This is a genomic window from Azospirillum sp. OGB3 (assembly GCF_014192915.1).
Taxonomy (GTDB): domain Bacteria; phylum Pseudomonadota; class Alphaproteobacteria; order Azospirillales; family Azospirillaceae; genus Azospirillum.
This window is the reverse complement of sequence record NZ_JACHYN010000008.1, coordinates 194,660-279,057: the sequence shown is the minus strand read 5'-3', so window position 1 is coordinate 279,057 and position 84,398 is coordinate 194,660. Positions and strand designations below refer to the sequence as shown.

General features: G+C 68.3%; 72 protein-coding genes (2 of these 72 running past the window's edge). 36 read left to right on the top strand and 36 right to left on the bottom strand.

Going from position 1 to position 84,398, the window contains the following annotated elements; all coding sequences use genetic code 11:
- From FHW79_RS18030 to FHW79_RS17950, 17 genes are all read right to left on the bottom strand, one after another.
- Positions 1 to 863 (bottom strand): NAD(P)/FAD-dependent oxidoreductase (locus FHW79_RS18030; protein WP_183180248.1); only part of this gene is annotated, 863 nt, incomplete at its 3' end.
- A gap of 45 nt (positions 864 to 908) precedes the next feature.
- Positions 909 to 1,736 (bottom strand): universal stress protein, encoded by an 828-nt coding sequence (locus FHW79_RS18025; RefSeq protein ID WP_183180221.1) that lies wholly within the window; start codon positions 1,734 to 1,736, stop codon positions 909 to 911.
- Positions 1,737 to 1,766: 30 nt separating this feature from the next.
- On the bottom strand, positions 1,767 to 2,666 hold the full coding sequence (locus tag FHW79_RS18020) for a hydroxymethylglutaryl-CoA lyase (RefSeq protein ID WP_183180220.1): 900 nt from the start codon (positions 2,664 to 2,666) through the stop codon (positions 1,767 to 1,769).
- A gap of 2 nt (positions 2,667 to 2,668) precedes the next feature.
- Complete coding sequence (locus FHW79_RS18015) at positions 2,669 to 4,672, bottom strand: acetyl/propionyl/methylcrotonyl-CoA carboxylase subunit alpha (protein ID WP_183180219.1); 2,004 nt, start codon at positions 4,670 to 4,672, stop codon at positions 2,669 to 2,671.
- Positions 4,673 to 4,692: 20 nt separating this feature from the next.
- Complete coding sequence (locus tag FHW79_RS18010; protein ID WP_183180218.1) at positions 4,693 to 5,475, bottom strand: enoyl-CoA hydratase/isomerase family protein; 783 nt, start codon at positions 5,473 to 5,475, stop codon at positions 4,693 to 4,695.
- A 17-nt stretch (positions 5,476 to 5,492) separates the two neighbouring features.
- The gene (locus FHW79_RS18005) at positions 5,493 to 7,100 is read right to left on the bottom strand and encodes a carboxyl transferase domain-containing protein (protein WP_183180217.1); all 1,608 of its coding nucleotides are present in this window, start codon (positions 7,098 to 7,100) and stop codon (positions 5,493 to 5,495) included.
- 28 nt (positions 7,101 to 7,128) lie between these two features.
- A complete protein-coding gene (locus FHW79_RS18000) occupies positions 7,129 to 8,262 on the bottom strand; it encodes an acyl-CoA dehydrogenase family protein (RefSeq protein WP_183180216.1) in 1,134 nt (377 codons plus the stop codon).
- Positions 8,263 to 8,349: 87 nt separating this feature from the next.
- On the bottom strand, positions 8,350 to 9,531 hold the full coding sequence (locus tag FHW79_RS17995; RefSeq protein WP_183180215.1) for an acetyl-CoA C-acyltransferase: 1,182 nt from the start codon (positions 9,529 to 9,531) through the stop codon (positions 8,350 to 8,352).
- Between the two features lie 39 nt (positions 9,532 to 9,570).
- Positions 9,571 to 10,743, bottom strand: coding sequence for an isovaleryl-CoA dehydrogenase (locus FHW79_RS17990; RefSeq protein ID WP_183180214.1), 1,173 nt, complete (start codon positions 10,741 to 10,743; stop codon positions 9,571 to 9,573).
- A 233-nt stretch (positions 10,744 to 10,976) separates the two neighbouring features.
- A complete protein-coding gene (locus tag FHW79_RS17985; RefSeq protein ID WP_183180213.1) occupies positions 10,977 to 12,470 on the bottom strand; it encodes an aldehyde dehydrogenase family protein in 1,494 nt (497 codons plus the stop codon).
- A 60-nt stretch (positions 12,471 to 12,530) separates the two neighbouring features.
- Positions 12,531 to 13,760 (bottom strand): AMP-binding protein, encoded by a 1,230-nt coding sequence (locus FHW79_RS17980; RefSeq protein WP_183180212.1) that lies wholly within the window; start codon positions 13,758 to 13,760, stop codon positions 12,531 to 12,533.
- A 173-nt stretch (positions 13,761 to 13,933) separates the two neighbouring features.
- On the bottom strand, positions 13,934 to 14,794 hold the full coding sequence (locus tag FHW79_RS17975) for an ABC transporter ATP-binding protein (protein ID WP_247884469.1): 861 nt from the start codon (positions 14,792 to 14,794) through the stop codon (positions 13,934 to 13,936).
- 79 nt (positions 14,795 to 14,873) lie between these two features.
- Positions 14,874 to 16,157 carry an ABC transporter substrate-binding protein gene (locus tag FHW79_RS17970; protein ID WP_183180211.1) on the bottom strand — a complete coding sequence of 428 codons (1,284 nt, stop codon included), beginning with the start codon at positions 16,155 to 16,157 and terminating at the stop codon, positions 14,874 to 14,876.
- A 51-nt stretch (positions 16,158 to 16,208) separates the two neighbouring features.
- Positions 16,209 to 17,282: a branched-chain amino acid ABC transporter permease gene (locus tag FHW79_RS17965; protein ID WP_145673379.1), complete on the bottom strand. Its 1,074-nt coding sequence runs from the start codon at positions 17,280 to 17,282 to the stop codon at positions 16,209 to 16,211.
- A gap of 15 nt (positions 17,283 to 17,297) precedes the next feature.
- On the bottom strand, positions 17,298 to 18,185 hold the full coding sequence (locus tag FHW79_RS17960; RefSeq protein ID WP_183180210.1) for a branched-chain amino acid ABC transporter permease: 888 nt from the start codon (positions 18,183 to 18,185) through the stop codon (positions 17,298 to 17,300).
- A 190-nt stretch (positions 18,186 to 18,375) separates the two neighbouring features.
- Positions 18,376 to 20,307: a long-chain fatty acid--CoA ligase gene (locus FHW79_RS17955; protein ID WP_183180209.1), complete on the bottom strand. Its 1,932-nt coding sequence runs from the start codon at positions 20,305 to 20,307 to the stop codon at positions 18,376 to 18,378.
- The gene (locus FHW79_RS17950) at positions 20,307 to 21,194 is read right to left on the bottom strand and encodes an ABC transporter ATP-binding protein (RefSeq protein WP_247884468.1); all 888 of its coding nucleotides are present in this window, start codon (positions 21,192 to 21,194) and stop codon (positions 20,307 to 20,309) included. Before FHW79_RS17950 ends, FHW79_RS17955 begins: the two co-directional genes overlap by 1 nt.
- A 201-nt stretch (positions 21,195 to 21,395) precedes the next feature.
- Here FHW79_RS17950 and FHW79_RS17945 point away from each other — a divergent pair, with 201 nt between their 5' ends.
- A complete protein-coding gene (locus FHW79_RS17945; protein WP_183180208.1) occupies positions 21,396 to 23,051 on the top strand; it encodes an AMP-binding protein in 1,656 nt (551 codons plus the stop codon).
- Between the two features lie 113 nt (positions 23,052 to 23,164).
- On the opposite strand, the gene mmsB is transcribed toward FHW79_RS17945, so the two are convergent.
- Entirely contained in the window at positions 23,165 to 24,055 is an 891-nt protein-coding gene (gene mmsB / locus FHW79_RS17940) for a 3-hydroxyisobutyrate dehydrogenase (protein WP_183180207.1), read from the bottom strand.
- A 31-nt stretch (positions 24,056 to 24,086) separates the two neighbouring features.
- Positions 24,087 to 25,226 (bottom strand): isobutyryl-CoA dehydrogenase, encoded by a 1,140-nt coding sequence (locus tag FHW79_RS17935; RefSeq protein ID WP_183180206.1) that lies wholly within the window; start codon positions 25,224 to 25,226, stop codon positions 24,087 to 24,089.
- 161 nt (positions 25,227 to 25,387) lie between these two features.
- Here FHW79_RS17935 and FHW79_RS17930 point away from each other — a divergent pair, with 161 nt between their 5' ends.
- From FHW79_RS17930 to FHW79_RS17920, 3 genes are all read left to right on the top strand, one after another.
- Complete coding sequence (locus FHW79_RS17930; protein ID WP_183180205.1) at positions 25,388 to 26,083, top strand: GntR family transcriptional regulator; 696 nt, start codon at positions 25,388 to 25,390, stop codon at positions 26,081 to 26,083.
- A gap of 91 nt (positions 26,084 to 26,174) precedes the next feature.
- Complete coding sequence (locus FHW79_RS17925) at positions 26,175 to 27,731, top strand: malonyl-CoA synthase (RefSeq protein ID WP_183180204.1); 1,557 nt, start codon at positions 26,175 to 26,177, stop codon at positions 27,729 to 27,731.
- Between the two features lie 124 nt (positions 27,732 to 27,855).
- A complete protein-coding gene (locus tag FHW79_RS17920) occupies positions 27,856 to 28,419 on the top strand; it encodes a TetR/AcrR family transcriptional regulator (protein WP_040136445.1) in 564 nt (187 codons plus the stop codon).
- Between the two features lie 139 nt (positions 28,420 to 28,558).
- On the opposite strand, the gene FHW79_RS17915 is transcribed toward FHW79_RS17920, so the two are convergent.
- Genes FHW79_RS17915 through galE form a run of 3 tightly spaced genes read right to left on the bottom strand, consistent with a single transcriptional unit; the run spans position 28,559 to position 31,358 of the window.
- A complete protein-coding gene (locus FHW79_RS17915) occupies positions 28,559 to 29,737 on the bottom strand; it encodes a DUF2336 domain-containing protein (protein WP_183180203.1) in 1,179 nt (392 codons plus the stop codon).
- A gap of 50 nt (positions 29,738 to 29,787) precedes the next feature.
- Positions 29,788 to 30,324, bottom strand: coding sequence for a MarR family winged helix-turn-helix transcriptional regulator (locus FHW79_RS17910; protein ID WP_183180202.1), 537 nt, complete (start codon positions 30,322 to 30,324; stop codon positions 29,788 to 29,790).
- 14 nt (positions 30,325 to 30,338) lie between these two features.
- A complete protein-coding gene (gene galE, locus FHW79_RS17905) occupies positions 30,339 to 31,358 on the bottom strand; it encodes a UDP-glucose 4-epimerase GalE (protein ID WP_183180201.1) in 1,020 nt (339 codons plus the stop codon).
- Positions 31,359 to 31,859: 501 nt separating this feature from the next.
- Here galE and FHW79_RS17900 point away from each other — a divergent pair.
- The 13 genes from FHW79_RS17900 to FHW79_RS17840 all read left to right on the top strand — a co-directional run bounded on the left by FHW79_RS17900 (position 31,860) and on the right by FHW79_RS17840 (position 48,935).
- Positions 31,860 to 33,581 carry a type I secretion system permease/ATPase gene (locus FHW79_RS17900; RefSeq protein ID WP_183180200.1) on the top strand — a complete coding sequence of 574 codons (1,722 nt, stop codon included), beginning with the start codon at positions 31,860 to 31,862 and terminating at the stop codon, positions 33,579 to 33,581.
- Positions 33,578 to 34,951: an HlyD family type I secretion periplasmic adaptor subunit gene (locus FHW79_RS17895; protein WP_183180199.1), complete on the top strand. Its 1,374-nt coding sequence runs from the start codon at positions 33,578 to 33,580 to the stop codon at positions 34,949 to 34,951. The genes FHW79_RS17900 and FHW79_RS17895 overlap by 4 nt, the downstream gene beginning before the upstream one ends.
- A gap of 93 nt (positions 34,952 to 35,044) precedes the next feature.
- The gene (locus tag FHW79_RS17890) at positions 35,045 to 35,260 is read left to right on the top strand and encodes a hypothetical protein (RefSeq protein WP_145624157.1); all 216 of its coding nucleotides are present in this window, start codon (positions 35,045 to 35,047) and stop codon (positions 35,258 to 35,260) included.
- A 722-nt stretch (positions 35,261 to 35,982) separates the two neighbouring features.
- The gene (locus FHW79_RS17885; protein ID WP_183180198.1) at positions 35,983 to 36,804 is read left to right on the top strand and encodes a calcium-binding protein; all 822 of its coding nucleotides are present in this window, start codon (positions 35,983 to 35,985) and stop codon (positions 36,802 to 36,804) included.
- 74 nt (positions 36,805 to 36,878) lie between these two features.
- Positions 36,879 to 39,230 carry a glycosyltransferase family 2 protein gene (locus FHW79_RS17880; RefSeq protein ID WP_183180197.1) on the top strand — a complete coding sequence of 784 codons (2,352 nt, stop codon included), beginning with the start codon at positions 36,879 to 36,881 and terminating at the stop codon, positions 39,228 to 39,230.
- Between the two features lie 4 nt (positions 39,231 to 39,234).
- Entirely contained in the window at positions 39,235 to 40,062 is an 828-nt protein-coding gene (locus FHW79_RS17875) for a class I SAM-dependent methyltransferase (protein WP_119508190.1), read from the top strand.
- Positions 40,059 to 41,360, top strand: a complete 1,302-nt coding sequence (locus tag FHW79_RS17870) for a glycosyltransferase family 4 protein (RefSeq protein WP_183180196.1) — start codon at positions 40,059 to 40,061, stop codon at positions 41,358 to 41,360. The genes FHW79_RS17875 and FHW79_RS17870 overlap by 4 nt, the downstream gene beginning before the upstream one ends.
- Positions 41,357 to 43,531, top strand: a complete 2,175-nt coding sequence (locus FHW79_RS17865) for a hypothetical protein (protein WP_183180195.1) — start codon at positions 41,357 to 41,359, stop codon at positions 43,529 to 43,531. Before FHW79_RS17870 ends, FHW79_RS17865 begins: the two co-directional genes overlap by 4 nt.
- A 46-nt stretch (positions 43,532 to 43,577) precedes the next feature.
- Positions 43,578 to 44,891 (top strand): glycosyltransferase family 4 protein, encoded by a 1,314-nt coding sequence (locus FHW79_RS17860; protein ID WP_014241733.1) that lies wholly within the window; start codon positions 43,578 to 43,580, stop codon positions 44,889 to 44,891.
- A gap of 26 nt (positions 44,892 to 44,917) precedes the next feature.
- Entirely contained in the window at positions 44,918 to 46,198 is a 1,281-nt protein-coding gene (locus FHW79_RS17855; protein WP_183180194.1) for a hypothetical protein, read from the top strand.
- Between the two features lie 63 nt (positions 46,199 to 46,261).
- Complete coding sequence (locus FHW79_RS17850) at positions 46,262 to 47,449, top strand: polysaccharide pyruvyl transferase family protein (protein WP_183180193.1); 1,188 nt, start codon at positions 46,262 to 46,264, stop codon at positions 47,447 to 47,449.
- Between the two features lie 101 nt (positions 47,450 to 47,550).
- The gene (locus tag FHW79_RS17845) at positions 47,551 to 48,321 is read left to right on the top strand and encodes a hypothetical protein (RefSeq protein ID WP_183180192.1); all 771 of its coding nucleotides are present in this window, start codon (positions 47,551 to 47,553) and stop codon (positions 48,319 to 48,321) included.
- A 143-nt stretch (positions 48,322 to 48,464) separates the two neighbouring features.
- Positions 48,465 to 48,935, top strand: coding sequence for a hypothetical protein (locus tag FHW79_RS17840; RefSeq protein ID WP_183180191.1), 471 nt, complete (start codon positions 48,465 to 48,467; stop codon positions 48,933 to 48,935).
- Positions 48,936 to 49,021: 86 nt separating this feature from the next.
- Here the strand turns inward: FHW79_RS17840 and FHW79_RS17835 are convergent, their stop codons facing one another.
- The gene (locus FHW79_RS17835; RefSeq protein ID WP_183180190.1) at positions 49,022 to 50,734 is read right to left on the bottom strand and encodes a carbohydrate-binding domain-containing protein; all 1,713 of its coding nucleotides are present in this window, start codon (positions 50,732 to 50,734) and stop codon (positions 49,022 to 49,024) included.
- A 500-nt stretch (positions 50,735 to 51,234) separates the two neighbouring features.
- Here FHW79_RS17835 and FHW79_RS17830 point away from each other — a divergent pair, with 500 nt between their 5' ends.
- The 4 genes from FHW79_RS17830 to FHW79_RS17815 all read left to right on the top strand — a co-directional run bounded on the left by FHW79_RS17830 (position 51,235) and on the right by FHW79_RS17815 (position 55,399).
- The gene (locus tag FHW79_RS17830; RefSeq protein WP_183180189.1) at positions 51,235 to 52,308 is read left to right on the top strand and encodes a tripartite tricarboxylate transporter substrate-binding protein; all 1,074 of its coding nucleotides are present in this window, start codon (positions 51,235 to 51,237) and stop codon (positions 52,306 to 52,308) included.
- Positions 52,309 to 52,391: 83 nt separating this feature from the next.
- Positions 52,392 to 52,898, top strand: coding sequence for a tripartite tricarboxylate transporter TctB family protein (locus tag FHW79_RS17825; RefSeq protein ID WP_183180188.1), 507 nt, complete (start codon positions 52,392 to 52,394; stop codon positions 52,896 to 52,898).
- A 208-nt stretch (positions 52,899 to 53,106) separates the two neighbouring features.
- Entirely contained in the window at positions 53,107 to 54,597 is a 1,491-nt protein-coding gene (locus tag FHW79_RS17820) for a tripartite tricarboxylate transporter permease (RefSeq protein WP_348984201.1), read from the top strand.
- 97 nt (positions 54,598 to 54,694) lie between these two features.
- On the top strand, positions 54,695 to 55,399 hold the full coding sequence (locus tag FHW79_RS17815; protein ID WP_183180186.1) for a TerC family protein: 705 nt from the start codon (positions 54,695 to 54,697) through the stop codon (positions 55,397 to 55,399).
- Between the two features lie 7 nt (positions 55,400 to 55,406).
- Here FHW79_RS17815 and FHW79_RS17810 read toward each other — a convergent pair whose 3' ends face one another.
- Positions 55,407 to 55,595 carry a hypothetical protein gene (locus FHW79_RS17810; protein WP_014241745.1) on the bottom strand — a complete coding sequence of 63 codons (189 nt, stop codon included), beginning with the start codon at positions 55,593 to 55,595 and terminating at the stop codon, positions 55,407 to 55,409.
- A gap of 161 nt (positions 55,596 to 55,756) precedes the next feature.
- Between FHW79_RS17810 and FHW79_RS17805 the strand changes: the two genes are divergently transcribed.
- Complete coding sequence (locus FHW79_RS17805; RefSeq protein ID WP_183180185.1) at positions 55,757 to 56,443, top strand: CBS domain-containing protein; 687 nt, start codon at positions 55,757 to 55,759, stop codon at positions 56,441 to 56,443.
- Positions 56,444 to 56,479: 36 nt separating this feature from the next.
- The gene (locus tag FHW79_RS17800) at positions 56,480 to 57,238 is read left to right on the top strand and encodes a GntR family transcriptional regulator (protein ID WP_183180184.1); all 759 of its coding nucleotides are present in this window, start codon (positions 56,480 to 56,482) and stop codon (positions 57,236 to 57,238) included.
- Positions 57,239 to 57,445: 207 nt separating this feature from the next.
- On the opposite strand, the gene FHW79_RS17795 is transcribed toward FHW79_RS17800, so the two are convergent.
- Both FHW79_RS17795 and FHW79_RS17790 read right to left on the bottom strand, forming a co-directional pair.
- Positions 57,446 to 58,945, bottom strand: coding sequence for a CoA-acylating methylmalonate-semialdehyde dehydrogenase (locus tag FHW79_RS17795; RefSeq protein ID WP_183180183.1), 1,500 nt, complete (start codon positions 58,943 to 58,945; stop codon positions 57,446 to 57,448).
- A 16-nt stretch (positions 58,946 to 58,961) separates the two neighbouring features.
- The gene (locus tag FHW79_RS17790; protein WP_183180182.1) at positions 58,962 to 60,323 is read right to left on the bottom strand and encodes an aspartate aminotransferase family protein; all 1,362 of its coding nucleotides are present in this window, start codon (positions 60,321 to 60,323) and stop codon (positions 58,962 to 58,964) included.
- Between the two features lie 125 nt (positions 60,324 to 60,448).
- Here FHW79_RS17790 and FHW79_RS17785 point away from each other — a divergent pair, with 125 nt between their 5' ends.
- From FHW79_RS17785 to FHW79_RS17775, 3 genes are all read left to right on the top strand, one after another.
- On the top strand, positions 60,449 to 61,363 hold the full coding sequence (locus FHW79_RS17785; RefSeq protein WP_183180181.1) for a LysR family transcriptional regulator: 915 nt from the start codon (positions 60,449 to 60,451) through the stop codon (positions 61,361 to 61,363).
- A gap of 108 nt (positions 61,364 to 61,471) precedes the next feature.
- Positions 61,472 to 62,032, top strand: a complete 561-nt coding sequence (locus FHW79_RS17780) for a hypothetical protein (protein WP_183180180.1) — start codon at positions 61,472 to 61,474, stop codon at positions 62,030 to 62,032.
- 197 nt (positions 62,033 to 62,229) lie between these two features.
- On the top strand, positions 62,230 to 62,697 hold the full coding sequence (locus tag FHW79_RS17775) for a DUF4112 domain-containing protein (protein WP_183180179.1): 468 nt from the start codon (positions 62,230 to 62,232) through the stop codon (positions 62,695 to 62,697).
- A gap of 24 nt (positions 62,698 to 62,721) precedes the next feature.
- Here FHW79_RS17775 and FHW79_RS17770 read toward each other — a convergent pair whose 3' ends face one another.
- A complete protein-coding gene (locus tag FHW79_RS17770) occupies positions 62,722 to 63,447 on the bottom strand; it encodes a pyridoxamine 5'-phosphate oxidase family protein (RefSeq protein ID WP_183180178.1) in 726 nt (241 codons plus the stop codon).
- A 100-nt stretch (positions 63,448 to 63,547) separates the two neighbouring features.
- Between FHW79_RS17770 and FHW79_RS17765 the strand changes: the two genes are divergently transcribed.
- The 4 genes from FHW79_RS17765 to FHW79_RS17750 all read left to right on the top strand — a co-directional run bounded on the left by FHW79_RS17765 (position 63,548) and on the right by FHW79_RS17750 (position 70,030).
- Positions 63,548 to 64,990, top strand: coding sequence for a PLP-dependent aminotransferase family protein (locus tag FHW79_RS17765; protein ID WP_183180177.1), 1,443 nt, complete (start codon positions 63,548 to 63,550; stop codon positions 64,988 to 64,990).
- 313 nt (positions 64,991 to 65,303) lie between these two features.
- A complete protein-coding gene (locus FHW79_RS17760) occupies positions 65,304 to 67,079 on the top strand; it encodes an N-acetylglutaminylglutamine amidotransferase (protein WP_183180176.1) in 1,776 nt (591 codons plus the stop codon).
- Between the two features lie 7 nt (positions 67,080 to 67,086).
- Positions 67,087 to 68,853 (top strand): N-acetylglutaminylglutamine synthetase, encoded by a 1,767-nt coding sequence (gene ngg, locus FHW79_RS17755; protein WP_183180175.1) that lies wholly within the window; start codon positions 67,087 to 67,089, stop codon positions 68,851 to 68,853.
- Positions 68,854 to 68,869: 16 nt separating this feature from the next.
- Positions 68,870 to 70,030: an osmoprotectant NAGGN system M42 family peptidase gene (locus tag FHW79_RS17750; protein WP_183180174.1), complete on the top strand. Its 1,161-nt coding sequence runs from the start codon at positions 68,870 to 68,872 to the stop codon at positions 70,028 to 70,030.
- Between the two features lie 156 nt (positions 70,031 to 70,186).
- Here the strand turns inward: FHW79_RS17750 and FHW79_RS17745 are convergent, their stop codons facing one another.
- From FHW79_RS17745 to FHW79_RS17720, 6 genes are all read right to left on the bottom strand, one after another.
- Positions 70,187 to 71,440, bottom strand: coding sequence for an MFS transporter (locus FHW79_RS17745; protein ID WP_183180173.1), 1,254 nt, complete (start codon positions 71,438 to 71,440; stop codon positions 70,187 to 70,189).
- A gap of 229 nt (positions 71,441 to 71,669) precedes the next feature.
- Positions 71,670 to 73,481 carry a carbon starvation protein A gene (locus FHW79_RS17740; protein WP_183180172.1) on the bottom strand — a complete coding sequence of 604 codons (1,812 nt, stop codon included), beginning with the start codon at positions 73,479 to 73,481 and terminating at the stop codon, positions 71,670 to 71,672.
- Between the two features lie 336 nt (positions 73,482 to 73,817).
- On the bottom strand, positions 73,818 to 74,537 hold the full coding sequence (btsR, locus tag FHW79_RS17735) for a two-component system response regulator BtsR (protein ID WP_183180171.1): 720 nt from the start codon (positions 74,535 to 74,537) through the stop codon (positions 73,818 to 73,820).
- Entirely contained in the window at positions 74,534 to 76,243 is a 1,710-nt protein-coding gene (locus tag FHW79_RS17730) for a sensor histidine kinase (RefSeq protein WP_183180170.1), read from the bottom strand. Before FHW79_RS17730 ends, btsR begins: the two co-directional genes overlap by 4 nt.
- 119 nt (positions 76,244 to 76,362) lie before the next feature.
- A complete protein-coding gene (locus FHW79_RS17725; protein ID WP_183180169.1) occupies positions 76,363 to 76,773 on the bottom strand; it encodes a hypothetical protein in 411 nt (136 codons plus the stop codon).
- 149 nt (positions 76,774 to 76,922) lie between these two features.
- A complete protein-coding gene (locus FHW79_RS17720) occupies positions 76,923 to 77,441 on the bottom strand; it encodes a septal ring lytic transglycosylase RlpA family protein (RefSeq protein ID WP_247884466.1) in 519 nt (172 codons plus the stop codon).
- A 654-nt stretch (positions 77,442 to 78,095) separates the two neighbouring features.
- On the opposite strand from FHW79_RS17720, the gene FHW79_RS33285 reads away from it, so the two are divergent.
- From FHW79_RS33285 to FHW79_RS17705, 3 genes are all read left to right on the top strand, one after another.
- Positions 78,096 to 79,754 (top strand): reprolysin-like metallopeptidase, encoded by a 1,659-nt coding sequence (locus FHW79_RS33285; protein ID WP_282184003.1) that lies wholly within the window; start codon positions 78,096 to 78,098, stop codon positions 79,752 to 79,754.
- A gap of 108 nt (positions 79,755 to 79,862) precedes the next feature.
- Positions 79,863 to 80,219: a Lin0512 family protein gene (locus tag FHW79_RS17710; RefSeq protein WP_014241764.1), complete on the top strand. Its 357-nt coding sequence runs from the start codon at positions 79,863 to 79,865 to the stop codon at positions 80,217 to 80,219.
- A 61-nt stretch (positions 80,220 to 80,280) separates the two neighbouring features.
- Positions 80,281 to 81,102, top strand: coding sequence for a hypothetical protein (locus FHW79_RS17705; RefSeq protein WP_183180167.1), 822 nt, complete (start codon positions 80,281 to 80,283; stop codon positions 81,100 to 81,102).
- Positions 81,103 to 81,124: 22 nt separating this feature from the next.
- Here the strand turns inward: FHW79_RS17705 and FHW79_RS17700 are convergent, their stop codons facing one another.
- Positions 81,125 to 81,385, bottom strand: a complete 261-nt coding sequence (locus FHW79_RS17700; RefSeq protein WP_183180166.1) for a hypothetical protein — start codon at positions 81,383 to 81,385, stop codon at positions 81,125 to 81,127.
- A gap of 154 nt (positions 81,386 to 81,539) precedes the next feature.
- Here FHW79_RS17700 and exbB point away from each other — a divergent pair, with 154 nt between their 5' ends.
- Genes exbB through FHW79_RS17685 form a run of 3 tightly spaced genes read left to right on the top strand, consistent with a single transcriptional unit; the run spans position 81,540 to position 83,750 of the window.
- Complete coding sequence (exbB, locus tag FHW79_RS17695) at positions 81,540 to 82,481, top strand: tonB-system energizer ExbB (RefSeq protein ID WP_247884465.1); 942 nt, start codon at positions 81,540 to 81,542, stop codon at positions 82,479 to 82,481.
- Positions 82,482 to 82,485: 4 nt separating this feature from the next.
- Positions 82,486 to 82,908: a TonB system transport protein ExbD gene (gene exbD / locus FHW79_RS17690; RefSeq protein ID WP_014241770.1), complete on the top strand. Its 423-nt coding sequence runs from the start codon at positions 82,486 to 82,488 to the stop codon at positions 82,906 to 82,908.
- A complete protein-coding gene (locus FHW79_RS17685) occupies positions 82,905 to 83,750 on the top strand; it encodes an energy transducer TonB (protein WP_183180165.1) in 846 nt (281 codons plus the stop codon). The genes exbD and FHW79_RS17685 overlap by 4 nt, the downstream gene beginning before the upstream one ends.
- 36 nt (positions 83,751 to 83,786) lie before the next feature.
- Here the strand turns inward: FHW79_RS17685 and FHW79_RS17680 are convergent, their stop codons facing one another.
- Positions 83,787 to 84,398: the 3' portion of a response regulator gene (locus FHW79_RS17680; RefSeq protein WP_183180164.1), read on the bottom strand. The gene runs 15 nt beyond the window's last position; only the last 612 of its 627 coding nucleotides appear in the window; the start codon falls outside the window, past its right edge; its stop codon occupies positions 83,787 to 83,789.
- Positions 84,397 to 84,398, bottom strand: a 2-nt sliver of a protein-coding gene (locus FHW79_RS17675; RefSeq protein ID WP_247884464.1) for an ATP-binding protein. Its footprint extends 1,657 nt past the window's final position; just 2 of its 1,659 coding nucleotides fall inside the window; its start codon lies beyond the right edge, outside the window; only part of the stop codon is in view: it crosses the right edge, with 2 bases visible at positions 84,397 to 84,398. Before FHW79_RS17675 ends, FHW79_RS17680 begins: the two co-directional genes overlap by 17 nt.

The following is an 84,398-nucleotide window of genomic DNA, read 5'->3' as shown; positions in this document are numbered from 1 at the left end:
ATCGCCGGGTGGGTCTTGTAGCGCTGGAACTCCTCGAAGGGCGACAGGTGCGGGTTCTCGTAGTCGAGCCCGACCACGAAGCCGACCGACACCAGATTGCCCTCCATGTGGTAGAGCCAGGAGCCGCCGTAGGTCTTGGGGTCCATCGGCCAACCGATGGTGTGGACGATCAGGCCGGGCTGGGATTTCTCCGGCGCCACCTCCCACAGCTCCTTGATGCCGATGCCGTAGGTCTGGGGATCGGCGTCGCGGCGCAGGTCGAAGCGCTCGAACAGCGTCTTGGTCAGCGAGCCGCGGCAGCCCTCGGCGAAGATGGTCTGCCGGGCGTGCAGCTCCATGCCCGGGGTGTAGTTGGCGGTCTTCCCGCCGTCCTTGCCGATGCCCATGTCGCCGGTGGCGACCCCCTTGACCGCGCCCGCGTCGTCGTAGAGCACCTCGGCGGCGGCGAAGCCGGGGTAGATCTCGACACCCAGCTCCTCGGCCTGCCCGGCCATCCAGCGGGCGAGGTTGCCGAGGGAGATGATGTAGTTGCCGTGATTGTGCATCTGCGGCGGGGCGAAGGGCGACTTCAGCGCCTTGGTTTCGGTGAGGAAGAGGAAGCGGTCCTCGCGCGCCGGGGTGGTGAGCGGCGCGCCCTTCTCCTTCCAGTCGGGGATCAGCTCGTCGAGCGCGTGCGGCTCGAACACCGCGCCGGAGAGCAGGTGGGCGCCGACCTCCGAGCCCTTCTCGACGACGCAGACCGACAGCTCCTGCCCCGCCTCGTTGGCGAGCTGTTTCAGGCGGATGGCCGCGCTCAGGCCCGACGGGCCGGCTCCGACGACAAGGACGTCGTACTCCATCACCTCGCGCGGGTCGCGAGCCATCTCGTCAGCCATTTCTTCTTCTTTCCTTGTTTCGTGCGAACAAACTCAGTGCGACAACAGAACGGGAAGGGTCATCTGGCGCAGGATCTGGCGGGTGTTGCTGCCCCGCCCGAACAGCGGGAACAGCGAGCCGCCATAGCCGCCGAAGCCGCCCATCACCAGAAGGTCGGCGCCATGGTCCGAGGCGCGTGACAGCACGGCGTCCATCGGCGTCATGCCGGTGATGGTCATGCGTTCCGGTGTGGCCTTCACGCCATGGCTCGCCAGATGCTCCAGGATATCGACCTGTGGGACGGCGCCGCTCCCCTCCGCCCGCGGCTGGGTGTGGAAGGCGAGCAGGAGCACCGAACTCGCCTGCTTCAGCAGCGGCAGCGCGTCGTTTACGGCGCGGGCGGCCTCGCGGCTGCCGTTCCAGGCGATGACCGGACGGTCGGCGAGCTGCGGATAGCTGCCGGCGTGGGGCACGACCAGGATCGGGCGCCCGGCGTTCAGCACCACCTCCTCAAGGAGATCGGCCGGAACGCGGCTGTCCTCCGGATCGTGCTGGCCGAACACGGCGAGGTCCGCGTAGCGCGAGCAGATCACCGTCTCGGCGATGACATGGCCGTATTCGCCGTGGCTGAGCTGCCACCAGCGCGTGGTCACGCCGGCCTCGCGGGCCTTCTCCTCGAACATGTCCCGCGCCCGCTGCGCCGCCTGGGTCAGCGCCGGGCCGGCCTTGCGCGTGACGATGCCGGCGCCGGAGCTGTCGCTCTGCGCGAACAGGCCGGTCAGTGCGGCGCCATGCTTCTGCGCCAGGGTCAGGGCGACGCTCAGCCGCTCCCCGCAGCGGTCGCTGTCGTCCACATGCACCAGCAGGTTCGTGAAGCTCATGGCGCCCTTCCCTTCCCTCGTTCCCGTGTTTTACGCACATCCCCGCGCGCGGGCGACCTTCGAGGCGGTCGGACGGCCGATGGCATCGCTGATATAAGCGCCAGCCGCCACCAGCCGGTCGAGATCCACCCCCGTCCCGACGCCCAGTCCGTTCAGCATGTAGAGCACGTCCTCGCTCGCCACGTTGCCGGACGCCCCCTTGGCGTAGGGGCAGCCACCCAGCCCGGCGACGGAGCTGTCCACCACCGCCACACCCATCTCCAGCGTCGCCAGGATGTTGGCGAGCGCCTGGCCGTAGGTGTCGTGGAAATGCACCGCCAAACGATCCATCGGCACGCGCTCCGCCACCGCCGCGATCATCGCCTGGGCCTTGGCCGGCGTGCCGGTGCCGATGGTGTCGCCGAGCGAGACCTCGTAGCAGCCCATATCGAGCAGCCGGCCGGCCACCTCGGCCACCGCCGCCGGGGCGATCTCCCCCTCGTAGGGGCAGCCGAGCACGCAGGAGACGTAGCCGCGCACCGGCACACCCCGGGCCTTCGCCTGCTCCAGCACCGGGACGAAGCGGTCCAGGCTCTCGGCGATGGAGCAGTTGATGTTCGTCCGGCTGAAGCTCTCCGACGCGGCGGCGAACACCGCCACCTCGTCGGCGCGGGCGGCGAGCGCGCCCTCCAGCCCCTTGGCGTTCGGGGTGAGCGCGACATAGCGCACCCCCTCCTTGCGGCGGATGCCGGCGAAGACGTCCGGCGTGTCGGCCATCTGTGGGACCCATTTGGGCGACACGAAGCTGCCGGCCTCGATGGCGATCAGCCCGGCATCGGTCAGCCGGTCGACCAGACCGATCTTCACCGCCGTCGGGACGATCTGCTTCTCGTTCTGGAGGCCGTCGCGCGGTCCGACCTCAACCATGCGGACGCTTTTCGGCAGGCGCATGCTCATCCCTCCGCCACGTCGAGGACCAGCAGGTCCACGCCTTCGGACACCTGATCGCCCGCCGCGAAGTTGACGGCGCTGACCGTGCCGGCGGCGGGGGCCTTGATGGTGTGCTCCATCTTCATCGCTTCCAGCAGCATCAGCGGTGCGCCCGCCTCCACCGTCTGGCCCGGCTCGACCAGCACGCGGACGACGGTGCCCGGCATCGGCGCGGTGAGGCGGCCGGACCCGCCCTCCTGCTCCGCCGCGCGGGCGGTCGGGTCGTCGAGATGCAGGCGCCACACCGCCCCGTCTGACAGGATGGTCAGGTCCAGACCCTGACAGATCACCGTGGCGCGGGTGCGCACCGCGTCGATGGTGGCGGTCAGCGTCTCGCCGTCCAGAGTGACCCGCTCGGCCCGGATGGCCGGGCGGCCCTCCACCTCGATCTCGTAGCCGTCGGGGCGGAAATGCAGGGTCAGGGCGCGCGGCGTGTCGCCATCCATCAGGCGCAAGTCGTGGTGGTTGTCGTCGTTGAGGCGCCAGCCGCTGGCCGACAGCCAGGGCGACCAGGGGTCCGACGCGGCGCGGCGGGCCTTGCGGGCGTCGGCGTTGCGGCGGAGCAGAACGCTGAGCGCCGCGATGGCCAGCCCGCGATCCGGCACCGGGGCCGGAGGGGGCAGCAGGTCGGCGCGGTGCCGCTCGATGAAGCCGGTGTCGATCTCCACCGCGCGGAAGGCCGGATGACCGGCGATGGCGCCGAGGAAGGCCACGTTGGTCGTCACCCCGACCACCTCGTAGGCGGCGAGCGCCACGCGCAGGCGGCGCAGGGCGGCGTCGCGGTCCTCGTCCCAGACGATCAGCTTGGCGATCATCGGGTCGTAGAACATGGTGACCTCGTCGCCCTCGCGGACACCGGTGTCGACGCGGACATGGTCGTTCTCGGCGGGCGGGCGCAGGCGGACCAGCTTGCCGATGGCCGGCAGGAACTCGCGCTGCGGGTCCTCCGCGTAGAGGCGCGCCTCGAAGGCGTGGCCGCGGCGGGTGAGCTGGTCCTGCATCAGCGGCAGCGTGCCGCCGGCGGCGACGCGCAACTGCCACTCCACGAGGTCCTGGCCGGTGATCTTCTCGGTCACCGGATGCTCGACCTGGAGGCGGGTGTTCATCTCGATGAAGTAGAAGCCGCCGTCCTCGTAGAGGAATTCCACCGTGCCGGCGCCGACGTAGTTCACCGCCTTGGCGGCGGCCACCGCGGCCTCGCCCATGCGGCGGCGCAGGTCGTCGGGCAGCGCCGGGGCCGGGGCCTCTTCGATCACCTTCTGGTGGCGGCGCTGGATGGAGCAGTCGCGCTCGAACAGATAGACGCCGTTGCCGTGGGTGTCGCAGAAGACCTGGATCTCCACATGGCGCGGGCGGCCCAGATACTTCTCCAGAAGCACGCTGTCGTCGCCGAAGGCGGCCTTGGCCTCGCGCTTGGCGCCGGCCACCGCGTCGGCGAACTCGCCCGCGGCGCGGACCACGCGCATGCCCTTGCCGCCGCCGCCCGCCGACGCTTTGACCAGCACCGGGTAGCCGATGCGCTCGGCCTCCGCGCTCAGCGTCTCCAGATCCTGGGCCTCGCCGTGGAAGCCGGGGACCAGCGGCACGTCGGCCTGGGACATCACGCGCTTGGATTCCGCCTTGGAGCCCATGACGCGGATGGCCTCGATCGGCGGGCCGATGAAAACCACGCCGGCCTCGGCGCAGGCCGCCGCGAAGCCGGCGTTCTCCGACAGGAAGCCGTAGCCGGGATGGATGGCCTGGGCGCCCGTGCGCTTTGCGACCTCAAGGATCGCGTCGCCGCGCAGGTAGCTCTCGCCGACCGGCGCCGGGCCGATGCAGACGGCCTCGTCGGCCATCTCCACATGCATGGCGCGGGCGTCGGCTTCCGAGTACACGGCGACGGTGCGGATGCCCATGCGGCGGGCGGTGCGGATGATGCGGCAGGCGATCTCGCCACGGTTCGCGATCAGAATTTTGTCGAACATGCCTGTCTCAACCATGGGCCTCAGCTCCGCCACGCCGGTTCGCGTTTCTCCAGGAAGGCGCCGACGCCCTCCCTCCCCTCGTCGCTCGCGCGCTGGCGGGCGATGCGCTCCGCTGTGCCGCGGACCAGCGCGTCGTCCAGCGGGCGGCGCGCCACGGCGCGGATCAACTCCTTCGCCGCGGTCTGCGAGGCCGGTCCGCAGTGCAGCAGGTTGCGCACCATCACCTCGACCGCGGCGTCCAGTTCCGCCGCCGGAACGGTCTGGTGCAGCAGGCCGAGCCCCAGCGCCTCGGCGGCGGAGAAGCGCTCCGCCGTCAGGAAATAGCGGCGGCAGGCGCGCTCGCCCATCGCGGCCACCACATAGGGGCTGATGACCGCGGGGATCAGGCCAAGCCGCACCTCGGTCAGGGCGAAGCTGGCGGTCTCGGCGGCTATGGCGACGTCGCAGGCGGCGACCAGCCCCACCCCGCCGCCGAAGGCCGGACCCTGCACCACGGCGACGGTCGGCTTCGGGCATTCGTCCAGCGTGCGCAGCATGGTGGCGAGGCCCATGGCGTCTTGGACGTTCTCGTCGTGGCTGTAGCCCGCCATCTTCTTCATCCATCCGAGGTCGGCCCCGGCGGAGAAGCTCTTGCCCGCACCGCGCAGCAGGATGACGCGGACGTCCGGATTCGACCCCAGGCTGAGGAAGGCGTCGGTCAGATCGGCGATGACCCGCTCGTTGAAGGCGTTGTGCACCTCCGCCCGGTTCATGGTGACGGCGGCCACGCCGCTGGCGGCGATGTCGATCAGAATGTCGCTCATGCTCGTCGTCCCTCCGCTCACATCCGGAACACGCCGAAGGTGGTCTTCTCGACCGGGGCGTTCAGCGACGCCGACAGGCCGAGGCCGAGCACCATGCGCGTGTCCGCCGGGTCGATGATGCCGTCGTCCCACAATCGGGCGGAGGCGTAGTAGGGATGGCCCTGGTCTTCGTACTGCTGGCGGATCGGGGCCTTGAACGCCTCCTCCTCCTCCGGCGCCCAGGTCCTGCCCTGGGATTCCATGGCGTCGCGCCGGACCTGGGCGAGCACGCCCGCCGCCTGCTCCCCGCCCATCACGGAGATGCGCGAGTTCGGCCACATCCAGAGGAAGCGCGGGCTGTAGGCGCGCCCGCACATGCCGTAGTTGCCCGCACCATAGCTGCCGCCGATGATGACGGTGAATTTCGGCACTTTGGCGCAGGCGACGGCGGTGACCAGCTTCGCGCCGTCCTTGGCGATGCCGCCCGCCTCGTACTTCCGCCCGACCATGAAGCCGGTGATGTTCTGCAGGAAGACCAGCGGAATGCCGCGCTGGCAGCACAGCTCGACGAAATGCGCGCCCTTCAGGGCGGACTCGCTGAACAGGATGCCGTTGTTGGCGATGATGCCGACCGGGTAGCCGAAGATGTGGGCGAAGCCGCAGACCAGCGTCGTGCCGTAGAGCGGCTTGAACTCGTCCAGCACCGAGCCGTCGACCACGCGGGCGATGACCTCGCGCACGTCGAAGGGCTTGCGCGGGTCGCTGGGGATCACGCCGTAGAGTTCGCGCGGGTCGTAGGCCGGCTCCTGCGGCTCGCGCAGGTCCATGTCGATGCGCTTGCTGCGGTTCAGGTTCGACACGACCTTGCGCGCCATGGCGAGCGCGTGGGCGTCGTTCATCGCGTAATGGTCGGTCACGCCGGAGGTGCGGGAATGCACGTCGGCCCCGCCGAGGTCTTCCGCCGACACCACCTCGCCGGTCGCCGCCTTCACCAGCGGAGGGCCGCCGAGGAAGATGGTGCCCTGGTTGCGCACGATGATCGCCTCGTCCGACATGGCGGGCACATAGGCGCCACCGGCCGTGCAGCTTCCCATCACCACCGCGATCTGCGGGATGCCCTGGGCCGACATGTTGGCCTGGTTGAAGAAGATGCGCCCGAAATGGTCGCGGTCGGGAAACACCTCGTCCTGGTTCGGCAGGTTGGCGCCGCCCGAATCGACCAGATAGATGCAGGGCAGGTTGTTCTGCTGGGCGACTTCCTGGGCGCGCAGGTGCTTCTTCACCGTCAGGGGGAAGTAGGTGCCTCCCTTCACCGTGGCGTCGTTGACGACCACCATGCATTCCTGCCCGGCCACGCTGCCGATGCCGGTGATGATGCCCGCCGCCGGGATATCGTCGTCATAGACGCCGTAGGCGGCCATCTGCGACAGCTCCAGGAAGGGCGAACCCACGTCGAGGAGCTGGCGGATGCGCTCCCGCGGCAGCAGCTTGCCGCGGGAGAGGTGCTTGTCGCGGGCCTTTGCTCCGCCGCCCTGCTTGATGGCACCCACCTTCTCGCGCAGGTCGGCGACCAGGGCGGACATGGCGTCGGCGTTCGTCTGGAACTCGGCGGAGCGCGGGTTCAGGGCGCTCTTCAGGACGGTCATGGCCGTCGTCCTCCCGTCTCTTCTTGTTCTACTGCATCAGGGCGCGGCTGATGACCAGCCGCTGGATGTCGCTCGTGCCCTCATAGATCTGGCAGACGCGCACGTCTCTATAAATGCGCTCCACCGGGAAATCGTTCAGGTAGCCGTAGCCGCCATGGATCTGGATGGCGTCGGAGCAGACGCGCTCGGCGATCTCCGAGGCGAACAGCTTCGCCATGGCCGCCTCCTTCAGGCAGGGCTCGCCGGCGTCGCGGAGACTCGCGGCGTGCAGGACGAGCTGGCGCGCGGCCTCCACCTTCGTCGCCATGTCGGCCAACCGGAAGGCCACCGCCTGATGCTGGATGATCGGCACGCCCATGCTCTGCCGCTCCTGGGCGTAGCGCGTGGCGTGGTCGAGCGCGGAGCGCGCCATGCCCACCGACTGCGAGGCGATGCCGATGCGTCCACCCTCCAGGTTGGCGAGCGCCACCCGGTAGCCGCCGCCCTCCGCGCCCAGCATCAGGTCGGCGGAGATGCGGCAGTCCTCCAGCACGATCTGGCAGGTGTCGGAACAGCTCTGGCCGAGCTTCTCCTCCACCCGCGCGACCTGGAAGCCGGGGGTGTCGGTCGGCACGATGAAGGCGGTGATGCCCTTCTTGCCGGCGTCGGGGTCGCTGACCGCGAAGACGATGGCGACGTCGGCGTTCTTGCCCGAGGTGATGAACTGCTTGGTGCCGTTGAGGACCCAGTGATTGCCGTCGCGGCGGGCGCGGGTCTTGATGGCGGCGGCGTCGGAGCCCGCCTGCGGCTCGGTCAGGCAGAAGCAGCCGAGCTGCTCGCCGCGGGCCATCGGCTTCAGGAAGCGCTCCTTCTGCTCGGCGCTACCGAACTTCAGGATCGGCATGCAACCGACGGAGTTGTGCACGCTCATGATGGTGGAAATGGCGCCGTCGCCCGCCGCGATTTCCTCGATGGCGAGCGCGTAGGCGATGTGGTCGGTGCCGGCCCCGTCGAACTCCTCCGGCACCAGCATGCCCATCAGGCCGAGCCGGCCCATCTCGGCCAGCTCCTCCTTGGGGAAGGCGCCGGTGCGGTCGCGCTCGGCGGCGGTGGGCGCCAGCCGCTCCGCCGCGAAGTCCCGCGCCATGTCGCGCACCATCCGCTGCTCTTCCGTCAGCCGCATTGCTTTCCCTCCCGAATTTGCATTGCCCCCACCCCGGCCCTCCCCCGCTGGGCGGGGGAGGGTTAGGGTGGGGGCAACACTCCGCCCTTACACCAACTCCACCGCCACCGCCGTGGCCTCGCCGCCGCCGATGCACAGCGAGGCGACGCCGCGCTTCAGCCCGTTCTTCTCCAGCGCCGCCAGCAGCGTGACGAGGATGCGCGCCCCCGACGCGCCGATCGGATGGCCGAGCGCGCAGGCGCCGCCATGCACGTTGATCCTGTCATGCGGGATGTCGAGTTCGCGCATCGCCGCCATGGCGACCACCGCGAAGGCCTCGTTCAGCTCGTAGAGGTCCACGTCCTTGGCCGACCAGCCGGCGCGCTCCAGCACCTTGTTGATCGCGCCCACGGGTGCGGTGGTGAACCAGGCCGGGGCCTGGGCGTGGTTGGCGTGGGCCTTGATCTCCGCCAGGATCGGCAGGCCCAGCTTCTCCGCGTTCGACCGTGTGGTCAGCACCAGAGCCGCCGCGCCGTCGGAGATGGAGGAGGCGTTGGCCGCCGTCACCGTGCCGTCCTTGGCGAAGGCGGGCTTCAGCGTCGGGATCTTGCCCGGGTCGGCCTTCAGCGGCTGCTCGTCCCTCTCCACCACCGTGTCGCCCTTGCGGCCCTTGACCGTGACCGGGGTGATCTCCTTGACGAAGCTGCCGTCCTCGGTCGCGCGGCGGGCGCGGTTCAGGCTCTCGATGGCGTAGTTGTCCTGCGCCTCGCGGGTGAACTGGTAGTGGGTGGCGCATTCCTCCGCGAAGGTGCCCATCAGGCGCCCGCGGTCGTAGGCGTCCTCCAGCCCGTCGAGGAACATGTGGTCGAGCACGCGGCCATGGCCCATGCGATAGCCGCCGCGGGCGCGGTCCAGCAGGTAGGGGGCGTTGGACATGCTCTCCATGCCGCCGGCCACCATGATCTCCGCCGAGCCGGCCTTGATCAGGTCGGTGGCGAGCATCACCGCCTTCATGCCCGACCCGCAGACCTTGGAGATGGTCGTGCAGCCCGCAGCCTCCGGGATGCCGGCGCCGAGCGACGCCTGACGGGCCGGCGCCTGCCCCAGCCCGGCGGGCAGGACGTTGCCCATGAACACCTCGTCCACGGCCTCCGGCTTCACCCCGGCGCGCTCCAGCGCGGCCTTGATGGCGGCGGAACCGAGCTGCGGCGCGGTCAAGCCCTGCAAGTCGCCCTGGAATCCACCCATCGGGGTGCGGGCGGCGCCCGCAATCACAACGGTATCGGTCATGACGCTCTTTCCTTCCCTTCCGGCCATACGGCGTTTTCTTTACGCCGTTTCCTTGAACAGCTCGCGCCCGATCAGCATGCGGCGGATCTCGCTGGTGCCGGCGCCGATCTCGTAGAGCTTGGCGTCGCGCAGCAGGCGGCCCGTCGGGAACTCGTTGATGTAGCCATTGCCGCCCAGAGTCTGAATGGCCTCCAGCGCCATCCAGGTGGCCTTTTCAGCGGCGAAGAGGATCGCCCCGGCGGCGTCCTTGCGGGCCGTCTCGCCGCGGTCGCAGGCCTTGGCGACGGCGTACACGTAAGCCTTGGCGGCGTTCATGATCGTGTACATGTCGGCCAGCTTGCCCTGCATGAGCTGGAACTCGCCGATCGGCTGGCCGAACTGCTTGCGGTCGTGCAGGTAGGGGACCACCACGTCCATGCAGGCCTGCATGATGCCGAGCGGCCCCCCGGCGAGCACCGCGCGCTCGTAGTCGAGGCCCGACATCAGCACGTTCACGCCGCGCCCAACGCCGCCCAGGATGTTCTCCTCCGGCACCTCGCAGTCCTCGAACACCAGCTCGCCGGTGTTGGAGCCGCGCATGCCCAGCTTGTCGAGCTTCTGCGCGACGGAAAAGCCCTTGAAGGATTTCTCGATGAGGAAGGCGGTGATGCCGCGCGGGCCGGCGTTGACGTCGGTCTTGGCGTAGACCACCAGCGTGTCGGCGTCCGGCCCGTTGGTGATCCACATCTTCGTGCCGTTCAGCACATAGCGGTCGCCCTTCTTCTCGGCGCGCAGCTTCATCGACACCACGTCGGACCCGGCGTTCGGCTCCGACATGGCGAGCGCGCCGATGTGCTCGCCGGAGATCAACTTAGGCAGGTAGCGGCTCTTCTGCTCCGCCGTGCCGTTCTTGCGGATCTGGTTGACGCAGAGGTTGGAGTGCGCGCCGTAGCTGAGGCCGACCGAGGCCGAGGCGCGGGAGATTTCCTCCATCGCCACGACATGCTCCAGGTACCCCATGCCGGCGCCGCCGTATTCCTCCTCCGCCGTGATGCCGAGCACGCCGAGGTCGCCGAACTTCCGCCACAGCTCGTTCGGGAACTCGTTGGTCCGGTCGATCTCGGCGGCGCGGGGCGCGATCTCGTCAGCGGCGAAGCTGCGCACGGTGTCGCGCAGCATGTCCGCGGATTCGCCGAGGTCGAAGTTCAGGGTCGGATACTGGTTCGACAGCATGGTGTTGGCGCTCCCCCCGGAGGTCTGTTCTTCGTTCCCGCCATACGGCGACGTATGGAGCCGTACGGTAGCGTATGGAAATGGGCGTGGCAAGACTTCTTAGCCCTCTCCCCTCCGGGGAGAGGGTGGCCCGCAAGGCCGGTGAGGGGGTTGCGCATGGCGGGCGTTCGGCAAAAGCGCAACCCCCTCACCCTAACCCTCTCCCCAGAGGGGAGAGGGAACAGAAAGTCCGCTCACTTCATGTTGATGATGATCGTCTTCTTGTGGGTGAAGTGCTCCAGCATCGCTTCCAGCGAGGCTTCCTTGCCCAGCCCCGATGACTTCACGCCGCCGTAGGACAGGTTCGGCTGCACGACCAGATTCTGGTTCACCTGGACGAACCCGGCCTCCAGCCGATGCACCGCATCCATCGCCACCCTCAGGTCACGGGTCCAGATGGTCGCGGCGAGGCCGTATTCGGTGTCGTTGGCCTGGGCGATGACCTCTTCGTAGTCGGTCCAGCGGATGACGCAGCACACCGGCCCGAAGATTTCCTCCTGCGCGATGCGGTCGCTGTTCTTCACGCCGGTGAAGATGTGCGGCTGCACGTACAGGCCCTTGGTCAGCTTCGGATCGGACGGCATCGCCGAGCAGACATGCGGCGTCGCCCCGCCCTCCTTGCCGATGGCGATGTAGCTCTGCACCCGGTCGAGCTGCTGGGGCGAGACGATGGTGCCGATGTCGGTCGACTCGTCCAGCGGGTCGCCCATCTTCATGGCGTTCACTTTCTCCTTCAGCTTCTCCACGAAGGCGTCGTGGATGCTGTCATGGACGAAGATGCGCGACGACGCGGTGCAGCTCTGACCCTGGCGGGTGAAGCGCATGCCGGCGATGGCGCCCGCGATGGCCTGATCCAGGTCGGCGTCGCCGCAGACGATCATCGGGCTCTTGCCGCCCAGTTCCAGCGTCACCGGAATCAACTTCTCGGCGGCGGTCTTGTAGACGATCTTGCCGGTCTCGACCGAGCCGGTGAAGGTGACCTTCTTCACGTCCTTGTGCGCCACCAGCGGGGCGCCGCACTCCGGACCGTAGCCCGACAGGATGTTCACCACCCCGGCCGGAATCACCGTGTTGATGAGCTGCACGACGCGCAGCACGGCGAGCGGAGCCTCCTCGGCCGACTTCACCACCACGGCGTTGCCCGCCACCATCGCCGGGGCGATCTTCAGCGCCATCAGAAGCAGCGGGACGTTCCACGGGATGATCGCCCCGACCACGCCCACCGGCTCGCGCACCGTCATGGTCAGCATGGACGGGTTGAAAGGCACCGTCTCGCCCTTCAGCTCCGGTGCCAGACCGCCGAAGAAGACGAAGGCGTCGGACAGAACGCCGGCCTCGACGCGCGATTCGGTGCGCAGCGCCTTGCCGGTTTCCAGCGCGATCAGCTTGGCGATTTCCTCCTTGTGGGCGTCCAGCACGCGCCCGCATTCGGCGACCAGCTTGCCGCGCTCGCGCACCGGGCGCTTGGCCCATTCCTTCTGCGCGGCCACCGCGGCGGCCACCGCGGCGTCGACGTCCGCCGCCTCGCCGAAGGCGGCCTCGGCCACCGTCTCCCCGGTCGCCGGGTTCACGACGGGGAAGCCCTTGCCGGAGGAGGCCGGGCGGAACGCGCCGCCGAAGAAATGCTTGCCCGACAGCTCCCTGGCGAGCGCGAAGGGGTCGAGCTGGAGGTCGGTGCTGACGCTCATGGCGAAAAGGTCCTCGTGTGTATCGGGTCGGTTATCGTTGTTTTCGGGTCTCGTCGGCGCTCAGGCGCGGGCGTCTTCGATGACCTTGCCGTCGTTGGGCAGGCTGCCGGGGGCCGCGAACTCCACGACACCCTTCAATTTGGTGACGGCGGCCAGAGTTTCACGCACCGAAGCCGCCAAAGCCTCGCCGGACTCGGGCGACTCGCAGCGCAGGGTCATGGTGTCGTTGGCGTCCTCCCGCCCGACGACGAGGCGGGCCTTGCCGATCTGCGGGTGGCGGCGCAGCACCTCGGCGATCTGCTGCGGGTGGACGAACATGCCCTTGACCTTGGTCGTCTGGTCGGCGCGGCCCATCCAGCCCTTCAGCCGCATGTTGGTGCGCCCGCAGGGGCTTTCGCCGGGCAGCACGGCGGACAGGTCGCCGGTGGCGAAGCGGACCAGCGGATAGGCCTGATTGAAGGTGGTGACGACGACCTCCCCCACCTCGCCCGCCGGCACGGGATCGCCGGTGCCGGGCCGGACGATCTCCACGATCACGCCCTCCTCCACCACCAGCCCGGCGCGGGCCGTCGTCTCATAGGCGACGAGGCCGAGGTCGGCGGTGCCGTAGCTCTGGTAGGCGGCGATGCCGCGCCCCTCGTAATAGGCGCGGGCGTCCGGCAGGAAGGGGCCGCCGGTCAAATGGCCGATCGCGATGGAGGACAGGTCCAGCCCCAGCTCGTCGCCCTTCTCCAGGATGATCTTCAGGAAGTCGGGCGTGCCGATGTAGGCCCGCGGCTTGAGATGGGCGGCCACCTGGGCCTGCATCTCCGTGTTGCCGACGCCGGCGGGGATGACCGCGCATCCCAGCGCGTGCGCGCCCGTCTCGAACATCGAGCCGGCGGGGGTCAGGTGGTAGGCGAAGCAGTTCTGCACGAGGTCGCCGCCGCGGATGCCCGAGGCGTAAAGCGCCCGTGCGGTGCGCCAGGGGTCCGTGCCGTGGGCTTCCGGATCATGGATCGGGCCGGGCGAGGCGAAGACGCGGGCCAGCCGCCCGATGGCGACGGTGGTCATCCCGCCGAAGGGCGGCACCTCCTTCTGCAGCGCGATCAGGTCCGACTTGCGGGTGACCGGCAACGCGGCGAGCGCCGCGCGGTCACCGACGGCGGCGGGGTCCACATCGGCCAGCAGGCGGGTGAAGTAGGGCGCGTTCGCCTTGGCGTGGGCGATCTGTGCCGGCAGCGCCGCGAACAGCTCCGCCTCGCGCCGGTCGGGGGAGCGGGTTTCGAGTTGATCGTAAGTGTCGGACACCGATGCCTCCCGGCTGTTTTTCTTCTTCTCCCCTCTCCCGCCCCGGGAGAGAGGGTGGCCCGAAGGGCCGGGTGAGGGTGCCGCCAATGGTCGGCACCTTTCTTCCTGCAAGACCCTCACCCTTCCCACTTCGTGGGCCCCTTCCCTCTCCCGGGACGGGAGAGGGCAAAAATTCAAATCCAGCGCTTCCGGCGCTTGAAGCTCTTGAGATTCTTGAAGCTCTTGCGCTCTTCGTTGCCGCCGCCGAGGTAGAATTCCTTCACGTCCTCGTTGTTGCGCAGCTCTTCGGCGGTGCCGTCCAGAACGACCTTGCCGTTCTCCATGATGTAGCCGCGCGTCGCGGCCTGGAGCGCCATGCGGGCGTTCTGCTCCACCAGCAGGATGGTGACGCCCAGGTCCTTGTTGATCTGCCGGATGATGCTGAAGACCTCCTTCACCATCAGCGGCGACAGGCCCATGGACGGCTCGTCCATCAGGATCAGCTTCGGCCGCGCCATCATCGCGCGCCCGATGGCCAGCATCTGCTGCTCGCCGCCCGAGAGGTAGCCGGCGAGGCCGGTGCGTTCCTTCAGGCGGGGAAAGTAGTGATAGACCATCTCGATGTCGTCCTTCACGCCGCCGTCGCGGCGGGTGAAGGCGCCGAGGCGCAAATTCTCCTGGCAGGTCATGTCACCGATGATGCGGCGGCCCTCCATCACCTGGAAGATGCCGCGCCGGACGATCTGGTCGGGGTCGATGCCGTTGATGCGCTCGCCCGCGAAGGAGATGTCGCCGCGCGTGACCTCGCCGTCCTCGGTCTTCAGCAGCCCGGAGATGGCCTTGAGCGTCGTCGATTTGCCGGCGCCGTTGGCGCCCAACAGGGCGACGATCTCCCCCTCCGGCACCTCCAGGCTGAGGCCGCGGAGCACCAGGATGACGTCGTTGTAGACGACCTCAATGTTGTTGACGGACAGCAGCGGCGCCTTGGCCGTGCCGGGAACCGGCGCCGGAGCGCTGGCGGGATTGACCGCGGCGGTCGCGGTGGCGGCGTTCATGATGCGGCACCTGATGCAGTGAGACGGGACGGAAGCCCCCGCCGCCGCCCTTTCACGGCGACGGCGGGGGCGGTCCGGCTTACCAGCCCAGCCACTCCGGCTTGCGCGGGACGTCGACGGTGGCGATCTTCTCCAGCTTGATCGTGCCGGCCCTCACCAGCTCGTCCACCGAGCCGCCGGTGTCGCCGGTCACGTTGGCGCGGTACAGGTTGACCTTGTCCATGCCGCGGTGATCGGTCTCGGTCCAGGTGGACGGCACGCAGACGCCCTCCAGGCCCGCCGGCACCCAATCCTTCTTCTGGTACATGCCCTTGCGGATGTTCGGGCCGGTCACGCCGCCGTTCTGCTTCGCCCAGTCCATCGCTTCCTTCATGTAGAAGGCGGAGCAGATGCCCGACACGTAGTGCACCGGACGGTAGGCGGTGCCGGCGGCGTCGGAGACCTTGGAGATCTCCTTGACGATCTTCATGCCCGGCGCGTCGCCGCCCCAGATCGCCGCGGTGCGCACCGGGAAGATCACGCCGTTGGCGGCCGAGCCGGCGGCCTTGGCGGCGTTCTCGTCCATGCCCCAGACGTTGCCCATGAACTGCACCTGGGCGCCGACCGTCTGGCAGGCCTTCAGCACGGAGATGTTCGAGCCCGCCGTGTTGCCGAGATAGGCGTAGTTGGCGCCGGCCTGCTTCAGCGTCAGGCACTGGGCGGTGTAGTCGCCCGGCGTCAGGGCGAACTGCACCGCCGGAAGGACGTCGAAGCCCAACTCCTTGGCGAGCTGCTCGCCGGCTTCCTTCGGGGCGTTCGGGTAGGGGTGGTTGGCGCCCATATGGACGTACTTGGGCTTGCCCGAGCCGCCCTTCGTCTTCCAGTCCTCGGCCGCCCACATCAGCATGGCGCGCAGGCCGTCGGAGTAGGACGGGCCGTAGAAGAAGTTGTAGGGCGCCGGCTTGGAGCCGTGCGGGCCGTTGCCGGTCGGGTCGGTCAGGTGGCCCGAGTAGGAGCCGGAATAGTAGGGGATCTCGTCCTTGCCGACGAAGCCGGTCAGCGCCTCGGTGTCGGCGGTGCCCCAGCCCTGGATGGCCGCGACCTTGCCGCTGCCCGACGACCACTTCTTGTACTGGCTGATGGCGCGCGGCGCCTGATAGCCGTAGTCCACCGTCTCGACGTCCATCGTCGTGCCGCCGACGCCGCCGTTCTTGTTGATGTAGGCGAGCGCGTCGGCGACGCCCTGGCCGAAGGGCACGCCCACGTCCGAGGTGGCGCCGGACTGGTCGGCGAGGTGGCCGACCGGGATCTTCTGGGCGTTGGCGGCCCCGGTGCCGAGCAGGACGACGGCGGCGGACGCCAGCAGGACGGTCTTCATGGTCATGGTGCGTTTTCTCCCAGTCGTTATGTTTTTCAGAAGCCGATGTGCGAGAGGTCAGTGCGAGAAGGGATACAGTTTCCAGTAGGCCTTGATCTGCTTCCAGCGGTGGGCCAGCCCGTCCGGCTCGAAGACCAGGAACAGGATGATCACCAGGCCGATGGCCATTTCGCGCAGGAAGGCGATGGCCTCCCTCAGGTTCAGCGCAGCGTCGATGGCGGTGCCGGACAGCGCCGTGGTGATGGCCTGCATCACCTCGGGCAGCAGCACCATGAAGGCGGTGCCCATCAGCGACCCCATGATCGAGCCCAGGCCCCCGATGATGATCATGCCGAGGAACTGGATCGAGAAGAGGATCGTGAAGCCCTCCACCGACACGAACTGCAGGTAGTGGGCGTAGAGCGCGCCGCCGATGCCGGCGTAGAAGGACGAGATGCCAAAGGACATCGTGCGGTACTTGGTCAGGTTGATGCCCATGATCTCCGCGGAGAGATAATGGTCACGCACCGCCACCAGCGCCCGCCCGTCGCGCGACCGCATCAGGTTGGTCGCCAGGATGTACATGACGACCACATAGACCAGCACGACGTAGAAGAAGCTCTCGTCGGTGTCGAAGGCGTAGCCGAACAGGGTGAACGGTTCCGCGATGGTGCCGGCGGTGCCGCCGGTGAACCAGTCGGCGCGCGAGAAGAAGTCCTGGAGGATGTACTGCGCCGCCAGGGTGGCGATGGCGAGGTACAGGCCCTTCAGCCTCGCCGCCGGGATGCCGAACAGCATGCCGACCCCGGTGGTCATCACGCCGGCCAGCGGGATGGCGAGCGCCACCGGGATTCCGAAGCTGTTCGACAGCCACGCCGAGGAGAAGGCGCCGAAGCCGAAGAAGGCGGCGTGCCCGATGGAGATCTGGCCGGTGAAGCCGACCAGGATGTTCAGCCCCAGCGCCGCGATGCCGAGATAGCCGATCTGGATGCACAGGTTCAGCCAGTAGCGGTCCATGAAGGCCGGGCAGAGCAGCAGCAGCGCCACGCCCAGGATCGCGAAGTTGCGGCTGGTCTTGGTCGGGAAGATGGTCGTGTCGGCGGCGTACCGGGTCTTGAAGTCGCCGCTGGGGATGAGACTGATGTTCGCCATGGTTGCGGCCGCTCCTTACACGCGCTCGATGTCCTTGGTGCCGAAGAGGCCGTAGGGCTTGATCATCAGGATGACGATCAGGACGTAGAAGGGGGCGATCTCGTACATGTTGCCCCAGTTCAGCCACTGGCTGTCCAAGTAGTGCGCGAGATTCTCCAGCACGCCGACGATCAGGCCGCCCAGCACCGCCCCGGCCACGCTGTCCAGCCCGCCGAGGATGACCGCTGGGAAGACCTTGATGCCGAAGAAGGAGAGCGCGGAGGACACGCCGTTGACGACGCCGACCGTGACGCCGGCCACCGCCGACACCATGGCGGAGATCGCCCAGCTCATCGCGAACATATGGCGGACGGAGATGCCCAGCGACTGCGCCACCTGCTGGTCGAAGGCGGTCGCCCGCATCGCCAGACCCATCCGCGAGTATTTGAAGAACCAGCCGAAGCCCGCCATGATCAGCAGCGAGATGACCAGGCTCATCACATAGACGGTCTGCACGTCCAGCCCGAGGATGTTCACGGTCGGGCTGGCGAAGATGGTCGGGAACGGCTTGGCGAAGACGCCGAACATCCACTTCATCAGGGCCTGGAAGAAGATCGACAGGCCGATGGTGACCATGATGACGGAGATGATCGGCTCGCCGATCATCGGCCGCAGCACGACGACCTGAAGCACGATGCCGAAGACCAGCATGAAGGCCAGCGTAATCGGGAAGCCAATCCAGAAGGGCAGTTGCCAGGAGGTCAGCAGCCACCAGCAGGTCCAGGCGCCGATCAGCAGGAACTCGCCCTGGGCGAAGTTCACGATGCGGCTGGCCTTGTAGATCAGCACGAAGGACATCGCCACGACGCCGTACAGCGCGCCGACGATCAGTCCGTTGACGAGAAGCTGGAAGAACAGGGTCATGGCGTGGCCTCGTTCTCGATCCCCTCTCCCGTCCCGGGAGAGGGTGGCCCGCAGGGCCGGGTGAGGGTGCATCCAAGGATCGAGCGCCGGCCCGTTGCCGGCACCCTCACCCTTCCCACGCCGGGGGCGTGGGCCCCTTCCCTCTCCCGGGACGGGAGAGGGGTGTGAAAGCGCGTCATCCTCACCCCCCTCATGCCGCGGCCTGCGCCGGCTTCTTGGCCGGTGCGGGCAGCAGGTCGACCACCTTCAGCACGGTGCGGATGCGCTGCTTGGTGCCGTCCTGGAAGGTGATGGTGGTGTCCACGTCGATGGCCGGCTGGCCCGCGTAGATGGAGTCGATGATCTCGCCGTATTTCTCGGCGATCACGCCGCGGCGCACCTTGCGGGTGCGGGTCAGCTCGCCGTCGTCGGCGTCCAGCTCCTTGTAGAGCAGCAGGAACTTGGTGATGCGCTGAAACTCCGGCAGCGTCGCGTTCACCCGCTCCACCTCCTGGCGCAGCAGCTCGTAGACCTCCGGCTTGGACGCCAGATCGGAATAGGTGGTGAAGGCGATGCGGTTCTTCTCCGCCCACTTCGACACGATGGGGAAACGGATGCAGATGATCGCCGACAGGTAGGGCCGCTTGTTGCCGAGGATCACCGCCTCGGCCACGTAAGGGCTGAACTTCAGCTTGTTCTCGATGTATTGCGGGCTGAAGCGGTCGTTGTTGCTGGTGGTGGCGATGTCCTTGATGCGGTCGATGATGACCAGATGGCCCTTCTTGTCGAAGAAGCCCGCGTCGCCCGTGTGCATCCAGCCGTCGCGCAAGTCCGCCGTGGTCGAGGCCTCGTTGCGGTAGTAGCCGGCGAACATGTTGGGGTGGCTGACCACGATCTCGCCGATGCCGTTCTGGTCGGGCTCGATCACCTTGACCTTCACACCGTCGTCGAAGGGCACGCCCACCGTGTCGAAATCCACGTCGTCCGAGCGGTGCACCGTGTAGGCGCCCATCGTCTCGGTCTGGCCGTAGATCTGGCGCAGCGGCACGCCCAGCGCCTGGAAGAACTTGAAGGTGTCGGGGCCGAGCGCCGCGCCGCCGGTCGCCGCCGACTTCAGGTTGGTGAAGCCCAGGCGGTCTCGCAGCGCTGCGAAGAGAATGCGGTCGGCGACGGCGGAGCGGGTTCCGTTGGCGAGCGCCTCCAGCCCCAGCTTCATGCCGTAGTCGTACATCTTCTGCTTGAAGGGGGAGGCGTCCATCATGCGGGCGCGCACGTCGGCGGCGATCTGCTCCCACAGGCGGGGGGCGAACAGCACGAAGCTCGGCCCGATTTCGCGGAAGTCGTTCATCATCGTCTCGGCTTCCTCGACGAAGTTCACGCGCATCCGCGACACCATGCCCATGCCGACGGCGTAGATCTGCTCCATGATCCAGGACAGCGGCAGCACCGACACATACTCGTCGGTCGGTCCCTTAGGGTCCACCGACAGGTAGCTGGCGACGTGACGGATCAACCGCCCGGCCGGCAGCATCGCCAGCTTCGGGTTCGAGGTGGTGCCCGAGGTGGTGCAGAGCACCGCCACGTCGTCTCCGCGCGTCGCGCCGACCAGCTCCTCGTAGAGGTTCGGCTTCTCGGCGTGCAGCGCGTTGCCCAGCTTCACCAGCTCCGCCGCTTCCATCAGGCGCGGGTCGCTGTATTTGCGCATGCCGCGGGGGTCGGAATAGATGATGTGCTTCAGCGTCGGCAGGCGTTCGCCGAGGTTCAGCAGCTTGTCGACCTGCTCCTCGTCCTCCGCGAAGATGACGTGGACGTCGGCGTAGGTGATGAGGTAGGCGACCTCCTCGTCCATGGCGTCGCGGTAGATGCCCAGGCTCATGGCGCCCATGGCGTGGGCGGAGATTTCCCCCATCACCCAGTCGGGCCGGTTGTCGCCAAGCAGGGCCACCACATGGCCACGCTCCACCCCCAGCTTGATGAGGCCGAGCGTGAAGGCGCGCACCCGGGCGTGCACGTCCGCCCAGGTGAACTCGCGCCAGATGCCGAAGTCCTTCTCGCGCATGGCGACGTCGCCGCCATGCTCGCGGGCGTGCAGGGTCAGCAGCTTCGGCAGCGTGTCGTTGACCTTGATATCAGGAAGGGACATCACGCGACCTCCTGCTTGGGCGGCGGGGCCACGGCCTCGTCCTCCTCGTCGTCCTCGCCGAGATAGGCGCGCTTGACGCGCGGGTCGGCCAGAACCTCTTCCGGCGTGCCCTCGGCGATCTTCTTTCCGAACTCCAGGACGATCACGCGGTGGGAGATGTCCATCACGACGCCCATGTCGTGCTCGATCATCACCACCGTCATGCCGAACTCCTCGTTCAGGTCGACGATGTAGCGGGCCATGTCCTCCTTCTCCTCCAGGTTCATGCCCGCCATGGGCTCGTCCAGGAGGATCAGGTCGGGCTTCAGCGCGATGGCGCGGGCCAGTTCCACCCGCTTGCGCAGGCCATAGGAGAGCGTGCCGGCGGTGGCCTTGCGGACATGCTGGATTTCCAGGAAGTCGATGATCTCCTCGACCTCGCGGCGGTGGGCCAGCTCCTCCTTGCGGGCGCCGGTCAGCCAGTAGAGCGACCCGGTGAAGAAGTTGTTCTTCAGCAGGTGGTGCCGGCCGACCATGATGTTGTCGAGCACCGTCATGTGCCCGAACAGCGCCAGATTCTGGAAGGTGCGCCCGATCCCGAGCGAGGCGCGGTGGTTGGGCGTCATGCCCGTGATGTCCTTGCCCTTGAAAAAGACCTTTCCGTCGGTGGGCCGGTAGCGGCCGGAGATGCAGTTGACCATGGAGGTCTTGCCCGCACCGTTCGGACCGATGATGGAGAACAGCTCCCCCTTGCGGATGCTGAAACCGACGTCGGTCAGCGCCTGCACGCCGCCAAAGCGCAAGGACACGCCCCGGGCTTCGAAGATGGTGTCCGATGGGGAGGCCGCGCGGGTGGCGTCGGCCGGATGGGCGTAACCGCGTGGCGATGCGACGGGCGCGCCTGACATTTCCTCCTCCGTTGCTGTGGAACTGCCTTTTTATCGTTCGCTGGATCGTTGGCCTAGCGAACTGGTCCATATTGTGGACCGTCCTTTGTGCAACGTCTGAACTATAGCCTGTGATGCGCACGGTTTTCAACACGGACATTCCGTGTATGCTTGTTTTTTGGAGCGACATCCGGCCGCAAGGTCCATAATATGGACCCCATCATGACCCGGCCCGATTCCGACACCGAAGCCGCCCCCGCCGGCGCGTCCGGCGGCACGCAAAGCCTGGAGCGCGCGTTGGCCCTGCTGCGCGCCGTCGCCTCCCACGGGGCGGAGGGCGCGCGTCTGGCCGACCTGATGGGCGACACCGCCCTGTCCAAGGCGACCGCGCACCGGCTGCTGACCGCGCTGGCGCGGGAACGCTTCATCGACCAGGACCCGCGCAGCCGTCGCTACCACCTGGGGCCGGAGCTGGATTCGCTGGGCCGCATCGCCGCCGCTCGTTATCAGGCCGCCGAAGGCGACAGGCCGTCGCCCGGCCCGGCCACCGTGCAGCCCACCGCCTTCCTGCGCCCCGACTACCAGGGCGAGGCGATCCCGCTCGCCGACCTGCTGTGCGACCGCCACGCCCGGGCCGACGGCGCCCGCGCCGCCCTGCTGCACGAGAGCGTCGCCGGCCAGACGACGGAGCTGAGCTTCGCCCGGCTGGCCCGCGATTCGGCGCGCTTCGCCACGGTGCTGCGCGGCCTTGGCGTCGGGCGCGGCGACCGGGTGGCGGTGTTGCTGCCCAAGGGGGCGGAACTGCTGATCGCCGCGCTGGCGATCTGGCGGTTGGGTGGCGTCTACATGCCGCTGTTCACCACCTACTCCGCCGCCGCGGTCGCCTACCGGCTGGCCGACAGCGAGGCGCGGGCGATCGTCACCACCGGCTTCCTGCGCCGCAAGATTCCGCGCGACAACAGCCGCCCGGTGGTGATGGTGGAGGGTGACGAGGCTTTCGGTCCCGGCGCCGACGCGGTGCCCTTCTGGTCCGCCCTTCATGAATCGGCCCCCTTGCCCGACATCGCCCGCTACGCCGACCGCGACGCCTTCGCGCTGATCTACACCTCCGAGGCGGAGCCGAAACCGCTCGGCGTCTCGCTGCCCGTGATGGCTCTTGCGGGGATCGAGCAGTACATGCGCATCGGCCTCGACCTGCGCGATGACGACATCTATTGGAACATGGCAGACCCCGGCTGGGCCTACGGCGCCTATTACGGGCTGGTCGGGCCGCTGCTGCTCGGGCGCACCACGATCTTCTGCGACGGCCCTTACGACGTGCGGCAGGGCTACCGGATGCTGACGAAGTTCGGCGTCACCAACCTGACCTGCGCGCCCTCGCAGATCCGCGCCTGGCACAGCGCCGACCCGGAAGGCGGTCCGCACAAGCTGGCGCTGCGCATCCTGTCTGTGGTCGGCGAACCGCTGCCGCCGGAACTGATCGGCTGGGCGAACCGGGTGGTCAGCGTCCCCCTGCTCGACCAGTACGGGCAGCGCGAAACCGGCATCTTCATGATGAACCGCTACGACCCCGGCCACGCCGACCGCACCGCCGATTCCTCGCTGGGGCGGCCCCTGCCGGGCTTCCGCGTGGTCATCCTCGACCCGCAGGGCCGCGAGGCGCCGGTCGGCGGCGCGGGCGAGATCGCCATCGACGTGGAGTCCTCGCCGCTCTTCTGGTTTGACGCCTACGCGAACGATCCGGGACGCACCGCCGCCCGCTTCCGCCACGGCCGCCGCTATTACCTGACTGGCGACTGGGCCTTCCTGGACGGCGACGGCAACATCCACTTCCGCGGCCGGGCGTCCGACGCCATCGTCATGCAGCAGGCCGACTGAGGGGCGGCGTTTGCCCCCACCCCGGCCCTCCCCCGCTTCGCAGGGGAGGGAGGAAACAGTCCCCTCCCCTGCGTCAGCGGGGGAGGGTTAGGGTGGGGGCTCCGTGACCGCCCTTACGGCTTCCCGCGCAGCAGATTGACGATGCCGGAGAAGTCCTTGCCGCCGAAGCCGGCGTTGCAGAACAGCGCGTACATCTGCGCCGCCTCACCGCCGAGCGGCAGCGGGCTGCCGGTGCTCTGCCCGGCCTCGACCGCCAGCTTCAGGTCCTTCAGCATCAGCGCGGCGGCGAAGCCCGGCTGGTAGTCGCGGTTGGCCGGCGAGGTCGGGACCGGACCCGGCACCGGGCAATAGCTGGTCAACGACCAGCACTGGCCTGACGACTTCGACGCCACGTCGAACAGCTTCTGCGACTCCAGCCCCAGCTTCTCGGCGAGCGCAAAGGCCTCCGACACGCCGAGCATCGAGATGCCGAGGATCATGTTGTTGCAGATCTTCGCGGCCTGACCGTTGCCCGGCCCGCCGGTGTGCACGATGGCCTTGCCCATCGCCGACAGGATCGGCTCGGCGCGGCGGAAGGCGGTGTCGCTGCCGCCGACCATGAAGGTCAGCGTCGCCGCCTCGGCCCCGCCGACGCCGCCGGACACCGGCGCGTCGACCATGGCGTGGCCCGCCGCCTCCGCCGCCGCAGCGACGGTGCGGGCGCTGTCGACGTCCACGGTGGAGCTGTCGATGAACAGGCTGCCCGGCTTGGCCTTGGCGATGATGCCGTCCGGCGCGGTGTAGACCTCGCGCACATGCTTGCCGGCAGGCAGCATGGTCACGACCACCTCGGCCTCCCCCGCCGCGGCGCCGGGACCGGCGGCGATGGTGGCGCCTGCGTCGCGCGCGGCGGTGCAGGCGGCCTCCGACAGGTCGAAGGCCAGGACGGTGTGGCCGGCCTTCAGCAGGTTGCGCATCATCGGCGCACCCATGTTGCCCAGCCCGATAAAGGCGATCGTCGCCATTGCGTTTCCCCCTCGCTTTATAATGACGCTATCAGCCGCCGGTCAGATGGCGGGCGATGATGACGCGCATGATTTCGTTGGTGCCTTCGAGAATCTGGTGAACCCGCAGGTCGCGGAAAATCCGCTCGATCGGGTATTCCTTGATGTAGCCGTACCCGCCGTGAAGCTGCAGCGCCTCGTTCACCACCTGGAAGCCGGTGTCGGTGGCGAAGCGCTTGGCCATCGCGCAATGGGCCGTCGCCTCCGGCGATCCGGCGTCGAGGCTGGAAGCGGCGCGGTGCAGCATCAGCCGGGCGGCGTCGAGCTCCGTCGCCATGTCGGCCAGCTTGAACTGCAAGGCCTGGAAGGCGTTCAGCGGCTTGCCGAACTGCTTGCGCTCCGTGGTGTAGGCGATGGCCTGCTCCAGGCAGAAGCGCGCCCCGCCGACCGAGCAGGCGGCGATGTTCAGACGCCCGCCGTCGAGCCCCTTCATGGCGATGCGGAAACCCTCCCCTTCCTCGCCGATGCGGTTGGCGACGGGCACGCGGCAGTTCTCGAAGATGACGGCCGACGTCGGCTGGCTCTTCCAGCCCAGCTTGTGCTCCTGCTTGCCGAAGGACAGGCCGGGCGTGCCCTTCTCCACGACGATGCAGGAGATGCCCTTGGGGCCGGGCTCGCCGGTGCGGACCATGCAGACATAAACGTCCGACGTGCCGCCGCCGGAGATGAAGGCCTTCGAGCCGTTCAGCACGTAATGGTCGCCGTCCCGCTCCGCCCGCGTGCGCAGCGAGGCCGCGTCGGACCCCGCCCCCGGCTCGGTCAGGCAATAGCTGGCGAAATGCTCCATGCTCGTCAGCTTCGGCAGGAAGCGGGCGCGCTGCTCCGCGTTGCCGAAGCGGTCGATCATCCAGGAGGCCATGTTGTGGATGGAGATGTAGGCCGCCGTGGACGGGCAGGCTGCCGACAGCTCTTCGAAGATCACCGCCGCGTCCAGCCGCCCGAGTCCGGAGCCGCCGAACTCCTCCCCCACATAGATGCCGGCGAAGCCCAGCGCGGCGGCCTGCCTCAGGGTGTCGACGGGAAAGACGCTGTTCTCATCCCAGTGCGCGGCGTTCGGCGCCATTTCCTGCTGCGCGAAATCGCGCGCCGTGTCGCGGAACGCCTGCTGCTCCTCCGAAAGCGCAAAATCCATGCGCATCCTCCCCAGAACCGCATTGGCCCGGAGTCCAAAACGGGTCTCCGGTTCTCATTGTTGGGAAGAAGGACTATCATGGTGGATACGCGCTGTCCATCTCTTGTATACAAAGACGGGAGCGGCGGAAGGCCGCGGATGAGGAAGGGGACACGCTCGGGATGAGCGACCGGATTGCCGCCAGCAAGACCGCCGATAAGGGTGCCACCCGCGCCGACGAGGTGCGGCTCGCCATCGAGGAGGACATCTTCCTCGGCCGCCTGCGCCCCGGAACGCGGCTGGACGAGGAGAGCCTCGCCCAGCGCTTCAACATCTCCCGCACCCCGATCCGCGAGGCGATCCTCCAGCTCGTCCACGCCGGGCTGGTGGAAAAGCAGCCGCGCCAGGGGGCGGTGGTGGCGCCGCTGAAGCTGCACCGCATGGTGCAGATGTTCGAGGTGATGTCGGAAATCGAGGGGCTGTGCGCCCGCTTCGCCGCCCGCCGCATGTCGGAAGAGGAGAAGCAGGCGCTGAAGCGCCTCCACGACACTTCCAAGGCGCATATGGAGGCACGGGAACTGGACGCCTACTACGCGGTGAACCGCTCCTTCCACGAGGCCGTGCAGGCGGGCAGCCACAACGAGCCGCTGCAGGAAATCGCGCGCAGCCTGTTCGCCCGGCTGGCCCCCTATCGCCGCTACCAGCTCAACCACCCCTACCGCGTCAAGGACAGCTTCAAGGAGCATGACGACGTGGTGGAGGCGATCCTGGCCGGCGACCCGGAGGCCGCCTACGCCGCCATGCGGCGCCACGTGACCATCCAGATCGACATCTTCACCGAGTTCGTGTCCATCATGGGCGGGAACGAAATACAATAGGACGGTCTTCCGTATACAAAGCGGTGGCCGACGGGATGCGCTTGTGCTAAACCCTGGGCACCGGATCACCGGGTGCATGGAGGGGAAAACAATGTCCGAAGTGGGTGGCAATCTGTTCGAGCTGTTCCGTTCCCGCTTTCCGGCGGACCGCAGCCGCCCCTTCGCCGAGACCGAGCCCGGCACGGATAACGCCCGCACCGTCACCTACGGTGACCTCGAAGCCCTGACCGGCCGCTACGCCAACCTGCTCGCCGACCTCGGCCTGAAGAAGGGCGACCGGGTCGCCGTGCAGGTGGAGAAGTCGGTCGAGAACATCATCCTCTACCTCGCCACCGTGCGCGCGGGCGGCGTCTTCCTGCCGCTGAACCCGGCCTACACGAAGGCGGAGGTCGAGTATTTCCTGACCGACGCCGAGCCGCACGTCTTCGTCGCCCGTCCCGAATCCGCCGACGCCCTGCGCGAGGTCGCCGACAAGGCCAAGGTCGCCCATCTCCTGACTCTCGGCACCCACGGCGAGGGCACCCTGCCGGAGCAGGCCGCCGGCAAAGTCACGGACTTCGCGACCGTCCCGGCGGACGCCGACGACCTCGCCGCGATCCTCTACACCTCCGGCACCACCGGGCGGTCGAAGGGCGCGATGATGAGCCACCGCAATCTCGGCTCCAACGCGCTGACGCTGCACAAGTACTGGGGTTTCCAGCCGAACGACGTGCTGCTGCACGCCCTGCCGATCTTCCACACGCACGGCCTGTTCGTGGCGACCAACTGCGTGCTGCTGAACGGCTCCTCCATGCTGTTCCTGTCGAAGTTCGACGCCGAGCAGGTGATGGGGCTGCTGCCGCGCGCCACGGTGATGATGGGCGTGCCGACCTTCTACACCCGCCTGCTCGCTCATCCCGGCCTGACGCGCGAGGCGACGGCGCACATGCGGCTGTTCGTTTCCGGCTCGGCCCCGCTGCTGGCCGACACGCACAAGGAGTTCTCCGCCCGCACCGGCCACGCCATCCTGGAGCGTTATGGCATGACCGAGACCGGGATGCTGACCTCCAACCCGCTGGACGGCGACCGCATCCCCGGCACGGTCGGCTTCCCTCTGCCCGAGGTCTCGGTGCGCGTCGTGGACCCGGAGACCGGCGCGAGCCTCGGCACCGACGCGATCGGCATCATCGAGGTCGCCGGGCCGAACGTGTTCTCCGGCTACTGGCGGATGCCCGAAAAGACGAAGCAGGAGATCAAGCCGGACGGCTTCTTCATCACCGGCGACGTCGGCAAGGTGGACGGGCGCGGCTACGTCCACATCGTCGGGCGCGCCAAGGACCTGATCATCTCCGGCGGCTTCAACGTCTACCCGAAGGAGGTCGAGACGGTGATCGACGGCATCGACGGCGTGGTCGAATCGGCGGTGGTCGGCGTGCCGCACCCCGACTTCGGCGAGGCGGTGACCGCCGTGGTCCTGCGCAAGCCGGGCAACACCACCCTGGACGAGGCGGCGGTGATCGCCGTCTGCAAGGAGCAGCTCGCCAACTTCAAGGTGCCCAAGCGCGTCTTCTTCATGGATGAACTGCCGCGCAACGCCATGGGCAAGGTGCAGAAGAACCTGCTGCGCGACGCCCACAAGGACCTGTTCACTGCGGCAAAGGCGCGCTGAGGCGCGCCCGGCTTCCCCTCTCCGGCCAAATCCGTATAAGGTTCGACGCCCGCACCGCCCGCCGGGTTCTGGACAGGCCATCGGCGAATCGATACGCTGCCGTATGGTCTCCGGAGTGTTGCCGATGGAAGCGAAGACGCTGAACCGCGAATCCTGGCTGTCCGCCGCCTTCTCCGCCCTGGCGGAGGGCGGCGTCGAGCAGGTGCGGGTCGAGCTTCTGGCCAAGCGGCTGAAGGTGACCAAGGGCAGCTTCTACTGGCACTTTCGCGACCGGATGGAGCTGGTGGAGGCGATGCTGGAGGGCTGGAAAACCGGCCGCATCGAGGCGATCAAGGCGCAGACCCGCCTGGACGGCCGCACGCCAGCCGAGGGGCTGCGCTACGTGCTGTCGCTGTATGGCGGCAGCAGCAACCCGCGCGGCATCGCCATTGAACTGGCGATGCGCGACTGGGCGCGCCGCGACCCCCGCGCGTCCGAGATCGTGGCGGAGGTCGACCGCGAACGCCTGCGCTGCGTGTCGGACCTGTTCGCCGGCCTGGGGCTGGACCCCGACGACGCCTTCGCGCGGGCGTATCTGTTCTATTCCTTCATCTTCGGGGAAGGGCTGCTGGCCCGCTCCGCCGCGCCGGACCGTTTCGAGAAGGCGCGGGACATTTGCGGGAAGGTGCTGGTGCCGGAGGGAGTGTAGGCGCGTTGCCCCCACCCTTCCCACGGCTTCGCCGCGGGCCCCTTCCCTCCTCCGCTGTCGCAAGGGAGGGAGTTTTATCCCCTCCCCTGCGACAGCGGGGGAGGGTTAGGGAGGGGGCAAGCGTTGCCCCATCCGCAACTTACGTCCCCGTCCCGCGCACCGGTGCAAAGGGCAACCCCGCCTGATCCAGCGCGCGGTCGATCACCTCGTCCGACGCACCGTCGAACAGTTGCAGCAAAAGCTCGTCCACCACCCACTCATTCGTAGGGGTCAGGGTGGCGAACAGGTCGGCCATGACCTCCGCCTGGAAATCATCGCGGCGGTTGTCGCTGCCCTCGTAGCCCATGCGCTTGGCGGTCGCGATCGCCACCTGGAAGGGCGGCACCAGGACCGGCGCGACCGACGCCTTCTTCAGCACCGCCCGCAGCCCCAGCGCCCCGTCGTCCCAGGCCAGCCTGCGGGCGTTGTCCGCCGGGATGCCGGCCTTCGCCCCCAGCCCCGCCGCGAACAGCGCGACATCGCCCGCGCACAGCACGCGGAACAGCAGCGCCGCGGTGAAGCGCCCGTTGGCGTGCAGCCAGCGGGCCACCGCCTCCACATCCTCGTCGCCGCGCAACGCCGGGCGCAGCAGCCGCAGAGTCGCCGACTCGCGCCCGCGGTTGGCCAGCCGGTCCACCAGATCCTTGGACAGGCCATGGCTGTGGGCCAGCGTGGCGCGCACCGCGTCGGAGACGAAGGCGACCAGCCGCTCCACCACGGCCAGCGGCAGGCCGGGGCGGGTCGCCGCGGCCTCGCTGACCATGCGCACCCGGCCGAAGCGGTCCAAGGCCCGGTGCAGCGCCGGTTCCACCAGTTCCGCGCCGGGGTTGCGCAGCAGGGCGGTCACCACCGCGACGTTGCCGGTCTCGACGACCGTCCCGGCCACCCGCGCCGACACGGTGTGGCGGTTGGCGACGGCCATGTGCTTGCCGGCGTCGGGATCGGCCAGCACGTCGAGCAGCAGTTCGTCGCTGAGGCTTCCGGCGTCGCGCAGGATCGGGAAGGCCACGCGGGCCACGTCCTTCACCAGCCGCTCGGCCAGCTCCGCGGTCAGCAGGGCGTTGTTGCGGATCTGCCAGGCCACCGCCTCGCGCACCGCGACCTGGGCGTCGGCGGCGAAGCAGTGCATGACCTCCAGAGCCAGCGACCGCTCGGCGTCGGTCAGCCCGCCTTTCTCCAGATCGCCGGCCAGCTTCTGCATCGTGTCGATGCGGGCTTCCGCCGACGAGGATTCGAGCAGACGCTCGACATCGCGGATGGACAGGGATGAATCGCTCATGTGCGGATGCCTGCGGGTGGGAGATGCATAAGGCTGTTCAGTCGAGCCACTCAATCGAGTCCCTGGCCGGCGTAGCGGACCATGTCGCCCCAGATGCGGTCGAGCCGGCGCAGGGTGCGGTAGGCGGCCTTCAGGTCGGCCGCCTCCGCCTCGTTGCGGACCAGAGCGGTGGCTTGGCCCTGCTCCAACTTGAACAGCTCGTCCCGCAGCGTCCGTCCCTTGTCGGTCAGGCGCAGCCGGGCCGTGCGGCGGTCACGCTGGCTGGCGCCGCGGTCGATGTAGCCGGCCTCGACCAGGATCTTCAGGCTGTAGGAGGCGTTGGACCCCAGGTAATAGCCGCGCTCCATCAGGTCGCGGACCGACGGCTCGTCGTCGCCGATCAGCATGACCATCAGCGCCTGAACCGGCCCGATGTCGTCGATCCCCTGCCGCAGCAGGCCGGCCCGCACGACATCGAGGAACCGGCGGTGCATCCGCTCGATCAACCGGGCGAGCCCGTGATACTCGGCCAGTTCCGCCGCGTCGATGGCATCCGGCTTGTCTTGGGCCGGCTTGGATTCGGCGCCCGCCCGGCGCTGCGTACTCATCCCTCGTCTCTCCGTCACTCGGCGGCCTGCGCCACGGCCGGGCCGCGGTAGCCGCCCGGATGGCGGCGGCGCCATTCCCACGCGCTGCCGATGATGCTGTCCAGATCGGGGAAGCGCGGGTTCCAGCCCAACTCGCTCCGGATGCGCTCCGACGAGGCGATCAGAACCGCCGGATCGCCGGCGCGGCGCGGCCCGACTTTCACCGGAACCGTCAAACCGGTGACCCGCTCCGTCGCTTCGATCACTTGGCGGACGCTGTAGCCCGTGCCGTTGCCCAGGTTGTAGCGGACGCTGCGCGTCTCCAGCGTCGGCAGCACCCGCAGATGCGCGTCGGCGAGGTCGCAGACATGGATGTAGTCGCGCACGCAGGTGCCGTCCCCCGTCGGATAGTCGTCGCCGAAGATCTCGATGTGCGAGCGCCGGCCGCTGGCCGCGTCGAGCACCAGCGGGATCAGGTGGGTTTCCGGATCATGATCCTCGCCGATGATCCCGTTCGGGTGCGCGCCGGCGGCGTTGAAGTAGCGCAGGCAGGCGGAGCGCAGGCCGTGGCAGCGGTCGGCCCAATGCAGCGCGCGCTCGATGAAGAACTTGGATTCGCCGTAGGGGCTGCCGGGGTCGATGGTGGTGTCCTCGTCGATCGGCTGGCGCTCCGGCGTGCCGAACAGGTTGGCGGTCGAGGAGAAGACCATCTTGCGCACGCCGGCCGTGGTCGCCGCGCGGATCAGGTTCAGCGAGTTGACGGTGTTGCCGTGCAGGTAGAGGTGCGGGTCGCGCATCGATTCACCGACCAGCGACAGGGCGGCGAAGTGGAGCACCGCGTCGAATCGCCATTCGGCGAAGACGCGGGTCAGCGCGTCCATGTCGGCAAGGTCGGCCTCCACGAAGGCGGCGTCGGACGGCACGGCGGCGCGGTGGCCCTGGCGCAGGTTGTCGAGCACGACGACCCGGAAGCCGCGGTCGAGCAGTTCGGCCACGCAGTGACTGCCGACATAGCCGGCACCGCCGGTCACGAGTACGGTCTGGGGCGTGTTCATCGTAAATATTCCTTGGATTTGAGAAATATTCGTCAGTCCAGGCACCCGCCGGCATCAAAGGATCGTACATCCCCCGGTGGCAAGTGCAAGAGTTCCGCGATGCACCATGCCGTCAATTCAGACGGAAGGCCAGTTGACGAAAAAGAGACACGGGCGCTGGGAAAGGCGCGGGGTGTCATCGGAAAAATGTTATGGAACAACATTTTACAGCGCTGCAAATACCCCTTTCGATCGGCGCCGGAGGGGGTAAGGGCTCAAACTTGTCACACGCCGCAGCGCAGCGCCGGACGTAAGCGGAAATGGCGCGGGACCAGTCTTCCCGCAATGGGCGGCCTTTGTCCGGACTTCGTCTCAAAAGGAGTTCATGCGGTACGGCCGCGCCTCAACAATTCGTTAACCATGAATCCCTTTGCATGACCGGCTTCATGGCCCGCCCCCAAACCTGAGAACGCGGGACTCCGGAACGCGGCCGGAACGCGGGACGCAAGAAAAGGAATCGGCATGAGCGGTATGGATCGGACCCTGCTGACCCAAGCCTACCGGAAGATCGGACGCGGCCTGCTGCTGGCCGGCGCCCTCACCTTCTTCGTCAACATCCTGATGCTGGTGGTGCCGCTCTACACGATGCAGGTCTACGACCGCGTGATGAGCAGCCGCAGCCTGGAGACGCTGACGATGCTCGCGGTGATCTCCGTGGGCGGGCTGGTGCTGTACGGCGTGCTGGACTTCATCCGGGCGCGCGCCTTCCTGGTCTGCGGGGCGGTGATCGCTCACCGCTTCAACGTGCCGGCGCTGCAGGCATCCATCGTGGACGCGCTGGGTGGCGGGACGCGCAACGCCGGCCAGACGATGCGCGACCTGAACGACCTGCGCAACTTCATGACCAGCAACGCCGTGGTGGTGCCGCTGGACCTGCTGTGGACGCCGATCTTCCTGGTCATCCTGTTCATCCTGCACCCGATCTACGGCTGGATCGCGGTGGGGTCGGCGCTGCTGCTGCTGACCATGAACGCGCTGACCGACGCGCTGACCCGCCGCCCCATCGCCGAGGCGAACGAGGCATCGGCCAAGGTCTTCGCCGACGTCGCCAGCACCGTCCGCCACGCCGAGGCCATCGAGGCCATGGGCATGCTGCCGCCGCTGGCCCGGCGCTGGCAGATGGCGCAGATCGGCTCCGCCTCGCTGATCGACCGGGGCGTGGTGCTGTCGCGCGGCATGGCGTCGGCCTCCCGCTCGCTGCGGCTGATCCTGCAGATCGCCACCATCTCCGCGGGCGCCGCGCTGGTCATCCGGAACGAGGCGTCGCCGGGCAGCATGATCGCCACCGGCATCATCATGGCCCGCCTGCTCCAGCCCTTCGAGCATCTGGTGGAGAACTGGCGGCAATGGATCGTCGCCCAGACCGCCCACAAGCGCATCCGCGAGCTTCTGAACGGCGAGGGTGCGCGGCGCAGCACCATGCCGCTGCCCCGCCCCGACGGGCGCCTGGCCGTCGACCGCGTCAGCCATGTGCCGAAGGGCCTGCAGCGCCCGGTGCTGCGCGGCGTCTCCTTCGCGCTGGAGCCCGGCGAGGTGCTGGGGATCATCGGCCCGTCGGGGGCCGGCAAGTCGACTCTCGCCCGCCTGCTCGTCGGCATCTGGGAGCCCACCGCCGGCGGCATCTACCTCGACGGCACCAGCACCTTCCTGTGGGAGCGCGAGAGCTTCGGCCAATATGTCGGCTACGTCCCGCAATCGGTGGCGCTGCTCGACGGCACCATCGGCGAGAACATCGCCCGCATGGCCCAGGCCGACCCGGCGGAGATCGTGCGCGCCGCCCGGCTGGCCGGCGTCCACGACATGATCGGGCGCCTGCCCTTCGGCTACGACACGCCGGTCGGCGAGAACGCTTTCGCCCTGTCCGGCGGCCAGCGGCAGCGCATCGCGCTGGCCCGCGCGCTGTTCGGCAAGCCCCGCCTGATCGTGCTGGACGAGCCCAACTCGAACCTCGACCACGAGGGCGAGCAGGCGCTGCTGACCGCGATCAACCACGCGCGCCGCGACGGCGCGACCATTGTGATGGTCGCCCACCGCCCCTCCATCGTGTCGGTGGCCGACAAGCTGCTCGTCCTCAAGGACGGCATGGTCGAGCATTTCGGCGAACGCACCGACGTGCTGAAGATGGTCCAGCCCGGCGGCGCCGTGAAGGTGGCCCGCCTAGTCCGGACGGGAGAATCCGCATGACCGACACGACGATCACCCCTGCTCCGACTCCGCAATCCCCGCTCACCGCCGCCTGGTCGCCGGTCATCGACGTGACGCCGCACGAGCCGACGCTGCGCGGCACGGCGCTGGCGGGGGCGTTGGCCGTCGCCATCGGCTTCGGCGGCTTCTTCGGCTGGGCCTTCACCGCCAGCCTGGACAGCGCGGCCATCGCGCCCGGCACCATCATGGTGGAAAGCCACCGCAAGACCGTGTCCCACCTGGAGGGCGGCATCCTCAGCGAGCTGCTGGTTAAGGACGGCGACATGGTGACGGCCGGGCAAATCCTGCTGCGGCTCGACACCACGCAGAGCGGCGCGGTGGTCGCCCAGCTTCACGGGCAGTATTGGACCTCGCTGGCCCGGCTCGCCCGGCTGCGCGCCGAGCAGACCGACGCGAAAGCCCCGGTCTACGCCGACGAGCTGGTGGCCGCCGCCAAGACCAGCTCCGTCGCCGCCGAGGCGCTGGCTGCGGAGCAGCGGCTGTTCGAATCGCGGCGCGACGCGTACGAGGGGCAGATCTCCATCCAGCGCAAACGAATCGGTCAGCTCCGTGACGAGCTGGTGGCACTCGATTCGCAGCGCGTCGCCGCCAACGACCGGCTGCGCTACACCCAGGACGAGCTGCGGATCGTCGAGACGCTGCTCGCCAAGGGCTACGAGCGCAAGCCGCGCATGCTGGAGCTTCAGCGCAACGTCGCCGACACCAAGGGCCGGCTGGGCGAGATCCAGGCCGACAAGTCGAAGGCCGAGCAGGGCATCGCCGCAGCGGAACTGGAGATCATCAACCTCGGCAACAACCGGCGGTCGGAGGTCGGCAACGAGCTTCAGACCATCCAGGCCACCGTCTCCGACCTGTCGGAGCGGCTGCGCAGTGCCGGCGACGTGCTGAAGCGCCAGGAACTCGTCTCGCCCCAGGCCGGCCGGGTCACCAACCTGCGCTTCTACACGCCGGGCGGCGTCATCCCGGCGGGCCAGGGCATCCTCGACATCGTCCCGCAGGACGACGGGCTGATCGTCGAGGCCCGAGTCGCCCCCGCCGATGTGCAGAACATCGATGTGGGCGGCAGCTCCATGGTGCGGCTGGTCGGCTACCGACAGCGGCTGGTGCCGCCGGTGCAGGGGAAGGTGCTGACCCTCTCGGCAGACCAGCTTGAGGACGAGCGCACCGGGCAGGCCTATTTCCTCGCCCGGATCAGCCTTGACGCCGCGGCGCTGAAGGCGCTGCCGAACGTGGACCTGCATCCCGGCATGCCGACCGAGGTGATGATCCACGGGCACACCCGCAAGGCCATCGAGTATTTCCTGACGCCGCTGACCGACGGCATGAACCGCGCCTTCCGCGAGAACTGACCGCAGGGCGCCGCGCCGGATCATTTCGCACGCTCCTCCGTTGCCAAGCAGGCAAGACCAAGGGCCGACAGGCCAGGAAGGGAGCGTGCGAGCATGACCACACAGTGGGACCGGAACACCCTGAAGCGCGTCGCCGACGCCATCGGCGACGTCCATCTCTACGACAAGCACCACACCGGCGAGTTCATCGCGATGCGGCTGCGTGATTCGCTGGCCGACAGCCCCGGCTATGACCGGGCGGCGGTCGACGACAAGCTGATGCAGTTGGCGCGGGTGGCTCTGGACGCCGCCGAGGCCGGCAAGGCCTGATTTCGGGCGGACGCAAGACAAAAATTTTCACCCCTTCCGGGGCGTCGCTCACAGCCGTCCGGCGGCGCTCGGCCCGACCTCGGCGGGCCGCCGGAACGGTCTGGAGATCGGAAAAAGCCTGCCTGGAAGGTCCGGACAACGGCGTTGCGGGCGCCGCGCGCCTCCCGGCGGCCCCCACCGCCCCGCCTTCGCTTTCAAATTCCGGCTTTTAAATTCTCCGGCCTTCCCCGCCAGCATTTTTAAAAGCCGGGGTTTTGAATGCGCCGCAGCATCGCCGGACGCCCCCTAAGGGCAATGAAGATCGGCATAATCCTAAGCCAAACGCATAGGACTTGCGGGTCATTTCAGGGCATTTCGTCGAATTTCGACCGAAACGCCTTCCCGATATCTTTAAAAGTATTATGAGCCAACAATTCTGCATCTTCGGCTAATCATGAGTCTTCGTCTTGGACGAGAGCCGTAAAACCGCCAATTCGGCACTGTGTCCAAAATTAGATGTTTAGATTTTCGAAGGGCTTTGAAGCCAAGGTGACAGGAATGACGTAATGAACGTTGATGATTATTGTGTTCTGACTCTATGAACTCAAGATTTGCCTGGGTTTGACCTTATGTTTGTCACAGCCATGCCGAACGGTATTTGGGTAAAGGCTTAGTGGTACCTCGCCATTTCGGGGTAGGAAATCCCCCACCCCACCGAATCCCATCGTTAAGGAGTATGATTCATGGCCACCCTTCCTGGCGGCAACTATGACGACATCGTCACCGGCACCAACGGCAACGACTTCATCGACGGCGGCAACGGTGACGACATCCTGATGGGTGGCAACGGCGCCGACACGATCCTCGGCGGCGACGGGCGCGACGCCCTGTTCGGCGGCAACGGGAACGACCTGTTGAGCGGCGGCAGCGGGGCCGACGTCCTGGACGGCGGCAACGGCAACGACACGCTGGATGGCGGGGACGGCGACGATTACCTGTCCGGCGGCAACGGCGACGACGTTCTGATCGGCGGCCGCGGCAATGACATCCTCGATGGCGGCAACGGCGACGATGTCCTGAACGGCGGCGACGGCGCCGACATTCTGCGCGGCGGCAACGGCGACGACGTCCTGATGGGCGGCGGCCACAACGATTATCTGGATGGCGGTGCGGGCAACGACATCCTGATGGGCGGCACCGGCGACGACATCCTGAAGGGTGGCGAGGGCGACGACTTCCTGTCCGGCGGTGACGGCAACGACATCCTCGAAGGCGGTGCGGGCAACGACATCCTCACCGGCGGCGCCGGCAACGACATCTTCGTCTTCTCCGGCGGCGGCGGCCAGGACGTCGTTCTCGACTTCCGCGCCGGCGAGGATGTCCTGCAGATCGAGCGCAACATCAACGGTCTGGAGATCAACGACGCCTCCGATCTGGCGGCCCGCGTCACCGACATGGGCGGCAACGCCGTCATCGATCTCGGCAACGGCGACAGCATCATGCTGAAGGGCGTTTCGGCCGACGAAGTTCACAACAACCCGAACGACTTCTTCGTCATTCACTAAAGACGTAACCCACCCAGGGACCGGACCGGCGGCGTGTTTTCCGCACGCCGCCGATGGGTCCGGCTAAGGAACGCATGACCGTGCTCGCCGTCCTGCCGGCCTCCGCCTCCATCACGTCCGCCCAGCTCCATGCGCTCGGCGACGACTTTGTGCTCGCCTCGTGGGAGAGCGACGGACCGGAGCCCTCCGGCCGCGTCGTTCCCACCCTCGACGGTGAGGAGGTGCGGCCGCCCTACACCACCTTGTCCGTCCGGACGAGCTGGGGTGGGCAGCGGGTGCTGTCGATCCTGCGGGCGCCCCGGATCTCCGGTGCGCCCGTCCGTTTCGTGGCCCAGAGCCGCGTCGTCGCGGAGGTCCTGTCCGAACCGCAGGTTCCCGACCCCGACCCCGCCTTCCTGCTCGGCAGCCTCGACGCGCCGTCGCGGCTGCGTGTGGTCCGTTTCCTGTTCGATTTCGCGCGCTCCACCCCGGCGCTGCGCAGCGACGCCGGATTCGCCGCGGTGTGCCGCCGCATGGTGCTGGAGCTGTCGCCCACCCCCTCCCCGCTCGTCGCCCGCGCCATGGCGACCGACGAGCTTCTGCTCTGCGGCGGGTCGCTGTCGTCGGGCTTCGGCGAGGTGACGGGGGCGGTCATCATCACCGCCGGCGCCGTCGGCCCCTCCCCCTTTGACGTCTGCATCGGCTCCGCTCTGGACCGGCGCGGGCGTACGGCCATGTCGCTGCTGGTGGACAAGGCGCTGTGCGCGCCGGGCAACCTGCTGGTGGTGCTGGGCCGCAACGGGCTGGCCTGCCGCGCCTTCTCGGCCGTGGCGCCCAACCTGCCGAGCCTGACCGAACGCCTGTCCACGCGCCGCGACACGCCGTTGGAGCTGCGTCAGTACATTCTGAACGCGCTTGCCCAACGCGGACGGTCGGATGCCACGGCGGCGGCGGCGGTGCGCGAACTCCAGGTGCTCGCCCCGCTGCCCAAGCGGCAGGTCGCCGACGCCAAGCGCTCCATCGGCGCCGCCCTCGACCTCGCCGTTCCGACCGGTGACGGCGGGCTGTTCCTGGCCGGCTGGGTGCACGACCCGCACGGCCTGTCCGGCGGCCTCACCGTGCACACGCCCTTCGGCGGCGAGCGCCGGCTGGAGGTGCTGGAGCACCGCTTCCCGCGCGAGGACGTGGCGAAGCTGTTCGGCACCGCCCCGTCCACCGACCGCAGCGGCTTCGTCGCCTATCTGCCCGGCGCGCCCGAGCCCGCCGCGGCGCTCCAGGTCCATGCCGAGCTTCGCCTGGGCTCCGGCGGGTCGATCCGGCTGGTGCCGCCGCTGCGCCCGCTGTCGCCCGCCGACGCCCGCGCCGCGGTGCTCGGCAGCCTGCCGCCGCAGCACGCGACCCCGCTGGTTCTGGAAACGGTGATCGCCCCGGCCGTGGCACCGCTCCACGCGGCCCACATGGCGAGCCGCGGCGAACCGGAGACGGTCACCTTCGGGCGCGGTCCGGAGACGCCCGCCGTCTCGGTCATCGTCCCGCTCTACAAGGCGCTGGAGTTCCTGCGCTTCCAGCTCTCCAGCTTCGCCACCGATCCCGGCATGGCCGGGGTGGAGCTGATCTTCGTGCTCGACAGCCCGGAGCAGCGCGACGAGCTGGTGCACATGCTGCACGGCTTCCACGCGCTCTACGGCCTGCCGATGCGGGTGCTGGTGCAGCCGGCCAATTACGGCTACTCGGCGGCCAACAACACGGGCGTCGCGGCCTCCACCGGACGGACGCTGCTGTTCCTGAATTCCGACGTGATCCCCGACCAGCCCGGCTGGCTGCCCGTCCTGCTCGCCGCGCTGGAGCGCGCGCCCGGCACCGGGGCGGTCGGGCCGAAGCTGCTGTTCGACGACGACAGCCTGCAACACGCCGGCCTCTACTTCGACCGCGACGTCCGCGGGCGCTGGTACAACCATCACTTCTTCAAGGGCCTGCCGCGCGACTTCCTGCCCGCCCGGCGGGAGCGCAGCGTGCCCGGCGTGACCGGCGCCTGCCTGATGATGACCCGCGAGACCTTCGACGCCGTGGGCGGCTTCTGCGAGGACTATGTCATCGGCGACTACGAGGACTCCGACCTCTGCCTGCGCGTCCGCAAGGCCGGGCTGGACATCCGCTACGTCCCCTCCGTCGAGCTGTACCATCTGGAGCGCCGCTCGATCAGCCGGCACCAGGGCTACACCCGCGGTGTCGCCTCCGAATACAACGGCTGGCTCCACGCCCGCCGCTGGGCCGCGATGATAGAGGAGCTGGCCGCCCGCGACTGGAGCGCGTTGCCGCCGCCGCCCGCGCTGGAGGACAGCCTGATGCGCCCCCTGTCGGCGGTCGCCCCCACGGACACCGCCCTTCCCGTTGCCGTTCCGGGCAAATCCCGCCTGTTCGGGCGCGCGAACCGGAACCGGAGCTGACCTGATGAACGAGATCCTCACCGGGCGCCGCCTCGCCGTCCTGCGTCGCAACACCGACCCGCGGCTGGAATGGCTGTGCGCGCAGATCGCGCGCAACCGCTTCCTGCCCGTGCCGCCGCCGGACCGCGTGTTCATCGGCGACGGCGATTTCCGGGCCATCGGGGCGGAGTTCCTGCGCCACTTCGTGCGCGTCGGCGGGCTGAAGCCGAAGCACCGCGTGCTGGAGATCGGCTGCGGCATCGGGCGCATGGCCGTGCCGCTGACCCAGTACCTCGATTCCAGCTACGACGGCGTGGACATCGTCGAGGACGGCATCCGCTGGTGCGCCGAGACGATCACCCCGGCCTATCCGGAGTTCCGCTTCCGGACGCTCGACGTGGCAAACGCCCTCTACAACCCCGGCGGGGCGGAGGACGCGGCGCAGACCCGCCTGCCCTTCCCGGATGGCGGGCATGACTTTGTGATCCTGACCTCGGTCATCACCCATCTGCGGACAGCGGAGACGGTGCGCTACGCGGCGGAGATCGCCCGCGTGCTGAAGCCGGGCGGGCGCTGCTTCCTCAGCCTGTTCCTGGTGGACGCCCGCGCGCGGGACGGCATCGCGAAGAAGACCGCCCGCCCGGCCTTCCTCGAGGCCGCCGGGCCGGAGTTCATCGCCGACGAGGCCAACCCCAACGCCGCCGTCGCCTACAGCGAATCCTTCCTGCTCGGCACCTTCGCGGAACAGGGACTGCGCCCGGCGCGCCCAGTCCTGCGCGGCCATTGGAGCGGGCAGCGCAACGCCGAGAACTTCCAGGATCTCCTGGTTCTGGAAAAGGAGGCCGCGCGATGAGCCTGCCCCGCGTCCTCGTCGTCGCCCACAACCACCCGAGCCTGCACCCCGGCGGCACCGAAATCTTCGCGCACGAGCTGTTCGGCAGCCTGAAGGCCAAGGGGGCCGAGGCCCTGTTCCTCGCCTGCACCAACGGCGTCCACCGCGACCGCAAGCCCGGCACCAACCTCCAGACGCTGGGCCGCAGCGCCGACGAGGTGGTGCTGTGGGCCGGGCATTTCGATCACTTCTTCCAGAGCCAGATCGACCTGCACGGCATCGTGCCGGACCTGTCGAACCTGCTGCGCGCCTTCCAGCCGGACATCGTGCACATCCACCACACGCTGCTGCTGGGCGTGGAGATGCTGTTCCTGATCCGCCGCGTCTGCCCGCGGGCCCGCATCGTCTACACGCTGCACGACTACTACCCGATCTGCGCCAACGACGGGCAGATGGTGACGACGGGAAGCCACGCGCTGTGCCGCATGGCCTCGCCCGACGCCTGCCACCGCTGCTTCCCCGACCGGCCGGCCGACCAGTTCGTGCTGCGCGAAAAGCACATCAAGGCGATGTTCGGGCTGGTCGACCATTTCCTGGCGCCCAGCGCCTTCCTGCGCGACCGCTACATTGCCTGGGGCATCGATCCGGACAGCATCTCCGTCATGGAGAACGGGCGCCCGGCGGTCCGTCCGGCGCCGCACCGGCCGCTGCCCGTGGGCGCGCCGCGCAACGCCTTCGCCTATTTCGGCAACCTGAACCCCTTCAAGGGAATCACGGTCGCGCTGGAGGCCGCCGCCCGGCTGGAGAAGCAGGGGCAGGACCTGACGCTGGCCGTCCATGGCGGCGCGCCGTTCCAGACCGACGCCTTCAAGGACAGGGTCGAGCAGGGGTTCAAGGGCGCCCGCGGCACCGCCGTCCGCCACGGCCCCTACCGGCGCGAGGAGATGCCCGAGTTGATGGCCGCCGCCGACTGGGTGGTGATGCCGTCGATCTGGTGGGAGAACGCGCCCCTGGTCATCCGCGAAGCCTTCCAGCATCGCCGCCCGGTCATTTGCAGCGGCATCGGCGGCATGGCGGAATCGGTGACCGACGGGGTGGACGGACTGCATTTCCGGGCGGGGGACGCCGCGGATCTGGCGCGCGTGATGACGCGCGCGATGACCGAGCCGGGGCTTTGGGACCGGCTCGTCTCCAACATGCCGGCGGTCCCGACGACCGAGGAGTCCGCCGAAAAACACGTCATTCTCTATGACGACATAATGAACGGTCCGGGGGGATCGCATGCGCAGGGCTCGATTGCGGGGAGCATCGCGGTATGAAGGAACCGATCACCAAGGCCGACATCACGGCGGCCATTCTTCTTGACGACGACACGCTCGTCCTGTTCGGCGCCATCGACCGGGCTCTGCCCGCGCAGGGCGCCGTTCATCTCGACGGGTCGGTGGAGGGCCGCTACGCCGGACGCTCCTGGGCCGACGCGGAGGGCGAGCGTTGGTTCCTCGGCGGCATCCGCGTGCCGGGGCTGGCCCAGATGCGCCCGTCGCGCGTCGAGCTGGCGGACGAGAAGGGGGAACGCCTCGTCCTGCCGCGCCTGTCCAACGTCCGCACCAACCCGTCGCACCTCGTCTCGGCGCTGAAGGGCTTCCAGCCCGGCGCGCTGGCCGTGGCGCTGGATTTCGCGATCCAGCTCGCCGCATCTTCCAAGGACGGGGCGGAGAACGAGTCCGACCGCATCGGGCGCCTGCTCTCGGGCCTCGCCCAGGAGGTGTCGCAGCCGGACGGCTTCGCCGAGGTGTTCGGCCGCTTCCGCGACGGCAGCCTGATGCTCCAGGGCTGGGCGCGCAGCTTCCGCAACGGCGCCCAGAAGATCCTGATCGAGGCGGAGGAGACGACCGCCTACCGCGCCACCGCCGGGGCCTTCGCCCGCCCGGACCTGCCGCCGGAGGCGTCGGGCGTGATGGCGGTGCTGACCGACCAGACCCCGCTTCCCACCGCCATCCGCCGCATCCACTACCGCGCCGCCGAGGGCTGGCGCCATCTGGAGATCTTCGAGCACCGCACCATCCTGCCCGATGGCGTGGCCTCCGCCCATGTCCGCGACATGCTGGGCAACATCCAGGACGCCGAGACGCGCCAGCGGATGACGCGCATCGCCGCCTCGCGCTACGACGGTGCGGAAACGGTGTCGCGGCTCGACATCCCGGTGCGGACCGGGCTGGACATGGCGTTGCGCGTGCCCGGGGCCGGGCTGTTCGTCGCCGGCTGGCTGCTCGACCCGACGCGGCAGGTCCGCGCCGTCACGCTGAAGGGGCCGGGCGTCGCCGTTCGGCTCGATGAGGGCTGGTCGCGGCTGGCCCGCCGCGACGTGACCGAGGCGTTCCAGCACGACGGCCTGTTTGCCGGGCGCATGATTCCCGGCCAGGACCAGCACGGCTTCACCGCCTTCGCCGCCGAACCCTCGGGCCTGCCCCCGGGCGCCGAGTTCCATCTGGAGCTGGAGCTGGCCGACGACCGCTTCGCCTTCCTGCCGCTGAGCTGCCTGCCGCCGGCTCCGGAAGCGCTGCGGCGCATGCTGTCGCTGGTCAATCTCGACAGCCCGTCCATCGACACGCTGATCGCCAATCATGTCGGCCCGATGCTGCGCACCGCCCGCTCCCGCTCCGGGGCGCTGCCGTCGACCGGCGTGCACCCGATGGGCCGTCCGGTGAAGGCGCCGCGCGTCTCGGTGATCCTGCCGGTGACCGACGCGCGGGAGGATGTGGACCTCAACATCGCCCGCCTCGCCATCGACCCGGACTTCGCCGAGACCGAACTGCTGGTGGTCGCCGCCGCCGGCACGCACGAGCGGCTGGGCGGTGCCGTCCGTCAGGCCGCCGCCTTCTACCGCATGGCCGTCACCTTCGTCGCCGCGCCCGACGCCACCGACATGTTCGAGGCGATGGCCGCCGCCCTGCCCCACGCCCGCGGTGAGCGGGTTCTGACGCTCTCCCCCTCCGTCCTGCCGACCGAGAAGGGATGGCTGGCGGCGCTGGAGCGGGTGTCGCGCAAGTCCGGCGGGCCGGTGATGGTCAGCCCGACGCTGCTCTACGAGGACCATTCGATCCGCTTCGCCGGCATCATGGCGGTGGAGGGCTCGGACGGCGCCAAGACCTTTGAGCGCCGGTTCGCCGGCTACCCGCGCGACTGGCTGAAGGAGCAGGACGCGGCGACGGTGGACGCCGCCGCCCCGGAATGCGCCCTGCTGCCCAAGGACGCGCTGGTCCGGGCGCTGGCGACGATGGGCTCCTACATGGGGGCCGACCACAAGGGGCTGGATCTCTGCCTGCGCCTGCGCGCGTTGGGCGGGGCCTGCGTCTGGCTGCCCCGCGTCACGCTGGTGGCGCTGGACGAGCAGCCGCGCGACGCGCACGCCGACCGCTGGCGCCGTGCCGGCGCCATGGTGGACCGCTGGAGCTTCGAGGACATCTGGTCCGCCCGCGCCGCCGCCTGAGTCCCCTGAAAGCTCCCCCAGCAGACCTATCGAGATCGGCCCGACCATGAGCAACAAGCGCGTCCTGATCATCAGCCACGGCCATCCCGCCTTCTCGCTGGGCGGCGCGGAGGTGGCCTCCTACAACCTGCACCAGGGGCTGCACGACCTGCCGGGCTGGGAGAGCCATTACTTGGCCCGCACCTCCCCGCCGGTGACTCCGCACGGCAGCTCCGCCCTGATGGCGCTGCGCCAGAAGGAGCGGGAGGTCCTCTACTACGCCAACGACTACGACCATTTCCGGCTGTCGAACCGCAACCTGCCGGGGCTGGAGAAGGACTTCGTCCGCTATGTCCGCGATCTCCAGCCGGACGTGGTGAACTTCCACCATTTCCTGGGTCTGGGCATCGAGACGATCCAGGCGATCCGGCAGGCGCTGCCGCGCGTGCCGATCGTGGTGACCTTCCACGAGTATCTGTCCATCTGCCACCACCACGGTCAGATGGTGAAGACCAGCCGCAACACGCTGTGCTACCGCGCCAGCCCGGCCGACTGCGCCGGCTGCTTCCCGCACATCGGCGAGGCGCAGTTCTTCAAGCGCGAGCTGTTCCTGAAGACCTTCCTGGAGCAGGCGGACTTCTACGTCAGCCCGTCGAATTTCCTGATCGACCGCTACGTCGACTGGGGCCTGCCCCGCGAGAAGTTCCGCATGATCGAGAACGGCCTGACCGTCGAGGGCATCGCCCCGCCCCGGCCGCTGGCCCGCGGCGGCAAGCGCAACCGCTTCGCCTTCTTCGGCCAGCTCACCGAGTTCAAGGGCGCCCATGTGCTGGTCGAGGCCATCGGCCGCGTCTCCGAGAAGGCGTGGGGCGAGGACGGCGCGCTGATGATCTTCGGCGGCAACCTGGAGCGCCAGCCCGAGGCCTACCAGAAGAAGTTCAACGAGGCGGTGGAGCGCGCCGGCGACCGCGTGCGCTTCTACGGCAGCTACCGCTCCGCCGAACTGCCCGGCTTGATGAAGGACGTGGACTGGGTGGTGATGCCGTCCATCTGGTGGGAGAACTCGCCGGTGGTGATCCAGGAGGCCTTCCTGCACGGCCGCCCGATCATCTCCAGCAACATCGGCGGCATGGGCGAGAAGGTCACCCACGGCGTGGATGGCCTGCATTTCCGCAACGCCAGCGTCGAGGATCTGGTGGACCGCCTGACCGAGGCGCTGACCACGCCGGACCTGTGGGACCGGCTGCGCATGCGCATCCGCCGCCCCATCGACCGCGCGGAATGCGCCCGCCGCCACGCCGACGTGTTCGACGCGCTGATCGCGAACGCGGGTGGTGGCGCGGTGTCGATGCCCGAGCGGGCGGTGGCGCAGAAGCCGTGATGGGGATGTTCGTGCGACGGGCCCCCATGTCCGGCAGACGGGCCCCCACCCTAACCCTCCCCCGCTGGGCGAGGGAGGGGATTAAAGGCCCTCCCCCGCCCAGCGGGGGAGGGAGGGGACCCACGAAGTGGGGAGGGTGGGAGCAATACGCCGGCATCCTCCTCGCCACCCTCCTCCTCGCCACCCCCTCGCATGCCGCGGACCTCCGCGTCAGCGTCCCCACGGGGGCCGCGCTGGAGACCGTCTACGACCACCACACCCAGGCCTGCGAGGACTGGGACGTGCCGGACGCCCCGGCGCGCGCCTGGAAGGCGGCGGACGGCAGCGTCCGGCTGCTCGCCGCGCACACCCGCGCCCGCGCCCTCAGCGGCCCGTCGCTGAACGAGCTGCACCACGCCTGCCGTATCGTCTTCCAATCGGCCAAGCGCGACGACCCGGCGCGCTTCGACGACATGGGTTGGCTGACCTCGCCCTACACGCTGGACGGCACCACCGTCTACGGGCTGGTCCACAACGAGTATCACGGCCACAAGCGCCGCGACCTCTGCCCGACCGGCGACTACATGGCCTGCTGGTGGAACGCGCTGACCCTCACCGTTTCGCACGACGGCGGGCAGAGCTTCGGGTCGGCGCGCTACGTCGCCGGCGTGCCCTACCGCTTCCGCGGCGATCTGGGGAAGCGCGCCGGGCTGTTCGCGCCGAGCAACATCGTCGAGCGCGACGGCTGGTACTACGCCATGGCCTTTGCCGAGGGCATCGGCGCGCAAAAGCGTGGCGTCTGTCTGATGCGCACCCGCGACCTCGCCGATCCGGCGTCCTGGCGGGCGTGGGACGGGCGGGACTTCACCGTCCGCTTCCGCGATCCCTACACCGAGGGTGAGGCCGACCCCGAGGCGTCGGTCTGCGCGCCGCTGCCGCCCGACCGCCTGCCCTTCACCGTCACCAGCCTCGTCCGCCACACGCCGAGCGGCCTCTACGTCGCGGTGATGGCCGGACGGCGGGCGGAGCGCAAGGGCGGCGAGCTGGTGTCCGGCGTGTGGGTGTCGACCTCCGCCGACCTGATCGGCTGGTCCGCGCCCCGCCTCGCCTGGGCGGCGCCGCTGCTCACCGACAAGACTTGCGCCGTGGACGAGAGCTTCTATTACCCGGCCATTCTCGATCCGGACGCCAGAAGCCGGAACTTCGAGGACACGGATGGAAACGCCTGGCTCTACCTGACCCGGCTTGCCCAGAAGAACTGCAAGCCGACCAGGGATCGTGATCTGGTCCGAATAATGATCCGGGTTGAGCCGTCCCAAAGCGGCTAAAATTCATCAAGACAAAACCCGAACCCCGCAACCTTCCACCACCCCGACCCCAGGAGAATTAAATTGGCTAACATCCTAGTCATGATTCCCTCCGGCGAAGTCTATGACCATGACTGCGTGCGGTGGTACAGCTACCAGAACATTCAGCGTAGCATCAATCATTACCACAACATCGGCGACGCCTTCGTCTACGATTCCTCGCTGAAGCTGCTGACCTTCGACCGTCTCGACGTCGTCGAGATCCGCGAGTTCAAGCAGGAGGTGGTGGACCGGGCCAACGCCGAATACGATTACGTCTTCCTGCGCGGGTCGAACTACATCCACGACCACATGACCTGGCCGGAGGGCACCGAGCAGGTGCTGTCCAAGCTGCGCATCCCGGTCATCGCCTTCGGCGTCGGCGCCCAGGCCCCGGCGACCGGCAAGCTGACGCTGTCGGACGAGAGCAAGCGCATCTGGCAGATGTTCGCCGACAAGTCGACGACGCTGGGCGTGCGCGGCACCTACACCGCCGAAGTGCTGTGGGACCTCGGCATCAAGAACGTCCGCATCGTCGGCTGCCCGACCGCCTTCCGCAACCGCGATCCGGAGCTGCGCATCGACCTGCCCTCCCTGGACAGCGTGCGCAATGTCGGCATCACCATGCGCCGCGAGGTGTCCAGCCACTATTCGCCGGACGTGAAGACCTACCTCACCCGCCACCGCGACTTCGTCAAGGACATGAGCCGCCGCTTCGACACCGTCCTGATGATGCAGGGCGAGGTCGAGGAGAAGAAGCTGCTCTGGGGTACCGACGAGCAGAAGGCCGAGGCCTGGGACGAGCTGCACAACAACAACTGGCTGAAGAACTGGTACTTCGACGAGGAGCTGGACGCGCTGTACCGCTCGCGCCTGTGGTACTCGGACGTCGTGGCCGACTACGAGAACATCGTGCGCTCGAAGGACCTCGTGCTGGGCTACCGCCTGCACGGCAACCTGATGGCGCTGTCGAACGGCACGCCGTCGGTCTATTTCAGCTACGACAGCCGCACGGCGGAATTCGCGGAGACCTTCGCGATCCCCTGCTACGACGTCTATTCCGACAAGCCCTTCGTCCTGGAGGAATACTGGGACCAGAGCCTGTTCGAAAAGTTCAACCGCACCTTCTACCAGCGCTACCGCGACATGCGGGAGTTCCTGGACGAGAACTATATCCCGCACCGCATGCCCAGCCCGACCGCGCGCAAGAACCCGCAGCGCAAGGCGGCCTGACGGCGGTTGCCGCAGAAAGGGGCGCCGGCTCCGGAGAGTGCTCTCCGGGGCCGGCGCCCCCGTTCCCGTTCCTTCTTCCGCCTTACTCGCGAGTGCCTGCCATGCCCGACGTCGCCACGCCCGACACCCTGTCATCCACCCCCGTCGTGGCGGAGCCTGCGGCGTCCGTCATCGAAGGCCGGGTTGACGCCGTCCAGGCCGGACGGATCTACGGCTGGGCCTGGGACCGCTCCTACCCCACCGACCGCCTGACGGTGGAGTTCCGCGCCGAGATGCCGGACGGCCGCAGCGTCGTCCTGGGGCGCGCGCTGGCCGACCGTCCGCGCGAGGATCTGGTGGGCGGCAACTTCGGCGACGGCCATCACGCCTTCGAAGCCGATCTTGAGATTCCGGCCGGGCTCGACCCCACGCGCGTCGTCGCCGTGGTCGCCGCGCCCAGCACCGGCGCCATCGCCACCTTCGCCCAGCCGAGCGCCGAGGAAAAGCTGCTGGAGCGCACGCTCGCTCCGCATCTGGTGCGCATCGGCGCCGGGCTGGACGCCGCCCGCCGCGACCACCAGCAGATCACCGCCGGCCAGCAGGGCATCGCCCGACTGCTGCGCGAGACGCAGGAGCGCATCGCCGCCGGCCAAAGCGGAGCCGGTGCCGCCGCGGCGCAGCAGGCCGCCCTGTCGGACGCACTCCACGGCCTTCAGGAGCGGGTGGCCGGGCTGGAGGTCTTTCTGGTCCGCATGGACACGACGATGCGCGGCTTCGACGACGCGCTGAAGGTCAAGTCGACCAAGTCGCACGCCCCCACCATCATCGCCGCCCTGGCCTCGGCTGTGGGCGCTTTCGCCGCGACGGTGATCGGACTGGCGATTTTCGGATAACGGCGACCCGCCGCCACCTCGTCATTTCCAGGCGCTTCAGCCGCCGCCGAATCCGGCGGCGGCTTTTCCATGCGCCGGTGGTGGACGCGCCGCCGTTCCCCATGCCACCCTGAAGGAGTGGCCTTTACCGGGAGACAGGCGACATGCCCGCAGATGGTCCTTCCACCCCTCTGACTTCCCCGCTTGGCGGCGACCTCATCACGCCCAGGGATCTCCACGCGATCACCGAAGCGCAGGAGAAGGCGCGCCTTAAGGAGGCGCAGGATCTCGCGAAGAAGCAGCAGGAGGAGCAGACAGCGATCCACGAAGCCTTCATGCACCAGCACATCCGTCCCGACGCCAAGGAGCGCTTTACCCATGCCGTGCGCGCAGCGGCGGAACGCGGGGAGACCGAAATCCAGATCGTGCGCTTCCCGAGCAGCTATTGCAGCGATGGCGGCCGGGCGATCAACAATTTCGAGCCCGACTGGCCGGACAGCCTCACCGGCTTCGCGCGGGAGGTCTACGACAATTACGATCGGTATCTGCGCCCCGCCGGCTACAAGCTGCGCGCCCAGATTCTGAGCTATCCCGGCGGCATGCCGGGCGACGTCGGCGTCTTCCTGCACTGGTGAGGCCGACGGCGTTCAAACGCACCGACGCCCGGCCAGAAACTGGCCGGGCGCGGTCGTCGCCAAAAATGCTGAGAGGAAACCCGTCCTTAGGCGGTCGGGCTGGCCTTGGTGGCCGAGGAGATGGTGTTGTTGACGACGTTCTGGCTGATGCCGTCGGCGATCGACACCGCCGAGCGGCCGTTGTTGTTGTTGAAGATGTTGTCGTGCACGTCGAGCGTGATCGACCCGGCGCCCTTCAGGTGCTCCATGATGCCGCCGTTGTTGTTGAAGATCTCGTTGCCGTAGATCTTGTAGGTGACGCTGGTGCCCTGGTTCTGGCCGACCGAGATGCCGACGTTGGCGTTGCCGTAGATGGTGTTGTCGTAGATCTCGGTGCTCGACTTGGCGAGGATGCCGGCGCCGCGCGGGTTGTCGTAGATCGTGTTGTCGTGGATCTTCAGCGTGCTGTTGGCCTGGCTGTGGTCGTGGTACAGCCCGTGCGACCGGCCGTCGCCGCCGCCGGCGCCGTTGTTGAAGATCGTGTTGCCGGCGATCTCGCCGCTCAGGATGCGGCCGTTCCAGCCCGAATACACACCGTCGGTCCGCCAGCCGTTGTCGCTGATGGTGTTGTTGGTGAAGAACTGGTCGGCGTTGTCGGCGGAGTAATGCACGATGCCGTAGGCGCCGTTGCCGTCGATGGTGGAATGGTCGATCCGCAGCCCGTGCGAGGTGCCGCTGATGACGACGCCCGAACCGTGGTTGTCGACGATCTGCGAGTTGGTGACCTTCACGTTGTCGGCGCCGCCGTTGAGCAGCAGGCCGGCGTCGCCCGAGCCCTTCATGGTCAGGCTGTCGAAGGTGATGTTGTCCTTGTTGTTCAGGCTGACGGCGTAGCTGGAACCGCTGGCCGCCTCGATCACCGGGTTGGCGCCGGTGCCGTAGGCGCCGTAGATGATCGGCTTGTCGGAGGTGCCGGAGGTGGAGGCCAGAAGGCTGTCGTGCCAGGTCTCGCCACGCTCGAACAGGACCAGCGAGCCGGGAGCGAAGTTGGTGGAGTTCACCTTGTCCAGCGACTTCCAGGCCTGGTTCGCGTCATGGCCGGAGTTGCTGTCGCTGCCGTTGGTCGCATCGACGTAGTAGATCTGCGAGGCCGGGGTGGACGGGTAGTCCGACGTGCCGGAGGTCGGCGCCATGGGGGCGGCCGGGGCCGCGGCGGCGGTCGTCGCGAAGAACTCCTTGGGAGCGGCGACGGCCAGCGTGCCGTTCCACCACATGTTGGCCTGCCCCGGGACGACATCCTTGCCGTCCAGCGCGCCCTTGTCATAGGTGACGGACGGATCGGTCGGGGCGACCTTGTGGCCGTTGATGGTGATGGCGTTGACCGTCAGGTTGCGGTCCTGCCCATCGACGGCGCCGTCGTTGTCGTACTGGATCTGAACCTTGTGCGCCTGGTCGGCGGCCACGTTGGCGTCGAAGGAGAAGTCCTTGGCGTCGCCGCCCGCGGTGCCTTCGCCGACAACGGCGCCGTCCACCAGCAGTTTGAAATGGGGCGAGACGCCGCCCGCGGCGGTGCCGGAGGCGTTCACGACGATCTTGGCGGTACCCGCGGCGGCGGCCGTGGCGTCGGCCAGCGCCAGAGGCTGCGCGGTGGTCTGGAGTGCCTGGAGATGGAGAATTGAGTCCGGCGTCGCGGCGTTGTCGGCGGTCACCGGGGCGACGCTGTCGACAACAGCCTGGAACGGATCGGCAGCAGAATCACCGACAAAACCGGTCGTGTCGGCGTGGTTCTGATGATCAAGCTCAATGGCCATATGTTCCATGGTCTTTCACTCTTTCCTTTTTACAGCGCCACGTTTGTGGCGGTGGGCGGGAATGTGCGCGGATCGCGCCGTCCCGCTTGCTGTGTGCTCAATCGTTTTCGACAGGACCGGAGCCTAGCCAGCACCGTGTGGCCTTAAATGGTTCGATTTTAGGATAATTAGTTTTTGAAGTGCGCCAAATCCGTCACAGGAATTTCTCCAACGAAAGAGGTAGTTCCCTAAATTTTAGCGCTATCCAGAAAGGGGTAACTCTTTCGGCAAATTCTTGAAATTGCTTCGAACTACAAGAATTTAGCCGCCATTTTCCAATGGATTTCTGCGCCGCACCCAATGATTGGGGCCGGTCGTCTTGTGACATTCCTGTTGAAGAAAGCTGGGATGCCACATACCATACGCCACACGGACAGTTTGCTGAACAAACAATCCGTCTCGCCAGAAAATCCAAAAACGATGAGCCGTGCCGACGGAAGCCCGGCCACCCAAAAGGGAAGGAATGAGGCATGAAGGACGTACAGCGCCCGCGCTGCGCGCGGAAGACCCCTTTTGACTCCTTCGCTTTTAAAAACACGCCAAGAAGAACGCTCGCAAGCGGAACGGCCCTGGCCGGCGCGCTCGGCCTTCTGCTGATCCCGGCCGCGGCCCAGGCCGCCTGGGAACCGACCAAGTCGGTCGAATTCGTCGTCCCGGCGGGAACCGGCGGCGGCGCCGACCAGATGGCGCGGATGATTCAGGGCATCATTCAGAAGAACAACCTGATGGGCCAGCCCATCGTCGTCATCAACAAGTCGGGCGGCGCCGGTGCGGAGGGCTTCCTCGACGTCAAGTCGTCGAACCGCAACCCGCACAAGATCATCATCACCCTGTCCAACCTGTTCACCACGCCCCTGGCGACCGGCGTTCCCTTCTCCTGGAAGGACATGACGCCGGTGGCGATGCTGGCGCTGGACAACTTCGTCCTGTGGGTGAACAGCGAGTCCCCGCAGAAATCGCCCAAGGAATTCGTCGAGGCCGCCAAGGAGGGCGGCGCCAACCGCTTCAAGATGGGCGGCACCGGGTCCAAGCAGGAGGACCAGATCATCACCGCCGCCATCGAGCAGTCGGCGGGCGTCACCTTCACCTACGTCCCCTACAAGGGCGGCGGCGACGTCGCGGCCCAGCTCGTCGGCAACCACATCAACGCCAGCGTCAACAACCCGATCGAGGCGGTGTCGCAATGGCGGGCCGGCGCGCTTCGGCCTCTCTGCGTCTTCGACAAGGAGCGCATTCCGTTGAAGGAGCCGGTGGCCGACGGCAAATCGTGGAACAGCATCCCGACCTGCAAGGAATCCGGGCTGGACGTGGAATACACCATGCTGCGCGGCATCTTCATGGGGCCGGGCGTCACGCCGGACCAGATCGCCTATTACGTGGACCTCTTCAAGAAGGTCCGCGAGACGGAGGAGTGGAAGGACTTCATGGCGAAGGGGGCCTTCAACGTCAGCTTCAAGACCGGCGACGAGTTCAAGAGCTGGCTGACCGCGGCGGAAACCCAGCACAAGACGCTGATGGACAAGGCGGGCTTCACCAAGCAATAGCCCTCCTCGTCCGACGCGCGGCCCCCGGGGCATCGCGCCCCGGGCGCCCTCCCCCACCTTGCGGGTTTTCGTGGGAGTGAGCCATGGAGCATGGAACGCAGAACAGTGATCCGGTCGTCTCGAACCGGACCATGGAGATCGTCGTCGCCGGGCTGTTCGCCCTGGTCGCCATCGTGGTGATGGCCGACAGCGTCCGCGTCGGCAACGGCTGGGGGTCCGACGGGCCGAAGGCCGGCTACTTCCCCTTCTATGTCGGCCTGATCATGCTGGTCAGCAGTCTGGCCACGCTGGCCGTCAACCTCCGGCGCCACAGCGGCGAGCGCACCGCCTTCGTCGAGAAGCACCAGCTCGCCCTGGTTCTCCAGGTGCTGGTCCCCAGCGCCGTCTTCGTGGTCCTCACCGCCTTCCTGGGCATCTATCTGTCGGCGGTGCTGTTCATCGCCTTCTTCATGCATTGGGTGGGCAAGTATCCGCTCAAGACGATCCTGCCCGTCTCTATCCTCGTGCCCGCGGGCCTCTTCGTGATGTTCGAGATCTGGTTCCTGGTACCGCTTCCCAAGGGGCCGGTCGAGACGATGTTCGGGTTCTGACGAGTCCAGTTTTTTAAAAGTCGGGGCGGCCGCGGGAACGGCCGCGCACACCGAAGCAGCGGCGGGCATCCGCGACGAACCAGCCCATGCGGCGGGGACGAACCCCGTCCTGCGCGCTCAAGACGCGACCTTCCAAACGGAACGGGCGCGGATGCCGGAAAGGGAGGGAAACTTGGAAGCGCTCGGGTCACTCATAGAGGGGTTCGGCGTGCTCGCCGACCCCATGAACATCGCCTACATGTTCATCGGCATCACGCTGGGCGTCCTGATCGGCGTGCTGCCGGGGCTGGGCGGGGCGAACGGGGTGGCAATCCTGCTGCCCCTGACCTTCAGCATGTCGCCGACCTCCGCCATCATCATGCTCTCCTGCATCTACTGGGGAGCGCTGTTCGGCGGGGCCATCACCTCGGTCCTGTTCAACATACCGGGCGAACCATGGTCGGTGGCGACCACCTTCGACGGGCACCCTATGGCGCAGAAGGGCCATGCGGGCGAAGCGTTGACGGCGGCCTTCACCTCGTCTTTCTTCGGGGCGTTCGTGGCGGTCCTGCTCATCACCTTCCTGGCCCCGGTGATCGCCGGCTTCGCCCTGCGCTTCGGCCCGGCGGAGTTCTTCGCGGTCCAGCTCCTGACATTCTGCAGCTTTGTCGGCATGGGCAGCGAATCCCCCTTCAAGGTGCTGTGCGCCATGATGCTGGGCTTCGCGCTGGCCGCAGTCGGGCTGGACAGCGTGACCGGCGAGTTGCGCATGACCTTCGGGTCGGTGGAACTGCTGCGCGGCTTCGACTTCCTGATCGCGGTCATCGGCCTGTTCGGCATCGGTGAAATCCTCCTGACCATGGAGGAGGGGCTGGCCTTCAAGGGCAAGAGCGCGAAGATCAACGCCAAGGTCGTCTGGGAGACCTGGAAGAGCTTGCCCCGCTACTGGGTGACCGCTATCCGCGGCTCCATCGTCGGCTGCTGGATGGGCATCACGCCCGGCGGCGCCACCCCCGCCTCCTTCATGAGCTACGGCCTCGCCAAGCGCTTCTCCAAGAACCGCCAGAATTTCGGCAACGGCGAGATCGAGGGCGTGGTCGCTCCGGAAACCGCGGCCCACGCCGCCGGCACCAGCGCGCTTCTGCCCATGCTGACCCTGGGCATCCCCGGCTCGCCCACCGCGGCGGTGCTGCTGGGCGGCCTGCTGATCTGGGGGCTCCAGCCCGGCCCGCTGCTGTTCGTCGAGCAGAAGGAGTTCGTCTGGGGCCTGATCGCCAGCATGTATCTGGGCAACATCGCCGGGCTGATCGTGGTGCTGACCACGGTTCCGGTCTTCGCCTCGATCCTGCGCATCCCCTTCAGCATCATCGCACCCGTCATCGTGGTGATCTGCGCGGTCGGCGCCTACACCGTGCACAACGCCTTCCTCGACATCGTCATGATGCTGGTGTTCGGCGTCGTCGGCTACGTCTTTAAGAAGCTGTCCTACCCGCTGGCCCCGCTGGTGCTGGCCCTGGTGCTGGGCGACATGGCGGAAAGCTCCTTCCGGCAGGCCATGCTGGTGTCGCAGGGCGATCTGGCGATCTTCTGGTCCAACCCGCTGGTCGGCAGCATCGTCACGCTGGCGCTGGTCATGCTGTTCTGGCCGGTGATCTCCGCCCTGCTGCGCAAGCGCCAGTCCCGGCAGGATGGCGGGACCCAGGTCCTCCCCGTGAAATAGGGCATCCCTGCAAACCAGCTCCACCCACTCCCCCGCCGGCCTCCGGGACGGGACGACCGGCGGGGGGATTTCTTCTCACATCGGGGGGTTCGGGACGATGGACACGTCCGATTTCATGATCGCTCTGCTCCAGATCATCTGGATCGACATTCTGCTGAGCGGCGACAACGCGCTGGTCATCGCGCTGGCCTGCCGCTCGCTTCCGCCGAAGCAGCAGAAGATCGGCGTCTTCCTCGGCACCGCGGCGGCCATCGTGCTGCGCGTGCTGTTCGCCGTCATCATCGCCTATCTGCTGGCCATCCCGTACCTGAAGATCATCGGCGGGGTGCTGCTGTTCTGGATCGCCATCAAGCTGATGCTGCCCACCGAGGAGGAGGAGCAGGCGGCGCACTCCGGAACCTCCGCCGGTCTGTGGGGGGTGGTCCGCACCATCGTCATCGCCGACGCGGTGATGAGTCTGGACAACGTCATCGCCATCGCCGCCGCCTCGCACGGCAACACGGTCCTGCTGATCCTCGGGCTGGCCATCAGCATTCCGCTGATCGTCTTCGGCAGCACCCTGATCCTGAAAGCCATCGAACGGTTGCCGGCCCTGGTCTATGCCGGCGCCGGGCTGCTCGGCTACATCGCGGCGGAGGTCATCCTCACCGACCCGAGCATCCATTCCCACGTGACGGAAAGCCTTCCGGTGCTGACCGGGACGGCGCCCTTCGTCGCGGCGTTGGGGGTGATGATGGCCGGTTTCCTGATGGCCCGCAGCATCAACCGCCGCCGCGCCGTGGTGGAGACCGATCCGGCCTGAGAAGCCGTCAGCAGGAGGACGGGCGACGGGGCTCGCGGCAGCGGTCGCCCCGCACCGCCCGGAAACGGCCCGGCAGGGCCATGGCGCGCACGTCGGTGGTGATCTCGGAGATGAGGCCCGGATCGTTCCGCAAAATCTCGGTCACCACGGCGGCCAACCCGGCCAGGGCGAACACGACGGCAAGACTCTCCAACATCGGGAACTCCGGACTCTGACCACACCTATGCTGCGCTGCGGCAGGAATGGCGCAAAGTCCGTTGGGGAGCAAGGGATAAGAAACATATCATTTCGTATACCAGATACGCAGCAGGAGCCGGACACAGGCTCCGCACCGCCAGTTCAGGGAGGAACGTCGAGATGCAAGCGAAGGATGTCATGACATCGCCGGTCATCACGGTGTCGCTGGACACCCCCGTGCCGGACATCGCGGAACTGCTTTTGACCCATCGGATCAGCGGCTTGCCGGTGGTGGACCAGGACGGCCGCGCGGTCGGCATCATCAGCGAGGGGGACCTTCTGCGCCGGGTGGAGACGGGAACCGACCGTCCGCGCGCCCGCTGGCTGGAGATGCTGGTGGGCCGCAACGTGCAGGCCGCCGACTTCCTGAAGACCCATGGACGCCGCGCGCGCGACGTCATGTCGCGCCCGGTCCAGGCCGTCGCGCCCGACACGGAGATCGCCGAGATCGCCGACCTGATGGAGGACAAGCGGATCAAACGCGCCCCCGTCCTGGTCGACGGGCGTCCGGTCGGAATCATCAGCCGGGCCAACCTGCTGCACGGGCTGCTTCGCAACCGGCGCGGCGGGACCGGCTTCGGCGCGTCCGGCGACGAGGCGATCCGCGCCGCGCTGCTGGAGGCGTTGGACGGACAGTCCTGGGTGGACCTCGATCGGATCAACATCGTCGTCAACGACGGGGTCGTGCAGCTCTGGGGCATGGTCGACAGCGAGGAGCAGCGCCGCGCCCTGCACACCGCGGCGAGCGGCATCAGCGGTGTGAAGCGCGTGGAGGAGCATCTCAACCGGAACCGCTTCGTCGGGTGATTTCCCGGCCGTCCGCCCCATCGAAGGAGCAGCCCGATGCCGCCACCCGAATTGACCGTCCAGCCGCTGGATTCCGGAGCCACCTTCCGCAACCAGGTTTACCGACGGCTGAAGCAGGCCATCATCCAGATGGACATCTACGACCACCCCGGCGACGTCCGGCTGGACGAGCGCCAGCTCAGCGGCCTGCTGGGCGTCAGCCGCACGCCGATCCGCGAAGCCCTGACCCTGCTGGAGCAGGAGGGTCTGGTGCGGCTGGAGCCGCGGCGGGGGATCTACATCGTCCGCAAGACCAAGACCGAGATCATCGAGATGATCATCGCCTGGGCGGCACTGGAAAGCATGGCGACCCGCCTCGCCGCCGAACGCGCCACCGCCGAGGACATCAGCACGCTGTGGGACATCTTCCGCAGCTTCGAGGAGCAGGCCCCGTCCGACAACATCCAGGAGTATTCCGACGCCAACATCGAGTTCCACAAGGCGATCATCCGGCTCAGCCGGGCGCGCATCCTGGAGACGCTGACCGACAACCTGTTCATCCACATGCGGGCCATCCGCAAGCTGTCGATCCGGCAGGACAACCGGGCCGAACAGTCGATGCACGAGCACCGCGACATCATCCGGGCGCTGGAACGGCGTGACGGCGAATTGGCGGAGCGTCTGGCGCGCGAGCACACGCTGGGTCTGGCCGCCCATGTCGAGCGGCACGGCGATTTCCTCGACTGGCTGCGGCTGGCCGAGGTGCGCGGCGCCGACGTGAAGGCCGCGTTCAAGGACGGTCTGCCGCTGATGTAGCCTCTTCAGCCCTCTCCCCTCCGGGGAGAGGGTGGCCCGAAGGGCCTCTCGCGCTGGCGGAAGGCCAGCGCTGACGGCGTCAGGCGGATGCCTATGGGCATCCGCTGAGAGCCGGTGAGGGGGTTGCGCATGGCGGAGCGTTCGGCACAAGCGCAACCCCCTCACCCTAACCCTCTCCCCAGAGGGGAGAGGGGAAACACGCGTCCTTCACTTCATCGACGGGAAGGAGAACTGCGCGCCCTCGCGCACGCCGCCGGCCGGCCAGCGCTGGGTGATCGTCTTGCGCCGGGTGTAGAAGCGCACGCCGTCCGGCCCGTAGGCCGCCAGATCGCCGAACAGCGACCGCTTCCAGCCGCCGAAGCTGTGGTAGGACACCGGCACCGGCAGCGGCACATTGACGCCGACCATGCCGACCTTGATCACGTCGGTGAAGTAGCGCGCGGCCTCGCCGTCTCGGGTGAACAGGCAGGTGCCGTTGCCGTACTCGTGGGCGTCGATCAGGTCCATGCCCTCCTGCATCGTTTTCACGCGAACGACGCAGAGGACCGGGCCGAAGATTTCCTCCCGGTAGACACTCATGTCCGGTGTCACCCGGTCGAACAGGCAGCCGCCGAGGAAAAAGCCGCCCTCATGCCCCGGCACCACCAGCCCGCGGCCGTCAACCACCAGTTCCGCCCCTTCGGCGACGCCCTGGTCGACAAAGCCCTTTACCTTCTCGAAATGGGCGCGGGTGACCAGGGGACCCATGTCGCAACCGCTGCCGGTCCCCGCCCCGACCTTCAGGCCGCGCACCTGCTCCGCCAGCATCGCCACCACGCGGTCGGCGGTCGCGTCGCCCACCGCGACGACCACGGAGATTGCCATGCAGCGCTCCCCGCAGGAGCCGTAGGCCGCCCCCATGATGGCGCTGACCGCGTTGTCGAGGTCGGCGTCGGGCATGACGATGGCGTGGTTTTTGGCTCCGCCCAGCGCCTGCACCCGTTTCCCGTGGGCGGTGCCAGTGGCGTAGACATGCTCGGCGACGGGTGTGGAGCCGACGAAGCTGACCGCCTGGACGCGCGGGTCGGTCAGCAGCGTGTCCACCGCCTCCTTATCGCCGTGGACGACGTTCAGCACGCCCGGCGGCAGACCGGCTTCCTGCGCAAACTGCGCGACGAGCAGGGAGGCGCTGGGGTCGCGCTCCGACGGCTTCAGGATGAAGCTGTTGCCGCAGGCCACGGCGACCGGGAACATCCACAGCGGGACCATGGCCGGGAAGTTGAAAGGGGTGATGCCCGCCACGACGCCCAGCGGCTGGAACTCCGACCAGCTGTCGATGCCCGGCCCGACATTCTTGGAATGCTCGCCCTTCAGCAGGTCGGCGATGCCACAGGCGTATTCGACATTCTCGATGCCGCGGGTCAACTCGCCGCGGGCGTCCTCCAGAGTCTTGCCGTGCTCCCGCGTGATCGCCGCACAGATGCGGTCGGCGTTGTCCTCCAGCAGTTGGCGGAAGCGGAACATCACCCGCGCCCGCTTGCCCGGCGGCGTCGCCCGCCACGCCGGGAAGGCGGCCTCAGCCGCGGCGATGGCCGATTCCATGGTGGCGCGGCTGGCGAGCGGGACGCGGCCCACGGTTTCGCCCGTCGCCGGATTCATGATGTCGGCGGTGCGGCTGTCGGCGGGGGCGTCGGCCACGCCACCGATGAGGTGCGGAACGAGGGTCATTGCTTTCCCATCCTCCTCAAGCGGTCGCCTGGATGGCGTCGGAAACGGCGTTCATCAGCCGGTCGAGGTCCTCGCGCTCGCTGATGAAATGCGGGCCGAACTGCAGCGTGTCGCCGCCGAAGCGGACGTAGAAGCCCGCCTTCCAGCAATGCATGGCGATCTCGTAGGGGCGGCGGGCCGGCTCGCCCGGCAGGGCCGCGATCTGCACCGCGCCGGCAAGCCCGTAGTTGCGGATGTCGGTGACGTGTTTCAGCCCCTTCAACCCGTGCAGCACCGTCTCGAAATGCGGGGCGAGCGCCGCCGCCTTCTCGGCCAGCCGGTCCCGCTCGAACAGCTCCAGCGCGGCGAGTCCGGCGGCGCAGGCCACGGGATGGGCTGAATAGGTGTAGCCGTGCGGGAACTCGACCATGTAGTTGGCGCCGCCGTTGTCCATGAAGGTCTGGTAGATCTCATGGCTGGCAACAACCGCGCCCATCGGCACCGCGCCGTTGGTCAGGCCCTTGGCGACGTTCATGATGTCGGGGACCACGCCGAAGGCGTCGGCGCCAAAGGCCGCGCCCATGCGGCCGAAGCCGGTGATGACCTCGTCGAAGATCAGCAGGATGTCGTGCTTGTCGCACAGTGCACGGAGCCGCTGCAGGTAGCCCTTGGGCGGCGGCAGCACGCCCGCCGATCCAGCCAGCGGCTCCACGATCACCGCGGCGATGTTGGAGGCGTCGTGCAGAGCGACCAGCTCCTCCAGCGCGTCGGCCAATGCGGCGCCCTGCTCCGGCAGACCCTTGGTGAAGGCGTTCTGGGGCAGCAGCGTGTGCGGCAGATGGTCGGCCTCGACGCCCGAGCCGAAGAGCTTGCGGTTGCCGCCGATGCCGCCCAGGCTGATGCCGCCGAAATTGACGCCGTGATAGCCCTTGGACCGGCCGATCAGCTTGGTCTTGGTCGGCTGGCCCTTCAGCCGCCAATAGGCCCGCGCCATCTTCAGCGACGTATCGGTCGCCTCCGACCCGGAATTGACGAAGAACACATGGTCCAGCCCGGCCGGCGTCATCGAGGCCAGCTTGTGCGCCAGCTTGAAGGCCGCCGGGTGGCCGAACTGGAAGGCCGGGCTGTAGTCCAGCTCCCCAATCTGGCGGGCCACCGCCTCGCTGATCTCGCGGCGGCCGTGCCCGGCGCCGCAGCACCACAGGCCGGACAGGCTGTCGTAGATTTTCCGCCCTTCGGCGTCCCAGTACCAGGCGCCTTCGGCGCGGGCGATCAGGCGCGGGTTCGCCTTGAACTCGCGGTTCGCCGTGAAGGGCATCCAGTGGGCGTCCAGCTCCGCGCGCGTCAGCCCGGCGGTCGGGGCGGTTCCGGCTTTCTGGCTCTCGTCCAACGGCGGCATCGGGCGGCACTCCTGCTGGTTCGGGTGGGCGTGACGGGCCACGCCGGAAAACAGTGTGCGCGGAAGCTTGGTTGCGGTTAAATCCAAACCATTCAAACCTTACACAAGCATCCGCTTACCTATCAATGACCAAGCCCGCCCGCCCCCTGAGTGGCCTCAACGACGCCGACCTGCGCCTGCTGCGCGTCTTCACGACGGTGGTGGAGTGCGGCGGCTTTTCCGCGGCGGAGGTGGAACTGAACATCAGCCGCGCCGCCATCAGCCTGCACATGGCCGATCTGGAGCGGCGGCTGGGGCTGCGCCTGTGCCGGCGCGGGCGGGCGGGTTTCCTGCTCACCGACGAGGGGCGCATGGCCTACGAGGCGGCGCTGCGCCTGTTCGCCGGTCTGGAGAGCTTCCGCAGCGAGATCAACGCCGCGCATGGGCGGCTGCGCGGGGAATTGAACATCGGCATCACCGACAACCTCGTCACCATGCCGAAGATGCGGGTGACCAATGCCCTGCGCGGTCTCAAGCAACAGGGGCCGGAGGTGCGGGTGAACATCCGCATGATCCCGCCCAACGAGATCGAGCGCGGCGTGCTCGACGGACGGCTGCAGGTCGGCGTGGTCCCGGCGCGGCGCGCCCTGCCCGGCCTGGACCGCTACCCCCTGTATCAGGAGGAGTCGCGCCTCTATTGCGGGCGCGGCCACCCGCTGTTCGATGCTGAGACGGTGCCCGACGCCGCGGTGGAGGCCGCCGACGCCGTCGCACCGACCGAGGCGCAGCAGGTGCCGGAGGCGGCGGGGGTGCAGCGGGCGCTGACAACCACCGCCACCGCGACCGACCGCGAGGGCGTGGCCTTCCTCATCCTGACCGGCTGCTACGTCGGCTTCCTGCCCACCCATTACGCGCGGCAGTGGGTCGAACGCGGGGCGATGCGCGCCCTGCTGCCGGAACGCTTCCACTACGCCCAGGAATTCCAAGCGGTCACCAGGAAAGGCGCGCAGGCCAATCTGGTGCTGGAGCGGTTTCTCGATCTGCTGAGACGGACGGAATGAGAAGGCGAGCCCTGCAAAAATCAGGGTGATTTCCATTGACGCCGAGCCGGTCGCGCCCCACCGTAATTGAGGGGAATACGAACAAAGAACCGGTGGGGGAGCACGGCTATGGTGATGCTGACGGAACAGTTCGTCATCGACTATCTGCTGTTCGCCGCGGTCCTGCTCACCGTCACCTGTTCCCTCCTCGGCAGTTTCTTTCTCAGCGCGCTCAGCCGCCAGACGGGAGCCCTGTCCCGCCTGCTGCTGTGGAGCGTCCCGGCGACTCTGCTGAGCACCGCCCTGTGGTCGCTGGCCATGCCGACCAATCAGGCGCTGGTCGTCGGCGTCGCCACCGCCGGAGCGACGCTCGTCGGACAGCATCTCCTGCCCTTCGGCCCGGTCGGCCCACGCGGGGTCTGGTCATGGGAGGCGCTGCTGTTCCGCGGCCTGTCCTGGACCGGGCGCACCGCCCTGATGCTTGCCCCCGCCGTGTGGCTCGGCGGCATGCCGTCCTGGATCCTGTGGTTCGCCCTGGCCGGCCCGCTGAACGCCGCCATCTTCGCCTTGTGCCAGCTGCGCGGCACCAACCCGGCTCTGCGCCGGTCGGTGGAGCAGGGCGACGTTCTGTGGGGCGGCTCCCAGGGAGCGGTTCTTGGCGGCCTGCCGGCTTTTCTGATGCTTCTGTGATCGTTTTTCAGAAACCGGGGATGAACTCACCGTACTCATACGAAAATATACCGGGCGGGTCTTGCGCGGGCGGGATGACCGGGCCATCTGTGCGGGACTGGCTCCGGGCCCCTCTGGCGGTCCACTTGGTACGGACCGCGATGTCGGAGCCCTTCACTTGAGCGGACGGCGCAACCGTCCCCTTCTGGAGGGTCCGTATGACCGCTACCTCTTTTTCTTCCTTCCGTTACGGTTCCGCCCACGGCGAGACGGCGCATTTTGCCGCGCGCCAGCGGCTTGAATGGCTGGCACGAACGATGGACAGCGCCATCCGCGTGCCGGGGACCAACATCACCTTCGGCGCCGACGCGGTGTTGGGTCTGGTGCCCGGCTTCGGCAACCTCGCCACCACCGCGGTGTCCGGCTATCTTATCCGCGAGGCCTGGAGGCTCGGCGTGCCGCGCGGTAAGCTGCTGCGCATGGTGGGCAACGTCGCGATGGACAGCCTGATCAGCGCCGTCCCAGTGGCCGGCAACATCGCCGACGTGTTTTGGAAGGCCAACCGCAAGAACATGGCGATCCTGGCCGAGCATCTGGACGGCCATTCGTCGCACGGCGGCCCGTCCTATGGCCGCCGCCGCTCGGCGCCCTACACCATCGACGGCGAGTGGCGCCGGACGCGGTGACCCCGGACGCGGAGAAGGGGCGCGTTACTCCCCGCCGAACCGGATGCGGTGGTTTTCCAGCATCAGCTCGTCCAGCCGGCGGCCGGCGGTAAAGCCCGCCTGCCCCGGCGGGACCGGTGTGTCGGCGGGAAGCCGCGGGCAAAGCTCGGCGGCGCCGATCACCTGAGCCACCGGGTAGCGGGCGGTGTAGATGGGCAGGTCCATGTCCTCTCCCTCGTCGGACAGGCCCTTGCTCCGCACCTTGGCGCTCGCCTCCTCGATCGCCATGCCGACGACCATGGTCGCCTTGATCTCCTGCGCCGTGCCGGCCCGCAATTCGGCGCTGCGTCCCGGATAGAAGCGGTCGACCATGGCGTCGAGCGCGCGGGCCTTGGCCTCCGGCTCCTCGACGATGCGCGCGGTGCCGAAGCACATGGCGGACCGGTAATCCGCCGAATGGTTGAACCCGCTGCGGGCCAGCACGAGGCTGTCGAGATGCGTCACGGTCAGGCAGACCGGCAGGCCGTCGCGTTGCGCCCGCAGCATCCGGCTGGCCGAGGAACCGTGCCAGTAGAGATGCTCCCCCTCCCGCCAGAAGGCGGTGGGGGTGCAGTAGGGCTGCCCGTCGATCACGTAGGCGATGTGCGCGATCATCGCCCCGTCGAGGATGGCGTGGACGGAGTCCCGATCGTAGCGCCCCCGCTCGTGCAGGCGTTTGACCCGGTTGCGGTCGGTGACGGGATAGCTGTCGGACGGAACGGCCTCGGACATCGCGGAACTCACTTCGCGGCGGTGGACAACGACGCCATTAGAGCCTAGCCATTGGTCCGGCGTGAGAGCCAATTCCGACCTTGTCGACTGGACCAATCCGATGCCCGCCGATCTCTCCGACCTGATGCTCCTCCCCATCGACCGGACGGGTGGGGAGCCGCTGCTGCGGCAGGTCTACGGCGCGCTGCGCCGCGCCATCCTGTCCGGCTCCCTGCCGCCCGGAGGGAAGCTGCCGCCGACGCGCGCCCTTGCCGAACGGCTCGGCGTCGCCCGCAACACGGTGGTCGCCGCCTATGAGCAGCTTCTGGCCGAGGGCTTCATCGAGGGGCGCGTCGGGGCGGGCAGCTTCGTGTCCCGCGACCTGCCGGACGGGCTGGAGATTCCGCCGCCGGAACCATCCCGCCGCACGCCCTCGCCGCCGCCACCGGCAACCCCCTTCGGCACCCTGCCCTTCAGCACGGGGCGGTGCGCGCTGGATGAGCGCAGCCTGCGGATCTGGCGCAGCCTGACCCTGCGGCATTTGCAGCGTCCCGACCCGGACATGCTCGGCTATGGCGAACCCGGCGGACCGGCGGCGCTGCGGCAGGCCATCGCCCGCTATCTCCAGAACGCGCGGGCGGTGCGCTGCGAGCCCGAGCAGGTGGTGATCACCGCCGGCGCCCAACAGGCCATCGACCTCGTGCTGCGTGTGCTGCTGCGGCCCGGCGATCCGGTGTGGCTGGAAGACCCCTGCTACCCCGCGGTGCGCGCCGCGCTGGAAGCGGCACAGGCGCGCGTCGTGCCGGTGCTCGTCGATGGGCAGGGAATGACGGTGGCGGCGGGAGTCGCCGCCGCGCCGGACGCCCGGCTGGCCTATGTCACGCCGTCCTCTCATTACCCGCTGGGGGTCGTGCTGTCGATGGCGCGGCGGATGGAGCTTCTGGCCTGGGCGCGCACGGCCGGCGCCTGGGTGCTGGAGGACGATTACGACAGCGAGTTCCGCTACGCGGGCCGTCCGCTCGCCTCGCTCCAGGGGATCGACGGCGGCGGACGGGTCATCTATGTCGGCACCTTCAGCAAGGTCCTGTTTCCCGGCCTGCGGCTCGGCTACGCCGTGCTGCCGCCCGAGTTGCTGGAACCGGTGCTCGCCATGCGCCGCCTGACCGACTGGCACCCGGCGACGCTCTATACGGGCGTGGTGACGGATTTCCTGAACGACGGTCATTTCGGCCCGCACCTGCGCCGCATGCGCCGCCGCTACACGGCCGCGCGGGATGCGCTGGCCGACGCCATCGGCGCCCATCTCTCCCCCTGGATGGAGGCGGAAGTGCCGGAGCAGGGGATGAAGCTGATCGCCTGCCTGCGCCCCGGCCTGTCGGACCGCGCTGTCGAGGCGGTGGCGGCCCGGCGCGGCATCGCCGTCCGCCCGGTCAGCCCGATGCACATCGCTGCCCCGCCCCTGCAGGCGCTGATGCTGGGCTTCACCGGCCACGAGCCGGGCGCCCTGCGCCACGCCGCCCGCGAACTCGGCGCCGCGTTGGCGGCTGCACGATTAGACGTCTAATCCTCTCTCTTGTGCGCAAAAGGGTTAATCTTAAAAACCCCACTCCCACCAATGCGCTTTGGGGCACCGCACCCCCTGGCTTTCTCCGGCCGTGCGGCGATCCCGGCCCTATGGGGTAGCCCCGATACTCCCTTTTCGGGCCGCTCCCCTCCGGTCGTTCGGCGCGCCCTACCCCTGATACCCTGTGCAAGGCAGGCCCCAACCTTGCGACGATCAAGCTGCACGCCTGTTGAGGGGTGGCGCCGGTCCTTCGCCGTTTCCAAGCGTTTTTTGCCGGCGTCCAGTCCATTCGAATACGGAGATATTTCTTACAATGTGCGGCATCAGCGGGGAAATCCGCTTCGATTCTCGCCCGGCCTCCGCGTCCGCGGTCGGCTCGATGACCGAAGCCCTGGCGTTGCGCGGCCCTGACGGGCAAGGCGTCTTCGCCCATGGCCGGATGGCTTTCGGCCACCGGCGGCTGAGCATCATCGACCTGTCCGAGGCGGCGCAGCAGCCGATGACCGACCCCGAGTTGGGCCTCGGCATCGTCTTCAACGGCTGCATCTACAATTACCCGGAACTGCGGGCGGAGCTGGAGGCCAAGGGCTACCGCTTCTTCTCGCACGGCGACACCGAAGTCCTGCTGAAAGCCTATCACGCCTGGGGCCGCCGCTTCGTCGAGCGGCTCTACGGCATGTTCGCCTTCGCCATCTGGGAGCGTGACAGTGGGCGCGTCACGCTGGGCCGCGACCGGCTGGGCATCAAGCCGCTCTACCTGTCCGAAACGGCGGGGCGGCTGCGCTTCGCCTCCACCCTGCCCGCCCTGCTGGCCGGTGGCGACATCGACACCGCGATCGACCCGGTGGGGCTCTACCAGTATATGAGCTTCCACGCCGTCGTGCCGGCGCCGGGGACGATCCTGAAGGGCGTGCGCAAGCTGCCGCCGGCCACCCTGCTGACGCTGGAGCCGGACGGGCGCCGCATCGAGGAAACCTATTGGGAGCCGGTCTTCGGACCGCAGCCCGGCGACGAGCGGATGTCGGAGGGCGACTGGCAGGACGCCGTGCTGTCCACGCTGCGCAAGGCGGTGGAGCGGCGTCTGGTCGCCGACGTGCCGGTCGGCGTGCTGCTCTCGGGCGGGCTGGACAGCTCCGTCATCGTCGCCCTGCTGGCCGAGGCCGGGCAGACCGGCCTGCAGACCTTCTCCATCGGCTTCGAGACGGTGGGCCAGGAGAAGGGCGACGAGTTCCAGTATTCCGATCTGATCGCCCAGCGCTTCCAGACCGACCACCACAAGCTGTTCATCGACAGCAACCGCGCCCTGCCCGCCCTTCAGGACTGCGTGCGGGCGATGTCGGAGCCGATGGTCAGCCACGACGCCATCGGCTTCTTCCTGCTGTCGCAGGAGGTCGCCAAGCATGTGAAGGTGGTGCAGAGCGGCCAGGGCGCCGACGAGATCTTCGCGGGCTACCACTGGTACCCGCCGATGATGGGGGCGGCCGACCCGCTGTCCACCTACGCCAAGGTCTTCTTCGACCGCAACCGCTCGGAGATGGCCGAGGCGTTGAACCCGCAGTATCTGGCCGACGAGGACGCGGCGAGCGCCTTCGTCGCCGCCCACTTCGCCCGGCCCGGCGCCGATCGTTCGGTGGACAAGGCGCTGCGCCTCGACACCACGGTCATGCTGGTCGACGACCCGGTGAAGCGGGTCGACAACATGACCATGGCCTGGGGGTTGGAGGGCCGTGTCCCCTTCCTCGACCATGATCTGGTCGAACTGGCCGCCCGCGTCCCACCGGAGCTGAAGGTGCGCGATGGCGGCAAATACGTGCTGAAGGAGGCGGCGCGCAAGGTCGTGCCCTCCGAGGTCATCGACCGGCCGAAGGGCTATTTCCCCGTTCCGGCGCTGAAGTATCTGCGCGGCCCCTATCTGGAACTGGTGCGCAACGTGCTGAACCAGCCCGCCGCGCGGGAGCGCGCTCTGTTCCAGCCGGCCTATCTGGACCGCCTGTTCAGCGATCCGGAAACCCACATCACGCCGCTTCGCGGCTCGAAGCTCTGGCAGGCCGCCCTGTTGGAGTTCTGGCTGCAAACCCACGGGATCTGAACACCGCATGATGACGATGCAGAATCGCAACCAGACGCCCTTCCGGATCGAACGCGCCCTGGTCTCCGCCCTGATGGACGAGGACTCGCCGCGCCCGAACCGCCGGACGGGGGCCGGGCTTGGGCCGACGCCGCGCGCGGTGGTGAATTGCGGCTGGGGCCGCCTGCTGTTCGCCAACACCTTTCCCGATGTCGGCGAACTGATCGCAGCGATGCGCCAGGAGGGGCCGGGCCGGCGCGACATCGCGCTGTATTTGGAGGACCCCCACGTCGTGCTGGCCCGGGCGCCGACCGAGCTGTTCCTCGATCCCTCCCACACCTACCGCCTGCGGCTGGCCGGTTTCCGGCCGGGGAGCGAGACGCGCGGCTTCGCCATCGAGACGCTGCGCGGCCGCCAGGATGTCGACGCCGTGAACCGCATCTACGGCGCCCGCGGCATGGTCACCATGGACCCGGAATTCTGCTGGGCGGAGCGTGACAGCCGCGTGCTGACCCACCTGATCGCCACCGACCCGGTCAGCGGGGCGGTCATCGGCTCGGTCACCGGCGTGGACCATGTCCGGGCCTTCAAGGACCCGCAGAACGGTTCCTCCCTGTGGTGCCTGGCGGTCGATCCGCAGGCGGCCTATCCCGGCATCGGCGAGGCGCTGGTCCGCGCGCTGGCCGAGCATTTCAAGGAGCGCGGGCGCAGCTTCATGGACCTGTCGGTCCTGCACGACAACGCGAACGCCATCGCGCTGTACGAGAAGCTGGGCTTCCGGCGGGTTCCGGTCTTCGCGCTGAAGACCAAGAATTCGATCAACGAGAAGCTGTTCGCCGGTCCGGCGGTGGAGGCCAGCCTCAACCCTTACGCCATGATCATCATCAACGAGGCCCGGCGCCGCGGCATCGGGGTGGAGGTGGTGGACGCGGAGTCCAACCTGTTCCGCCTCAGCTTCGGCGGGCGCAGCATCCTGTGCCGCGAAAGCCTCAGCGAGCTGACCTCGGCGGTGGCGCTGTTCCGCTGCGACGACAAGGCGGTGACCCGGCGCACGCTGTTGCGGGCCGGTCTGTCGGTCCCCGACCAGATGACCGCCGCCGGCATGGACGACAACGCCGCCTTCCTGGAGCGCCACGGCAGCGTCGTCGTGAAGCCCGCCCGCGGCGAGCAGGGCCAGGGCATCACCGTGGACGTGCGCGACGCGGAGACGCTGGCCTGGGCCGTGGGCAAGGCGAGGAAGATCTGCGACACGGTCCTGCTGGAGCAGTTCGTGCAGGGCCAGGACGTGCGCATTCTGGTCATCGACTATCGCGTCGTCGCCGCCGCGGTGCGCCGCCCGGCGGAGATCGTCGGCACCGGCGACCGCAGCATCGCGCAGCTGATCGAAGCGCAGAGCCGCCGCCGCGCCGCCGCAACCGGCGGGGAAAGCCGCATCCCGATGGACGAGGAGACGGAACGTTGCGTGCGGGATGCCGGTTTCTCCATGGACTCGGTCCTTCCGGAGGGTCAGGCGCTGGCCGTCCGCAAGACGGCCAACCTGCACACGGGCGGCACGCTGCACGACATCACCGACCGTCTGCACCATCGCGTGGTGGATGCGGCGGTGGAGGCGGCGCGCGCGCTCGACATTCCGGTGGTCGGCCTGGATCTTCTGATCCCCGACCTTCTGGGGGCCGACTACGCGATCATCGAGGCGAACGAGCGGCCCGGCCTTGCCAACCATGAACCGCAGCCGACCGCCGAACGCTTCCTCGATCTTCTCTTCCCCTACTCCGCAGTCGATCCGCGGGCGTGACCGTTCAGGAGGTGGTATGGAGCAGGCAGCCTTGACGCGGACCGGAATCGTTCGGCCCGTCATCGACATGGACTATCTGACGGGCCTTCTCCGCCGCCTGCTGGAGATCCCGAGCCCGACCGGATATACCGACCAGATCGTGCATTTCTGCGGCGACGAGCTGCACCGTCTGGGCATCCCCTTCGAGCTGACCCGGCGCGGCGCCATCCGCGCCGATCTGGCGGGGCGGCAGTACAGCCCCGACCGCGCCGTGGTCGCCCATCTCGACACGCTGGGCGCCCAGGTGAAGATGCTGAAGGCGAACGGCCGGCTGGAGGTCGTGCCCATCGGCACCTGGTCGGCGCGCTTCGCCGAGGGGGCGCGCTGCACCGTTTTCACCGACAAGGGCAGCTACCGCGGCACCATCCTGCCGCTGAAGGCGTCCGGCCACACCTTCAACGAGGAGATCGACACCCAGCCGGTGGCCTGGACCAACCTGGAGATCCGGGTGGACGCACGCTGCGAGACGCTGGAGGCGTTGCAGGCCCACGGCTTCAACGTCGGCGACTTCGTGGCCATCGACCCGCAGGCGGAATTCGACGCCAGCGGATTCATCAACTCCCGCCATCTCGACGACAAGGCCGGGGTGGCGGTGATCTTCGCCGCCGCCAAGGCCGTGCTGGACGCCAAGCTGCCGCTGCCGGTGGACTGCCACCTGCTGCTGACCATCTCGGAGGAGGTCGGGTCCGGCGCCTCGTCGGTCCTACACAAGGACGTGGCGGAGATGGTGACCATCGACAACGGCACCACCGCCATGGGCCAGAACAGCCGCGAGTTCGGCGTGACCGTCGCCATGGCCGACAGCACCGGCCCCTTCGACTATCACCTGACGCACAAGCTGCTGTCGCTGTGCCAACAGCACGACATCGAGCACCAGCGCGACGTCTTCCGCTATTACCGCTGCGACAGCGCCGCCGCCATCGAAGCCGGCAACGACATCCGCACGGCGCTGGTCTGCTTCGGCATCGACAGCTCCCACGGCTACGAGCGCATCCACGCGGACTCTCTGCGCTCGCTGGCCGAGCTGATCGCGCTCTACATGCAGAGCGACGTGGCGATCCCGCGCGACCGCGTCGGCATGGGTCCGATGGGCGCCTTCCCCTGGCAGCCCACCGCGCCGGCAAAGGTCGAGGAGTGACCACGTTCCTTCTCCCCCCTGGGGAGAAGGTCAGGATGAGGGGGCACCGAAGGCGATCCGCGTCGCAGATCGATAGTTTTCCTCCGCCCTGTCGGGCGTAAATCCCCCTCACCCAAACCCTCTCCCCAGGGGGGAGAGGGCTTCACACCACCCCCCTCAATCCCCAGCCGCCAATTCCGGCCGAGGCGGACCCAGCGGGTCGAGAGGGGTGACGGTCGGCGTCGTCTGGGGCAGTGGGCGGAAGCTCGCCTGCGCCTCGGCGGGCGGCGGCGGGCGCATTCGCGTGCGCCACAGGCCATAGAGCGTCGCCGATCCCGCCCCCGCCGCGATGAAGCCGAACAGCGCCTCCGGCCCCGCAAAGCCCATGGCGGCCGAGGCCAGCGGCGGTCCGATGATCGCCCCCACGGAGTTGGCGAGGATCAGCCCGCCGCTGACCGACACCACATTGTCCGGCCCGGCGTGGTCGTTGGTGTGGGCGGCGCAGACCGGGTAGAGCGTGAAGGCCAGCCCACCAAAGAAGGGCGCCACCAGAAGCAGCGTCTCCTGCCGCCCGCTGCCCTCCGCCAGGATCATGCCGACGCTGACCAGAGCCAGCGCCGCCGACAAGCCGATGATGACGGCGCGCCGGTCGAAGCGGTCGGACAGCCGACCCAGCGGCCATTGCAGCGCCACCCCGCCCAGGATCAGGGTGCTCATGAACAGCGCCGTTCCCGACACCCCGAAGCCGGAGGCCGCGCCGAACACCGGGGCGAGGCCGTAGATGGAGCCGGTCACCGTCCCACTGATGAAGACGCCGACGACGCCCAGCGGCGACGCCTCGTACAGCCGCCGCAGCCCGTAGGATTCCACGTTGGGCAGGGTCGGCGGCGTGGTCCGGGTCAGCGCCACCGGCACCAGGGCGAGCGTCAGCAGAATGGCGATCAGCATGAAGATGCGCACGCCCGCTTCGTCGTCCAGCTGCAGCAACTGCTGGCCCACCGCCGAGGCGGCGTAGAGCGTGACCATGTAGAGCGACAGGATCTGCCCGCGCGTCTCGTTGTTGGCGGTGCCGTTCAGCCAGCTCTCGATGCAGATGTAGAGGCCGGCCATGCAGAAGCCCTCGGCCAGCCGCAGCGCGGTCCACAGCGGCACCGCGTCGAACAGGGCGTGGGACAGCGCCGCCGCCGACAGGACGGAGGCGAAGGCGGCGAAGGCGCGGATGTGGCCAACCCGCGTGATGACCCGGTGGGCGAACAGGGAGCCGCCGGTCAGCCCGGTGTAGAAGGCGGCGGTGATCAGGCCGACCGCGACCGCGCCGGACTCCGTGCCGGCCAGCCGCAGGCCGATGAGCGTGCTGAGCGCGCCGTTGCCCAGCATCAGGAAAGCGACCCCGAGCAGGAGCGAAAGTACCGACCGTGCAACCTGCGGCATGTGTCCGACCACCTGTTCCTTTCACGAAAAACCGGCGCCGCAGCCCGGGAGGCCACGGCGCCGGCCCTTGGATGGCACCCGCCGGATGGTGAATCAACCCTTGTAATTCGCGGAATCACGGCCGTCCCAGCCATTCCACAGAAATGCAGAAGAGGTACCGCTGGGGGAGCAGCGATACCTCTTCCGGTTGAGCGCTTGATCGTCTCCGGGCGGCTTGCCCGGTGTCCGGCTATTCCGCCGGGGTGGCGATCAGCGTCTCAGGCAGGGCGTCCTTGCGGATGCGCAGGAGTTCCTTCCACTTCTTGAGGGCGGCGATCAGGATCACGAAGCCGAGCGACAGCATGATGATCGAGATGCCGGCGTTGAAGACGTTGTAGCCCTTGGCCAGCGGGTTCAGATAGACGTTGGTGATCATCCAGTAGCCGGCGTAGTTCACCGTCACGAACAGGTAGGCCAGCGGGACCAGGCATGTCAGCATGTAGACCCGCTTCTGGCCGAGGCGCAGGATGATCGTGGCGCCGATGATCAGGCCGACCGAGGCCATGAGCTGGTTCGACACCCCGAACAGCGCCCACACCGAGTTGATGTCGCCCGACGTCAGCAGGTAGCCCCAGGCCACGCAGGCCAGCACGCTCGCGGCGATCGAACCGGGGACCCAGTCGAGACGCTTCAGCGGGGCATAGAGGTCGCCGCCCAGGTCCTGGATCAGATAGCGGGCCACGCGGGTGCCGCTGTCCACCGCGGTCAGGATGAAGACCGCCTCGAACATCACGACGAACTGGAAGAAGTAGGAGGCCAGCGTGCCGAACCACGGGATGCGGGTGAAGATTTCCGTCATGCCGACGGCCAGGGTCACAGCACCGCCGGTGCGGCCGTAGAGGTCGAGGCCGATTTCCTGGCTGAGCCGCGGCAGATCGACGACCTGCATGTTCAGGGCCTGGAAGGCGGCGGGCGAGGAGTTGATGGCGAAATAGTCGGCCGGGTGCAGGGAGGTAGCGGCGATCAGCGCCATGACGCCGACCACGCATTCCGCCAGCATGCCGCCGAAGGCCACGGTGCGGATGTCGCTCCATTTGTCGATCAGCTTCGGCGTGGTGCCCGAGCCGATGAAGGCGTGGAAGCCGGAGATGGCGCCGCAGGCGATGGTGATCGAGATGAACGGCCACACCGGGCCGGCCAGCACCGGGCCGCCGCCATGGATGAAGTCGGTGAGCGCGGGGAAGCGGATTTCCGGGTTGATGAAGACGACGCCGACGACGAGCGCGCCGAACACGCCGATCTTCATGAAGCTCGACAGGTAGCCGCGCGGGGTCAGCAGCATCCACACCGGCAGAGCCGTGGCGAAGAAGGCGTAGATCGGCAGGATCAGCGCGACCGTCTCGGCGTGCAGCGTCAGCCAGTTGCCCAGCATCGTGCCCTGGATGTAGGGGCCGGCGAAGACGGAGGCGGCGATGGCGGCGATGCCGACCTGCGTGGCGCCCTTGGACGAGCCGGTGATCTTCTCGTAGAGGCCGAGCGCCACGGCGATCGGGATCGTCATGAAGACCGCGAAGGCGCCCCAGGCGTTGCGCTCCAGCGCATGGACGACGACCATCGACAGGCCGGCCATGGTGATGGTGATGATGAACAGCATCGCCAGACCGGTGCACCAGCCGGCGACCGGGCCGAGTTCGGCCTTGGCGACCTCCGACAGAGACTGGCCCTTGTGCTTCATCGAGGCGAACAGCACGACCGTGTCGTGCACCGCGCCGCCGATGACGCAGCCGATCAGCAGCCACAGGAAGCTCGGCAGATAGCCGAACTGCGCGGCCAGCACGGGGCCGACCAGCGGGCCGGCGGCGGCGATCGCCGCGAAATGCTGGCCGGCGTTCACCCACTTCTTGGTGGGAACATAGTTTCGCCCGTCGGCCAGGATGTGGGACGGCGTCACCTCGGAATCATCGGCACGGAGCACCTTGCGCACAAAGAACACGCCGTAGAAGCGGTAGCAGAGGGCGAGGATGCAGAGTGTCGCGATCACAAATGTTAGGGCGTGATCCATGACAGCTCTCCTTGGAAGGAACTGCCGTCACGGTAGGCCGGGTTTCACCCTTCGTGTGGTGCTCTCCCAGGAGTGGCGCCATGGCGTGGCGAGCGGTCGGAAAGCGGGGATGAGCGGTTGGGGGGCTGCCTTTCCCTCTCCCGCCCCGGGAGAGGGTGGCGCCGAAGGCGCCGGGTGAGGGTCGAACCGCGAGGATTGAAGCGCCGATCCTTGCCGCACCCTCACCCTTCCCGCGCTTTGCGCGGGCCCCTTCCCTCTCCCGGGGCTCTCGGCGGCCAAGGGCCGCCTGACGCCGTCAGCGCCCGCAAGCGGGCGCGAGAGGCGGGAGAGGGAGACTCACCAGATGCCCAGCCGCTCCTTCAGCGGGCCGAGGAAGCGGCGGCTGACCGGGATGCTCTGGCCGCCGAGCGTCTGGATTTCCGCCAGCCCGTTGTCGATCAGGCGGATTTCCCGGATGCGCTCGGGATTGACCAGATATTGCCGGTGGCAGCGCACCAGCGGGGTGCGCTCCTGCAAGGTCAGCAAGGTCAGTTCGGTGAAGCGCTCCTCGCCGTCGGCGCCGACGACGAAGACGCCGCTCGCCTTGGAGGCCACGCATTCCACCTCGTCGAGCTTCAGCAGGGAAATGCGGTTGTGGCCGGTGCAGGGGATCAGCCGCAGCGGGGCGGCGTCCTTCAGCACGGCGAGGTCCTGCGGCGCCCGCTCGCGGCGCAGCCGTTGCAGCGTCTTCGCCAGCCGGGCCGGGTCCGCCGGCTTCAGCAGATAGTCGAAGGCGTGCTCCTCGAAGGCCTGGACGGCGTATTCGTCGTGGGCGGTCAGGAAGACGATGCGGGGCATCCGCTCCGGGTCGAGCATGCTCAGCATCTCCAGCCCGCTGACCCGCGGCATCTGGATGTCGAGGAAGACCACGTCGGGCGGCTGGCGGTTGATCGCGCCGATGGCCTCGATGGCGTTGGCGCATTCCCCGGCGACCTGGAGGTCGGGGAACTCCTCAAGAAGGCGCCGCAACTCCTCGCGGGCCAGCGGCTCGTCGTCCACGATCAGGACGGTCATCATGGCGCGGTCTCCGCGACGGCAGGGATGTCCAGGGGAAGGCGCAAGGTGATGCGGGTGAAGACGTCGGCCTCGCAGGCGACATCCACCCCGTAGCCGTTGCCGAAGCGGTTGCGGACGCGGCGGTCCACGATGGACATGCCCAGCCCGTCACCGCCCGGCTTTTCCTCGTAGAGGCCGGCGTTGTCCTCCACCGACAGCCGCAGGTCGCCGCCCTCCCGCCGCGCCGCGATGCGGACATGGCCGGGGCCGAGGAGCTGCGAGGTGCCGTGCTTGATGGCGTTCTCCACCAGCGGCTGGAGCAGGAAGGCCGGCAGCCGGGCATGGCGCAGCGCGTCCGGCACGTCGATCTCCACCGACAGCCGCCCGGTGAAGCGCGCCAGCTCGATCTGGAGGTAGGCGCTGACATGCTCCACCTCGTCGGCCACCGTGGCCTCCTGGCTGGGGCGCTTCAGGTTCTTGCGGAAGAAGACGGACAGGCTCTGCACAAGCTGGCGCGCCCGCTCCGGGTCGTTGCGGATGACCGCGGAAATGGTGTTCAGGGCGTTGAACAGGAAATGCGGGTTCACCTGCGCGTGCAGCAGCTTGATCTCCGACTGGGCGAGCAATGCCTTCTGCTGTTCGTAGCGCCCGGCGAGGATCTGGCTGGACAGCAGCCGCGCGATGCCCTCCCCCAGCGTGCGGTTGATGGTGGAGAACAGCCTGGTCTTCGGCTCGTACAGCTTGACGGTGCCGATCACCCGGTCGTCTTCCCCGACCAGCGGGATCACCAGCGAGGCGCCCAGCCGGCAGTTCGGGTGGATCGAGCATTTGTAGGAGACCAGATTGCCGTCGGCGTAGAGCACCTGGTTGTTGGCGATCGCTTGGTAGGTCTGGGGCGAGGTGATCGGCGTGCCCGGCAGATGGTGGTCGTCGCCGACGCCGATGAAGGCCAGCAGCTTCTCGCGGTCGGTGATGGCGACCGCGCCGACGCCCGTCTCCTCGTAGATGATGCGGGCGACCCGCATGCTGTTCTCTTCGTTGAAGCCCTGGCGCAGCACGCCGTCGGCCCGTGCGGCGATCTTCAGCGCCTTGGCGGAGAAGGCGCTCGACTGCTTGTCGATCAGGGCGCGGCGGTCCATCAGAATGCGCATGAACAGCCCCGCCCCAAGCGTGTTGGCGACGATCATCGGCAGCGCCACCACCTCGACCAGATGAACCGCCGCCGGGAAGGGCTTGGCCACCAGCAGGATGATCAGCATCTGCGCGATTTCCGCCACGAGGGTGACGGCGCCGACGCGCAGCGGATCGAACAGCGGCTCAATGCGGCCCTGGCGGACGAAGTGGCGGTGCACCAGCCCGCCGATCAGACCCTCCGTTACCGTGGAGATGGCGCAGGCCACCGCCGACATGCCGCCCAGCGAGTAGCGGTGCAGACCGCCGGTGAAGCCGACCGCCAGCCCCACCGACGGTCCGCCCAGGATGCCGCTCAGCACGGCTCCGATGGCGCGGGTGTTGGCAATGGAATCGTCGATCTGCAACCCGAAATAGGTCCCCATGACGCAGAACATGGAGAAGATGACGTAGCAGGCCAGCTTGTGCGGCCAGCGCACGGTGAGGTGCATCACCGGCAGGAACAGCGGCGTCCGGCTCAGCATGTACGCGATGACCAGATACACGCACATCTGCTGGAGCAGCAGGAAGACGAGGCTGAGATGCTCGACGGTCATGGGGGCGGACACGGGCAGCGGGCGGCGGGATTGCCGGCCCGCAGGCTACCCCCGCCCGTCCCGCCGCGGTATGATTCCAATCAATGGATGCGGCTCGTGGATTCCGGCCGAGGACGCGGTCAGGCGGCCAGCGCCGTGGCCTGCTCCACCGTCGTCGGAGCGCCGCCGGTGTTGGCGGGCGGCAGGCGCAGTCGGCCGGCCAAACCCTCCAGGGAGTCGTGCAGCCGCCGGCAGGGGGTGCCGTCCTCCCCCGGCTCGTAGATGCCGACGAAAGGCGCGCCCGGCTGGTTGGGGTCGAGATGCAGTTCGACGATGTGGGTGCGCGATGTGCAGCCGCGGATCAGCGGATCGGCGGGGATCACCGTCCAGCCGCGCCGCAGGCAACGCTCGGCCAGCCCTTCCAGATAGAGCGAAGCGGACGGAACGCGCTTCAGCGCTTTCAACTCGGCGATGAGCTGGCGGACATTGTCCACCTGCTCCAGAAACAGGCCGGCGGCGTGATGGGTGTCGCGAATGACCAGCTTCAGCATGGGATGAAACCTCCTCTGTGCGCATGGCTCCGCCATCCGCAGGGCGCAACGGCGGCCTTCGCGGCGCGGCGCTCCTGCATGGGCAAACGGACGGAAACCTGCGCGCGTTGAACGTTTGGGCGGAAACCGTGCGGCGTGGCGCGGTCCCGTTAGTCGGCGGCGCCCAAATCCGTGTCGCCCAAATCCGGTTCGGGACGCTCGGCGACGGTCACGGGCGGTTCGGACACGGGCTTGCGGTCGGGGTAGAGCGCGGCGACCATCCGCTCCAACCGGTGCCGCAGAGAGCGGTTCGGCTGGTCGGAGGGCCGGGCTTCGACACGGACGTTCACCACGCCGTCGTCGATCATGCCCAGTTCGGTGGCGGCCTTCCGGGACAGGTCGATCACCCGGCCCTTCACATAGGGGCCGCGGTCGTTGATCACGACCTCGACGCTGCGCCCGTTGTCGGCGTTGGTCACCGTCACCCGGCTGCCCAGGGGAAGCCGGCGGGACGCCGCGGTCAGCCGGTTCTGGCTGAAGCGCTCCCCCGACGCCGTGGTCCGGCCATGGAAGAAATCGGCGTAGTAGGACGCCTTTCCCTTATGAACATAAACCGGTTCGATGTCCGGAGCGTCCGGCGCCAATGTGTCTTCGAACGCGATCTCCTGCGGCACCGGGTCCTGCGGCATGGGCGGGACGGCGGCAATCTGTGCGCCGGTCGAGCACGCACCAACAGAAACAGCACAGATGGCGAGCGCAACACAGCCATACCGCACTCTTTTTCTCCCCCGTTGTTGTTCTGCGGCAACGGTTGCGGAATCTCCCCATCCTGTCAATCCGCGAATCCTCATCTATGCTGTGACAGGATTGCGCCTTAATATTCTTTAACGATTTTATTGTGCTTTCATCATGGATGGCTGGTGGAAATTCGCGTTTTTTATTTTCTGCGACTGTTCTCGAGCCTCTTTCCGAAATCCAGACAGTCATACTCGGCACCGATCCGCGCGCCGTCCCGCTCCCGCGAGGATGCAGGAGGACATTCCCGGCATATCGACAAAGCACTGAAAATCCGTCGAGAAAATTCCCCCATCCTGTTTTTCGAAGGCCGTCTGATCCATTGAACCCGGCTGAACCGTTGGTCATAAATACTGGCTGATTGGAAGTTGAACACTGACCGTTTTCGCCAAACATCGTCGGAATTCGAAACGAATTTAGCGAAACACCGAATCACGCAGACGGAGCGCACAGAGATGAGGGAGTTTTGGAGTCCTGACGGTGGCGAAGACGGGGACGGAATCGACGGTGTCCGATCAAATCCCGAGGAGGATGGCTCCGGCCCGGCGATGGAAACGGCGCGCCGGAGGACGGACGGTGCCGACGACCCGCTGTTTCTCCGCGCCTTCGACAGTGGGCGGCGCTGGGGCGCACCGCCGGACGGCACCGCGACGGCGCCTTATACCCTCACCTACGGTTGGGTGGTGGACGCCGGCCTCCGCTACGTGCCGGGCTTCCGGCCGCTCAACGACGGCCAGCGGGCCATGGCGCTGCAGGCGATGGGGGAATGGAGCGCGGTCGCCAACCTCGCTTTCGTGGAGGCGACCGACCCCATGACCGCCAACCTCCAGTTCCACATGAGCCAACTGGACGTCTTCCGCGCCTCCGGTATGGCCTACTACCCAAACGCCGCGGGCTCCTACATCTACCTCGACCCCGAATCGGCTGGTTACCGGACCTATGTGCACGAGATCGGGCACGCGCTGGGGCTGAAGCATCCCGGCGACTACAACGGCACCGGCGGCGGCACCCCGCCCTTCCTTCCTCCGTCCGAGGACAACCGGACCAACACGATCATGTCCTATTACGGGGTCTGGCCCGGCGGGCTGGGCGTCTACGACATCGCGGCCATCCAGCGACTCTACGGCCCCAACTCCACCGTGCGCGCGGGCGACGACCTGTATCTCCTGACGCCGGGGGCCCCGGGGCGCTACCTTTGGGACGGCGGCGGCAACGACACGCTGTCGGCGGCGGGGGCGACCGTGCCCGTCACCATCGACTTGGCGGGCGGCTGGGGCTGGTTCTCGGCCCAGGAGTCTTCGATCCTCGCCCAGAACCAGTTCTTCGTCGGCCATGGCACCCGCATCGAGACCGTCGTCGGGGGATCGGCGGGCGACCGGCTGACCGGCTCCGCCTTCACCGACCGGCTGGAAGGGGGGGCGGGTGACGACACGTTCGTCGGCGGAGCGGGTGACGATTTTCTGGACGGCGGCCCCGGCAACGACACGGCCCTCTACGACTTCCCCTCCGCCAACGCCTTCGTGACCGGCGATCCGTCGGGAAGCGGGGCAGACGTCGTTGTCACCGGGGCCGGCGGCACCGACCGATTGCGCGGCATTGAACGGCTGGTCTTCACCGACCGCGTCGTCACCCGCCAGGAGGCGGCCACCGTCCTGTCCCGCGCCGAGCCGGACCAGCGCGCCTTCGTCCAGGATGGCGCCGGGAGCTACGAGGTGCGAATGGCTCCTTACTCCGGCCCCGTCGCCGGCCTGCGCAACCGGTTCCTGGGAACAGCGTCGGATGAAGCGGTCATCGGCAGCGACCAGGGAGACTTCCTTAACCTCCTTGGCGGCAGCGACGCCGCGCAGGGCGGCGGCGGAGACGACGTGCTGGACGGCGGCGTGGGCTCCAACTTCCTGATCGGCGGAGCCGGAGCGGACACCTTCTTCATCGACGGGCGGGGCGACGGCGTCACATGGTCCACCGTCACAGACCTGCAGCCGGAGGAATGGGCCATCGCCTGGGGTTGGACCGACGCCATTTCCAAGCTGACCTGGGAGGATCTGGCGGGGGCGACCGGCTATCAGGGGGCCACCGCGCGAATCGACTTGGACGGCAACGGCGGCACCGATCTCAGCCTGACCTTCAGCGGACAGACCCCCGGCGGGTTGCTCGCCATGCCCGGACAGGTGGGGACCGACAGTTACCTTGCCTTCCGAATCGGCTGACCGCATTCCGCAGGTCGGAAAACTGGCCCGACCGACTGCCGCGCCGCACCGATCCTGACGCATTCTCAAACGGAATGACCGAGCGAGGCACAACGAGGAAGCACGACCATGAAGCAGGTAATGTTCGTCGAACTCGGCATGGGCGCCGATCTGCACGGGCAGGACGTGACCAAGGCCGCGGTGCGCGCCGTGCGCAACGCCATCGAGCGCAACTCCATGCCCGGCATGCGCGCGCTGGTCGATGGCGACACCAGCCGGATGCAGGTCCGCGTTCATCTCGCCGTCCCGGCGGACGCCGACCGTCTGGACCTTGAGGCCGTGCGGGCCGTCTTCCCCTACGGGCAGGTCTCCTTCAACGTGGTGTCCGGCGGCATGCTGGCGCCCAGCGGCATCTTCCTGGCCGACAAGAACGACCGCAACGAGATGATCTACATCGTCAACGCCGCGGTGGAGGTCGGGGTGTAAGGTTCGGCATCTTCGGCCGGAGCGGTTGCCCCCGCCCCCCGTTTCGTGCCAGCGTCGGGGCATGAAGCGCGCGCTCCGAACCGCCCTGATCGCCGTCGGCATCCTGGCCGGCGGCCTCGTCACCCTGACCGTGGGGGTGGTGGCCGCCCTGCCGGTGATCGCCGACCACATCCCCCTGGAGCTGTCCCGAGTCGTGATGAGCGACGGGCGGCGGCAGGTGGAGATGCAGGGCATGGTCCATGTCGCCAAGCCGGACTTCTACAGCGGCATCGCCCGGCACATCGCCCAGCGGCGCCAGGAGGGCTGGCTGGTCTTCTACGAGGAGGTCCGTCCCGACGACTCCTCCAACCCCGCCGGGGTGGCCGACGTGCTGCGCCGGCTGGGGGCGGACTGGAACCCCGACAGCAAGCAGCATCCCTACGAGATGATGGCGAGCCTGCTCGGCGACGGGCTGGTGCTTCAGGACAACCGCACCCTGATCGGCCCGCCGGGACCGGACGCCCGCAACGTCGACGTCACCCTGTCGCAACTGCTGGCCGCCCTGCCCCCCGACGACCCGGACGACGCCGATCCGGAAACCATCGATCTGGCGCAGCTCCGGGAGGAGTACGACACACTGCCGGGCTGGGTGCAGCGGCGCGTCCAGGCCGCCATCCGCATCATGCTGGCCACCACCGCGTCGGGCTCCATGGTGCGCGAGGCCCTGCCGCCCGCGCTGACCACCCTGCGCGAGGAGAAGGTGGTGGCGGCGATCAAGGCCGAACCGGACCGCAACATCCTGATCCTCTACGGGCAGGTCCACATCGGTCACATCCAGACCATGCTGAAGGACGCCGATGCGCGGTGGCGGAGGGTCTCGTCGCAGGCGATCCAGGCGTTCTGAACCGCGCTGCCCCCCATGTGGATCACCAGATTTTGCGGGCAAGGTCCTCGCCGCGGGCCGTCAACTCCTCGAAGCGGCGGCGGGCCTCATCCTCGGCGTTCCAGTCGCCGGGGGCGACGACGGATTCGGCGGCGTCCGGACGGTCCGGCGCGCTGGGACGGTCGCCCGCCTCCGCATGGAGACCGTAGATCTGGCCGTCGCGCGCCTCGATCACGGCGTAGCGGCCGTCCCTCTCGACGAGCCGGAAGCTGCCATGTTCCGATACGGTCCGGACCTTGGGCATCGCAATCTTCCCTTGCGGTTCACATGTCACGCTGTGAACAACCGGCGTGCCGCCCATTTGTCGCATAGCAGCAATATAGCACTTTATGGGTGCAAATGAGAGTCGTTCGCACTATACAGGAAGCAAGTCAGCCGCAAAGAAGTTTGAACCGCCAATGTTCACAGCGCTTCACACCCGTTCCATCGCCGCGATGGCCGCCGCCGGCACCCTCCTGTCGAGCGGACTTGGCAGGGCGCAGGGCGTCCCCGCAACCAACGGCGGCGCTCCCACGGCACCGGCGCCCGTGGCGCCTCCCGTGACGGCGCCCTCCGCCGACACGCTGGCGGCCCCGCTGGCGTCGCCGGACGCTGCGGCGGGAGCGGCCGCCGGGCTGGACCACATGACCGCAGCGACGGCGATCCTGCCGCACGACCTGTCCCCCTGGGGCATGTTCATGGCGGCGAGCCCGGTGGTGCAGGCGGTGATGATCGGGCTGGCGCTGGCCTCGGTGGCGACCTGGACCATCTTCCTCGCCAAGTCGCTGGAACTGTCGAAGGCCAAGCGCAAGGCGCGGGCTTCCTTGGCGGCGCTGGAGCAGGCGCGCTCGCTGACCCAGGCGGCCGAGAGCATCGGCTTCGAGAAGACTCCGGCCACCGCCTTCCTGCGCGCCGTGATCGCCGAGGCCCACCAGTCCGCCGACGCCCCCTCCCAGGACGGTCTGAAGGAGCGTGCGGCCTCCCGCCTGGAGCGGATCGAGGCGGCGGAGGGGCGGCGCATGATGCGCGGCACCGGCATCCTCGCCAGCATCGGCTCCACGGCCCCCTTCGTCGGGCTGTTCGGCACGGTGTGGGGCATCATGGTCAGCTTCATCGGCATCGCCAAGTCGCAGACGACCAACCTCGCCGTGGTGGCGCCCGGCATCGCCGAGGCGCTGCTGGCGACGGCCATCGGCCTCGTCGCGGCCATCCCGGCCGTGGTGATCTACAACGGCTTCGCCCGCTCCATCGGCGGCTACCGCGCCCAGCTCGGCGATTCCTCGGCGGCGGTGCTGCGGCTGCTGAGCCGCGACATGGACCGCCGCGCCCTGCCGCGCGCCGTGTCCAAGGCGGCGGAGTAAGACCATGGCGGCGCGTCTGGACGACGGCGACGATCTCACCGAGTCGCACGACATCAACGTCACGCCCTTCATCGACGTGATGCTCGTGCTGCTCATCATCTTCATGGTGGCGGCCCCGCTGGCGACGGTGGACGTGCCGGTGGACCTGCCGGCCTCCACCGCCCAGCCGCAGCCGCGGCCCGACAAGCCCCTGTTCCTGACCATCCAGGCCGACAAGAGCCTGTCGGTGGGCGACACGCCGGTGGCGCGGGAGTCCCTGGCGGCGGCGCTGGACGGGGTGACGAACGGCGACAAGGGCGCGCGCGTCTTCCTGCGCGCCGACCGCAGCGTGGATTACGGTGCGCTGACCGAGGTGATGAACGCGCTGCGCGCCGCCGGCTATCTGAAGATCGCCCTGGTCGGGCTGGAAGGCGCGGCCGCGAAATGAGCGTGGCGACCGTCGATCCCAACGACCTTCCGGAGGATGGCGAGCGCACGGCGCCCGCCCTGGCGCGCTGGGGCGGCAGCCTGCTCGTCGTGCTGGGCGCCCACGCCCTCGTCGCGGTCGGTGCGCTGTCCTGGCACGTCGCGATGGAAGAGGCGCCGGCCATGCCGCCCGCGGTGATGCTCGATCTGCCGCCGATGCCGGAAACGCCGGCCGCCGAGCCGCCGCCGACGCTGGAATCGATGCTCCCGGAGCCGGAACTGCCGCCCGAGCCGGTGATCGAGCCGGAACCGGAACCCGAACCCATCCCCGAGATCGCTCCGGAGCCGCCCCCTCCCGTGCCGGCGGAGGTCACCCTCCCGGAGCCGCCCCCCAAGCCGAAGCCCAAGCCCAAGGAAGAGCCCAAGCCGAAGCCCAAGGCCGAACCGCCGAAGCCGCGCCCGCAACCGCAGGCGCCGCCCAAGCCGGTGACGGAAGCCCCGGCCAACGCCGCTCCCGCCACCGCCCCGCCCGCGGGCGCCCCGGCCCAGGCGGCGCCGGTGCCGCGCAACAGCAACGCGCTGCCCACCTGGCACGGCGCCGTGCTCGGCCATCTGGAACGCTACAAGCGCTATCCCCGCATTGCCCAGATGCGGCGCCAGCAGGGCGTGCCGCAGGTCCACATCACGCTCGACCGGCAGGGCCGGGTGTTGGCGGTGCGGCTGCACAAGGGCTCCGGCTTCGAGGCGCTGGACGAAGAGACGATCGCTCTGGTCGAACGCGCCTCCCCGCTCCCGGCCCCGCCGCCGGACGTGGCGCAGGACCGCATGGAGTTGGTGGTGCCGGTGCAGTACTTCCTGCGCTGAATTCGACCGCTCAAACACCGGTGACGTGGATGCGCATCACGGTGTGTGCATCCACAGGCGCATGAGTTCCGGAACTGTCCGGATGTCGAGTTTGCTGAGAATGTTCGCGCGGTGGGTCTCCACCGTGCGGACGCCGATCCCGAGGCGGATCGCGATGGCTTTGTTGGCGCAGCCCTCCACCATCAGCGCGGCCACATCCCGTTCGCGGGGGCTGAGAAGGGCCAGCTTCGCCAGGGCAGACTCCGCGGCGGAGCGGTCCCGGCGCTGGAGGGCGTCGCGTTGCAGGGCCTCGTGGACGCGGCGCAGGAAGACGCCGTCGTCGAACGGCTTTTCCAGGAAATCGACCGCTCCGGACCGGAAGGCGGTGACGGCGGAACTCACCTCGCCATGGGCGGTGATGATGATGACCGGCAGGCCGCAGCCGCGCCGAGCCAGCTCCTCCTGAAGCTCCAGCCCGTCCATGAAGGGCATGCGGAGGTCGGCCACCACGCAACCCGGCTGCTCCGGGCTGTAACGGTGCAGGAATTCCAGCGCGTTGACGAAGGTGCGCACAGACAGGCCGGCCACCTCGACGAGAACGGAGAGCGCGTCGCGGACCGCCTCGTCGTCGTCGATGATGAAGACGGTCGGTTCGCCGGTGGAGGTTTT

Excerpts from the sequence above, each read along its gene's own strand:
- FHW79_RS17815 (WP_183180186.1), top strand. The coding sequence starts at position 54,695 with ATGGACACGTCCGATTTCATGATCGCTCTGCTCCAGATCATCTGGATC.
- FHW79_RS17790 (WP_183180182.1), bottom strand. The coding sequence starts at position 60,323 with ATGCCGCCGTTGGACGAGAGCCAGAAAGCCGGAACCGCCCCGACCGCC.
- FHW79_RS17730 (WP_183180170.1), bottom strand. The coding sequence starts at position 76,243 with ATGACCGTCGAGCATCTCAGCCTCGTCTTCCTGCTGCTCCAGCAGATG.
- FHW79_RS17685 (WP_183180165.1), top strand. The coding sequence starts at position 82,905 with ATGAGCGTGGCGACCGTCGATCCCAACGACCTTCCGGAGGATGGCGAG.
- FHW79_RS17945 (WP_183180208.1), top strand. The coding sequence starts at position 21,396 with ATGACCCGGCCCGATTCCGACACCGAAGCCGCCCCCGCCGGCGCGTCC.
- FHW79_RS17915 (WP_183180203.1), bottom strand. The coding sequence starts at position 29,737 with ATGAGCGATTCATCCCTGTCCATCCGCGATGTCGAGCGTCTGCTCGAA.
- FHW79_RS17965 (WP_145673379.1), bottom strand. The coding sequence starts at position 17,282 with ATGGCGAACATCAGTCTCATCCCCAGCGGCGACTTCAAGACCCGGTAC.
- galE (WP_183180201.1), bottom strand. The coding sequence starts at position 31,358 with ATGAACACGCCCCAGACCGTACTCGTGACCGGCGGTGCCGGCTATGTC.
- FHW79_RS17780 (WP_183180180.1), top strand. The coding sequence starts at position 61,472 with ATGGTGATGCTGACGGAACAGTTCGTCATCGACTATCTGCTGTTCGCC.
- FHW79_RS17900 (WP_183180200.1), top strand. The coding sequence starts at position 31,860 with ATGAGCGGTATGGATCGGACCCTGCTGACCCAAGCCTACCGGAAGATC.
- FHW79_RS17875 (WP_119508190.1), top strand. The coding sequence starts at position 39,235 with ATGAACGAGATCCTCACCGGGCGCCGCCTCGCCGTCCTGCGTCGCAAC.
- btsR (WP_183180171.1), bottom strand. The coding sequence starts at position 74,537 with ATGATGACCGTCCTGATCGTGGACGACGAGCCGCTGGCCCGCGAGGAG.
- FHW79_RS17845 (WP_183180192.1), top strand. The coding sequence starts at position 47,551 with ATGCCCGACGTCGCCACGCCCGACACCCTGTCATCCACCCCCGTCGTG.
- FHW79_RS18015 (WP_183180219.1), bottom strand. The coding sequence starts at position 4,672 with ATGTTCGACAAAATTCTGATCGCGAACCGTGGCGAGATCGCCTGCCGC.
- FHW79_RS33285 (WP_282184003.1), top strand. The coding sequence starts at position 78,096 with ATGGAAACGGCGCGCCGGAGGACGGACGGTGCCGACGACCCGCTGTTT.
- FHW79_RS17805 (WP_183180185.1), top strand. The coding sequence starts at position 55,757 with ATGCAAGCGAAGGATGTCATGACATCGCCGGTCATCACGGTGTCGCTG.
- FHW79_RS17745 (WP_183180173.1), bottom strand. The coding sequence starts at position 71,440 with ATGCCGCAGGTTGCACGGTCGGTACTTTCGCTCCTGCTCGGGGTCGCT.
- FHW79_RS17990 (WP_183180214.1), bottom strand. The coding sequence starts at position 10,743 with ATGCTGTCGAACCAGTATCCGACCCTGAACTTCGACCTCGGCGAATCC.
- FHW79_RS17920 (WP_040136445.1), top strand. The coding sequence starts at position 27,856 with ATGGAAGCGAAGACGCTGAACCGCGAATCCTGGCTGTCCGCCGCCTTC.
- FHW79_RS17750 (WP_183180174.1), top strand. The coding sequence starts at position 68,870 with ATGGAGCAGGCAGCCTTGACGCGGACCGGAATCGTTCGGCCCGTCATC.
- FHW79_RS18010 (WP_183180218.1), bottom strand. The coding sequence starts at position 5,475 with ATGAGCGACATTCTGATCGACATCGCCGCCAGCGGCGTGGCCGCCGTC.
- FHW79_RS17890 (WP_145624157.1), top strand. The coding sequence starts at position 35,045 with ATGACCACACAGTGGGACCGGAACACCCTGAAGCGCGTCGCCGACGCC.
- exbD (WP_014241770.1), top strand. The coding sequence starts at position 82,486 with ATGGCGGCGCGTCTGGACGACGGCGACGATCTCACCGAGTCGCACGAC.
- FHW79_RS17800 (WP_183180184.1), top strand. The coding sequence starts at position 56,480 with ATGCCGCCACCCGAATTGACCGTCCAGCCGCTGGATTCCGGAGCCACC.
- FHW79_RS17740 (WP_183180172.1), bottom strand. The coding sequence starts at position 73,481 with ATGGATCACGCCCTAACATTTGTGATCGCGACACTCTGCATCCTCGCC.
- FHW79_RS17870 (WP_183180196.1), top strand. The coding sequence starts at position 40,059 with ATGAGCCTGCCCCGCGTCCTCGTCGTCGCCCACAACCACCCGAGCCTG.
- FHW79_RS17710 (WP_014241764.1), top strand. The coding sequence starts at position 79,863 with ATGAAGCAGGTAATGTTCGTCGAACTCGGCATGGGCGCCGATCTGCAC.
- mmsB (WP_183180207.1), bottom strand. The coding sequence starts at position 24,055 with ATGGCGACGATCGCCTTTATCGGGCTGGGCAACATGGGTGCGCCGATG.
- FHW79_RS17760 (WP_183180176.1), top strand. The coding sequence starts at position 65,304 with ATGTGCGGCATCAGCGGGGAAATCCGCTTCGATTCTCGCCCGGCCTCC.
- FHW79_RS17955 (WP_183180209.1), bottom strand. The coding sequence starts at position 20,307 with ATGTCCCTTCCTGATATCAAGGTCAACGACACGCTGCCGAAGCTGCTG.
- FHW79_RS17835 (WP_183180190.1), bottom strand. The coding sequence starts at position 50,734 with ATGGAACATATGGCCATTGAGCTTGATCATCAGAACCACGCCGACACG.
- ngg (WP_183180175.1), top strand. The coding sequence starts at position 67,087 with ATGATGACGATGCAGAATCGCAACCAGACGCCCTTCCGGATCGAACGC.
- FHW79_RS17795 (WP_183180183.1), bottom strand. The coding sequence starts at position 58,945 with ATGACCCTCGTTCCGCACCTCATCGGTGGCGTGGCCGACGCCCCCGCC.
- FHW79_RS17830 (WP_183180189.1), top strand. The coding sequence starts at position 51,235 with ATGAAGGACGTACAGCGCCCGCGCTGCGCGCGGAAGACCCCTTTTGAC.
- FHW79_RS17895 (WP_183180199.1), top strand. The coding sequence starts at position 33,578 with ATGACCGACACGACGATCACCCCTGCTCCGACTCCGCAATCCCCGCTC.
- FHW79_RS17705 (WP_183180167.1), top strand. The coding sequence starts at position 80,281 with ATGAAGCGCGCGCTCCGAACCGCCCTGATCGCCGTCGGCATCCTGGCC.
- FHW79_RS17995 (WP_183180215.1), bottom strand. The coding sequence starts at position 9,531 with ATGACCGATACCGTTGTGATTGCGGGCGCCGCCCGCACCCCGATGGGT.
- FHW79_RS17725 (WP_183180169.1), bottom strand. The coding sequence starts at position 76,773 with ATGCTGAAGCTGGTCATTCGCGACACCCATCACGCCGCCGGCCTGTTT.
- FHW79_RS18000 (WP_183180216.1), bottom strand. The coding sequence starts at position 8,262 with ATGCGGCTGACGGAAGAGCAGCGGATGGTGCGCGACATGGCGCGGGAC.
- FHW79_RS17860 (WP_014241733.1), top strand. The coding sequence starts at position 43,578 with ATGAGCAACAAGCGCGTCCTGATCATCAGCCACGGCCATCCCGCCTTC.
- FHW79_RS17885 (WP_183180198.1), top strand. The coding sequence starts at position 35,983 with ATGGCCACCCTTCCTGGCGGCAACTATGACGACATCGTCACCGGCACC.
- FHW79_RS18025 (WP_183180221.1), bottom strand. The coding sequence starts at position 1,736 with ATGAGCTTCACGAACCTGCTGGTGCATGTGGACGACAGCGACCGCTGC.
- FHW79_RS17985 (WP_183180213.1), bottom strand. The coding sequence starts at position 12,470 with ATGAGCGTCAGCACCGACCTCCAGCTCGACCCCTTCGCGCTCGCCAGG.
- FHW79_RS17970 (WP_183180211.1), bottom strand. The coding sequence starts at position 16,157 with ATGACCATGAAGACCGTCCTGCTGGCGTCCGCCGCCGTCGTCCTGCTC.
- FHW79_RS17975 (WP_247884469.1), bottom strand. The coding sequence starts at position 14,794 with ATGAACGCCGCCACCGCGACCGCCGCGGTCAATCCCGCCAGCGCTCCG.
- FHW79_RS17810 (WP_014241745.1), bottom strand. The coding sequence starts at position 55,595 with ATGTTGGAGAGTCTTGCCGTCGTGTTCGCCCTGGCCGGGTTGGCCGCC.
- FHW79_RS17785 (WP_183180181.1), top strand. The coding sequence starts at position 60,449 with ATGACCAAGCCCGCCCGCCCCCTGAGTGGCCTCAACGACGCCGACCTG.
- FHW79_RS17910 (WP_183180202.1), bottom strand. The coding sequence starts at position 30,324 with ATGAGTACGCAGCGCCGGGCGGGCGCCGAATCCAAGCCGGCCCAAGAC.
- FHW79_RS17880 (WP_183180197.1), top strand. The coding sequence starts at position 36,879 with ATGACCGTGCTCGCCGTCCTGCCGGCCTCCGCCTCCATCACGTCCGCC.
- FHW79_RS17765 (WP_183180177.1), top strand. The coding sequence starts at position 63,548 with ATGCCCGCCGATCTCTCCGACCTGATGCTCCTCCCCATCGACCGGACG.
- FHW79_RS17840 (WP_183180191.1), top strand. The coding sequence starts at position 48,465 with ATGCCCGCAGATGGTCCTTCCACCCCTCTGACTTCCCCGCTTGGCGGC.
- FHW79_RS17935 (WP_183180206.1), bottom strand. The coding sequence starts at position 25,226 with ATGGATTTTGCGCTTTCGGAGGAGCAGCAGGCGTTCCGCGACACGGCG.
- FHW79_RS17775 (WP_183180179.1), top strand. The coding sequence starts at position 62,230 with ATGACCGCTACCTCTTTTTCTTCCTTCCGTTACGGTTCCGCCCACGGC.
- exbB (WP_247884465.1), top strand. The coding sequence starts at position 81,540 with ATGTTCACAGCGCTTCACACCCGTTCCATCGCCGCGATGGCCGCCGCC.
- FHW79_RS17960 (WP_183180210.1), bottom strand. The coding sequence starts at position 18,185 with ATGACCCTGTTCTTCCAGCTTCTCGTCAACGGACTGATCGTCGGCGCG.
- FHW79_RS17925 (WP_183180204.1), top strand. The coding sequence starts at position 26,175 with ATGTCCGAAGTGGGTGGCAATCTGTTCGAGCTGTTCCGTTCCCGCTTT.
- FHW79_RS17950 (WP_247884468.1), bottom strand. The coding sequence starts at position 21,194 with ATGTCAGGCGCGCCCGTCGCATCGCCACGCGGTTACGCCCATCCGGCC.
- FHW79_RS18020 (WP_183180220.1), bottom strand. The coding sequence starts at position 2,666 with ATGCGCCTGCCGAAAAGCGTCCGCATGGTTGAGGTCGGACCGCGCGAC.
- FHW79_RS17825 (WP_183180188.1), top strand. The coding sequence starts at position 52,392 with ATGGAGCATGGAACGCAGAACAGTGATCCGGTCGTCTCGAACCGGACC.
- FHW79_RS17700 (WP_183180166.1), bottom strand. The coding sequence starts at position 81,385 with ATGCCCAAGGTCCGGACCGTATCGGAACATGGCAGCTTCCGGCTCGTC.
- FHW79_RS18005 (WP_183180217.1), bottom strand. The coding sequence starts at position 7,100 with ATGACCGTCCTGAAGAGCGCCCTGAACCCGCGCTCCGCCGAGTTCCAG.
- FHW79_RS17865 (WP_183180195.1), top strand. The coding sequence starts at position 41,357 with ATGAAGGAACCGATCACCAAGGCCGACATCACGGCGGCCATTCTTCTT.
- FHW79_RS17720 (WP_247884466.1), bottom strand. The coding sequence starts at position 77,441 with ATGCCGCAGGACCCGGTGCCGCAGGAGATCGCGTTCGAAGACACATTG.
- FHW79_RS17770 (WP_183180178.1), bottom strand. The coding sequence starts at position 63,447 with ATGTCCGAGGCCGTTCCGTCCGACAGCTATCCCGTCACCGACCGCAAC.
- FHW79_RS17930 (WP_183180205.1), top strand. The coding sequence starts at position 25,388 with ATGAGCGACCGGATTGCCGCCAGCAAGACCGCCGATAAGGGTGCCACC.
- FHW79_RS17855 (WP_183180194.1), top strand. The coding sequence starts at position 44,918 with ATGTCCGGCAGACGGGCCCCCACCCTAACCCTCCCCCGCTGGGCGAGG.